At 63.2% G+C, this 110,573-nt stretch carries 115 protein-coding genes and 1 tRNA gene (2 of these 116 cut by a window edge); 59 read left to right on the forward strand and 57 right to left on the reverse strand.

Features of this window, described 5'->3' with window-relative positions:
• From EN804_RS14720 to EN804_RS14745, 6 genes are all read right to left on the reverse strand, one after another.
• On the reverse strand, window positions 1–140 hold the 5' end (the start) of the coding sequence (locus tag EN804_RS14720; protein ID WP_135919985.1) for an aminotransferase class V-fold PLP-dependent enzyme. It extends 1,066 nt beyond the left edge of the window; the window shows 140 of its 1,206 coding nt (coding positions 1–140); it begins with the start codon at window positions 138–140; the stop codon falls past the left edge of the window.
• A 25-nt stretch (window positions 141–165) separates the two neighbouring features.
• Entirely contained in the window at window positions 166–627 is a 462-nt protein-coding gene (locus EN804_RS14725) for a RidA family protein (protein WP_135919987.1), read from the reverse strand.
• A 37-nt stretch (window positions 628–664) separates the two neighbouring features.
• Entirely contained in the window at window positions 665–1,459 is a 795-nt protein-coding gene (locus tag EN804_RS14730) for an amino acid ABC transporter ATP-binding protein (protein WP_135919989.1), read from the reverse strand.
• A gap of 4 nt (window positions 1,460–1,463) precedes the next feature.
• Window positions 1,464–2,114 carry an amino acid ABC transporter permease gene (locus EN804_RS14735; RefSeq protein WP_127278465.1) on the reverse strand — a complete coding sequence of 217 codons (651 nt, stop codon included), beginning with the start codon at window positions 2,112–2,114 and terminating at the stop codon, window positions 1,464–1,466.
• A 1-nt stretch (window position 2,115) separates the two neighbouring features.
• Entirely contained in the window at window positions 2,116–2,781 is a 666-nt protein-coding gene (locus tag EN804_RS14740) for an amino acid ABC transporter permease (RefSeq protein WP_135919991.1), read from the reverse strand.
• 73 nt (window positions 2,782–2,854) lie between these two features.
• Window positions 2,855–3,685 carry a transporter substrate-binding domain-containing protein gene (locus tag EN804_RS14745; protein WP_171892286.1) on the reverse strand — a complete coding sequence of 277 codons (831 nt, stop codon included), beginning with the start codon at window positions 3,683–3,685 and terminating at the stop codon, window positions 2,855–2,857.
• A gap of 169 nt (window positions 3,686–3,854) precedes the next feature.
• Here EN804_RS14745 and EN804_RS14750 point away from each other — a divergent pair, with 169 nt between their 5' ends.
• The gene (locus EN804_RS14750; RefSeq protein WP_127278463.1) at window positions 3,855–4,643 is read left to right on the forward strand and encodes an IclR family transcriptional regulator; all 789 of its coding nucleotides are present in this window, start codon (window positions 3,855–3,857) and stop codon (window positions 4,641–4,643) included.
• 19 nt (window positions 4,644–4,662) lie between these two features.
• Here the strand turns inward: EN804_RS14750 and EN804_RS14755 are convergent, their stop codons facing one another.
• A complete protein-coding gene (locus tag EN804_RS14755; protein WP_127278462.1) occupies window positions 4,663–4,866 on the reverse strand; it encodes a YdcH family protein in 204 nt (67 codons plus the stop codon).
• Between the two features lie 238 nt (window positions 4,867–5,104).
• Between EN804_RS14755 and EN804_RS14760 the strand changes: the two genes are divergently transcribed.
• From EN804_RS14760 to EN804_RS14780, 5 genes are all read left to right on the forward strand, one after another.
• Entirely contained in the window at window positions 5,105–5,284 is a 180-nt protein-coding gene (locus EN804_RS14760; protein WP_127278461.1) for a YdcH family protein, read from the forward strand.
• Window positions 5,285–5,613: 329 nt separating this feature from the next.
• Window positions 5,614–6,867 (forward strand): flavodoxin-dependent (E)-4-hydroxy-3-methylbut-2-enyl-diphosphate synthase, encoded by a 1,254-nt coding sequence (gene ispG / locus EN804_RS14765; protein WP_127872170.1) that lies wholly within the window; start codon window positions 5,614–5,616, stop codon window positions 6,865–6,867.
• Window positions 6,868–6,872: 5 nt separating this feature from the next.
• Window positions 6,873–7,727 (forward strand): lytic transglycosylase domain-containing protein, encoded by an 855-nt coding sequence (locus tag EN804_RS14770; protein WP_127872089.1) that lies wholly within the window; start codon window positions 6,873–6,875, stop codon window positions 7,725–7,727.
• 57 nt (window positions 7,728–7,784) lie between these two features.
• On the forward strand, window positions 7,785–7,886 hold the full coding sequence (locus EN804_RS37995; RefSeq protein WP_245491608.1) for a hypothetical protein: 102 nt from the start codon (window positions 7,785–7,787) through the stop codon (window positions 7,884–7,886).
• A 37-nt stretch (window positions 7,887–7,923) separates the two neighbouring features.
• Window positions 7,924–8,688, forward strand: coding sequence for a Stf0 family sulfotransferase (locus EN804_RS14780; RefSeq protein WP_135919993.1), 765 nt, complete (start codon window positions 7,924–7,926; stop codon window positions 8,686–8,688).
• Between the two features lie 14 nt (window positions 8,689–8,702).
• On the opposite strand, the gene EN804_RS14785 is transcribed toward EN804_RS14780, so the two are convergent.
• Both EN804_RS14785 and EN804_RS14790 read right to left on the reverse strand, forming a co-directional pair.
• The gene (locus tag EN804_RS14785; protein WP_135919995.1) at window positions 8,703–11,036 is read right to left on the reverse strand and encodes a response regulator; all 2,334 of its coding nucleotides are present in this window, start codon (window positions 11,034–11,036) and stop codon (window positions 8,703–8,705) included.
• Window positions 11,037–11,208: 172 nt separating this feature from the next.
• Window positions 11,209–12,126 (reverse strand): polyprenyl synthetase family protein, encoded by a 918-nt coding sequence (locus tag EN804_RS14790; protein ID WP_135919997.1) that lies wholly within the window; start codon window positions 12,124–12,126, stop codon window positions 11,209–11,211.
• A gap of 222 nt (window positions 12,127–12,348) precedes the next feature.
• On the opposite strand from EN804_RS14790, the gene EN804_RS14795 reads away from it, so the two are divergent.
• The 3 genes from EN804_RS14795 (at window position 12,349) to EN804_RS14805 (ending at window position 14,085) form a co-directional block, all read left to right on the forward strand.
• Complete coding sequence (locus tag EN804_RS14795) at window positions 12,349–13,110, forward strand: transglycosylase domain-containing protein (RefSeq protein ID WP_135919998.1); 762 nt, start codon at window positions 12,349–12,351, stop codon at window positions 13,108–13,110.
• 141 nt (window positions 13,111–13,251) lie between these two features.
• On the forward strand, window positions 13,252–13,434 hold the full coding sequence (gene rpmF, locus EN804_RS14800) for a 50S ribosomal protein L32 (protein ID WP_008834724.1): 183 nt from the start codon (window positions 13,252–13,254) through the stop codon (window positions 13,432–13,434).
• Between the two features lie 249 nt (window positions 13,435–13,683).
• Entirely contained in the window at window positions 13,684–14,085 is a 402-nt protein-coding gene (locus EN804_RS14805; RefSeq protein ID WP_127278211.1) for a hypothetical protein, read from the forward strand.
• A gap of 9 nt (window positions 14,086–14,094) precedes the next feature.
• Here the strand turns inward: EN804_RS14805 and EN804_RS14810 are convergent, their stop codons facing one another.
• The 3 genes from EN804_RS14810 to EN804_RS14820 all read right to left on the reverse strand — a co-directional run bounded on the left by EN804_RS14810 (window position 14,095) and on the right by EN804_RS14820 (window position 15,519).
• A complete protein-coding gene (locus tag EN804_RS14810) occupies window positions 14,095–14,526 on the reverse strand; it encodes a heme-binding protein (protein ID WP_127278212.1) in 432 nt (143 codons plus the stop codon).
• A gap of 161 nt (window positions 14,527–14,687) precedes the next feature.
• Complete coding sequence (locus EN804_RS14815; RefSeq protein WP_135863133.1) at window positions 14,688–14,921, reverse strand: hypothetical protein; 234 nt, start codon at window positions 14,919–14,921, stop codon at window positions 14,688–14,690.
• Between the two features lie 76 nt (window positions 14,922–14,997).
• A complete protein-coding gene (locus tag EN804_RS14820) occupies window positions 14,998–15,519 on the reverse strand; it encodes a helix-turn-helix domain-containing protein (RefSeq protein WP_135920000.1) in 522 nt (173 codons plus the stop codon).
• 94 nt (window positions 15,520–15,613) lie between these two features.
• Here EN804_RS14820 and EN804_RS14825 point away from each other — a divergent pair, with 94 nt between their 5' ends.
• From EN804_RS14825 to EN804_RS14845, 4 genes are all read left to right on the forward strand, one after another.
• Window positions 15,614–16,450, forward strand: a complete 837-nt coding sequence (locus EN804_RS14825) for an alpha/beta hydrolase (RefSeq protein WP_135920002.1) — start codon at window positions 15,614–15,616, stop codon at window positions 16,448–16,450.
• An 89-nt stretch (window positions 16,451–16,539) separates the two neighbouring features.
• Window positions 16,540–17,196 (forward strand): glutathione S-transferase family protein, encoded by a 657-nt coding sequence (locus tag EN804_RS14830; protein ID WP_135920005.1) that lies wholly within the window; start codon window positions 16,540–16,542, stop codon window positions 17,194–17,196.
• A gap of 5 nt (window positions 17,197–17,201) precedes the next feature.
• A complete protein-coding gene (locus EN804_RS14835) occupies window positions 17,202–17,525 on the forward strand; it encodes a metalloregulator ArsR/SmtB family transcription factor (protein ID WP_135920007.1) in 324 nt (107 codons plus the stop codon).
• 215 nt (window positions 17,526–17,740) lie between these two features.
• A complete protein-coding gene (locus tag EN804_RS14845) occupies window positions 17,741–18,151 on the forward strand; it encodes an SRPBCC family protein (RefSeq protein WP_245464356.1) in 411 nt (136 codons plus the stop codon).
• Window positions 18,152–18,183: 32 nt separating this feature from the next.
• Here EN804_RS14845 and EN804_RS14850 read toward each other — a convergent pair whose 3' ends face one another.
• The 3 genes from EN804_RS14850 to EN804_RS14860 form a co-directional block, all read right to left on the reverse strand.
• Entirely contained in the window at window positions 18,184–18,447 is a 264-nt protein-coding gene (locus EN804_RS14850) for a metalloregulator ArsR/SmtB family transcription factor (RefSeq protein ID WP_019861642.1), read from the reverse strand.
• A gap of 31 nt (window positions 18,448–18,478) precedes the next feature.
• Complete coding sequence (locus EN804_RS14855) at window positions 18,479–19,726, reverse strand: MFS transporter (protein ID WP_127872081.1); 1,248 nt, start codon at window positions 19,724–19,726, stop codon at window positions 18,479–18,481.
• Window positions 19,727–19,814: 88 nt separating this feature from the next.
• Window positions 19,815–20,009 (reverse strand): DUF1192 domain-containing protein, encoded by a 195-nt coding sequence (locus tag EN804_RS14860; protein ID WP_135920009.1) that lies wholly within the window; start codon window positions 20,007–20,009, stop codon window positions 19,815–19,817.
• A gap of 120 nt (window positions 20,010–20,129) precedes the next feature.
• Between EN804_RS14860 and EN804_RS14865 the strand changes: the two genes are divergently transcribed.
• The 4 genes from EN804_RS14865 (at window position 20,130) to EN804_RS14880 (ending at window position 23,647) form a co-directional block, all read left to right on the forward strand.
• Complete coding sequence (locus tag EN804_RS14865; protein ID WP_127278220.1) at window positions 20,130–21,140, forward strand: NAD(P)H-quinone oxidoreductase; 1,011 nt, start codon at window positions 20,130–20,132, stop codon at window positions 21,138–21,140.
• 180 nt (window positions 21,141–21,320) lie between these two features.
• On the forward strand, window positions 21,321–21,461 hold the full coding sequence (locus EN804_RS14870; protein ID WP_064987068.1) for a DUF1127 domain-containing protein: 141 nt from the start codon (window positions 21,321–21,323) through the stop codon (window positions 21,459–21,461).
• 262 nt (window positions 21,462–21,723) lie between these two features.
• On the forward strand, window positions 21,724–22,806 hold the full coding sequence (locus EN804_RS14875; RefSeq protein WP_127278221.1) for a helix-turn-helix transcriptional regulator: 1,083 nt from the start codon (window positions 21,724–21,726) through the stop codon (window positions 22,804–22,806).
• A 145-nt stretch (window positions 22,807–22,951) separates the two neighbouring features.
• Window positions 22,952–23,647 (forward strand): DUF1013 domain-containing protein, encoded by a 696-nt coding sequence (locus tag EN804_RS14880; protein ID WP_127278222.1) that lies wholly within the window; start codon window positions 22,952–22,954, stop codon window positions 23,645–23,647.
• A 64-nt stretch (window positions 23,648–23,711) separates the two neighbouring features.
• On the opposite strand, the gene EN804_RS14885 is transcribed toward EN804_RS14880, so the two are convergent.
• From EN804_RS14885 to EN804_RS14900, 4 genes are all read right to left on the reverse strand, one after another.
• Complete coding sequence (locus tag EN804_RS14885; RefSeq protein ID WP_013529238.1) at window positions 23,712–24,431, reverse strand: YafY family protein; 720 nt, start codon at window positions 24,429–24,431, stop codon at window positions 23,712–23,714.
• A 72-nt stretch (window positions 24,432–24,503) separates the two neighbouring features.
• Window positions 24,504–24,911: a hypothetical protein gene (locus EN804_RS14890; RefSeq protein ID WP_135917169.1), complete on the reverse strand. Its 408-nt coding sequence runs from the start codon at window positions 24,909–24,911 to the stop codon at window positions 24,504–24,506.
• A gap of 65 nt (window positions 24,912–24,976) precedes the next feature.
• Window positions 24,977–25,567, reverse strand: a complete 591-nt coding sequence (locus tag EN804_RS14895; protein ID WP_135920012.1) for a DJ-1/PfpI family protein — start codon at window positions 25,565–25,567, stop codon at window positions 24,977–24,979.
• 81 nt (window positions 25,568–25,648) lie between these two features.
• On the reverse strand, window positions 25,649–25,816 hold the full coding sequence (locus tag EN804_RS14900) for a hypothetical protein (RefSeq protein WP_015315361.1): 168 nt from the start codon (window positions 25,814–25,816) through the stop codon (window positions 25,649–25,651).
• Window positions 25,817–26,079: 263 nt separating this feature from the next.
• On the opposite strand from EN804_RS14900, the gene EN804_RS14905 reads away from it, so the two are divergent.
• Together EN804_RS14905 and EN804_RS14910 are read left to right on the forward strand one after the other, a co-directional pair.
• Entirely contained in the window at window positions 26,080–27,033 is a 954-nt protein-coding gene (locus EN804_RS14905) for a ring-cleaving dioxygenase (RefSeq protein ID WP_135920014.1), read from the forward strand.
• A 117-nt stretch (window positions 27,034–27,150) separates the two neighbouring features.
• Window positions 27,151–27,312 carry a hypothetical protein gene (locus EN804_RS14910; protein WP_015315363.1) on the forward strand — a complete coding sequence of 54 codons (162 nt, stop codon included), beginning with the start codon at window positions 27,151–27,153 and terminating at the stop codon, window positions 27,310–27,312.
• A 27-nt stretch (window positions 27,313–27,339) separates the two neighbouring features.
• Here EN804_RS14910 and EN804_RS14915 read toward each other — a convergent pair whose 3' ends face one another.
• The 7 genes from EN804_RS14915 to tkt all read right to left on the reverse strand — a co-directional run bounded on the left by EN804_RS14915 (window position 27,340) and on the right by tkt (window position 36,912).
• Window positions 27,340–28,053 (reverse strand): SGNH/GDSL hydrolase family protein, encoded by a 714-nt coding sequence (locus tag EN804_RS14915; RefSeq protein ID WP_135920020.1) that lies wholly within the window; start codon window positions 28,051–28,053, stop codon window positions 27,340–27,342.
• A gap of 139 nt (window positions 28,054–28,192) precedes the next feature.
• Window positions 28,193–28,930, reverse strand: coding sequence for a thioredoxin family protein (locus EN804_RS14920; RefSeq protein WP_135920026.1), 738 nt, complete (start codon window positions 28,928–28,930; stop codon window positions 28,193–28,195).
• A 177-nt stretch (window positions 28,931–29,107) separates the two neighbouring features.
• A complete protein-coding gene (locus tag EN804_RS14925) occupies window positions 29,108–30,133 on the reverse strand; it encodes a class I fructose-bisphosphate aldolase (protein ID WP_135920031.1) in 1,026 nt (341 codons plus the stop codon).
• Between the two features lie 148 nt (window positions 30,134–30,281).
• Window positions 30,282–31,478: a phosphoglycerate kinase gene (locus EN804_RS14930; protein ID WP_135863125.1), complete on the reverse strand. Its 1,197-nt coding sequence runs from the start codon at window positions 31,476–31,478 to the stop codon at window positions 30,282–30,284.
• A gap of 159 nt (window positions 31,479–31,637) precedes the next feature.
• Complete coding sequence (locus tag EN804_RS14935) at window positions 31,638–33,518, reverse strand: potassium/proton antiporter (RefSeq protein ID WP_135863123.1); 1,881 nt, start codon at window positions 33,516–33,518, stop codon at window positions 31,638–31,640.
• 186 nt (window positions 33,519–33,704) lie between these two features.
• Window positions 33,705–34,715, reverse strand: coding sequence for a type I glyceraldehyde-3-phosphate dehydrogenase (gene gap / locus EN804_RS14940; RefSeq protein ID WP_135920036.1), 1,011 nt, complete (start codon window positions 34,713–34,715; stop codon window positions 33,705–33,707).
• Window positions 34,716–34,920: 205 nt separating this feature from the next.
• Entirely contained in the window at window positions 34,921–36,912 is a 1,992-nt protein-coding gene (gene tkt / locus EN804_RS14945; protein ID WP_135920042.1) for a transketolase, read from the reverse strand.
• Between the two features lie 262 nt (window positions 36,913–37,174).
• Between tkt and EN804_RS14950 the strand changes: the two genes are divergently transcribed.
• From EN804_RS14950 to EN804_RS14965, 4 genes are all read left to right on the forward strand, one after another.
• The gene (locus tag EN804_RS14950) at window positions 37,175–37,447 is read left to right on the forward strand and encodes a DUF4164 domain-containing protein (RefSeq protein ID WP_015315371.1); all 273 of its coding nucleotides are present in this window, start codon (window positions 37,175–37,177) and stop codon (window positions 37,445–37,447) included.
• Between the two features lie 11 nt (window positions 37,448–37,458).
• Complete coding sequence (locus EN804_RS14955; RefSeq protein WP_135920050.1) at window positions 37,459–37,824, forward strand: cell division protein ZapA; 366 nt, start codon at window positions 37,459–37,461, stop codon at window positions 37,822–37,824.
• Between the two features lie 214 nt (window positions 37,825–38,038).
• Window positions 38,039–38,698, forward strand: coding sequence for a peroxiredoxin (locus tag EN804_RS14960; RefSeq protein ID WP_015315373.1), 660 nt, complete (start codon window positions 38,039–38,041; stop codon window positions 38,696–38,698).
• Between the two features lie 140 nt (window positions 38,699–38,838).
• Window positions 38,839–39,711 (forward strand): MBL fold metallo-hydrolase, encoded by an 873-nt coding sequence (locus tag EN804_RS14965; protein WP_135920056.1) that lies wholly within the window; start codon window positions 38,839–38,841, stop codon window positions 39,709–39,711.
• 120 nt (window positions 39,712–39,831) lie between these two features.
• On the opposite strand, the gene rpoH is transcribed toward EN804_RS14965, so the two are convergent.
• Window positions 39,832–40,743, reverse strand: a complete 912-nt coding sequence (rpoH, locus tag EN804_RS14970; protein WP_015315375.1) for an RNA polymerase sigma factor RpoH — start codon at window positions 40,741–40,743, stop codon at window positions 39,832–39,834.
• Window positions 40,744–40,933: 190 nt separating this feature from the next.
• Window positions 40,934–41,989 (reverse strand): RluA family pseudouridine synthase, encoded by a 1,056-nt coding sequence (locus EN804_RS14975; RefSeq protein ID WP_135920061.1) that lies wholly within the window; start codon window positions 41,987–41,989, stop codon window positions 40,934–40,936.
• 26 nt (window positions 41,990–42,015) lie between these two features.
• On the opposite strand from EN804_RS14975, the gene EN804_RS14980 reads away from it, so the two are divergent.
• From EN804_RS14980 to EN804_RS14995, 4 genes are all read left to right on the forward strand, one after another.
• Window positions 42,016–42,399: a fimbrial protein gene (locus EN804_RS14980; protein ID WP_127277834.1), complete on the forward strand. Its 384-nt coding sequence runs from the start codon at window positions 42,016–42,018 to the stop codon at window positions 42,397–42,399.
• 13 nt (window positions 42,400–42,412) lie between these two features.
• Window positions 42,413–42,820, forward strand: a complete 408-nt coding sequence (locus EN804_RS14985; protein WP_135920064.1) for a VOC family protein — start codon at window positions 42,413–42,415, stop codon at window positions 42,818–42,820.
• A gap of 90 nt (window positions 42,821–42,910) precedes the next feature.
• Window positions 42,911–42,985: transfer RNA gene (locus tag EN804_RS14990), tRNA-Glu, on the forward strand.
• A gap of 767 nt (window positions 42,986–43,752) precedes the next feature.
• Complete coding sequence (locus EN804_RS14995; protein ID WP_127872169.1) at window positions 43,753–44,121, forward strand: cell envelope integrity protein TolA; 369 nt, start codon at window positions 43,753–43,755, stop codon at window positions 44,119–44,121.
• A gap of 44 nt (window positions 44,122–44,165) precedes the next feature.
• Here EN804_RS14995 and EN804_RS15000 read toward each other — a convergent pair whose 3' ends face one another.
• The 3 genes from EN804_RS15000 to EN804_RS15010 form a co-directional block, all read right to left on the reverse strand.
• Window positions 44,166–44,381: a hypothetical protein gene (locus EN804_RS15000; protein ID WP_127872069.1), complete on the reverse strand. Its 216-nt coding sequence runs from the start codon at window positions 44,379–44,381 to the stop codon at window positions 44,166–44,168.
• Between the two features lie 412 nt (window positions 44,382–44,793).
• Window positions 44,794–45,642, reverse strand: a complete 849-nt coding sequence (locus EN804_RS15005) for a DUF6065 family protein (protein ID WP_245464328.1) — start codon at window positions 45,640–45,642, stop codon at window positions 44,794–44,796.
• A 31-nt stretch (window positions 45,643–45,673) separates the two neighbouring features.
• Window positions 45,674–48,406 (reverse strand): autotransporter outer membrane beta-barrel domain-containing protein, encoded by a 2,733-nt coding sequence (locus EN804_RS15010; protein ID WP_135920066.1) that lies wholly within the window; start codon window positions 48,404–48,406, stop codon window positions 45,674–45,676.
• A 1,132-nt stretch (window positions 48,407–49,538) separates the two neighbouring features.
• Here EN804_RS15010 and EN804_RS15020 point away from each other — a divergent pair.
• The 7 genes from EN804_RS15020 to phoB all read left to right on the forward strand — a co-directional run bounded on the left by EN804_RS15020 (window position 49,539) and on the right by phoB (window position 59,822).
• Window positions 49,539–54,089, forward strand: a complete 4,551-nt coding sequence (locus EN804_RS15020; protein ID WP_135920070.1) for a PAS domain-containing protein — start codon at window positions 49,539–49,541, stop codon at window positions 54,087–54,089.
• 531 nt (window positions 54,090–54,620) lie between these two features.
• Window positions 54,621–55,676, forward strand: a complete 1,056-nt coding sequence (gene pstS, locus EN804_RS15025) for a phosphate ABC transporter substrate-binding protein PstS (protein ID WP_127277560.1) — start codon at window positions 54,621–54,623, stop codon at window positions 55,674–55,676.
• A 66-nt stretch (window positions 55,677–55,742) separates the two neighbouring features.
• Window positions 55,743–56,726: a phosphate ABC transporter permease subunit PstC gene (pstC, locus tag EN804_RS15030; protein WP_135920073.1), complete on the forward strand. Its 984-nt coding sequence runs from the start codon at window positions 55,743–55,745 to the stop codon at window positions 56,724–56,726.
• Window positions 56,727–56,729: 3 nt separating this feature from the next.
• Window positions 56,730–57,581 (forward strand): phosphate ABC transporter permease PstA, encoded by an 852-nt coding sequence (pstA, locus tag EN804_RS15035; RefSeq protein ID WP_127277556.1) that lies wholly within the window; start codon window positions 56,730–56,732, stop codon window positions 57,579–57,581.
• Entirely contained in the window at window positions 57,578–58,381 is an 804-nt protein-coding gene (gene pstB / locus EN804_RS15040) for a phosphate ABC transporter ATP-binding protein PstB (protein WP_127277554.1), read from the forward strand. The genes pstA and pstB overlap by 4 nt, the downstream gene beginning before the upstream one ends.
• A 25-nt stretch (window positions 58,382–58,406) precedes the next feature.
• Window positions 58,407–59,114 (forward strand): phosphate signaling complex protein PhoU, encoded by a 708-nt coding sequence (gene phoU / locus EN804_RS15045; protein ID WP_127277552.1) that lies wholly within the window; start codon window positions 58,407–58,409, stop codon window positions 59,112–59,114.
• 18 nt (window positions 59,115–59,132) lie between these two features.
• Window positions 59,133–59,822 (forward strand): phosphate regulon transcriptional regulator PhoB, encoded by a 690-nt coding sequence (phoB, locus tag EN804_RS15050; RefSeq protein WP_010911896.1) that lies wholly within the window; start codon window positions 59,133–59,135, stop codon window positions 59,820–59,822.
• 265 nt (window positions 59,823–60,087) lie between these two features.
• On the opposite strand, the gene EN804_RS15055 is transcribed toward phoB, so the two are convergent.
• Window positions 60,088–61,332, reverse strand: coding sequence for an ROK family protein (locus EN804_RS15055; protein ID WP_127277549.1), 1,245 nt, complete (start codon window positions 61,330–61,332; stop codon window positions 60,088–60,090).
• A gap of 264 nt (window positions 61,333–61,596) precedes the next feature.
• Between EN804_RS15055 and xylF the strand changes: the two genes are divergently transcribed.
• The 4 genes from xylF (at window position 61,597) to EN804_RS15075 (ending at window position 66,756) form a co-directional block, all read left to right on the forward strand.
• A complete protein-coding gene (gene xylF, locus EN804_RS15060) occupies window positions 61,597–62,637 on the forward strand; it encodes a D-xylose ABC transporter substrate-binding protein (protein ID WP_127277547.1) in 1,041 nt (346 codons plus the stop codon).
• Window positions 62,638–62,778: 141 nt separating this feature from the next.
• Window positions 62,779–64,131, forward strand: coding sequence for a sugar ABC transporter permease (locus EN804_RS15065; RefSeq protein ID WP_127277544.1), 1,353 nt, complete (start codon window positions 62,779–62,781; stop codon window positions 64,129–64,131).
• Window positions 64,132–64,141: 10 nt separating this feature from the next.
• Window positions 64,142–64,966, forward strand: a complete 825-nt coding sequence (locus tag EN804_RS15070; protein ID WP_127277541.1) for an ATP-binding cassette domain-containing protein — start codon at window positions 64,142–64,144, stop codon at window positions 64,964–64,966.
• Between the two features lie 149 nt (window positions 64,967–65,115).
• A complete protein-coding gene (locus tag EN804_RS15075; RefSeq protein ID WP_135920075.1) occupies window positions 65,116–66,756 on the forward strand; it encodes a CHASE domain-containing protein in 1,641 nt (546 codons plus the stop codon).
• Window positions 66,757–66,900: 144 nt separating this feature from the next.
• On the opposite strand, the gene EN804_RS15080 is transcribed toward EN804_RS15075, so the two are convergent.
• The 6 genes from EN804_RS15080 to EN804_RS15100 all read right to left on the reverse strand — a co-directional run bounded on the left by EN804_RS15080 (window position 66,901) and on the right by EN804_RS15100 (window position 70,336).
• Window positions 66,901–67,146, reverse strand: a complete 246-nt coding sequence (locus EN804_RS15080) for a YMGG-like glycine zipper-containing protein (protein ID WP_135920077.1) — start codon at window positions 67,144–67,146, stop codon at window positions 66,901–66,903.
• 83 nt (window positions 67,147–67,229) lie between these two features.
• Complete coding sequence (locus EN804_RS15085; protein WP_135863092.1) at window positions 67,230–67,556, reverse strand: hypothetical protein; 327 nt, start codon at window positions 67,554–67,556, stop codon at window positions 67,230–67,232.
• Window positions 67,557–67,661: 105 nt separating this feature from the next.
• Window positions 67,662–67,838, reverse strand: coding sequence for a hypothetical protein (locus EN804_RS37245; RefSeq protein ID WP_167531410.1), 177 nt, complete (start codon window positions 67,836–67,838; stop codon window positions 67,662–67,664).
• A gap of 132 nt (window positions 67,839–67,970) precedes the next feature.
• Entirely contained in the window at window positions 67,971–69,005 is a 1,035-nt protein-coding gene (locus EN804_RS15090) for a sensor histidine kinase (RefSeq protein ID WP_127280181.1), read from the reverse strand.
• Between the two features lie 163 nt (window positions 69,006–69,168).
• The gene (locus tag EN804_RS15095) at window positions 69,169–69,333 is read right to left on the reverse strand and encodes a DUF1328 domain-containing protein (protein ID WP_027031438.1); all 165 of its coding nucleotides are present in this window, start codon (window positions 69,331–69,333) and stop codon (window positions 69,169–69,171) included.
• Between the two features lie 208 nt (window positions 69,334–69,541).
• Window positions 69,542–70,336, reverse strand: a complete 795-nt coding sequence (locus EN804_RS15100) for a response regulator (protein ID WP_135917187.1) — start codon at window positions 70,334–70,336, stop codon at window positions 69,542–69,544.
• A 223-nt stretch (window positions 70,337–70,559) separates the two neighbouring features.
• Here EN804_RS15100 and EN804_RS15105 point away from each other — a divergent pair, with 223 nt between their 5' ends.
• Window positions 70,560–70,763 carry a NepR family anti-sigma factor gene (locus tag EN804_RS15105; RefSeq protein ID WP_127280183.1) on the forward strand — a complete coding sequence of 68 codons (204 nt, stop codon included), beginning with the start codon at window positions 70,560–70,562 and terminating at the stop codon, window positions 70,761–70,763.
• A gap of 3 nt (window positions 70,764–70,766) precedes the next feature.
• Window positions 70,767–71,318, forward strand: a complete 552-nt coding sequence (locus EN804_RS15110; RefSeq protein WP_010911883.1) for an RNA polymerase sigma factor — start codon at window positions 70,767–70,769, stop codon at window positions 71,316–71,318.
• A 44-nt stretch (window positions 71,319–71,362) separates the two neighbouring features.
• Here the strand turns inward: EN804_RS15110 and EN804_RS15115 are convergent, their stop codons facing one another.
• Window positions 71,363–71,743 (reverse strand): response regulator, encoded by a 381-nt coding sequence (locus EN804_RS15115; RefSeq protein WP_245464483.1) that lies wholly within the window; start codon window positions 71,741–71,743, stop codon window positions 71,363–71,365.
• Between the two features lie 151 nt (window positions 71,744–71,894).
• Between EN804_RS15115 and EN804_RS15120 the strand changes: the two genes are divergently transcribed.
• From EN804_RS15120 to EN804_RS15130, 3 genes are all read left to right on the forward strand, one after another.
• Window positions 71,895–72,656: a Crp/Fnr family transcriptional regulator gene (locus EN804_RS15120; RefSeq protein ID WP_135917188.1), complete on the forward strand. Its 762-nt coding sequence runs from the start codon at window positions 71,895–71,897 to the stop codon at window positions 72,654–72,656.
• Between the two features lie 126 nt (window positions 72,657–72,782).
• A complete protein-coding gene (locus EN804_RS15125) occupies window positions 72,783–73,109 on the forward strand; it encodes a DUF883 family protein (RefSeq protein ID WP_127872059.1) in 327 nt (108 codons plus the stop codon).
• Window positions 73,110–73,119: 10 nt separating this feature from the next.
• A complete protein-coding gene (locus EN804_RS15130) occupies window positions 73,120–73,581 on the forward strand; it encodes a hypothetical protein (protein ID WP_127872058.1) in 462 nt (153 codons plus the stop codon).
• A 26-nt stretch (window positions 73,582–73,607) separates the two neighbouring features.
• On the opposite strand, the gene EN804_RS15135 is transcribed toward EN804_RS15130, so the two are convergent.
• Complete coding sequence (locus EN804_RS15135) at window positions 73,608–75,140, reverse strand: HWE histidine kinase domain-containing protein (protein WP_127278579.1); 1,533 nt, start codon at window positions 75,138–75,140, stop codon at window positions 73,608–73,610.
• A gap of 155 nt (window positions 75,141–75,295) precedes the next feature.
• Here EN804_RS15135 and EN804_RS37250 point away from each other — a divergent pair, with 155 nt between their 5' ends.
• A complete protein-coding gene (locus EN804_RS37250; protein WP_189343577.1) occupies window positions 75,296–75,469 on the forward strand; it encodes a hypothetical protein in 174 nt (57 codons plus the stop codon).
• A gap of 29 nt (window positions 75,470–75,498) precedes the next feature.
• On the opposite strand, the gene EN804_RS15140 is transcribed toward EN804_RS37250, so the two are convergent.
• Window positions 75,499–76,419, reverse strand: a complete 921-nt coding sequence (locus EN804_RS15140; RefSeq protein ID WP_127278578.1) for a diacylglycerol kinase family protein — start codon at window positions 76,417–76,419, stop codon at window positions 75,499–75,501.
• Window positions 76,420–76,670: 251 nt separating this feature from the next.
• On the opposite strand from EN804_RS15140, the gene EN804_RS15145 reads away from it, so the two are divergent.
• Window positions 76,671–77,963, forward strand: a complete 1,293-nt coding sequence (locus tag EN804_RS15145; RefSeq protein WP_127278577.1) for a PRC-barrel domain-containing protein — start codon at window positions 76,671–76,673, stop codon at window positions 77,961–77,963.
• 29 nt (window positions 77,964–77,992) lie between these two features.
• On the opposite strand, the gene EN804_RS15150 is transcribed toward EN804_RS15145, so the two are convergent.
• A complete protein-coding gene (locus tag EN804_RS15150) occupies window positions 77,993–79,552 on the reverse strand; it encodes an alkaline phosphatase family protein (protein ID WP_127278576.1) in 1,560 nt (519 codons plus the stop codon).
• A 226-nt stretch (window positions 79,553–79,778) separates the two neighbouring features.
• Here EN804_RS15150 and EN804_RS15155 point away from each other — a divergent pair, with 226 nt between their 5' ends.
• The 4 genes from EN804_RS15155 to EN804_RS15170 all read left to right on the forward strand — a co-directional run bounded on the left by EN804_RS15155 (window position 79,779) and on the right by EN804_RS15170 (window position 82,792).
• A complete protein-coding gene (locus tag EN804_RS15155) occupies window positions 79,779–80,711 on the forward strand; it encodes a VOC family protein (RefSeq protein ID WP_127278575.1) in 933 nt (310 codons plus the stop codon).
• Window positions 80,712–80,714: 3 nt separating this feature from the next.
• Window positions 80,715–81,332, forward strand: a complete 618-nt coding sequence (locus tag EN804_RS15160; RefSeq protein WP_127278574.1) for an alpha/beta hydrolase — start codon at window positions 80,715–80,717, stop codon at window positions 81,330–81,332.
• 4 nt (window positions 81,333–81,336) lie between these two features.
• The gene (locus tag EN804_RS15165; protein WP_015315410.1) at window positions 81,337–81,636 is read left to right on the forward strand and encodes a GNAT family N-acetyltransferase; all 300 of its coding nucleotides are present in this window, start codon (window positions 81,337–81,339) and stop codon (window positions 81,634–81,636) included.
• Window positions 81,637–81,733: 97 nt separating this feature from the next.
• Complete coding sequence (locus EN804_RS15170) at window positions 81,734–82,792, forward strand: dipeptidase (RefSeq protein WP_127278573.1); 1,059 nt, start codon at window positions 81,734–81,736, stop codon at window positions 82,790–82,792.
• A 7-nt stretch (window positions 82,793–82,799) separates the two neighbouring features.
• Here the strand turns inward: EN804_RS15170 and EN804_RS15175 are convergent, their stop codons facing one another.
• The 4 genes from EN804_RS15175 to EN804_RS15190 are packed head-to-tail and all read right to left on the reverse strand — an operon-like array spanning window position 82,800 to window position 87,482.
• Window positions 82,800–83,045, reverse strand: a complete 246-nt coding sequence (locus EN804_RS15175) for a hypothetical protein (RefSeq protein ID WP_127872049.1) — start codon at window positions 83,043–83,045, stop codon at window positions 82,800–82,802.
• A 2-nt stretch (window positions 83,046–83,047) separates the two neighbouring features.
• Window positions 83,048–84,307 (reverse strand): aminomethyltransferase family protein, encoded by a 1,260-nt coding sequence (locus EN804_RS15180; protein ID WP_135920079.1) that lies wholly within the window; start codon window positions 84,305–84,307, stop codon window positions 83,048–83,050.
• 3 nt (window positions 84,308–84,310) lie between these two features.
• A complete protein-coding gene (locus tag EN804_RS15185) occupies window positions 84,311–85,876 on the reverse strand; it encodes an NAD(P)/FAD-dependent oxidoreductase (RefSeq protein WP_135863072.1) in 1,566 nt (521 codons plus the stop codon).
• Entirely contained in the window at window positions 85,863–87,482 is a 1,620-nt protein-coding gene (locus tag EN804_RS15190) for an NAD(P)/FAD-dependent oxidoreductase (protein WP_135863069.1), read from the reverse strand. Before EN804_RS15190 ends, EN804_RS15185 begins: the two co-directional genes overlap by 14 nt.
• 280 nt (window positions 87,483–87,762) lie before the next feature.
• On the opposite strand from EN804_RS15190, the gene EN804_RS15195 reads away from it, so the two are divergent.
• The 5 genes from EN804_RS15195 (at window position 87,763) to EN804_RS15220 (ending at window position 93,195) form a co-directional block, all read left to right on the forward strand.
• Window positions 87,763–88,563 (forward strand): methyltransferase domain-containing protein, encoded by an 801-nt coding sequence (locus tag EN804_RS15195; RefSeq protein WP_135863067.1) that lies wholly within the window; start codon window positions 87,763–87,765, stop codon window positions 88,561–88,563.
• 27 nt (window positions 88,564–88,590) lie between these two features.
• The gene (gene betI, locus EN804_RS15200) at window positions 88,591–89,301 is read left to right on the forward strand and encodes a transcriptional regulator BetI (RefSeq protein WP_245512007.1); all 711 of its coding nucleotides are present in this window, start codon (window positions 88,591–88,593) and stop codon (window positions 89,299–89,301) included.
• Between the two features lie 25 nt (window positions 89,302–89,326).
• Window positions 89,327–90,409, forward strand: a complete 1,083-nt coding sequence (locus EN804_RS15205) for an ABC transporter substrate-binding protein (protein ID WP_135863063.1) — start codon at window positions 89,327–89,329, stop codon at window positions 90,407–90,409.
• A 402-nt stretch (window positions 90,410–90,811) separates the two neighbouring features.
• Complete coding sequence (locus EN804_RS15215) at window positions 90,812–91,888, forward strand: extracellular solute-binding protein (RefSeq protein WP_135920081.1); 1,077 nt, start codon at window positions 90,812–90,814, stop codon at window positions 91,886–91,888.
• Window positions 91,885–93,195: a flavin monoamine oxidase family protein gene (locus tag EN804_RS15220; protein ID WP_135863060.1), complete on the forward strand. Its 1,311-nt coding sequence runs from the start codon at window positions 91,885–91,887 to the stop codon at window positions 93,193–93,195. Before EN804_RS15215 ends, EN804_RS15220 begins: the two co-directional genes overlap by 4 nt.
• On the opposite strand, the gene EN804_RS15225 is transcribed toward EN804_RS15220, so the two are convergent.
• Genes EN804_RS15225 through EN804_RS15235 form a run of 3 tightly spaced genes read right to left on the reverse strand, consistent with a single transcriptional unit; the run spans window position 93,159 to window position 96,020 of the window.
• Window positions 93,159–94,232 carry an ABC transporter ATP-binding protein gene (locus EN804_RS15225; RefSeq protein ID WP_127872040.1) on the reverse strand — a complete coding sequence of 358 codons (1,074 nt, stop codon included), beginning with the start codon at window positions 94,230–94,232 and terminating at the stop codon, window positions 93,159–93,161. The genes EN804_RS15220 and EN804_RS15225 overlap by 37 nt on opposite strands.
• 52 nt (window positions 94,233–94,284) lie before the next feature.
• Entirely contained in the window at window positions 94,285–95,106 is an 822-nt protein-coding gene (locus EN804_RS15230) for an ABC transporter permease (protein WP_127275751.1), read from the reverse strand.
• Window positions 95,103–96,020, reverse strand: coding sequence for an ABC transporter permease (locus EN804_RS15235; RefSeq protein ID WP_127872038.1), 918 nt, complete (start codon window positions 96,018–96,020; stop codon window positions 95,103–95,105). The genes EN804_RS15230 and EN804_RS15235 overlap by 4 nt, the downstream gene beginning before the upstream one ends.
• 269 nt (window positions 96,021–96,289) lie before the next feature.
• Between EN804_RS15235 and EN804_RS15240 the strand changes: the two genes are divergently transcribed.
• Complete coding sequence (locus EN804_RS15240) at window positions 96,290–97,708, forward strand: aminotransferase (protein ID WP_135863056.1); 1,419 nt, start codon at window positions 96,290–96,292, stop codon at window positions 97,706–97,708.
• A 144-nt stretch (window positions 97,709–97,852) separates the two neighbouring features.
• Here EN804_RS15240 and EN804_RS15245 read toward each other — a convergent pair whose 3' ends face one another.
• Window positions 97,853–98,611, reverse strand: a complete 759-nt coding sequence (locus EN804_RS15245) for an SDR family oxidoreductase (RefSeq protein WP_127872036.1) — start codon at window positions 98,609–98,611, stop codon at window positions 97,853–97,855.
• Between the two features lie 31 nt (window positions 98,612–98,642).
• A complete protein-coding gene (locus EN804_RS15250; RefSeq protein ID WP_127872035.1) occupies window positions 98,643–99,674 on the reverse strand; it encodes an aldo/keto reductase in 1,032 nt (343 codons plus the stop codon).
• Between the two features lie 115 nt (window positions 99,675–99,789).
• Between EN804_RS15250 and EN804_RS15255 the strand changes: the two genes are divergently transcribed.
• Window positions 99,790–100,407 (forward strand): TetR/AcrR family transcriptional regulator, encoded by a 618-nt coding sequence (locus EN804_RS15255; RefSeq protein WP_281040980.1) that lies wholly within the window; start codon window positions 99,790–99,792, stop codon window positions 100,405–100,407.
• Between the two features lie 44 nt (window positions 100,408–100,451).
• Here the strand turns inward: EN804_RS15255 and EN804_RS15260 are convergent, their stop codons facing one another.
• Window positions 100,452–101,654 carry an aromatic ring-hydroxylating dioxygenase subunit alpha gene (locus EN804_RS15260; RefSeq protein ID WP_135920083.1) on the reverse strand — a complete coding sequence of 401 codons (1,203 nt, stop codon included), beginning with the start codon at window positions 101,652–101,654 and terminating at the stop codon, window positions 100,452–100,454.
• 437 nt (window positions 101,655–102,091) lie between these two features.
• Between EN804_RS15260 and EN804_RS15265 the strand changes: the two genes are divergently transcribed.
• Window positions 102,092–102,499, forward strand: a complete 408-nt coding sequence (locus EN804_RS15265; protein WP_127872167.1) for a hypothetical protein — start codon at window positions 102,092–102,094, stop codon at window positions 102,497–102,499.
• A gap of 132 nt (window positions 102,500–102,631) precedes the next feature.
• Here the strand turns inward: EN804_RS15265 and EN804_RS15270 are convergent, their stop codons facing one another.
• The gene (locus tag EN804_RS15270; protein WP_167531408.1) at window positions 102,632–104,719 is read right to left on the reverse strand and encodes a PAS domain S-box protein; all 2,088 of its coding nucleotides are present in this window, start codon (window positions 104,717–104,719) and stop codon (window positions 102,632–102,634) included.
• Window positions 104,720–104,796: 77 nt separating this feature from the next.
• The gene (locus EN804_RS15275; protein WP_189522880.1) at window positions 104,797–105,570 is read right to left on the reverse strand and encodes a response regulator transcription factor; all 774 of its coding nucleotides are present in this window, start codon (window positions 105,568–105,570) and stop codon (window positions 104,797–104,799) included.
• Window positions 105,571–105,615: 45 nt separating this feature from the next.
• On the opposite strand from EN804_RS15275, the gene EN804_RS15280 reads away from it, so the two are divergent.
• Window positions 105,616–106,317 carry a response regulator transcription factor gene (locus EN804_RS15280; protein WP_127275746.1) on the forward strand — a complete coding sequence of 234 codons (702 nt, stop codon included), beginning with the start codon at window positions 105,616–105,618 and terminating at the stop codon, window positions 106,315–106,317.
• A gap of 71 nt (window positions 106,318–106,388) precedes the next feature.
• Here the strand turns inward: EN804_RS15280 and EN804_RS15285 are convergent, their stop codons facing one another.
• Both EN804_RS15285 and EN804_RS15290 read right to left on the reverse strand, forming a co-directional pair.
• Window positions 106,389–106,556, reverse strand: a complete 168-nt coding sequence (locus EN804_RS15285) for a hypothetical protein (RefSeq protein WP_127275745.1) — start codon at window positions 106,554–106,556, stop codon at window positions 106,389–106,391.
• Window positions 106,557–106,596: 40 nt separating this feature from the next.
• Entirely contained in the window at window positions 106,597–106,929 is a 333-nt protein-coding gene (locus tag EN804_RS15290) for a hypothetical protein (RefSeq protein ID WP_135920085.1), read from the reverse strand.
• 343 nt (window positions 106,930–107,272) lie between these two features.
• On the opposite strand from EN804_RS15290, the gene EN804_RS15295 reads away from it, so the two are divergent.
• A complete protein-coding gene (locus tag EN804_RS15295; protein ID WP_127275743.1) occupies window positions 107,273–107,728 on the forward strand; it encodes a L,D-transpeptidase in 456 nt (151 codons plus the stop codon).
• Window positions 107,729–107,833: 105 nt separating this feature from the next.
• Here EN804_RS15295 and EN804_RS15300 read toward each other — a convergent pair whose 3' ends face one another.
• On the reverse strand, window positions 107,834–110,573 hold the 3' portion of the coding sequence (locus tag EN804_RS15300) for an efflux RND transporter permease subunit (RefSeq protein WP_135920087.1). Its footprint extends 344 nt past the window's final position; only the last 2,740 of its 3,084 coding nucleotides appear in the window; the start codon falls outside the window, past its right edge — the gene reads right to left on this strand; the stop codon is at window positions 107,834–107,836.

A 110,573-nucleotide genomic window follows, 5' to 3' on the forward strand; every position in this document is an offset into this window, starting at 1 on the left:
TCGGCCATGGCGCTGATCGCCTCGGGAACGATGATCGAGGCGCCGAGCGCGGTCATGGTGCCGGAGACGTTGATGATCGGCCGCAAGCCCAGCCGTTCGCGGATGGTGGTGTTGGAGCCGGTGTCGGAATAGGTTTTCATGTGAGCACATCCCGTTGGTGGCAGGTCAGGCGGCGATCTCGACGACCGCTTCGATTTCGACGGTGATATTTCCAGGCAGCGAGCCGACGCCGATCGCCGAACGGGCATGGCCGCCGATTTTGTCGAAGACATCGGCGAACAGGTCCGAACAGCCATTGACCACCCGTGGGTGGTCGCTGAAGGTCGGCGTCGCGTTGACGAAGCCGAGCAGCTTGACGACGCGCACGATGCGGCCGAGATCGCCGGCTGCCGCATGCATGACGGCAAGCAGATTGAGCCCGGTCAGGCGGGCATGCTCATAAGCCTGCTCGACCGTCACATCCTCGCCGACCTTGCCGGTGCAAAGCGTGCCGTCGGCGCGCAGCGGTCCCTGGCCGGAGAGGAAGATCAATCGCCCGCTCTCGGCATGGGTGACGAAGTTGGCGATGGGCGTCGGCGGCTCGGGCAGTGTCAGGCCGAGTTCGGCGAGCCTGGTATAAGGCGTCATGGATAAGGCTCCTTGGGGCAGCTTTGGCCGCCTGATGTCAGAAATGCGAGGCCCGGAAACGCGCCAGGAAAGTGCGGAGGCGTTCGTTGGTGGTCTCCGCCGCAAGGATCTCTTTCGGCGGCCCGATGGCGCTGACGCCGCCATCGGCCATGAAGACGATGCGGCTCGACGCGTCGCGGGCAAAGGCCATTTCGTGGGTGACCATCAGCATGGTCATGCCGTCCTCGGCGAGGCTGCGCACGACGGCCAGCACCTCGCCGACCAGTTCGGGATCGAGGGCGGAGGTGATCTCGTCGAGCAGCAGGATCTTCGGCTCCATGGCCACGGCGCGGGCGATGCCGACGCGCTGCTGCTGGCCGCCGGAGAGCTCGGCCGGCAGGCTGTCGGCCTTGTGGGCAAGGCCGACCCGGCCGAGCCAATGCTCGGCGATCGAGCGTGCCTCGGCCTCGTTCTTACCCCGCACCTTGGTCAAGCCCAGCATGATGTTGCCGGCTGCCGTCAGGTGCGGGAACAGGTTGAAGCTCTGGAACACCATGCCGGTCTCGGCGCGCATGCTGGCCAAATCGCGTTCGCTGCGGCGCTGGCGCGTTCCGGCCTCGCGATAGCCGACCTCCTTGCCGTCGATGCGGATCGAGCCGCTGTCGTAGCTCTCCAGGAAGTTGACGCAGCGCAGCAGCGTGGTCTTGCCGCTGCCGGAAGGGCCGATGACGGTCACCACCTCGCCGCGCTTCACCTGAAGGCTGACGGAGCGCAACACCTCGACGGCGCCGAAGGCCTTGGAGACATCGCGTACGTCGAGCAATGCGGGATTGGCGTTCGAGGCTTCGGACATCGTGCTATTCCCGGATGAAGGAGAAACGCCGCTCCAGCCGCCGGCTGGCGAGCGAGAGCGCGTAGTTGACCGCGAAATAGATGAGCGCGCCCAGTATATAGAGCGGCATCGCCTCATAGGTGCGGCCGATGACCTGGTTGATGGCCTGCATCAAATCGGTGATGCCAAGCAGCGACACCAGCGCGCTGCCCTTGACCGCGTCGGTGACGCCATTGATCCAGGGCGGCAGGAAGCGCCTGAAGGCCTGCGGAAAGATGACGTAGGTGAGCCGTTGGCGAAAGGTCAGCCCGATCGCCATCGCGGCTTCGGACTGTCCCTTCGGGATGGAGCCGACCGCGCCCCTGAGATACTCGATGACCTGCGCCGTCTTGAACAGGGTCAGCGCCGACACCGCGGCCCAGAACGATGGCAGATGCAGCCCGATCGCCGGCAGGCCGTAATAGACGAAGAACATCAGCACCAGGATCGGAATGCCGCGAATGGTGTCCGAGAAGATGCGCACCGCCCAGCGCAGCGGCGCCGGTCCATAGACCAGGCCGACGCCCAGCAGGACGCCGGCGATAAGCGACAGCACCACGACCAGCAGCGATACCCACAAAGTCACGGCGAAGCCTTGGGCGAGGAACGGTAGCGCGTAGAGGATCTGGCCAAGCATGTCAGCGCGCCGCCCTGAACCGGCGCTCGACGAGCCGCAGCCCAAAAAGCATGATGTAGCCGGTCACCAGATACATCGCTGTGGTGACCAGGTAGACCTCGACGATGCGGAAGGTGTTGAAGTTGATCCACTGGGCGCCGAAGGTGAGTTCGGGCACCGAGATGACGGAGGCGATCGAGGTGTCCTTGAACAGCGAGATGAAGGTGTTGGACAGCGCCGGCAGCGTGATGCGTAGCATGGTCGGCAGGCGCACGTGGAGCAGCCTTTGCCAGGGCGTGAGGCCGATCGCCTTGCCGGCGTCGAGCTGGCCGCGCGGGACAGCCTCGAGGCCTGAGCGAAACACTTCGACCAGATAGGCGCCGCTATAGACCGACAGGGTCAGGACAAACGAGGTCGGTGCGCTGTAGGCCAGGTCGACCACGGTCGGCAGGCCGTAGAAGACGAGATAGACGAGCAGGATCAATGGCACGTTGCGGATGAATTCGACATAGGCGGCGATCACCGCCCGCACCGCGCGTCCTGCGGAGACGTACCAGACCGCGAGCACCAGCCCGACGACGACGCCGATGGCGATCGAGATCACTGCAAGCTCCAGGCTGAGCAGCAGGCCGCCCCACAGCTTGTCGAAATGCCGCCAGATCAGATTGAAATTGAGGGCATAGCCCATGCGTCCGCCTCGGTGTGAAGGGCGTCGAGTCGATTACGGAAGGGCTGGAATGCCGCCCTTCCGTAATCCGGGATCAGATGACCGGGAAGCCGGGATGACGCGCCGGCGGTTCCTGGCCGAAATAGTCCTTGAAGGCAGCGTCGTAGAGCGCCGATTCATGGCCGAACATGGCGATGGTGAAGGTCTGGTCGACGAAGGTCAGCCAGTCGAGATCGCCCTGCCGAAGTGCCGCGCCATAAAGCATCGAATACCAGCTCTTGCCGGCATCGAAATATTTGTCGGGATTGCGCGAGGCGAGCCAGCGCACGGTGGACAGATCGACCGCGGCGGCGTCGGCGCGTTTCGATTCCAGCGCCTGCAGCACGTTGGCCTGGGTATCGATCTGCAGCACCTGGGCCTGCGGCAAAGCGTAGTGGACCGAGCTTTCGGCGTCGACATTCTGCAGGATCGAAATGCGGGTTGCCGAACCGCCGGCGAGCAGTTTGTCGAAGGTCTTGTTCTCGGCGGTCGGCAGCGTCAGCAAGGCAACGCCTTCGACATAGTAAGGCCGGGAGAAATTGATCAGCTGCGAGCGTTGCGCCGTCATCGTCATGAACTGGATCGTGATGTCGACCTTGTTGGTGGTCACGTTGGGAATGCGCTGCGCCGGGTCCTGCATGACGAACTCGACCTTGGTCGGGTCGTCGAAAAGGCCCTTGGCGAGGATGCGGCCCATGGTGATGTCCATGCCCACCAGTTCGCCGGCATCGTTCTCGAAGTGCCAGGGCGCGTTGGTGCTGCCGGTGCCGACAATCAGCTTGCCTCTGTCGAGCACGGTGCGCAGAAGACTGTCGGATGCGGCTTGCGCGGCGGCCTTCTGGGCATCGACGGTTGCCAGCACCCCGGCGGTGGCCAGTCCCGCCATTCCCAATTTCAGAAAATCACGTCTTCCGGATGTGTCGTTCACGGCGACCTCCTTTCGTGTTGTGTTCCCCTATGCACAGGTCATACACGCGATGGCGATTATCAAAATTGTCTCTTACAAGAGACGCATGTATCCTGTACAAGACAGATACTAACACCGGGAATCGACAATGCAAGATGGCAATGCCCCAGCAATTTCGGCGGACGAGAAGACGACCGCCTCCCGCGAGAAAGGCCTCAACCGGGTCTTGGAGATCCTGGAGTTTCTTCACACCACGCAGCGGGCGATCGGCATTGGCGATCTTGCCAAAGGGGTGAACGCGCCGCGTTCGACCACCTACACGCTGGTGCGGTCGCTGGTCGATGCCGGCCTGCTGGAAATGGCCGGCGACGGCAACCGCGTCTATTTCGGCAAGAAACTCTATCTCTACGGAATGGACTATGTGCGGGGCAACGATTTGTTGCGGCGCGGGCGCCAGGAGGTCGATCATCTGTCGCGCGAGACCGGCGAGACCTCGGAACTGTGCATGCTGCAGAGCGGCCGCTACACGATCGTCCATTCCAGCCCTGGCACCAGGCCGTTCCGCATCAGCTCCGCCACAGGCCTGCAGATACCGCTGCCCTGGACTGCCTCGGGACGGCTGCTTCTTGCGGGGCTGGATAGAGCCGCGATCGAGGCCATGGTGTCCGACGACGACCTCGTGCTGCCCGATGGCCGCAAGCTGCGGCTCGACGATTTCATCGCCGACATCGCAAAGGCCGGGGTGACCGGTTACTGCGTCACTTCGGGCCTGGTCGACGCCTATACGAAATGCCTCGCCGTGCCGGTCTTTTCAGCGCCAGGCAAGGTCGAGGCGACGATGTGCCTGGTGGTTCCGATCGACACGTCGGAGGAGCGGACCGCGGATCTCATCGGCCTGCTGCGCGGCCGCGCCGCCGGGCTCTCGATCGGCGGATAGGCGGAAAAGCGTTCGCGTCTCAGGCGATGATGTCTGGAATGATCTTGTCTTCCAGCTTCATCAGCCGGTCCTTGAGGACAAGCTTCTTCTTCTTCATGCGCTGGATCTGCAGCGGGTCGCAATTCATGGCGATCATCGCGTTGATCGCGGCATCGAAATCGGCGTGTTCCTGCTTCAGCCGGGAAAATTCGAGGCGAGTATCGGCCTGTTCCTGATCGGACATTCTCTACCGTCTGCACGTCTGCGGCGCCCAAAACTGGGCCTGGTTGGGCGGGGGCGGCAATTTCTGCCACCGGCGCGCAGCCCATATCACATTTCATGTTGTCGTGGAATGCTACCACGCAGCATTCGACATCGCCGTCTGATGGTGGCACACTGTCATTGTGCCGTCACAGATACGACCTGCGGTGGACGTGCCTTGGCGGCTGCAATCGAGGAAACCATGAAAGGGAGAACCAATCATGTCTCTTGCATCCCATCTTGATGAGTTGCAGCGGAAACACGGCGACATTGAACGCGAAATCGATGACGCGATGAACCACCCGTCGGTGGACGACCTCGAAATCGTGAATCTCAAGCGACGCAAGCTGGCACTCAAGGATGCGATTGAGAAATTGAGGGCGCAACCAACCACGCATTGATCCTCACGTGATATAGCCGCTCACCACTGGCGGTTTTCCTTGCCGGCGGCGCCAGCCGCCGGTGCAGTGGTTTTAATTTCAGCGATTCCACAAGCCGAAGCTAATATTCGTCAGGGCCGTTTATGCCGGGCCGCCGTAAGGTCGTGCGCTGTTTCAGGGTCCTGGCCGGCACCAATTGCTGCCAGTGGCGACCTGTCGCCATTGACAAGCCATCTTTGCTCCTCCACCTCATGCCCGGACTTCAGCGCATCGGACCCGGCTTGTGCGTCCAAGCGGACGCACGGGCTTCAGAGAGACGCATGGCGCTCCAGAGACAAAAGGCTGCCGGCATGACCGGGTATTTTTCCTTTCCCTTCCCCCGCCGCACCTCGGTCGGCGTCGATGTCGGCGGCGTGGTCGTCGGCGGCGGCGCGCCCGTGGTCGTGCAATCGATGACCAATACCGATACCGCCGATGTCGATCAGACGGTCGCGCAAGTCGCGGCGCTGCACCGCGCCGGCTCCGAGATCGTGCGCATCACCGTTGACCGCGACGAGAGTGCCGCCGCCGTGCCGCGCATCCACGAGCGACTGTTGCGGCTCGGCATCAACGTGCCGCTGGTCGGCGATTTCCACTATATCGGCCACAAGCTGCTGGCCGATCACCCGGACTGCGCCGAGGCGCTTGCCAAGTACCGCATCAATCCCGGCAATGTCGGCTTCAAGGACAAGAAGGACCGGCAGTTCACCGATATCGTCGAGATGGCGATCAAGCACGACAAGCCGGTGCGCATCGGCGTCAACTGGGGCTCGCTCGACCAGGAGCTGTTGACGCGGCTGATGGACGACAACCAGGACAAGGGTTTTCCCCTGACCGCGCAGGAAGTCACGCGCGAGGCGATCGTGCAGTCGGCGATCCTGTCGGCCGAGATGGCCGAAGAGATCGGTCTTGGCCGCGAAAAAATCATCCTGTCGGCCAAGGTCAGCGGCGTGCAGGATCTGATCGCCGTCTACACCGAACTCGCCACCCGTTCCAACCACGCGCTGCATCTCGGCCTCACTGAAGCCGGCATGGGGTCGAAAGGCATCGTTGCTTCTTCCGCCGCCATGGGCATCCTCTTGCAGCAAGGCATCGGCGACACCATCCGAATCTCGCTGACGCCGGAGCCGAATGGCGACCGCACCCGCGAGGTGCAGGTGTCGCAGGAACTGCTGCAGACCATGGGTTTCCGGCAGTTCGTGCCGATCGTCGCGGCCTGCCCCGGCTGCGGCCGCACCACCTCCACCGTGTTTCAGGAACTGGCGCAGAACATCCAGGCGGACCTGCGCAAGAACATGCCGGTGTGGCGTGAGAAGTACCCAGGCGTCGAGAACCTCAAGGTCGCGGTGATGGGCTGCATCGTCAACGGTCCGGGTGAGTCCAAGCACGCCGATATCGGCATTTCGCTGCCCGGCACTGGCGAGACGCCGACAGCGCCCGTCTTCGTCGACGGCAAGAAAGCAGCGACCCTGCGCGGGCCGTCGATCGCGGCGGATTTCGAGAAGATGGTCGCCGACTATATCGAACAGAGGTTCGGTCAGGGCGGCAAGGCCGCGGCAGAGTAGGTGAAATGCGGCGTTTCCTGTGGGCGACGCTGATTTTCCTGTGCGGCATGGCCTGGTCGACGCTTGCCCAGGCCGATCCGCCGCAATCGGCCAAGCAGCGGCTGATCGACAAGGTCTGCAACCTGATCCAGGCGCATGCCGACCAGAACGCTCTGCCCCGGGACTTCTTCGCCCGCCTTATCTGGAAGGAAAGCCGTTTCGATCCCAATGCCGTGAGCCCCGTCGGCGCCGAGGGCATTGCCCAGTTCATGCCGGGCACCGCCAAGATGCGGGGGCTTGCCGATTCCTTCGACATCAACCAGGCGATCCCGGCGTCGGCTAGATATCTCGCCGAAATGAAGACCAGTTATGGCAATCTTGGCCTAGCGGCGGCCGCCTACAATGCCGGCGAGAGCCGGGTGTCGCGCTGGCTGAATTCCGGCGGCTTCCTGCCGATGGAGACGGAAAGCTATGTGTTCGACGTCATGGGCGAGCCGGTCGACAAGTTCACGGACCCGGCCTATGCCGGCAAAGTCGAGCCGCTCGATGCCAAGCTGGATTTCGCCGTCGCCTGCCGCAAGCTGCCGGTGATCATGTCGCGGACGGTCGCAATGGCCTCGATCAACATCAAGCCATGGGGCATCCAGGTGGCGGGCAATTTTCGCCGCAGCGCGGCGATCGGCCAGTGGCTCAGGGTGCGGGGCCGCTTTCCGGCCCTGCTTGCCGGGCATGATCCTGTGGTGAGCCGGGTGCGCACGCCGATCGGCCGGCGCGGCATCTACGCCGTCAGGATCGGGATCGACGACCGCGCCGCCGCGAATGTCATCTGCCAGAAGCTGCAAAGCGTCGGCGGCGCCTGCGTGGTGGTGCGCAACCGGTAAGGGCCGAGGGCGCGAAGCGCTGCGCCGACAGGTTGGCGGGGCTGGCGCGCTGGCAATATGAGCGTCCACAACCGGATACGCTACGATCTCGAAGTCGAGACGAACGCCCAAACGCCGCTGCAATGTGCCCGTCGCATCGAGCAACGGTTTCAGCTATAGCGGCGGCCACCACCTCTCCTTGGGCAGCAGCCCTGTCATGCGAGCGCCCATGTTCGACGGATACATCATCTGCGGCACGCCCAGAACCGGCAGCACCTTGCTGTGCAAGCTGTTGGCGGCCACCGGAACGACCGGTGATCCCCACTCATTCTACCGGCGGCAGGATGTGTCGGAGTGGGCGCAGGATTGGGGATTGCCCGATCGCGACACGATGGGCGAGCGTGAATTCCAGCTTGCCTATCTCAATGCGGCGATCGGTGCCGGCAAGGGCGATACTGAAATTTTCGGCTTGCGCCTGATGCGGGAGAACCTGGATGAGCTGTCGGCGATCCTCGATCAGGTCTATCCCGGGCTTGCGTCAGACACAGCGCGTTTCGAACGAGCCTTTGGCCGAGTCCTCTACATACACCTGTCGCGCGAAAACAAACTCGCGCAGGCCGTCTCCCTGGTCAAAGCCCGGCAAACCGGTCTTTGGCATATCGCCCCCGACGGAACCGAAATCGAAAGGGTGGGACCTGCCAGGGAACCTCACTATGATTTCAAGCGCATCAAGGGCGAGGTCGAAGAACTGGAAGCCTATGATACGGCCTGGAACATCTGGTTCGCACAACAGGGCATAGCACCATTGCGGATCGGCTATGAGCACCTTGCCGCCGAGCCGGCCGTGGCATTGCTGCGCATCTGCGAAGCCCTGGGCGTCCCGGCGCCGGATGCCGGGCATGTCAGGCCCGGCGTCGCGAATCTCGCCGACGAGACAAGCCTGGACTGGATGCGCCGGTTTCATCTGGACGCGGCCGTCTGAGGCGTTGGTGGTGGTCAGGCGGTCTTGGCCACCACCGTCTCGCTGAGCCAGGTGCCGATCTTGGCGCCGAGGCGATCGGGCGAAACGGGCTTGGGCAGATAGTCGTCCATGCCGGCCTCGATGCACTTGTCGCGGTCGCCCTTCAGCGCATGCGCGGTGACGCCGATGATCGGGATGTGGCCGCCCGACGCCGCTTCGATCGCCCGGATGGCGCGTGTTGCCTCGTAGCCGTTCATTTCCGGCATCGAGACGTCCATCAGAACCAGCCTCGGATGCAGCGACCGGTACATCTCGACCGCGGTGCGGCCATTGCCGGCGATGCGGTAGCTCAGGCCGAGTCCATTGAGGATCTGGCCGAACACCATCTGGTTCACGTCATTGTCCTCGGCGATGAGGATGTCGATCGGGCTGTTCGGCGCGGCATTTGATTCCGGCACTGTCGCGACCGGTACCGCGGGGCCACGGATAACCGTGAAGGCCGGAGGTGCCTGCATCGGTTGGACAGGTTCGCGAATGAACTGCGCCTTGCCGACCTGCGAGCGCGCCTTCTGGATGACCGAGATGACGGTGCCGAGCAGGACCGCCGACCGCGCCGGCTTGGTCAGGTGCGCCGATATGCCGAAGTCGATGATCATCTTGCCGAAATCGACCTGGTCGACGGAGGTCAGGATCACGACCGGGATGGCGGACAGCCGGCTGTCGGCGGCGATGGCCCGGGCGACATCGGCGCCGTTCATGCCGGGCATCTGATAGTCGAGGATGATGCAGTCGACGCTGGCACCGAGTTGGCAGGCGCGATCGAGGAAGGCGAGGCCTATTGCGCCGCTTTCGGCGGCGGCGCAGTCGAAGCTCCAGCTTCTGAGCTGTTCGAGCAGGATCTCGCGGTTGACCGGATTGTCGTCGATGACCAGCACGCGCGCGCCGGTGACGTCCACCGGGACGACAGCGTCGCGCGCCTCGGCACGGTGGACCGGCAGCGGCACGGCGAACCAGAAGACGGAACCGCGGCCGATCTCGCTCTCGACGCCGATCTTGCCGGCCATCAGGTCGACGAGACGGGCGGCGATGGCAAGCCCGAGGCCGGTGCCTTCATGACGGCGGGTCGAAGACCCGTCGACCTGGGCGAACTTCTCGAACACGTTTTGCAATTTCTCGGCCGGGATGCCGATGCCGGTGTCCTCGACGCGCAGCTTCAGCTGGACGACGTCGTTGATGGTTTCGCCGCCGACATCGATCAGCACATGGCCCTTCTCGGTGAATTTCACCGCATTGCCGACCAGGTTGGTGACGATCTGCCGAAAGCGACCGGCGTCGCCGACGACATAGGCCGGCAGCCGAGGATCGACACGCACGATGAGTTCCAGGTTCTTCTCGGCAACGCGTGCCGAGACCAGTGTCGCCACATCCTCCACCGCTTCCGAGAGGCGGAAGGGGGCAGGATCGAGCGTCAGCTGCCCGGCATTGATCTTCGAGAAATCGAGGATGTCGTTGATGATGGTGAGAAGCGCGTTGCCCGATTTGACGATGACGTCGGTGAAGGTCTTCTGACGCGGGTTCAGTTCGGTCTTGGCCAGCAATTCGGCCATGCCGAGCACGCCGTTCATCGGGGTGCGGATCTCGTGGCTCATATTGGCGAGGAATTCCGACTTAGCACGGTCGGCCGCCTCGGCCTTGAACAAGGATTCGGCCGACTGGGCAAAGGCGCGGCGGATCGCCTGTTCCATCGGCCGGAAGATCCAGAAGGCAACGATGGCGAGCACGGCAAACAACAGGCCGCTCGCCCACAAAAGCAGCCGGTCGCCGGAGGCGTCCGCCAGATGGCGTTCGTCGTCCATCGCGGTGCGGACACGCACCAGCATGGGCTGAACGAACAGGTCGTTCTGGTTGCGGATTTCGCGAGAACTCCATTCATCGGTCTTTTGCGCCACCGACATCAGGTTGAAGTTGCGAACCATGTCACGCGGCGACCAGAACAGATCGCCATTGACGGAAGCGGCCGCCAGCTCGTTGACGGTCTTGACCGACAGGCGCGGGCGGATCGCGGCGAGCTGGGCGCTCAGCGTCTCGATCTCGCCGGTCAGGCGCTCGGAATGGTCGCGCGCCGAAGCCGTCAGCGCATCGCGCGTCTCGATCCGCCAGGCGGAACTGGTTGTCTCGGCGAAGCTGGTGGCGTTGCGCAGGTCGCGGGTGAAAACGACGAGATTGCTGCTCAGCGCATCGATTTCATGGCGCAAGGAATTGACGCGATTGAGCGCAACCATGATGGCGGCCGAAGCCAGCGCGAAAACCAACAGTCCCGAAAGATAACGTATCCGGACGGACCGGATGAAGGAAGAATATTCCGGCATGCGCAACCCCAACACATACGCATTATTTTAATGGTCGGGATTACGCTTCATTTACATTAAGATTTCGTTGGCGCACCGCAGGTCAATGCATGCGCTGCGGGGACGCGGCTGATCGGATCGATGCGGTGACGCCGAGCCGTCGACGATGCGCAACCCGATATGGGGCCTGCCGTCAGCTGTTGCGGGTTGCCACGAAAGTCGCGGCGGCCTTGAGCAGGGCCGCCTTTTCGCCATAGGGTTCGAGCAACGCGTGCGCCTGGCCGACGAGACCGTCGAGCTGCTTGCGAGCCCAATCCGCGCCGTGCAAGGCCACCAGCGTACCCTTGCCCGCGGCGGCATCCTTGCCGGTCGCCTTGCCCATCTGCCTGGCGTCGGCCGTCAAATCCAGCAGGTCGTCGGCGAGCTGGAAGGCAAGGCCGATCGCCGAACCGAACTCGGCCAGCCTTTCCATGTCATCCGATCGTGCACCGGCCAGGGTCGCACCCGCCTCGCAGGCGAAACGGATCAGCGCACCGGTCTTCATCGCCTGCAACCGGATGATGCCGGCCTCGTCCGGTCGCACCTGCTCGGCATCGAGATCGAGCTTCTGGCCGCCGACCATCCCGCCGGCCCCGGCGGCGCGGGCGAGCGCCACCACAAGGGCTGCGCGCCGCTCGGCCGGCAGCGCGGTCGCCTCGCCGGCGAGGATGTCGAAGGCGAGCGTCAGCAGTGCGTCGCCGGCAAGTATCGCGGTGGCCTCGTCGAAGGCCTTGTGCACGGTCGGCTGGCCGCGGCGCAGGTCGTCGTCGTCCATCGCCGGCAAGTCATCATGGATCAGCGAATAGCAATGCACGCATTCAAGTGCGGCCGCGACGCGCAGCGCCGCTTCGCCATCGGCGGAAAACAAGGCAGCACTTTCCATGACCAGGAAGGGGCGCAGGCGTTTGCCGCCGTTCAGCACGCCATGGCGCATCGCCGCCATCAGGCGATCGGGCCTCGCGATCTCGCCCGAAAGCGGGCGGTCGTCGAGCAACCGACGCAGCATCACCTCGACGGCGGCCGCGCGTCTGATGAGCGCCATTTCGAACGCCATTTCGTCGTCATTCGTCATGGCCGGGACCGGTAGCCGACACTCAGACGTTGCGCAAGAAGGCAAGCGCCATTATGCCGGAGCGGTAAGAGCCCGTTTGGAAACTCACCTCCTGCGGTCATCTGAAGGCATTTTCCGCGCTTCCGGTGCTCACGTACTCGAATGTACGCTCCGCTCCGGTGCTCGAAAACACCGTCTTATGACCCTCGGGAGCGCGTTTCGAGACGAGCTTCGTGGCACGGGTTGGGCGGCTTGGCGGAACCGATCGTCGATCATGAGACCGAAAAGCTGGACATGGCGACGAGATCGCGAGGCGTGAACCGCCGCAATCTCAGGCGCTGGGTCCGGCGCGGCATCGTCGTGGCCGCGGTGCTGGCGCTTGTCCCGGTGGTGCTGACCTTTCTCTACCTGCCGTCCTTCGTGCATCCGGTGTCGACACTGATGCTGAAGGACCTGGCGACCTTCTCCGGCTACGACCGGCGCTGGGTGTCCATCGATGACGTGGCGCCCGTGCTCGCCCATTCGGTCATCATGTCGGAAGATGGGCAGTTCTGTTTCCACCGCGGCGTCGATCTCGGCGAGCTCAGGGGCGTCGTCGACGATGCGCTGGCCGGCGAGGCGACGCGCGGCGCATCGACCATCACCATGCAGACGGTGAAGAACCTCTTCCTCTGGTCGCGGCCGCTGGGCTCGGTGCGCAAGGTCGTCGAGCTGCCGCTGGCCGTCTATTTCGACGCGGTGATGTCGAAACGGCGCATCATGGAAATCTATCTCAACATTGCCGAATGGGGGCCGGGCATCTATGGCATCGAGGCGGCGGCGCAGCACCATTTCGGCATTCCGGCAAAACAATTGTCCAGACGGCAGGCGGCCCTTCTCGCCGTCACGCTGCCCAATCCGATCGCCCGCAATCCCGCAAAACCCGGGCCGGGCCTCAGGCGGCTGGCCAACCTGATCGAGCGGCGCGCCGGCCGCTCGGGCGCCTATGTCGCCTGCCTGGACTAGCCGGCATAAAAAAGATTCACCGCAGCGCTGGCCAAAACGGTGTCAGGCGTGTATAGGCACCCGACTTTCTCAGATTTAGGCCCCGACATGGCCCTTTCACGAGGGCGGGCGGGGCTTTTGACCATGTAGTGGAGCATATCCATGGCCGTTCCGAAACGCAAAACCTCTCCGTCCAAGCGCGGCATGCGCCGCTCGGCCGACGCCCTCAAGGCCCCGACCTATGTCGAGGACAAGAATTCCGGCGAAATGCGCCGCCCGCACCACATCGACCTGAAGACCGGCATGTATCGCGGTCGCCAGGTGCTGACTCCCAAGGAAAGCTGAGCCCAGCTTTTCCCTGGGTTTGAGTAACAAAGGACCGGCCTCTGGCCGGTCTTTTTGCGTTTGGGACGCCGTGCGCGCCGGCTATTTCAAGCGCTGAGCTTCCCTGTCTCGTTTTCCATGTTGGCCGGGCAATCGGCTGACATGGTTGTTGCATCCGGTCTTCGACCGTGTTTGCGGCCGCGCACGAAAAATCTTGACGCCGTGCCTGTGGAGCATTCTACAGAAGGTGCCCCCATATGGAGACGCCAGATGTTCGGTGCCGTCCCGCTTTTGATCGTGCCTTTCGTGCTCTACAATCTCGGCCTGCTCGGAATATTCGGCGGCGGCGACGATCCGTGGGCGAGTGAGATCTTCTCGTTCCGCATGATGTCGGGCGGGGTGTTCTCGATGACGCTCGGCGACCTGATTGTGCTGATCGGGCTGATCTTCCTGTTCCTCGAAATGGTGAAGTCGGCGCGCACGACCACGGCCTCGATCATGGACCATCTTCTGTCGATGCTGGTCTTCGTCGCTTTCCTGGTCGAGTTCCTGCTGGTGAAGGGTGCCGCGCACTCCATCTTCTTCACGCTGATGATCATCGCGCTGTTCGACGTGCTGGCCGGGTTCGCGGTGTCGATGCGGTCGGCCAGCCGCGACATCAATTTGAATTAGACTGAAGCTTCAGCCTGGATCGGCGGTGAAGCCGGCGGCTTCGATGCCGGCAATCGCGGCTGCCTCGTCATTGTCGGATGTATCGCCCGAAATACCGACGGCGCCGATGATGCTCCCTGCCTTGTCGCGGATCAGCACGCCGCCGGCGACCGGCAGCACGCGTCCTCCCGACACGTCGGAAATGCCGGCAACCAGATGCGGACGTTCCTTGGCGAAGGCCTCGACCTTGCGTGAGCCCATGCCGATGGCCAGCGCGCCATAGGCCTTGCCGGCCGACATTTGCGGGCGCAGGAACGAAGCGCCGTCCTGGCGCTGGAAGGCGACGAGATGCCCGCCGGCGTCGAGCACCGAGACGCCGAGCGGCTTGAGCTTGAGATCGGTGCCCCTGGCGAAGGCGGCATCGATGATCTCGACGGCTTTTTCGAGCGGCAGCGCGGTCATGGCAATCTCCTGTTGAACAGCCCGATCATCGGCGGTCAGCCGGGCGAGGCAATCCCGGTTTCGGTTGAAATTGCTTCCTGTGAAGCAGCGGGATGAAGGCGCCTGACCGGTGGCGTCACCACAGCTCGATTCAGGGCGAGGAATTGGCGGAGGGGGAGACGTTACTTTTTCTTGGCGCGGGCCGGCTTCTTGGCAGGTGCGGCAGGCGTGTTGGCCAGATCTTCGGCTTCCTTGGCGAGCCGCAGCGCCCGCAGCTTGTCGGTCTTGGCCTTGCGGGCATCGCTCTCGGCGACATACTCGGCCATGGCTTTCTGCCGGACCGTCGCCGCCTCTTCCTGCTTCTTGAAGCGCAGATCGGCACGCGCGCGGGCAGTGTCCCTAGAGTTCTCAACCAAGAGTCTATCCAATCCCATCACGTGTGATTTTCGTCCCTTGTAGCAGAGCCGGCCTTTCAACGGGGAAAATAGTTGGTCAGCCGGCTGGGCTGGCGTTGAGGGCCTTTTCGGCAACCACCGCTTCATAGGCGGCCCGCAGCGTTGCACGGACAGAGGGGCCGGGCGCTGTATCGAGGGGGGTGCCGAGATGCTCATGGCGCAACTCGGCCATGAATTTCTCCCACATTGGCGGCCCACCCCTTTCTAGGAGTTCGGCGCGGATCGAAAGCTCCTCGCTGGTCGGCAGCCAGACGCGGCCCCAGGCGCCGAGATGGGCCAAGATGGGCACCAGTGTGATGGCCATCTCGGTCAGGCTGTAGATCGCCTTCTGCTTGTGACTGGGGTCGTCCGCCTTGGTCAGCATGCCGAGTTCCATCAGCCGCTTCAGCCGGTCGGCGAGGATGTTGGAAGCAATGCCTTCCATCGACCCGTTGAGCAACTCACGAAAATGCCGCCTGCCGCCAAAAATCATGTCGCGCAGGATGATCAGGCTCCAGCGGTCGCCGAACACCTCGAGCGAGAGGTTGATCGGGCAGCCTGACCGGCGATCGAGGGTCATTCGATGTTCTCCGCGCAAAACCAGTTGCATTATCGTATCGGTTTTATTATCGTGCAACCGATTGCAAAATGCAAGCAGATGAGGAGGCCAGCAAATGACAACCAAGGACCGTCCCGAGATCATATCCGAAACCTTTGGCGATCCGGCGGACCCCGCGCTGCTGTTGATCATGGGCGCTATGGCCTCAATGCTTTGGTGGGCCGAGGCGTTTTGCCGGAAACTCGCGGATGCCGGCCTCTACGTGATCCGCTACGACAATCGCGACACCGGCCGGTCGACCAAATACCCGGTGGGACAGCCGCCCTACACTTTCGACGACATGGCCGACGACGCGATTGCCGTTCTCGACAGCCGCGGCATCGGCAAGGCGCATGTCGCGGGAATGTCGATGGGCGGCAGGATTGCCCAGTTCGTGGCGCTCAGGCACCCCTTGCGCGTCGCTTCGCTGACCGTGATCAGCAGTTCGCCCGTGGGGACCGACACTTCGCATCTGCCGAAAACGACCGACGCCTATCTGGAGCATTCGGCCGATGGAGCCAAAGTCGACTGGACGGATCGCCGCCAGGTCATCGACTTCATGGTCAGGGATGCGCGGGCGATCGCCAGCACCGCCCATCCGTTCGACGAGGCGGGGATGAGAGCGTTCATCGAACGGGATTACAGCAGGTCCGGCGGCTTCCTGAGCGCCACCAATCATTTCATGCTCAAGGGCGGTAACCAGTGGAAGGGCCGCCTGCCCGAAATAGCGGCGCCGCTTCTGGTCATCCACGGCACGTCGGATCCGATCTTTCCGGTCGAGCATGGCGAGGCCCTGGCCCAAGCTGTTGCCGGCGCGAAACTGCTTCGCATCGAAGGCGGCGGTCACGAACTGCATCCGGATGACTGGCCTGACATAGAGGCCGCCATCGTCGCGCACGTCCGATCCAGCTGAGACTTCGCGGGTGGGCCTTGACGAGCGAGGCTCACCGCAATAGTTAAGCAAATGCTTCAGTGTTGCCACAGAAACAGACGAGCACAAGAATGTCCCTGACGCTGCATTTCCATCCGCTGGCCTCCTTCTGCTGGAAGCCGCTGATCGCGCTTTACGAGAACGCCACGCCTTTTGCGCCGGTCATTGTCGATCTCGGCGACGAGCAATCACGCGCGGCCTTCCTGAAGATTTCGCCGACCGGCAAGATGCCGGCGCTGCGCGACGACGCGCGTGACCGCACTGTGCTGGAATCGACCATTGTCGTGGAATATCTGGCCGCGCACTATCCGGGACCGGTCGAACTCGTTCCCGCCGACATCGACCTGGCGCTGGCGGTCCGTCAGGCCGACCGCTTCTATGATTTCTATGTGCAGGAGCCGATGCAGAAGATCGTCGGCGACAGGTTGCGGCCGCTCGACAAGACCGATCCATTCGGTGTCGAACAGGCGCGCGGCCAGTTGCGCAATTCCTATGCCATCATCGAACAGGAAATGCAGTCCAGGGAATGGGCTGTAGGCGATACCTTCACCATGGCCGATTGCGCGGCGTCTCCGGCGCTCTTCTACGCCAACAAGGTCGAGCCGTTCGGCGACAAATATCCCGCCGTGAAGCGCTATCACGACCGCTTGCTGCAACGCGCCGCCTTCATCAGGGTGATCGAGGAGGCGCAGCCCTACTTCAAGTTCTTCCCCTACAACAACGGCTGATCGCGATGCTGCACGATCCCGCCCAACTCGACCTGATGTTCCAGGCGCTCGCCGATCCGGCGCGGCGGCAGATGGTCGACCGGCTGTCACGCGGCCCCGCCTCGGTGAGCCAGCTGGCCGAGCCGTTGGCGATGTCGCTGTCGGCGGTCGTCCAGCACCTCAATCTGCTGGAAGCGAGCGGCCTCGTGCGCACGCAGAAGGTCGGGCGGGTGCGTACCTGCCAGATCGATCCAAAGGCGTTGCGAGCGGCCGAGCACTGGATCAATGAGCGGCGCCTCTCGTGGGAGCGCCGGCTGGATCGGCTCGGCGATTTCCTGGCCGAAAGCTAGAGAGGAAAATGTCATGTCGAGAACCAAATCCGAACTGGTGCGCGGCTATTTCGTCGCCTTTCAGGCCGGAGACCGCGCCGTGATGGGTTCAAGCATGCTCCCGAAGACCGGCCTCCGGTTTTCGGGGTCACGTTCCGGGCAAATCCACCGAGGAAGGTTTCATGACTGAGCGATCCGTTGTCCATTCCACCTTTGTCGTCGAGCGGAGCTATCCGGTGGCACCGGCGAAAGTCTTCTCCGCATTCAGCAGCCCGGATGCCAAGCGGCGCTGGTTCGTCGATCCCCATGACCCGGTGCCCACCCGGCACGAAATGGACTTCCGCGTCGGCGGCAAGGAGGTCAATGCCGGCTGCCCGAACGACGGGCAAATGCATTTCTTCAACGCGGTCTATCAGGACATCGTGCCGGACGAGCGCATCGTTTACAGCTATGAGCTGCTGTTCGGCGAAACCCGCGTTTCGGTGTCGCTGGCGACGATCGAATTTGTGGCGGAAAGCGGCGGCACGCGGCTTGTGATGACGGAGCAGGGCGCCTTCTTCGACGGCCACGACACCTCAGCCACGCGCGAGCATGGAACGGGCGAACTGCTCGACGCGCTCGGCGCCTTCGTGAGTTCGCAATCCTGACCGGGTTGCTCAAGTGCCGGAGGCAGAAACGATCAGGCTTCCCAGAATTGATCGAGCCAGATGTTGAGTCTCAGGAAGCCGGCATTGCTCACCGTATAGACACGCCGCGTGCCTTCAGCCTTGGCGTTGACCAGCCCGGCGTCGAGCAACACTTTCAGATGCTGTGATACGGCCGGGCGGGAGACTGGCAGTCCGGACGCCAATTCGTTGACGGTCTTCGGACCGCGTCGAAGTTCTTCCAGAAGATGGCGCCGATTGGGGTCGGCGATCGCCATGAAGGCGTCGGAAAACATCATGCCTCATTTGTGAGGCAAAGTTTTTCAAATCTCAACTGTTTGCTTCTGCTTTTCTTCTCGGATCGAGCCGCAATGCTTCGGGGGTCACCGAACGGTCGGCCGGCTGCGTCTTGAAGGCGTCGCGATCCTCGATCGGCACCGGAGCGCGGCGGCTGATGCGCAGCAGCGTGTAACCCGCCAGGGACAGATGCGCCAATGCGGTCGCCAGGAACAGGCCCTCCGGGCGCATCCAGCCCATCAGGGCGGCGGCCAGCAACGGCCCGATCATGGTGCCGAAGCCGTAAAGCAGCAGCAGGCCACCCGATACCTTGACGAAATCCTCGGAGCGGGCGTGGTCGTTGGCATGCGCCACGGCAATCGAATAGAGCGTGTAGGCGAAAGCGCCGTAGGCGGCGGTGAAGACGAGGACGAAGACTGCTGAGCGCGGCTCGAACAGGAAGATGAGAAGCGCAAACAGCGCCGCGCCGAAGGCAGCACCGGCCAGCACGAAACGGCGGTCGGTCTTGTCGGAGAGACGCCCGGCCGGAAGCTGCATGGCGGCACCGGCGACGACCACCAGGCTCATCATCAAGGCGATCTCGGCGGTGGAGATGCCGATGCGGGCACCGTAGACCGCGCCGAGCGTGCCCCAGGCGCCGTTGGCGATGCCGATCAAGAGGCAGGCGATCGCCGACACCGGCGAGTTGGCGTAGAGCCCCTTGACGTCGAGCTTGACGTCCTGCAGCGGCTTCGGGAGGGAAGCGCTCGAAACCGCTGTCGGCAGAAGCGACAAGCAGAACAGGATGCCGGTGATCATGAACAGCGACGCCGATTTCACGTCGCCGCCGGCGACGATCATCTGTCCGCCCATGATCGAGGCATAGGTGACCATCATATAGAGGCCGAAGACGGTGCCACGGTTCTCGTTGGTGGCCTTCTCGTTCAGCCAGCTCTCGATGACCATGAAGGCGCCGGCCATGGTGAAACCGGTGAAGGCACGCAGCAGGATCCAGACATATTCGTCGATGACCAGGCCCGTCAGCAGCGCCACGATGGCGCCGGACGCGGCAAAGGCGCCGAAGGCGCGCACATGCCCGGCACGGCGCACGATGCGCGGCGCAAAGAAACAGCCGGTGACGAAGCCGCCGGCCCAGGCCGTGCCCATCAGGCCGAGCGAAGCGGTCGAGAACCCTTCCAACTGGCCGCGCAGGGGCAACAGCAGCCCGTGCAGTCCCGATGCCGCCAGAAGGAAGGCGGTGCCGCGAAGCAGGGAAAGGATCGGTCTGTAGGCTGCGAGCATTTTTTGATCCGGCTGAGGGCTGGGAGGGGCGCAGGTTTGAAGACAGTCGCATTCGGGCTTTTCGGCGGCGGACGGCTACCTCAGCGAATTATCCGCGGCGGAACAGCGCCTCGGCCGCCGACTTGGTGTTGTCCTTGGTCTTGAGTTCGGTCTCAAGCCGAGCGATCTCGTCGCGCAGGATGCCGATGCGCTCGGACAGTTCACCGACTGAAAGCAGCGACAGGTCTTGCCCGATTTCGTGCGGGCGTGCCTTCTTCTTGGGTTCGTCGTCGAAGATCGCCATCGTCGCTCCTCCTACGCCAGACCAGATTGGCCATTTGCCTGATTTGGCAATCAGCATACATAGGGCAGGGGCATCGATGCAAACAGCCGGTAAAAGCCGGCGAGGAAGACGGGAAACTTCATGGCGAGCGGACAGAAAATTCCGGCACGGATGACGGCGATCGCGATTTCGGAGCCGGGCGGTCCCCGGGTGCTGAAGCCGGAAACGCGCGACGTGCCGCTGCCCGGCCCCGGAGAAATCCTGATCAAGGTCCATGCCGCAGGCGTCAACCGGCCCGACGTCCAGCAACGCAAGGGTGCCTATCCGCCACCCCCCGGCGCATCGGACCTGCCCGGCCTCGAAGCATCGGGTGAGGTGGCGGCCCTTGGCGACGAGATATCGCGCTGGCGCATCGGCGACCGGGTCTGCGCACTCACGCCCGGCGGCGCCTACGCCGAATATGTAAGGGTTCACGCAGGCAGCGTTTTGCCGCTGCCGGCGGGCTTCACCCATACCGAAGCGGCGGCGGTGCCGGAGAACTACTTCACCGTCTGGCACAATGTCTTCGAGCGCGGCGGACTGAAGAAGGGTGAGACGCTGCTCGTCCATGGCGGCTCGTCCGGCATCGGCACCACGGCGATCCAACTCGCCTCGGCCTTCGGCGCCTATGTCATCACCACCGCTGGATCGAAGGAGAAATGCGACGCGTGCCTGAAGATTGGCGCCGACCGCGCGATCAATTACCGCGAGCAGGATTTCGTCGCCGCGGTCAAGGAGGCGACCGAAGGCCGGGGCGCCAACGTCATCCTCGACATGGTCGGCGGCGACTATGTCCAGCGCAACTACGAGGCCGCCGCGATCGAGGGCCGCATCGTGCAGATCGCCGTCCAGGCAGGTGCTGTGGCGAGCGCCGACTTTTCCAAGATCATGGTCAAGCGGCTGACCCATACGGGTTCGACGCTGAGGCCCCGCACCGTGGAATTCAAGGCGGCGATCGCGGCCGCGCTGGAGGCGCAGGTGTGGCCGCTGCTCGGCACGCGCAAGGTGGCGCCGGTCATGGACATGATCTACCCGCTCACCGATGCCTGGCGCGCGCATGAGCGGATGGAGGAAGGGGATCATATCGGCAAGATCGTGCTCGACGTAGGCTAGGCCCGTATCCCCTAAATCTCGACACCGTCCCCGGGCGCCCGCCTTGCCTGCAACATGAACAGAATCTTAATGGTGCAATGCAGCATTTGCATCATTGCTATGCAAAATCAGCCGTTCAAGTCCTCATCGATGATCACTATTTGAGCATCATCGAAACGAACCCAATTCAGGAGGACTACCATGAACCCGATCCGCGCTTTCCGTAACTGGCGCATGTACAACGAGACCGTTCGCGAATTGAACCGCCTCAACGCACGTCAGCTCAGCGACCTCGGCATCAACCGCGCCGACATCGAAAGGATCGCCCGTCAGGCGATCTGATTGCAAGCGCGACCTCGCCGGAAGGCAGGGTCGCAATGTAGAGCCGACGCAGACGCCTTGTTCGTCGCCGGTTCCGAACCCGCTGGACCCTGTCCGGCGGGTTTTGTCTTTTGGGGTGCCAGTCGGCGTGAGCCGCCGTCACCCGTGTCAAGCACCAGGCGGCTTGACCTCTGTTTTCAGCATGGCATCTTGACGGATGGGGACCGGTTGCCGCGTGAGCGCGTGGCTGGCAGGGCAGGCATCGACGAAGGCTTCCACGCCCATGTTGGATGATCTTACCGACAAGATCTACGAGGCTGCTTTCGTTCCGGACCTGTGGCCGGAGGTGCTGGATGGCATAAATAGAGCCTCCGCCTCAGTGGGCGGCGCCGTGTTCCTGTTTGCCGATGAGCAGCCGGTGCGCGGAAGGACGGTGCCGCTGCTGCAGGACTTGCTGAATGAATTCCTCCTGGGCGATACGCTGCAGTTCTCCACGGCGGTCTCGCGCATGTGCGCGGTGCAGCCGGCCAGTTTCGTCGATGTCGAGAGTTTCCTGACAGCCGAGGAAATCGAGAACGATCCCATCCGGGTCCGCCTGCGCGCGCTTGGGATTGGCGCGCATACCTGCACCGCCATCCCGATGCCGAGCGGCGAACTGGCCATCTTCGTCTTCCAGCGAAGGCTTGGCGAGGGCCGCTACGACGCCGGCAGCTTCGACATTCTCGACGGTTTGCGGCCGGCCATGGCGCGCGCCAGCTTGATCGCCGCGCGGCTTGGCCTGGAGCGGGCCAAGGGAACCGTTGCCGCCATGACGGCCATGGGGCTGCCGGCGGCCATCCTCTCATCGAGGGGGCATGTGCTCGCCGCCAATCTGCTGTTCGAGAGCATGGGCTCGATCTTCCTGCCGGTCGCCTTTGGCGGCATGGCAATCGTCGATGCGGATGCCAATCGCCTGTTTCAGCAGGCCGTCGTCGCCGCACGCGGGGCCGCCGAACCCTCGGTCCGGTCCATCCCGGTTTCGGCCGCCGCCGACAGGTCGCCACTGATCCTTCATGTCCTGCCGCTGCGCCGTTCCGCCCACGAGATATTCTCGGGCGCCGACATCCTGGTCGCGGCGACGGCGGTGAACGCCAGTTCCATGGTGCCATCGCCAACGCTGCTTGCCGGACTGTTCGACCTGACGCCAGCCGAGGCGCGCCTGGCCTCGGCACTTTCGCAAGGGCGAACACTGGCGGAGGCGGCGGCAAGTGCCAACATCACCGTGAAGACCGGGCGAACCTACCTCGAACGGATATTCGCCAAGACAGGAACACGCCAACAGAGCCAGCTTGTCGCTCTGCTCAAGGGCACGGAGCCGTTCCGGTAACCGCCGGTTCGCGGTTTTCTGCGGGCTTTTCCAAAAACATTGCGAAGCGGGCAGGGAACGGCTATACAGGCCCCGAATTTCCCATTTTGGTGGCTCTAAACCACCGCCCGCGCGGGAACGCGGGCGAACGAGAAGGATTTTTGCGATGGCCAATACGCTGCTGATGCCCAAGGCGACCGCCGTCTGGCTGGTCGACAACACCGCGCTTTCCTTCGAGCAGATCGCGCAGTTCTGCGGGCTGCATCCGCTCGAGGTCAAGGCGATCGCCGACGGCGAATCGGCGCAAGGCATCAAGGGCATGGATCCGATCATGACCGGCCAGCTGACCCGCGACGAGATCGCGCGCGCCGAGAAGGACCCGAACCAGCGCCTGAAACTTTCCGACCCCAAGGTGCGGGTGCCGGAATCCAAGCGCAAGGGTCCGCGCTACACGCCGCTGTCGAAGCGCCAGGATCGGCCGAACGCCATTCTGTGGCTGGTGCGCAACCATCCCGAACTCAAGGACGCGCAGATTTCGCGCCTTGTCGGCACCACCAAGTCGACGATCGAGCAGATCCGCGAACGCAAGCACTGGAACTCGGCCAATCTGCAGCCAATGGACCCGGTGACGCTGGGTCTCGCCTCGCAGATCGACCTCGACATGGAGGTCAACCGCGCCTCGCGTGGCCGCGAACAGGCGCAGCCGGTCGGCGACACGCTGTTGCCGGCGGCATTGACCGAGCGGCTGGTGCCGGCGCCGGAGAAGCCGAAGGACGAGGACGCGGAGCTCGACGCCAACGCCGTCTTCGCCAAGCTGTCAGCGCTGAAGTCGAAGGACACCGATAAGGACGACGAGGAATAGGCTTTTCGCCAATTCGACAAAAAAGCCCGCTTCGAGCGGGCTTTTTTGTGCGGTCGGGCAAATCTCAGCTTCGCGCCGCGCGGTCGGGCGCCATGCCATAGTCCTCGCTGCGCTCCACCGCCCGGTAGAAATCGGCGAGCTGCTTGCCGCGTTCCGGCTTGAAGATGCGGCCGGCGATGACCACCGAGGCGATGCGGTCGATGCGGAAAGCGCGAAAATCATCACGCATCTCGCACCAGGCGACCAGCGTCCAAACCTTGCCCCAGAACCATAGGCCGAGCGGCCTGATATCGCGCGCGGTACCGCGACCGGCTTCGTCCGAGTAGTCGATGGTCAGCACCTGGCGTTTTTCGACCGCGCGCTCGATCAGGTCGATCGCCTCGCGGGCGGCGTCGCTGACCACCCACATCGGCGTGTGGATCTCGGTGCGGGCGATGCGATCCTTTTCGGCATCGGGCAGTACGGCACCGATCTTGACCAGCGCCTCGTCGGCGGCGCGCGCCATGGCAGCGCCGCCAAAGGCGCGCACCATGCGGGCGCCGGCAACCAGCGCCACGATCTCGTCACGCGTGAACATCAGCGGCGGAAGGTCGAAACCCTCCCTCATCATGTAGCCAACGCCAGCCTCGCCGTCGATCGGCACCCCGGTCGACTGCAGGTCGGCTATGTCGCGATAGATGGTTCGCTCGGAAACCTCGAGCCATGTGCCGAGCTTCTGGGCGGTGACCAGGCGGCCACCACGCAGATGCTGCACGATCTGAAAGAGCCTGTCGGCGCGGCGCATCGTTTGCTTCCCCAGTGTCTTTCCCATGCATGCCGTGGCTCCCGGACCGGATCCACTTCCACGTGACATGCATTACGGTTTCAGCCCTTCGCGCTTACGCTGCGCGGCAACGAATTCCGCGCCGAAGGACAGTTTCCTCGTTGTCGGCGTCTTCGCATCAAGCACGCGCCAGAAGGGAGCGACGTCGCTGAGCGTCATGCCGCGCTCGAGATCCTCCTTGGCCGCCTCGGCGACCGTGCGCAGATGATAGCCTATGGTGACCGGGCATGTCACTTCGGCGCCGTGCTCGATGGCGAGCGCGGTGCGCAACGCGCGAACGTCCATCTCGACACCTTCAGCAATCGAGCGGATGAAATCATCGACCTGGCGCGCGGTTGGCACCAGCATGGGCTGCCCCTCGACGACGTCTCCCATCGTGCGCGGCGTTGGTTTCACGCCGTTGATGCCAGGCGTGTTCAGCCTGTCGTTCCAGCTTTTCATCGATCGTCCTCTCGGCCGGCCATGAGCATCAGTCACCATCGCACGCGCCTCCTGACAGCATACTGTCAGGAGGCTTCAGCATACTCTTTGGCGAACAGCGTCCGCATCTGCGCAAGATCGCTGCCTTTTTCGGGATAGAGCGTTTGTAGAAAGGCAAGGGCGAAGGTGCCGGGCGCAGAGCCCGGCGCGGAAACGATCCTGCCGTCGGCCACGGCATGCGGCACGTCCTGATAATTGCCATCACCGGCATAGCCGGCTTCGTGGCGGTTGATCCAGTCTCGGCCATTGCTGGTATGCCTGGCCTTCTCGAACATGCCGGCTCGGGCCAGCGCCAGCGTCCCGGCACAAATGCCGCCAACGACACCGCCGCGCGCCGCGACGGCCGTCAGCAGTTCGGAAGCATCCGGCGGCGCCTTGCCCGCCCACTGGTCGGAACCGATGACGGCCACGGCATCGAGATCGATATTGTCATCGGCGTCCGCCGAACGGCCCGGTGTCAGGCGAAAACCGCTGATTCCGGTCACCGGCTTGCCTCCCGGCGTTAGCGACACGGCGCGAGCGCCGAACCACTCGACCGCCGAGGCCGCCAGCAACCCATATTCCCAGTCGGCAAAGCCCTCGATGAAAAGGAAGCCGATTATCTTGTTCTCGGGCATGAGCTCGCTCCATCCCTCGCGCCGGACCTGATATCTGGGTGCTGACGTGTCAGCCTCCAACCGCTGGCTTGAAAATTCTGCTCAATTGCCGTGATGGCGACGCTCGGCATACATGTCGGGCCAGCCGATATCCTTGCGAATGTCGGCGGGCAGCGCGTTCATGAACCGCTGCGTGCGGATCTCGTTGCGCATCGTGCGGATCTTGCCGACATAGTGCTGCATGCCACGCAGAATGGTAAAACCGTTCATGACCAATCTCCTCTCTCTAACTGGAGGCAGTATCGCATACCCCTCCTGACAACAGTCTGTCAGGAGGATGGCAGGTCGTATCGCGACAGTTCCGTTCTCGTCATGGCAGGTCCTGCCGGTGCGGGTCGTTCACCAAGATCAGCCAATCTGGCCGTATTGTTCATCGCCTGGCGACAAACTGTCGGGACAGGCGGCCTTAAGCGGGGTGACCGGAGTTCTGATATGAAAGGAGAAAATTCTTCCCCAAAAACAGGGAGACGACCATGAGCATGCAACTGACAGGAATTCACCATCTGACCGCCATCACCGCCAATGCGCCCGGCAATCTGCACTTTTACACAAAGGTGCTGGGCCTGCGGCTCGTCAAGAAAACGGTGAACCAGGACGATACCTCGGCTTACCATCTCTTTTATGCCGACGGCGAGGCAACACCGGGTACGGACCTGACCTTCTTCGACTGGCCGGTCGGCCGCGAACGGCGTGGCACGCACAGCATCGCGCGGACCAGCCTCAGGGTCGGCAGCCAGGAGAGCCTTGCCTGGTGGAAGCAGCACCTTGCCAGCGAAGGTATCGTGACAGGAGAGATTGTCGATATCGGTGGCTACAAGTCGCTGGATTTCGAAGACCCCGAAGGCCAGCGCCTGCGGCTCGTCAGCGATGACGGAAAGGGCGGCAGCCATCCCTGGGCGCAAAGCACGGTGCCGGCCGGACATCAGATCCGCGGGCTCGGGCCAATCGTCATCAGTGTTCCCGATATCACCAACACCGAGGCGGTGCTGACCAGGGTGATGAACATGCGCAAGGTACGCGACTATGCCTCGCCGGACGGCGAGGGCCAGGTCCACGTCTTCGAAATGGGCGCGGGCGGGCCGGCGGCGGAGCTTCATGTCGCGGTGCAGCCCGGGCTGGCGCCCGCAAGGCAAGGCGCCGGTGCGGTTCACCACGTCGCCTTCAGGGCGCCCGACCAGGAGACGCTCCATCAATGGACGGCGCGTCTTGCCGAATTCCGTCTGCCGTCGAGCGGCGAGGTCGAGCGTTACTACTTCCGCTCGCTCTATTTCCGTGAGCCGAACGGCATCCTGTTCGAGATCGCCACCGACGGGCCGGGGTTCACCGCCGACGAGCCGCTGGAAACGCTCGGCGAAAGCCTTGCCCTGCCGCCGTTCCTGGAGGCAAAACGCGCTTCGATCGAGGCTGGCCTCAAGCCGCTGAAGTAGATCGTTGCGCGGTTAGGTGCGGGCGCCGCGTTCCGGTTCTGGATCGCGGCGTCTTTCTTTCCCGGAGACCGAGCGAAACCGCTTTGACAGGTGACGGCGTTGCTGGTCAAAGGCGGCATGACGAAACTCCTCGCCCTTGTCATCGTCGGGTTCATGGTGATCCAGCTCATCAAGCCGCTCGGTTGGCCCGGGCTCAGGCGACGCGGCGATTTCTGGAAATTGGCGCTTCTTGCCATGGCGGCGATTTCGCTGGCGGCCGTGCTCGGGCATTTGACCTAAGCTGTCGCGCCGCCTGGCCATAGATATTCAGTCGCCAAGCACAGGGTCGACGAGATGTTCCGCCCAGGCCCGGTAGCCGGCCTCCGAGGCATGGAACCCGTCGGAGGCAAAACCGGCTTCAGGGTTGGTGATCGGCAGGCGCGGCGCTGGCACCGCGCCGCGTTCCAGGCAGAGGCGTTCGCCCATCCGGTTCATCGCGGTGGCGCGGACCTCGAGGATCTTGCCGAGCATCGACGGCATGGCCGGCGCGCGCGTGAACTCCAGCACCGGCGACCAGACCACGCGAGCCTCCGGCCATTTGGCGCGCAGCGCGTAGAGCAGGCCGCCGAACTCCTTCTTGAAGCGCGGCACGGAATGAAAATTCTTGGTGTCGTTGGTGCCGATGGCGAGCACGATATGCGTCCACGGATCGGCCGACAGGTTGGGCAGGACATGGTCGCGGATCTGGCCAGATGTCGCCGAATTGAAGCCGGCGGCACGCCAGCGCACAGCGCTGCCCGTGCGCTGCGCAATCAGCACGGCGAGCTGCGCGGCAAGGCCGTTTTCGGAATTGCCGATGCCGACCGACGCGGCGGAGGAATCGCCCAGGACCAGCAGCGAGATCACCGGGGCCTGGCCCGAGATCTCGTGCATGACCGGGCCTTGCGCCGGCAGCATGCGCGAGGTGCGGCGGCGCACGCCCAGCCCCTGCCAGATATAGACGGGGTAGGCGAGCCAGGTGAGGATGGTCGGGAAACGCATGGCAATACCGTGAAATGACGAGGCAGCCTTAGCGCATGTTTTGGTCGGCGTGAACGGATCGCTGCCTCGTCGGCCCATGTCCTTTTGCTTTGGCGCAATTCCGGACGGGAAACCGTTTCACGCTTTTTCTGAAATTGCCCTAGGGGCAAGCGTCGTCCTGCAGCGACCTGTTTCCATAGTCGTCGTGCAACCGCACCCAGTCCATCGAAGTGCCATAGGGGCCGGTCTCGCCGCGGCCTTTCGGCGCCATGTCGAGATATTGATAGGCGCCGATGAACTGCTCGCTGCCACGGGCGCGCGACATGAAGGTCAGGAAGATGTCACCGGCTTCCTCCCTGTAGAAGACAGTGGTGCCAGGCAGGTCCTTCGACGTCGATACCGGTGTCTCGAAGTTATAGACGGCTTCGCCGGAGGCGATCTGCCTGTCGGTGAAGGAGACCTGCATGTCGAAGTTGAAATCCGAGGCATAGGAGGACACCCAGTCGAATTTCCATCCCATGCGCTGCTTGTAAGGCAGCAGCTCGGCGAGCGGCGCGCGCGCGATCACGACAAGCGACACGTCATGATGCCTGAGGTGCTGGTTGGCGCCGTCGATGTGATCGGCGACGAAGGCACAGCTCTCGCAGTGATGCGTCGAGCCCGGCGCGAACACGAAGTGGTAGACGATCAGCTGGCTGCGGCCGGCGAAGAGATCGGCCAGTTTCTTTGGTCCGTGTTCCGTCTCGAAGACATAATCCTTCCGCACCTTCAGCCAGGGTAGCTGCCGCCGCTCGGCCGCAACGCGTTCGCGTAACCGCGTCAGTTCCTTCTCGCGGTTTAGATGTGCCTTGTGGGCCTCGAACCAGTCTTCACGCGAAACGACCTTGTTGCGATGCATGAACTTCTCCCTGTCTGCACCCCAAGGACGTACGGGATGGGCGCGAGCCGACATCGCCGCTGCCAGGAATGCCCAGAGGAAATAAGAATGCGAATGCCTCGCCCCAAGGCCGGCGCGCCAAAACAAAAACCCGGGCACGTCGGCCCGGGTTTGAAGGGAAGGGATAGCAGGGGGTCTTCAGGCAGCCTGTTCCAGGCTCGCCTTCCATTTACCGAGTGCGGCCAGATGGTTCATGTGGGCGCGGTGGGTGAAGGCGGCCTGACCGGCGGCGATGTTGGACGCCTTGCCGCTCCAGGCCTTCTGCGGCGCCGCCTGCAGCGCGCGGCCGTAGGAGAAGGTCAGCTTCCACGGGTGCGGGCCGATGGCGTTGATGGCGTTGAGGTTGGCGGTCGCCTCCTCGTCCTCCTGGCCGCCGGAGAGGAAGGCTATGCCCGGTACCGCCGCCGGCACCGTCTCGCGGAACAGCTTTATGGTCTTTTCGGCGACTTGCTCGGGACTGTCCACGGTGCCCGACTTCTTGCCCGACAGGACCATGTTCGGCTTCAGGATCGTGCCTTCAAGCACGACGCGGGCCGCGTAGAGCCCGTCGTAGAGCCGTGTCAGCGTCGCCTTGGAAACCTCGTAGCAAGTGCCGATGTCGTGGGCGCCGTCCATCAGCACTTCAGGCTCGACGATCGGCACGATGCCGGCTTCCTGGCAAAGGGCGGCATAGCGGGCGAGCGCATGGGTGTTCGCGCCGATCGAGGTGGCCGAGGGGACGCCCCTGGCGGTGTCGATGTCGATCACCGCGCGCCATTTGGCGAAGCGGGCGCCGAGCTTGTAATAGTCGGCAAGCCGTTCGCGCAGGCCGTCGAGGCCTTCGGTGACGGTGTCGCCGGGAAAGCCGGCCAGCGGCTTGGCGCCAGCATCCACCTTGATGCCGGGAATGGCGCCTGATGCCTTGATGATGTCGACCAGAGGCGTGCCGTCGGCGGCCTTCTGGCGGATGGTCTCGTCATAGAGGATGACGCCGGAAATGTACTTGGTCATCGCGTCCCTGGAGCGGAACATCATCTCGCGGTAGTCGCGGCGGCTGTCGGCGGTCGATTCGACGCCGATGACGTCGAAGCGCTTCTTGATGGTGCCGGAGCTTTCATCGGCGGCCAAGAGGCCCTTGCCGTTGGCCACGATCGCGGCGGCAATGTCTTCGAGACGTTCGCTCATCATGCTTCTCCTGAACCGGTTGATCTGCGCCTAGCAGAACACTACCGCCAAAGGAATGACGCCGGAAAGCTCGAATCGATTGAAAGTCGCCGGCGCCGCCGCCGGCTCCCTTCGAGTTGATCGAATTGCCGGGGAGCGGCCGAACGCTTCAGCGCTTCAGCACGTCGACGCCGGGCAACGGCTTGCCTTCCATCCACTCCAGGAAGGCGCCGCCGGCGGTCGAGACATAGGTGAAGTCGTCGGCGACACCGGCATGGTTGAGCGCCGCCACCGTATCGCCGCCGCCGGCGACCGAGACCAGCTTGCCGGCCTTTGTGCGCGCGGCCGCATGTTTGGCCGCCGCCACCGTGGCGTGATCGAACGGCTCGATCTCGAAGGCGCCGAGCGGACCGTTCCAGACCAGCGTCGCCGCGCGGTCGATCCATTCGCCGATCGTCGTCACGGTCTTGGCGCCGACATCGAGGATCATGCCGTCGGCCGGCACGTCGGAGATGGCGACGGTCTCGCAGGCGGCGCCCGCCTTGAACTGCTTGGCGACGACGCCGTCGACCGGCAGGATGATGGCGCAGCCGGCTTCGGCGGCCTCGATCATGATCTGCTTGGCGGTCGGGGCCAGGTCATGCTCGCAAAGCGACTTGCCGACATCGGTGCCGCGCGCGGCGAGGAAGGTGTTGGCCATGCCGCCACCGATAACCAGCGCGTCGACTTTCTTCACCAGGTTCATTAACAGGTCGATCTTGGTCGAGACCTTGGCGCCACCGACGATGGCGACGACCGGACGCACCGGATTGCCCAGGCCCTTCTCCAGCGCCTCGAGTTCGGCCTGCATGGTGCGGCCGGCAAAGGATGGCAGCAGGCGCGCCAGCCCTTCCGTCGAGGCGTGCGCCCGGTGGGCCGCCGAAAAGGCGTCGTTGACGAAGATGTCGCCATTGGCGGCGAGCTGTTCGGCAAAGGCGGGATCGTTCTTCTCCTCGGCCTTGTAGAAGCGGGTGTTTTCGAGCAGCAGCACGTCGCCCTTGTCCATGGCGGCGACAGCGCTGCCCGCCGTGTCGCCGACGCAATCGGAGGCGAAGCCGACGGGGCGGCCGAGCACCTGCGCGGTGGCCCTGGCGATCGGCTCCAGCGAGAATTCGGCCGAGGGGCCATCCTTGGGCCGGCCGAAATGGGCGAGCAGGATGACCTTGGCACCCTTGCCGGACAATTCGGCGATGGTCGGCGCGATGCGCTCGATGCGGGTGGCGTCGGTGACCTTGCCGTCGGCGACGGGAACGTTGAGGTCGACGCGCACCAGCACGCGCTTGCCGCTTATGTTGCCGATGTCGTCCAGTGTCTTGAAGGCAGCCATGCCGGTCCCTTTCGTCTGAAAATCGCCGGGACCATACCCCGCATCGGCGGCGATGCAAGGCTTAGGCCGAGGTCGGATGCGAAATTTTGAGACCGGCGCGGACATAGTCCGTGAATACCACTCCGGCGTATGTGGGGGCGGTGCAAACGGTGGCCCGAGTCAGCGTTCGACCGATGCCTTCTCGACCGGCGGCTCAGGGGTGTCATCCGCTTGTGCCGCCACCTGCGCCTCGGCCGGCTTGCGCCAGTTGCGGATAAAGGCGCTCAGACGGTCGCCCATCTCGCCGGCGCTGAGGAAGACCGGCACGCGCGCAACCGGCGCGGTCGGCTCGAAGGAGAGGCCCAGACCCGTGATCCTGCCCTTGTCGTCGACATCCCTGACGATCAGTTCGATCGGGCCGAGCAGCACGCGGTCGGCATATTCGGCATGGCCGCCGAGCCGCGCTGTGACCAGCGCGCCGACGGTCTGTTTCTGCTCGGCCTCGGTGAGACCGGGCGCATAGGCGGCTTCCAGTTCGGCTGCGGAACGCGCCGGATCGACGGCGAAGGCACCGAAGAAATCGGCATCCTCCGGGTCGACCACGGCGCGGCTGGCAAACAGCTTGTCGAGCAGGCGCGGATAGCGGTCGGGCACGAAGATGTAGACCTGATCGCCGGCGGCGAGCCGGCCCATGTCCTGGAAACGCATCGAACGGCCGTCACGCAGCACCAGCGAGGGCCGCGCCCAGCGCGGGATGCGCTCGCCGCGCGCCACCGGACTGCCCGGCGCCACACGATAGGCAAGGAGTTCGTGATGCGCGGAGCCGGGCAGTTCCAGTTCGACCTTGTCCAGCGGTCCGAGCCGCGCCGGCACGATCAGACCGAGGCGACGCGCCAGCGGGCCGACCGTCCAGCCCTGGATGACCAGCGACACCAGAACGATGATGAAGGCGGCGTTGAAGATGGTGCGGCCGTTCTCCAGCCCGCCGAGCAGCGGTGTGATGGCGAGCAGGATCGAGACGGCGCCGCGCAGGCCGACCCAGGAGACGAAGGCGACTTCGGGACGCGGCAGGCGGAATGGGATCAGGCAGAGCCACACGGCGACAGGTCTGGCAATGAACATCAGGAACAGGCCAAGCGCTATCGCAGGCACCATGATCGCCGGAAATTGCGAGGGCGTGGCGAACAGGCCGAGGATGAGGAACATGATGATCTGCGCCAGCCACGACATGCCGTCCTGGAAGCGCTTCAGGATGGTGACGGCGCGGATGTCGGAATTGCCTGCGATGAGCCCGGCGATATAGACCGCCAGGAAGCCCGAGCCGCCAATCGCGCCGGCGGCCGCGAAGACCATCAGCGACAGGGTCAGCACGAAGATCGGCAGCAGGCCATGGTCGAGGTTGAGCCGATCGACCAGGCGTACGATGGCGAGGCCGCCAAGCACGCCGACGATGGCGCCGAGGCCCATGTTGACGAGGAAGCCGAGGATCAGGTTGGTGACCAGGACATTGGCTTCGGGATTGGCGTGGGCGGCGATGATCTCGACCAGCGTGATGGTCAGGAAGATGGCGATCGGATCGTTGGTGCCCGATTCCACCTCGAGCGTGGAGCGCACGCGCTCGCGCAGATTGATCTCGCCGGCGCGCAGCAGGAAGAACACCGCCGCCGCGTCGGTCGAGGCGACGGCGGCACCGAGCAGGAAGGATTCCAGCCAGCTGAGATCGAGCAGATAGTAGGCGGCGGCGCCGAACAGGCCGGTGGTGAGAAGCACGCCGAAGGTCGCCAGCGACAGGGCCGGTCCTGCCGCCTGCCGCAAGGCGTTGAGCGGCGTGCCGAAACCGGAATCGAACAGAATGACGGCGAGCGCCAGTGAGCCGGCAAAATAGGCGATACGTGCGTTGTCGAACTGGATGCCGAGGCCATCGGTTCCGGTGGCGAGCCCGATGCACAGAAACAGGAGCAGGAGGGGGGCGCCGAAGCGGAAGGCGATCAGGCTCGAAAACGCGGCGGCGACAACAAGCGCCGTGCCGACCAGCGTAACGAGATAGATCGCATGCTCCATCCGTGATTTGCCCCTCGAATTCCTCTGCCTGCTGGCTTTACGGGAGAGTGGGGCGAAGGCGTGACCAGTGCAAGGCGGGAGGGTGGTTTTTTGCCCCGCGCCGCCGATTTTCGCGTTGCTGCTCCGGCAAACGAAAACGCCCGGACGAAGCCGGGCGTTTCGAGTGTCGGGAAGACAGATCCTCGATCAGGCGATAGTCTTGCCGAAAGCCACGGCGGTGTCGCTCATGCGGTTGGAGAAGCCCCATTCATTGTCGTACCACGACAGCACCGAAACGAAGTTGCCGTCCATCACCTTGGTCTGGTCGAGCGCCATGATCGAGGAGCGCGGATCGTGGTTGAAGTCGATCGACACGTTCGGGTGATGGGTGACGCCGAGAATGCCCTTCAGCTTGCCGTTGGAGGCGGCGATGACCGCTTCGTTGATTTCCTGCACCGTGGTCGCGCGCTTGGCGATGAACTTGAAGTCGACGACCGACACATTCGGCGTCGGCACGCGGATCGAGATACCGTCGAGCTTGCCCTTGAGGTCTGGCAGGACGAGGCCGATGGCCTTGGCGGCACCGGTCGAGGTCGGGATCTGCGACAGGGCGGCGGCGCGGGCGCGGTAGAGATCCTTGTGCATGGTGTCCAGCGTCGGCTGGTCGCCTGTGTAGGAATGGATCGTCGTCATCATGCCCTTTTCGATGCCGACCGTCTCGTGCAGGACGGCCGCAAGCGGCGCCAGGCAGTTGGTGGTGCAGGACGCGTTCGAGATGACGATGTGGTCCTTGGTCAGCTTGTCGTGGTTGATGCCGTAGACGACGGTGAGGTCGGCGCCGTCGGCGGGAGCCGAGACCAGCACGCGCTTGGCGCCGGCGGTCAGGTGCGCGGCGGCCTTGTCGCGGGCGGTGAAGATGCCGGTGCATTCGAGCGCGATGTCGACGCCGAGTTCCTTCCACGGCAACCGTGTCGGGTCCTTGATCGCCGTGACCTTGAACTTCTCCTTGCCGACGGTGATCTGGTCGCCGTCGACCGACACTTCATGGGGGAAGCGGCCGTGCACGCTGTCAAAGCGCAACAGGTGGGCATTGGTCTCGACCGGGCCGAGATCATTGACGGCGACGACCTCGATGTCCTTGCGGCCGGACTCATGGATGGCGCGCAGGATGTTGCGGCCGATGCGGCCAAATCCGTTGATGGCAACTCTGACGGTCATTGTTCTCTCCCTGGGAGCTGGAAGGCGATTGGTCCGCAGCTTCATAGCGGCGGACGGGCGAAGAATCCAGCCGCAGCGGGCCAGATTTAAATCGATTAGGTTAGGCCAGTTCGGCGAAACCGCTTTTCACGCGATCTCGCCGGATTTTGTTTGGTGCATGTCGTTCCCAACGCCGCGATGCAATTTTGGGCGACCTGCCCGGGCCTCACTTGCCGTGAAGGCGGGCTTCAGCGGCCTTGGCAGCCGCATCGGCGGTGATGCCGAAATGCGGATAGAGCTGCTCGATGGTGCCGGAGGCGCCGAAGCCGGTCATGCCGATGAAGATGCCATCGGAGCCGATGAGATGGTCCCAGCCCTGGCGGATGCCGGCCTCGATCGCCATCTTGATCGGCGCGTCGCCAATGGTCTTCTTGCGATAGGCGTCGCTCTGCTTGTCGAACAGTTCGAAGCAGGGCACCGAGACGACACGGGTCGGGTGGCCATGCTTTTCCAGAAGGTCGCGGGCGCCGAGCGCGATCTCAACCTCGGAGCCGGAGGCGAAGATCGTCACCGCGGCTTCACCGCTGGCGGCGGCCAGTTCATAGGCGCCCTGGCTGCTCAGGTTCTTTTCGGTGAACTCGGTGCGGACGGTGGGCAGGTTCTGCCGGGTCAGCGCCAGCGTCGACGGCGTCTTTTCGGATTCGAGCGCGATCTGCCAGCATTCGGCGGTTTCCACGGCGTCGGCCGGACGGAACACATTGTGGTTCGGGATGGCGCGCAGGGCCGCCAGGTGCTCGACCGGCTGGTGGGTCGGGCCGTCTTCGCCCAGACCAATGGAATCATGGGTCATGACGAAGATCGAGCGAATGCCCATAAGCGAGGCAAGCCGCATCGAGGGGCGGGCATAGTCGGAGAAGCACATGAAGGTGCCGCCATAGGCGATGAGACCGCCATGCAGCGTCAAGCCGTTGATCGCGGCAGCCATGCCATGCTCGCGGATGCCGTAGTGGACATAGCGCTGGCCGTAGTCGTCCGGCGTGATGTTCTTGGTCTGGCTGGTCTTGGTGTTGTTGGAGCCGGTCAGATCCGCCGAGCCGCCGATGGTCTCCGGCACCGCGCCATTGATCACTTCGAGCGCCATTTCCGACGATTTGCGGGTGGCGACCTTCGGCTTGTCGGCCGAGAGCTTCTTCTTGTAGTCGGCGATGACGGCGTCGAAATTGCCCGGCAGCTTGCCGGCGAGGCGGCGCTCGAATTCGGCCTTCAGCTTCGGATCGGCCTTGGCCAGGCGGCCTTCCCAGTCGGTGCGCGGCTTGGCGCCGGCCTTGCCGGCGGTGCGCCAGGCGTCGAGGATGTCAGCCGGAATCTCGAAGGGCGGCGAGTCCCAGTTGAAGAACTTGCGCGCGCCCGCGATCTCGTCGGCGCCGAGCGGTGAACCGTGCGCCTTGTTGGTGCCGGCCTTGGTCGGGGCGCCGAAGCCGATGGTCGTCTTGCAGGCGATCATCGTCGGCTTGTCGGAATGGCGGGCAGCTTCGATGGCATAGGCGATCGCTTCCGGATCGGTGCCGTCGATATGGCTGGCGTTCCAGCCGGAGGCCTGGAAGCGGGCGACCTGGTCGGTGTTGTCGGCGAGCGATACCGGGCCATCGATCGAGATGTTGTTGTTGTCCCAGAAGACGATCAGCTTGTTGAGCTTGAGGTGACCGGCAAGCGCGATGGCTTCCTGGGACACACCTTCCATCAGGCAGCCGTCGCCGGCCAGCACATAGGTGTAGTGGTCGACGAGGTCATTGCCGAAGGCGGCGTTCATGATGCGCTCGCCGAGCGCGAAGCCGACCGAATTGGCGAGGCCCTGGCCGAGCGGGCCGGTCGTGGTCTCGATGCCGGTGGCATGGCCGTATTCGGGATGGCCCGCCGTTTTCGAACCCAACTGGCGGAAGTGCTTGATCTGGTCGATGGTCATGTCTTCGTAGCCTGTCAGATGCAGCAACGAGTAGAGCAGCATCGAGCCATGGCCGGCCGACAGGATGAAGCGGTCACGGTCGGGCCAGTGCGGGGCCTTGGGGTCGTATTTCAGGAAGCGGGTGAACAGCACCGTGGCGATGTCGGCGCAACCCATGGGCAGGCCGGGATGGCCGGAATTCGCCTTCTCGACGGCGTCCATGGAGAGAAAACGGATCGCATTGGCCATCCGGTCATGTTGTTCACGCGACGTCATGGTTCCTCCGAGGTGGGGGTTTGAGGGCTTGGGAGAGCCCTTGAAATGGGTGCGCGACACATAGCAGGCGCGGGCTTTTAGTCAACAAATCGGGTGCAGATTTGCCGGTCTTGTGATGCCGTCGGCGGGCCTACATTAGCGTTAGCGGGGGACAGTCGCGAGAGCTTTGTTGACGTTGCCTTCACCCGGTGCCTAATGTTTCTGACATAACGCGTTCTGAACGCGAACGATTCGGTGATGGGCAGGGCACAGGACGAAGGCCATGACCGGGGAAACCACGCTCAAGGAAGTAATCGCCAGGCTGAGCAAGGCCATCGAGGGGCTGGAAAATGCCGTCGCGGCCAAGCTCGAGCATGAACGAGACTATTCGGAAGCCGAGGCCGAAGTGCAGCGGATGAATGCCGATCGCTCCCGGCTGGCGCAGGAGCTCGACAATTCCGAAGCGCGCGCCGAACGGCTGGAAGACGCCAACAAGGAAGTCTCGCGACGGCTGGTGACCGCGATGGAAACCATCCGCGCCGTGTTGGACAGATAGGAGCTGGCCCGATGGCACAGGTCACGGTTTCAATCGACGGCAAGCAGTACCGCATGGCCTGCGACGAGGGCCAGGAAGAGCATCTGATCGATCTCGCCGAACGCTTCGACCGCTATGTCTCGCATCTGAAGGATTCCTTTGGCGAGATCGGCGACCAGCGGCTGACCGTCATGGCCGGCATCATGGTGATGGACGAGCTTTCCGAACTGCAGAAGCGCGTCAAGGGCATGGAAAGCGAAGTGCTGACCTTGCGCAAGACGCGCGACGAGGCGCTGACCAAGGCCGACAAGAGTGACAGCGTGCTGACCGGCGCGCTTGGCGCCCTGGCGCAGCGGATGGAAGATCTGGCGACGTCGCTGGCGATCACCAAGGCCTGAGGCGCGCCTCGCCGATCCCTGGCGTTTGTCTCATGCCCGATGTCGCGCCTTATTTTTCGCGCCCGATCCGCGGACACGGAAAAATTTTTGCCCGCCGGCTGAATAGCCGTCATCTCCAGCGTTTAATCAGTCACGCTGCGGTGCTACGATCGGGTGCCGGCACCGGCCGGCGAAAAGAATACCGGCTACATTTCACAAGGGGTAGGGATAGGTCATGAGTCTTCGTATCAACGACATTGCGCCGGACTTCACCGCAGAAACCACGCAGGGAGCCATCAAATTCCATGACTGGATCGGCGACGGCTGGGCGATCCTGTTCAGCCATCCGAAGAATTTCACGCCGGTCTGCACGACCGAGCTTGGTACGATGGCGGGTCTCGAGGGCGAGTTCAAGAAGCGCAACGTCAAGATCATCGGCATTTCGGTCGACCCGGTCGAAAGCCACGGCAAATGGCAGGACGACATCAAGACGGCCACCGGCCATTCGGTGCATTATCCGCTGATCGGCGACAAGGACCTCAAGGTCGCCAAGCTCTATGACATGCTGCCAGGCGGCGCCGGCGAGACCTCGGAAGGCCGCACGCCCGCCGACAACGCCACCGTGCGCTCGGTCTACGTCATTGGACCGGACAAGAAGATCAAGCTGGTGCTGACCTATCCGATGACGACAGGGCGCAACTTCGACGAGATCCTGCGCGCGGTCGATTCCATGCAGCTCACCGCCAAGCACCAGGTGGCGACACCGGCGAACTGGAAGCAGGGCGAGGACGTCATCATCACCGCCGCCGTTTCCAACGAGGATGCGATCAAGCGCTTCGGCGCCTACGAGACCATCCTGCCTTATCTCAGGAAGACCAAACAGCCTTCCGCCTGAAGCCAACGCGTCGCAACCGTTTTTGGTTTTTCCGCTTCTGCAAGCCAAGTCATGCTTGACTGGCCCGCGGGAGCGGACAACCATGCCGGGTTCCGGTGGAGAAAATCGTTCCTGCCGGCCGTGGGGTGAGGGAGCCGGACGTGGATGTAGCTTTGGCCAGGCCTTTGGTCAGCGGCTTCTATGACAAGCCGACCGGGGCCATTCAGTATGTCGTCACGGACCCGGCGACGAAGCGATGTGCCATCATCGATCCGATCCTGGATTTCGACGAGAGATCCGGCGCAACCGGTACGAGGAGCGCGGATGCCCTGCTCGGTTTCGTCGGGGAGAACGGGCTGGAGCTCGAATGGATCCTCGACACCCACCCGCACGCCGACCATATCTCGGCGGCGCATTACCTCAAACAGAAGACCGGAGCGCCGATGGCGATCGGCGACAGGATCGTCGACGTCCAGGCCCTGTGGAAGGTCATCTACAACTGGCCCGCTTTTCGCGCCGACGGCACGCAGTGGGACAGGTTGTTCGCCGAGGGCGAGACGTTCCGGATCGGAACCCTTCCGGTCAAGGTGCTGTTCTCGCCAGGACATACGCTGGCGTCGATCACCTATGTAGTGGGGGATGCGGCCTTCGTGCATGACACGATGTTCATGCCCGACAGCGGCACGGCGAGGGCGGATTTCCCCGGCGGCAGCGCCGCACGGCTCTGGCGCTCGATCCAGGACATCCTGGCGTTGCCCGACGAGACGCGTGTCTTCGTCGGCCATGACTATCAGCCCGGTGGCCGCGAGCCCTTGTGGGAAAGCACCGTGGCGATACAGAAATCCACCAACACCCATCTTGTCGCCGCGCGCACCGAGGCCGAGTTCGTGGCGCTACGCGAGGCGCGCGACCGCACATTGCCGATGCCGCGGCTGATCCTGCATGCGCTGCAGGTCAACATGAATGGCGGCCGGCTGCCGGAACCGGAAGCCAATGGCCGGCGGTACCTCAAATTTCCACTGGACGGGTTGTGAGGGTCGGTCCCTTCTCCCCGTAGAGTGACGGGGAGAAAGGGCTGTGTCGTCGGCTTCGCCAAACAAAAAAGCGGCGCCAGTTTCCTGACGCCGCCTTGATATTCCTGGCTGATCCCGGCTTTAAGCCGCCGGCTGGGCCTCGATGGTACGCAGCGCCTGCATCTGGCGCTTGGCGGCGGCCTTGACGGCATCCTGCACCTTCTCGAAGGCGCGCACCTCGATCTGGCGAACACGCTCGCGGCTGATATCGAACTCGGCCGACAGTTCTTCCAGGGTGAGCGGCTCCTCGGCGAGGCGACGGGCCTCGAAGATGCGCCGCTCGCGATCGTTGAGCACGGCCAGAGCGCCCGACAGCATGCCGCGCCGGTTTTCCAGCTCGTCCTGCTCGATCAGCATCTCTTCCTGGCTTTCGTGGTCGTCGACCAGCCAGTCCTGCCATTCGCCGGACTCGCCTTCCGTCGCCCGGATCGGCGCGTTGAGGGACGCGTCGCCGGACAGGCGGCGGTTCATCGACACCACTTCGGCCTCGGAAACGTTCAGCCGCGTGGCGATCTCGGCGATCTGGTCGGGCTTCAAGTCGCCGTCGTCCAGCGCCTGGATCTTGCCCTTCACCTTGCGGAGATTGAAGAACAGACGCTTCTGGTTGGCAGTCGTGCCCATCTTGACGAGGCTCCACGAGCGCAGGATGTACTCCTGGATCGAGGCCTTGATCCACCACATGGCGTAGGTGGCGAGACGGAAACCACGCTCGGGTTCGAATTTCTTGACGGCCTGCATCAGGCCGACATTGCCTTCCGAGATCACCTCGCCGATCGGCAGACCGTAGCCGCGATAGCCCATGGCGATCTTGGCGACGAGCCGCAAATGGCTGGTGACGAGCTTGTGCGCGGCCGTGGTGTCTTCATGCTCGGCGTAACGCTTCGCGAGCATGTACTCTTCCTGCGGCTGCAGCATGGGAAAGCGGCGGATTTCTTCCAGATAGCGGCTGAGGCCGCCTTCGCCGGAAACGATACTGGGTAATGACTGGGCCATGATAGCGCCCCCTCTCTATTGGAGTGATGCCCCCGAAACACGGCGGGCATGTGACGCGAGCACCAAAAGGCTCGCCCGCGACATCAGAACTTATACAGGAACAAAACCAGAAAAGACAGGCATTTGTTCAACACGAAACAGTGTGTCACGTTGAAGTGAACAATGCCACTCAGGTTTTTTGATGGCAGGTTCAGAGTTTGCGAAAGCTGCCGACGAGTTCCTCCATGTCCCCCGGTATCGGCGCCTCGAACCTCATCGTTAGATGGGTAGTGGGATGCCGAAATGCAAGGAGCCAGGCATGCAAAGCTTGCCGGGAAAATGCCTTGACCTGACTTTTCAGGGGCTCCGGCAGTCGGTTGGCCTTGGTACGGAACGCCAGGCCGTAATCGGGGTCGCCGATAACGGGGTGGCCGATATGGGCCATGTGAACGCGGATCTGGTGGGTGCGGCCGGTTTCCAACCGACATTCGACGAGGCTTGCGGTGGCGAATTCCCGCTGGTCCTCGCCGAAACGCTCCTGCACGGCAAAGCGGGTGACGGCGTGGCGCGCGTCGTCGCGGCCCTCCGGCACGACAGCGCGGCGCACCCGGTCGGCGGCGCGGCCAAGCGGCGCGTCGATCGTTCCAGTCGGCCTCTGCGGTATGCCCCAGACCAGCGCAAGGTAGGCTCGTTCGAGGTCGCCCGTCAGGCCGTGGTCGGCGAAGGCCTCCGACAGCGCCTTGTGGGCGCGGTCGGTCTTGGCGACCACCATGACGCCGCTTGTCTCCTTGTCGAGGCGATGGACGATGCCCGGCCGGCGTACCCCGCCGATGCCAGACAGGCTGTCGCCGCAATGGTGGATCAGCGCATTGACCAGCGTGCCGCTCCAGTTACCGGCGCCGGGGTGCACGACCAGCCCCGCAGGCTTGTTGATGACGATCAACTCGTCGTCTTCGTAGAGCACGTCGAGTGCGATGTTCTCGCCCTGTGGCTGCGCCGGCTCCGGTTCCGGCATGGCCACCGACACATTTTCGCCGGCGCTCATCTTGCGCTTGGTTTCGTCGACCGGCTTGCCGTCGATGACGACGGCGCCTTGCCTGATCAGCATCTGCACGCGACTGCGTGACATGTCCGGGCCGAGGGCCGCCGCCAGCCACTGGTCCAGGCGTTGGCCGGCCGCATCCGCGCCGGCGACCAGCAAGGTGGGCGCAGCCCCCATCAACAGGTCCTCTATCAATTCGGGGGCCTCTTCGCTATGAGCGCTCATCGAAAAACCATTCTGGAATATTTGCCATGGCCCGGCCCGATGCCGATGAAGAACAGGAAAAGCCGCTTGACCCCGAGGTCGACAAGCTGCGCGGCAAGCTCATCCGCTTCATGGCCATCAATCTCGGCCTGCTCTTTCTGGCTCTTATGGTGGTGATCGCGGCGATTGTCTACAAATCACGCAAGGCGCCGCCGGCCAACCCGGCGCTGTCCGGCGACGTCCAGACGCCGGCGGGCGAGCCGGCCAGCGCCGATATCGTCCTGCCGGTGGGCGCCAAGGTGGTCAGTCAGTCGCTGTCGGGCGATCGTCTTTCGATCGATGCAGAACTCGCGGACGGGAGCCGTGCGATCTTCGTCTATGATATAGCAGAGCGCCGCCTGATCGGCCGTTTTGCAATCCGCAACAAATAGGCAGGCAAAGACGGTGGCCGGATACTCCGAACATCGCCGTGTCGCGACCGTGGCGCTGGTTGTCGCAGACTATGACGAAGCGATCGCCTGGTATGTCGGCCGGCTGGGCTTTCTGCTGGTCGAGGACGTCGATCTCGGCGGCGGCAAACGCTGGGTGATCGTCGCGCCGGCAAACGGGCAGGGCGCCAGGCTGCTGCTTGCCGAGGCATCCGACGAGGCGCAGAGGAAAAGCATCGGCAACCAGACCGGCGGCCGGGTTTTTCTCTTCCTCGAAACCGTCGATTTTGCCGGCGATCATGCCGCGATGTTGGAGAAGGGCATCGAATTCCGCGAAGCGCCCCGTTTTGAGCCCTATGGAACGGTGGCGGTTTTCGCCGATCTCCACGGCAATCTGTGGGATCTGATCCAGCCGAAACGCTAGCTTGCGGGCTGTTTTTCGTCCGCTGCCGCAAAGCCGCCGAACCCCAGTTGCTTTTTGCCAGCCGCCAGCCTATATCGCCCCTTCTTGAGCGCGCCCATCGTCTAGCGGTCAGGACACCGCCCTCTCACGGCGGGAACAGGGGTTCGATTCCCCTTGGGCGTACCAAGCAACGGCGCTGTCGTTGGTCTCCAGACAATCCAACAACACCGGCCAGTACCGGCATGGGCTCTGCATGCCTCGAAAGAGCGCGCAAATGCCGCGAGAGCCGGGGACGTCGTGTGCCCGGATCCACCCAATTTAAGTCAGGCCGCGGCGCTTGAAAGCGCTGCGATCTCTGATACTTGCGGGGCGGGGTAGCTTTCGCGGCAACGCGGATTTCGGGTCGGGTAGAGTTTGGAATGACTTCCGTGACGATGATATGCACGCACTGCCATGGCGGCGGCAAGGTTTTCGATTGCTCCAGATGGCGTGCGTCAAAAGGGCATTGCTGCCCGCAAGGGACGCATCAAAGTGGTTGTCCCGGAAAGACCATGGTGTGCGCGCAGTGCGCGGGTCTCGGGACGGTGCCAGAAGCCGAATTCAGGGCGGTCGCATAGGCCGTCCTGCCGCAAGAGGATGGCTTCGCGGCTCAGCGATTCCCGACTGGGCGCGTGGGACGACAGGCGCGTTAAGGTTTGGTTTACCAATAGCCTGTCTATTGGAGTCAATTCGCTTTCGGCCCGCGACCACGGATGTACTGGCGCGACTGCCGAGGTGAAAAGGAAAGGTCGGCTCAGTGCCGGCCTTTTTGTTTTCGGCTATTGGCTCACATTGGCCATGCTCTGTCCGAACAACTTTTTGGCAAGGGATATTGCCATTGCCGGTGTTGGCTCTACCATCGATCCCGGCGGTCCCGTGCGGATTGCCGGCTGGTCGTGACGATGAGGCTTGCGATGAAGGGTGTTGCCGAACTGGTCATTGCGGGTGTGATGTCGGCAGGGATCGTCTGTCCGTCGAATGCCGCAACACTCAACAACATGGACGATGTCGGAGCCGCGATCCAGTCATGCTGGACGCCGCCCGCCGATGCCGGGAATTCGACTGTAACCCTGAGCTTCAGTTTCAAGCGCGACGGCACTCTGATCGGTCCGCCGCGGCCAACCGCGGCCAAGGTGGCCGGGGACGAGAAGGCGCGCAAGTCGTTCATTGATGCGGCCGTCGCCGCGGTCAAGAATTGCACGCCGCTGAATTTTTCACCTGATCTGGCGCAAGGCATTGGCGGCAACGTCTTCACGTTGCAATTCGTTTCACCCAAGAAATAGCTCTCAAGACAATTGCTGCCGAGCCTTTTTCCCCAGCCGGCAGATCAATGGCTCAGGCGCCGCAGTTCGGCATGCCGTGCCAGGTCCGGTGTCTCGAAGACATAGTCGCTCCAGGCCGATTCCGGAATCTGCCCTGCGAGATAGCACTCCAGCAACAGGTTTTGCTCGGCATTAAGCGGCCGTGGGGCACGCTCGTGATCCAGCCCGAGAGAGTGAAAAAGGTTTCTTGTCAGTTCCGATACCGTGAAGTGGATCGACATCTGCGTTCTCCTTCGCCCTTCAACGCAGCAGCACGGGCAAAGGTTTCAAGGCCAGCCACCGGTAACGCCTGATTGATCGCATCGGCTAGAGGGATCGCTCAATGCCCCCGGTTGGAGGCCGAGAAGTCCAGCTTGCTGGTCTTGATGTTGCTGGGGATCACTTCCCCGGCGTCCTGATCCGTGAGTGTGCGGGCCGTCAGCCCGACGACGCGGTCAGCCTTTAGGCGGATATCGATCCGGACGACAGGTCCGATTTCAAATCACCGGTTACCGCAACGTGCTTTCATTCCAGATGACATGCCCGTCGTCGTCCCAAAGCTGGTGGGCGCGCGGGAACAGGGTTCGATTTACTTTGGGTGGACCAACTGCTCGGTCGTTGCTCCGCAAATCATCGAACCGTCGACGCACGCGATCATTTCGTTGCGAATGGTCGCAAGCGCAGTCTGCTTTGGTGCCCCTCCGGACAGGGGGCCCCCGATGGGTATACACCGCGGAAATATGATTTCTGCCATTTGTCCTGGGCAGGTCTTGATGCCGGATCGGCCAGCGCGGCGTTGAAGTTGTCCCGGCTTTCCGACCAATGCTTGAACTCGCCTTGGAGCTCCGGATTTTCAGCAAGGTTGCGTAGCTCCGGCGTCACGCTGTCGAGACCGCCACGCGCGAGCGGGAACAAATGGCAAAAAGGTTCGCCGGTTTCAAAATGTACCCTCTGGTTCGGGCGCGTGAACTTCCAGTTCATGGTGAAAGTGTAGGGTGACCAATCAGTCTCGATGATCCCCGACAGTGCCGCGATGCCGTCTTTCGGACGATTGAGGGGGCCGGTCACGAACAGATTGGTTCCAGGGTCCGTCCGGAAAAGACAAGGGACGTGGAATGTGAGCGTTCCGTTGCCAAAATGGGTGACCGCTGGTGGAACAGTTCCAGGTTTTGGCTTTATTCGGATAGCGTCGACGCTGCCGCGGCCGTCCCAGATGGCCGAAAAGGCAGTCGCGCACAAAATTTCCCAGCCATGAGCATTGGCTATGTTCAGCGGCAGGCATCGGTAGGCAAACCGCTCGTCGGTATTGTCCATCCAGTCCCGTTCGGGCGGTGCAGGCCGGATGCGCAACTCATGTCCCTCGGCGACGTAGGCGATAAGCTGATTCATGAGATGGAGGCTCTGTTGTTGCCTGAACGAGTTTCGCTCTTGACCGCCCTCGATGGCAACAGGATTCGCCATCGCCTGGGACGCACCAGCCTGGTGCAAGGTCGCGCTCGCCACGAGGCGCGGCCCAGGTACTCACATCGGCACGTTACCATCTCACCTTCAGTCCGATCTGGCCGCCGAACGTCTGCTGATGGGTGCTGTCGATATCGAACGAATAGCTGACGTCGCCGAATGCTGAAACGTTATTACTGACGTCGAAGGCCGCGCCGCCATTCAGCTCGAGCCAGGTTCCGCTGGTGTCAAGCACAAGCGGGGTGGTGTTGAAGGTAACGACCGACTCCGCCGAAAAGCCGTGCCAAAGGTTGATGCCGGCATGTGCCAGCACCTTTCCCATGCTGTGTTCCAAGCGTGCCCCGATTCGCCCGGTCATTGCGTCGAACGGGTCGTGGCCGATGGCGGAGAATGGATCCCGGCTGTCATCGAAGTGGATGCGCTGCCATATCAGCTGCGCTTGCGGCTCAATCGCCCAGTCTTGGGCAAACATGTAGGGCAGGCCCGTCTCGGCCGAGGCGGCGAAGCTGTTGCCCTGAACATCGCTGCCGATTCCGCGATTCGATTCGGAGGTGCCGTCAAGCCAGGCGTACTTGGCCACGACATCGACATACCAGCCGCTAGGTGCTGTGTGGGTCCAGTAACCGGCGATGCTGTTTTCGGTCAGATCGAGACTTCCGGCGGGCAACTCCAGGCCGCCCAGCACGTTGCCGCTGATGTCGCCGGACGCTTCGGCATGCGTGTAGAACAACCCGAAACGGTCGACATGGCCGTTGTCGTGTTCGACGCCTGCGATATCGCTACCAATCTGCAGGCCCCAATAATTGCCGTTGAATTCCGGTCCAATTTTGAAGTCGGCGACGCTGAGCGTTGCGTCGGCGCCAAGATCGCTTTGAGCACCGAACACGCGGCCCCAAACGGCGGGCGGCGGGCTGCCATCCGCCGGCATGTCCGAGCCCTGCGAGTCGGGGGCTGAATATATCAAGGCGCCATCACCGATCAGAAGCGACTGGTCGCCGCGTCTTTGATGGAAAGTGCCGAGCGTCATCAGCCCCATTCGCTGTGCAACGAGCGGCGCGATCACATGCCCCGGAACCTCCGGACGAACGTTCGGGATCGGTGGCGGCGGCGGCGGCGGTGGCGGTGGCGGCGGCGGCGGCGGCGGTGGCGGCGGCGGCGGCGGCGGCGGTGGCGGCGGCGGTGGTGGCGGCGGCGGTGGTGGTGGCGGTGGCGGTGGCGGCGGCGGTGGTGGCGGCGGCGGTGGTGGTGGCGGCGGTGGCGACACTGTGTTGCGCAGGAACCAGTCGTTATCCGTGGCCGCTGATGGCGTCACGCCGCCGCGAAACAGATTGTATTCGAATACACCGGCGGCGACGGGGCCGCCGAGCGCAAACGCGCCGGCAGTGGTGGTGGCGCCGTTGGTCGCATCGACCACCTGGATGCCGTTGCCGGTCGTCAGGGCGCCAGGCCCGTCAACATTCGTCACAAGAATGCTGGTCGAGCCACTCCCCGCGCCATTCTCGATAACAAGCCGATCGGAGGGAGAATTGTCGGTGCCAAGGAAGGTGTTGAGCAAAAGACGACCATCCTGGCCGACGTAGTTGCCGTGGATCGTGAACGTGTCATGCAGGAAGGTTCCGGTGCCGGGCGCCGGCGAATCATTCGTTAGGTCGATGGCCCCGGCATTGTTCACCGTGACCAGCTGCGACGAATCGAACGGCACGACCCCATAACCGAACGAATTGCCCGCCAGGACCGAACTGGTGGAATCGATAGAGAGCGTCCCAGTTCCTGTTTGCGTGTCGCCGAGCGTCAGAACGCCCGTCGTAAAGATGAACCTCAGCTGCGACCGGTTGGTGAGCCTGAAGTCTTCCCAGTTGACAATATTCGTGGGTTGGTCGCCCTGCTGAGCACCCTGGTCGTTGGTGGTATGGTCCCAGGTAAGCGTGTCGGTCCCCAAGCCGCCGTCGATGATCTTGCCGGCGGTCAGGTTGTTTTGCGTGAGACGGACAAAAAGGGCAGTGTCATCGCCATCGCCCATCTGCACGGTCGCTGCGACATTGCCGACGATCCACCTGAAGTTGTCGTTACCCGAGCCCATGTCGACGGAAGTCTGAACATCTCCCGCGGCCAGATCCAGTACATCATCTCCGGCGCCGAGGCTGATCGAGCCGGCGAAGAACCCGAGGTTGATCACGGCATCGTTGGAATTGCCCGTGCTGGTGACGCCGTTCTGAACCTGACCGTCGGCAAAGTTGATGATGTTGTTGACACCCGACCCCGCAAGAAAGACGCCCCCGTCGATCAGGCCATGGTTGTTTAGCTGGAAGGTGCCGTTGTCGGTCGCGCGAACGGCATTGTCCAGCACGCCTGCGTTGTTCAAGGTGAAACTGGTGTTGCCTATAGCGATCACATCGGCGTTGGCCGTGCCTAGATTGTTGAACGTGCTTGTGCCCGGTCCCTCAATCGTGACGGGAGCGTTGAAAACCGCCGTGGAATCGGCATTGACCGTGACCGACAACCCCGCGGACGTGAAGCCGCTATTGATTTGCCCCCTGCATTCAATAATCAGGGTACCGGGAGGCGCTTCCACGCAGGCGGCAAAAGCCCGCAGATCGCTCAGGCAAAGAAGCGAGGCGGACGCAACAGACTGAAGAAGCATGTTGCGAACCGTCAGAGGGTTTCGGCAACCTCGCTTGGCTGCGCGCTGATCGGGAAATCGGGCCGAGGTCCTCTCGGATCCGTTGGCCGCGTTCATGCGCTCGGCGGGATGAGTTCGAACGGCTTTCAAATAGGCAATTCTGGACGTGCGAAACCGCCCAGCCATAGGTCAATCCATAACAGCCGCGCACCCCGGTACAGACGTTGGTTTGCATCGTCAGGATTGTCAATCTCATGAAATTGTCGAGAATGATTACTGGAATTGACGTGTCATATGTGCAACATTGGCCTCTGGTCGTATATGATCTCAGATCAAGCAAAGATTACGACGAAGCACTGCCGCCCGAGAGACCACGTTAATCTTCCTCGCATTGTATCGCGCCGGAACTGCCTGGTGGCCAGACATCAAGCTTTGCCGACGGGGTTCGCAATGCTCCTGAGTCCATGATTTAGCTCAGGCCGCGAGACTTAAAGCGCAACAATCGCTGTTAGTTGCGGTGCGGGGTGGCTCTCCGGCGACGCGGATTTTGGTCGGGCAGAATTGGGATGGCCTCAAGCGGGACGCGATGTGGCCGCTTTCGCGTTGCGATCGCGCCCGCCATCATTTGAAAGGATCCTACAAATCCAGAAGCCGTGGGCGGTTCCCCTGATTGACCGGGTGCACCGCTTCCGGCGTGGCGTGGCCTATTGGCAGGACGATTTGCGCCAGATCTTGTTTTTATGCATGTCGTCTTCCCAAACGAGGTCACTTTTGGGCGACATGCACTAGTCGCAGACCATGCGAACCCTTTGGCCGGGTGCGCTCACGTTCCTGCATGCCAATTGTTTTTCGGAGTCCGATGACTGCGGAGGCGGCGGTGATACCTTGGTCTGATACCGCCTGTGCACGGCAGGCTTGACTCTGCGGTCGGAAACCCGCCCGGGTTGCTGGGGCGGTCCCGGAAAGGCGCCAGTGCCGACCTGAGGCTGGTAGTCGATATTGGGCGGCGGCCGGTCCCAGATCCGCCTGGCGTCGAGCGGTCGTGGGATAATGACCGTGCCGTCATAGCTGCGCGAGCAGCCGCCACCGAAAAGCAGCGCCACGCCCAGCAAGAAAGGCCCTATCCGTCCATACATTAGCAACACCCCTGCGCATGCTTATAGCGCGGCCTTGCTCCGCGCCACAACCGGACGGAATAGCGCAGCAGGAACAGGCCGGTTGCGCCGTTAAGGTTAGCGGATCGTTAATGCTTCTGCGGCACATTCCGCCGACGAACCGCGGAGGGAGGGTTCGGCCTTGATTTTCGGGTGGGGACAGCATGGCGGAAATGGACGAAGCAATCGGCGCGCGCGGCAAGGGCGAGCCCCGCAAGGCCGCCGCGCATGGCGGCGACGGATCGTCCGGCGTCGACATGGATGGCGCCGACGCGCTGCGCCAACTCGTAGAAGCGGGCTCGGACTGGATTTGGGAAACCGATGCGGAACTGCGCTTTTGCTGGCTTTCACAAGGCTACCAGGCGGCGACGGGTATCGATCCGGCTGACGTGCTTGGCCGGTTCCGCTTCGATTTTCTCAATCAGGTCCTGAAGGGCAACCGCAGCGCGGCAGGCCATCTGGAGGATTTGCAGGCGCACCGGCCGTTCCGCGACTTCGTCTACGAACTGAAGGGCGGCCGCCCCGACTGCCGCTGGGTGCTGACTTCAGGCTTCCCGCGTTTCGACGGCGACGGAAAGTTTGCCGGCTATCGCGGCATGGGCCGCAACGTCACCGCGCTGGCCAGCGCCTTCGAGGGCATGGAACCGCCGGTTGGCAGCGAGCCAGTCCGGCATCTTGCCGATCTCGAGCGGACGATGGACGCCATGCATATGGGCGTCGTGCTTCTGGACGCCAGGCTCGACACACTGATCGTCAACAAAGCCTATCGCGATCTCTCCAGGATTCCGGATGGGGCCGTGACCGTCGGCGCGCCGTTCAGCCTGTTGATGGAACTCAACCGCCGCAACGGCATCTATGGCGACATCGACGAGAAGCAATGGCAGCGCTACCTCGCCACCCGCGTCGAGGAGATCAGGGCCGGTACCGTCGCGCCTCGGGAGTTTGCCCACGCCGACGGGCGGACCATGATGTTCTCCGTCACGGCTCTGTCGGGAGGCAAACGCCTGTTGACCTACTATGAGGTCACCGAGGTCAAGCGGCGTGACGCCGAGATCGAGAATGCCAACGCCAAGATCGCCGAGACTTTCGCCAATCTGCGCACCATGGTCGATCAGATGCCGATCGGTGTTCTCGTCCTCGACGCCGACATGCGTGCCGAGGTCATCAACCGCGCCTTTTACGATTTCTGGCAGATCGACGCCCGGCGCGCCGAGACCGGCTGCAGCTTCCGCGAGCTGATGGACGCGAGCCGCGACATCGACCCGTATGGTTCGGACGACGCGACATGGCAGCGGCATGTGGCCGAGCGCGAGGCTGAAATCAGGGCCGGCATAGCCGGATCGCGGCAGTTCCCGCGCAATGACGGCCGGACGCTGATCTCGTCGATGGCGCCGCTGGCCGGCGGCAAGCGGTTCATTTCCTATGTCGATGTCACCGACATGAAGGATCGCGAGGCCGAACTCGCCGAAGCGCTGGAAAAGGCGCGGCTGGCGGAAGCGGTGATCAACGGCGTCAAGGATCCGATCTTCGTCAAGGACGACAATCTGCGCTTCGTCTTCGTCAACGAGGCCTTCGCGGCGCTGTTCAAGCAGGCGCCGCAAGCCATGCTTGGCAGGCCGGGAAGCGATTTCCTCGGGCCGGACCAGGTCGCGCTGTTCGAAAGCAGCGAACGCGAGGTGCTGGCCAGCGGACAGCAATACGAAGTGGAAGAAAGCTTCGAGGCCGGCGGCGCCAGCCGTTCGCGCATCGTCAGGAAGAATCGCGTCCGCGTGGCCAGCGGCCGCGACTATGTCGCCGGCTTTCTCTTCGACATCTCCGACATGAAGCGGCGCGAGACCGAAGCCGAAGATGCGCGCAAGCATCTCGCCAACGTGCTGGAATCGCTGCCGGCCGGCGTTATCATCTACGACCGGGACGACAAGTTCGTCTTCGCCAACCGCAGGCTGCAGGATACGCTGCCGGCGCTGAAACCCTTCTGGCAGCCCGGCTGCACCTTCCGCGAAGCGCTGGAGTTCGGCCATTCGGTCGGCTATTTCCGTTCGAGCGGCGATCTCGGGATCGACAGCCTGTACGAAGTCGATTCCGAACGCTGGCTCGACGGCATCCTGGCGCGGTACCGTCTGCCCAATTCCTCCTATGAGCGCCTCAATGCGGATGGGCGCTGGTACCAGGTCTATGACATGCGCACCGGCGACGGCACGTTCATCGGCGTGCGCGTCGACATCACCGACCTGAAGAGCCGCGAGGCCGCGCTTCGTGACTCGATGCGCCAGATCGATCTCTTCCGCCACGTCATGGACGAGTTGCCGGTGGCCGCCTTCATCAAGGCGCAGGACCTTAGCATCGAATTCGTCAACAAGGCCTGGTGTGCGCTCACCGGTTTCACCAAGGACGATGTCATCGGCCGGACCGATCGCCAGCTGTTCCGCGGCGAGGAAGCAGAGGGCTTCAGCCAGGACGACACCGATGTCGTGACGAACGGCAATGTGCGCGAGGTCGAGGAGCCCGTTACCCATCGTGACGGTACGGTGCGACAGTTGATGACGCGCAAGAGCCGCCTGGTGGCCACCGACGGATCGGTGCATCTGGTGGGCTCCAGCACCGATATCACCGACGTCAAGGCACGCGAGCAAGCCCTGGAAGAGAGCATGCGCGAGAACGAGGTGTTCCGCAGCCTGATCGACAATGTACCGGTGTCGATCTACGCCAAGCGCTCCGATCTCAGGCAATTCTATGTCAACAAGGGCTGGTGCGACCTCACCGGCTTCAGCAAGCAGGAGGCGATCGGCAAGACCGACGTCGAGATCTTCGGGCCGGATGGCGAGGCCTTCGTGGCCAGCGATCTCGCCGTGCTGCGTACCGGAGAGACCCAGGAGATCGAGGAGACGGTGCGCCTTCCCGACGGCAGCGTCAGGCATCAGTTCGCCCGCAAGGGCGCAATGATCGCCTCCGACGGTTCGCTCTACCTGATCGGGTCCACCACCGACATTACGGAACTCAAGCAACGCGAGGCGGAGCTCAGCGAGGCACGCCAGCGCGCCGTGCTCGCCGACCGCGCCAAGTCGGAATTCCTCGCCAATATGAGCCACGAAATCCGCACGCCGATGAATGGCGTGCTGGGCATGGCTGAACTCCTGGCCAAATCCAATCTCGATCCGAAGCAGAAGACCTTCACCGACATCATCGTCAAATCGGGCAACGCGCTCCTGACCATCATCAACGACATCCTTGATTTCTCCAAGATCGATGCCGGTCAGCTGGTGCTCGATCCGGCGCCCTTCAATCTCGCCGAGGCGATCGAGGACGTGGCGACGCTGGTGTCGACGCGGGCCAAGGAAAAGGACCTCGAGCTCATCGTGCGTGTCGAGCCGCGGCTCGAAAGCCTGTTCATCGGCGATGTCGGCCGCATCCGGCAAATCGTCACCAACCTGCTCGGCAACGCGGTGAAGTTCACCGATGAAGGCCACGTGCTGGTCGACGTGACCGGCGAACGGGTTCCGACCGGAACCAGGCTGACGATCTCGGTCACCGACACCGGCATCGGCATCCCCGAGGAAAAACTGAAACTGGTGTTCGAGAAATTCAGCCAGGTCGACACGTCGTCGACGAGGCGTCACGAAGGCACCGGCCTTGGCCTTGCCATCACCTCGCGGCTGGTCGACCTGATGGGCGGCGATATCGGGGTCGAGAGCGCCGAAGGCAAGGGATCGACCTTCTGGTTCACGGTGACGCTGCCCGGGGCCGGGCAGCAGAACCGGCAGCGCATCACGCCGGTGGACGTGACGGGCGCACGCGTGCTGATCGTCGACGACAATGCCGTCAACCGCGCCATCCTGACCGAGCAGATGACCTCCTGGACGTTCGATTCCTGCGCTGCCGAAAGCGGCGCCGAAGGCCTCAAGGTGCTGATCGCCGCGGCAGCTTATGGCGTGGCGGTCGACTGCGTGGTGCTCGACTACCAGATGCCCGAGATGACCGGCGCCGAAATGGCGCGCATCGTGCGCAATACCGAGGGCCTCGCGGACACGCCGATCATCATGCTGACCTCGGTCGACCAGTCGCTTGCCAACACCAGCTACCGCGATCTTGGCATCGACGCGCAATTGATCAAGCCGGCACGCTCCTCGGCGCTCCTGGAGACGCTGGTCGCGACCATCCAGCGCCATCGCCACACCACCAGCGGCCACGCCGTTCAGCCGCCAGCGGGCGAGGTGCTCGAGGTTGCCCTGCGGTCGTCTCTGGCGGTAGCCGAGCAGCGCGCGCAGCTGCAGCCGCCACCGGTTCGTCCCAGGCCGCCTGCCACGGTCGGCGGGCACAGGCTGGATATCCTCGTGGCCGAGGACAATGAGGTGAACCAGATGGTCTTCACCCAGATCCTCGGCGAGACCGGATATGGTTTCGAGATCGTCGGCAATGGCCGCAAGGCGCTCGACGCTTTCGGCACGCTCAACCCGTGCATGATCCTGATGGATGTCTCGATGCCGGAGATGAGCGGTCTCGAAGCGACGGCCGCGATCCGCCTGCTGGAGCAGGAAACCGGCACGCATGTGCCGATCGTCGGCGTCACCGCGCATGCGCTCAAGGGCGACCGCGAACGCTGCCTGGAGGCGGGCATGGACGACTATCTGCCCAAGCCGATCAGCCCCAGGGCCCTGCTCGAGAAGGTCGAGCGCTGGGTTGGCGCCGGCCGTCAGGTCCACCGCAACGCGGGATAGCACCCCCGTCGCCCGGATTTCAGGATCCGGCGAGGCAAATCAAGGGAATCAGCAGGGGATTTGCCGCTACCCCTGCGTGCAGTGACTATGGTGCGATCGCGCCATATCAAAGGCTGCCTCCAGCCGGAACAATAGCAAAATCGAATTCCGCTCTTCTCGGTTACGGGCGGGAGCAGCGACCGCCTGCAAGAAACAGCGTCACCTACCCCAACGGACCTGTTTTTGGCGATGGCCCGGCCATGACACGCTCTGGCTGCGAGCAACGCGCTCCCGTCCGGATTTTATTCACGTGGGAAAGCTCGGTCGAATCCTGGGTGATTCCAGCCGCCGGACGGCTCAAGCCCCTGATTCCGGCGGTAAACCTGGACCGGGCCGCGAGCGCCGGGCATCAGCGCCTTTCCCGGTGCGGGCGACGCGTTACCGGGCTGACACGAAACTGTCATGCGACTGTTATAATCGAAGGCTATTGGCCTCAGCGGGCGCCGGAGGAAATGGCGCCGAGAGACCATCTTCCGAACAGGAGCAGGCCACATGAGACATTTCATCCGCTCGGCGGCCGTTGCGATTGCAATGGCTGCGGCGTCCACCCTCACCCTTTCCGCAGCAATGGCAGCTGACCTTTCCGGCGCCGGCTCGACCTTCATCTATCCGGTGTTCGCCAAATGGGCCGACACCTACAAGAAGGACACCGGCATCGGCCTCAACTATCAGTCGATCGGCTCGGGCGGCGGCATCAAGCAGGTCATCGCCAAGACCGTGACCTTCGGCGCCACCGACAAGCCGATGTCCGACGCCGATCTGGAAAAGAACGGCCTCGTACAGTTCCCGATGGTGATGGGCGGGATCGTGCCGATCGTCAACCTCACGGGCATCAAGCCGGGCGAACTCGTCCTCGACGGCAAGACGCTGGCCCAGATCTATCTCGGCGCCATCACCACTTGGGATGACGCCGCGATCAAGGCGCTGAACCCCTCGCTCACCCTGCCGTCGACCGCGATCGCCGTCGTGCATCGTTCGGACGGCTCGGGCACCACCTTCAACTTCACCGACTACCTCGTGAAGCTCTCGCCCGACTGGAAGGACAAGGTTGGTTCGGACACGGCCGTCGAATGGCCGACCGGCGTCGGCGCCAAGGGCAGCGAAGGCGTTGCCAACACCGTCAAGCAGACCGACGGCGGCATCGGCTACGTCGAATATGCCTATGCCAAGCAGAACAAGCTGTCCTACTCCAAGATGCTGAATGCAGCCGGCAAGGTCGTCGAGCCGTCGCTCGAATCCTTCGGCGCCGCCGCTTCGAATGCCGACTTCAAGACTGCCAAGAACTTCAACGTCATCATCACCAACGAGCCCGGCGACGCCACCTGGCCGATCGCCGCCTCGACCTGGGTGCTGATCCACAAGGCTCCGGACGATGCCGCCGCCACCGGCGAAGCGCTGAAGTTCTTTGCCTGGGCCTACAAGGACGGCAAGGAAACCGCCAAGGCGCTCGACTACGTGTCGATCCCCGACAGCGTCGTCGACCTGATCAAGGCTTCGTGGAAGGCCGACATCCAGGCCGGCGGCAAGCCGGTCTACGCTGGCGAGTAACATCACCCGAAGGAGCGCCGCTTTACGCGGCGCTCCTTTTTCTCAACACAAAGAGCCGAGCTTGACATGAGTGCTGTCCAGGAAGCCTTGCCAGCCATCAAGGGCTCGCGCGATGCCATCGTCAGACGTTTCGCGCTGACGGACACGATCTTTCATGCGGCGACCCGTGCCGCCGCGATCCTGGTTCTGGTCCTGCTTGGCGGCTTCGCCATCTCGTTGTTTGCCGGTTCCTGGCAAGCGCTCTCGACCTTCGGCTTCTCCTTTCTGACCACGGAAAGCTGGAACCCGGTGACCGAGAAATTCGGTGCGCTGGCGCCCATCTACGGCACCATCATCACATCCGCCATCGCCATCCTGATTGCCGTGCCGCTCGGCATCGGCATCGCGATCTTTCTCACCGAACTTTGCCCGCGCGCATTGCGGCGCCCGATTGGCATGGCGGTCGAACTGCTCGCCGGCATCCCCTCGATCATCTACGGCATCTGGGGCCTATTCGTGCTGGCACCGTTCCTGCAGACGACGGTGCAACCCTTTATCATCTGGCTGTTCCATGGTGTTCCCGGGCTCAACAACCTGTTTGCCGGCCCGCCCTATGGTATCGGCCTGCTCACCTCGGCGATGATCCTCGCCATCATGATCCTGCCTTTCATCACCTCGATCACCAAGGACGTGTTCGACACGGTGCCGTCGGTGCTGAAAGAGTCGGCCTACGGCATCGGTTGCACGACCTGGGAAGTGACGCGGCGCGTGGTCATTCCCTATACCCGGATCGGTATCATGGGCGGCGTCATGCTCGCCCTTGGCCGTGCGCTCGGCGAAACGATGGCCGTCACTTTCGTCATCGGCAACGCGCACCGCATCTCGACTTCGCTGTTCGCGCCCGCCACGACGATCTCGGCGACCATCGCCAACGAATTCACCGAAGCCGTTGGCGATCTCTACACCTCCTCGCTGGTGGCGCTCGGCCTGATCCTGTTCGTCATCACCTTCCTCATCCTTGCCATCGCACGCTACATGCTGATGCGCATCGACGCCCGTACGGGAGCCTGACCAATGTCGACAGCCGCATCGCTTCACCAAAGCCGCAAGCGCAGGAATGGCGTGATGATGACGCTGTGCGTCGTCGCCGCCGGCATTGGCCTCGCCTGGCTGGCACTTATCCTCGGCGCGCTGCTCTACAAGGGCCTGTCCGGCGTCTCGCTGGCCGTTTTCACCGAAATGACGCCTCCGCCCGGCGACGCCGGGGGCCTGCTCAATGCCATCTACGGCAGCGTGGTGATGACGATCATCGCCGTGATCGTCGGCACGCCGATCGGCGTGCTCGCCGGTACCTACATGGCCGAATACGGCCGCTTCTCCAAGCTCACCACCATCGTGCGCTTCATCAACGATATCCTGTTGTCGGCGCCATCGATCATCATCGGCCTGTTCGTCTACGAGTTGATGGTGCGGCCGATGGGACATTTCTCCGCCATTGCCGGCGCCGTTGCGCTGGCCATCCTGGTCATTCCGGTCGTGGTGCGCACCACCGAGGACATGCTCAACCTGGTGCCGAACGCGCTGCGTGAAGCCGGCACCGCGATCGGCGCGCCGCGCTGGGTGGTCATCAAATCTGTCGCTTACCGCGCCGCGCTCTCCGGCATCGTCACCGGCATATTGCTCGCCATCGCCCGCATCTCCGGCGAGACGGCGCCGTTGCTCTTCACCGCGCTCAACAACCAGTTCTGGTCGAGCAATCTCAACGCGCCGATGGCCAGCCTGCCTGTCACCATCTTCCAGTTCGCTCTCAGCCCCTATGAGGAATGGCAGCAACTGGCATGGACTGGCGCACTCATAATCACCCTGACGGTTCTCGGCCTGAGCATTTTCGCCCGCAGCCTTACCGGACGCAGAGAGGACAGATGAAACCGATGTTGTCCACCGAGTTGAACACGCCCGAAGTGGCCGTGGATAAGGCCAAGATCGAGGTCAAGAACCTCAACTTCTACTACGGCCAGTCGAAGGCGTTGAAGGATATCAGCCTGTCGCTGCCCGAGCGCAGCGTCACCGCCTTCATCGGCCCGTCGGGCTGCGGGAAGTCGACGCTGCTGCGCGTCTTCAACCGCATCTACGAGCTCTACCCGAAGCAGAGCGCCGACGGCCAGGTGCTGCTCGACGGCCAGAACATCCTCGACCGCTCGCAGGATCTCAATCTCCTGCGCACCAAGATCGGCATGGTGTTCCAGAAGCCGACGCCGTTCCCGATGTCGATCTACGAGAACATCGCTTTCGGCGTCCGTCTCTACGAGAAGATCAGCAAGTCCGAGATGGACGGCCGTGTCGAACAGGCGCTGAAGCGCGCGGCATTGTGGACCGAGGTCAAGGACAAGCTCAACGCTAGCGGCCTCAGCCTGTCGGGCGGCCAGCAGCAGCGTCTTTGCATCGCCCGCACCGTGGCGGTGAAGCCGGAAGTCATCCTGCTCGACGAACCAGCCTCGGCGCTCGATCCGCTGTCGACCGCCAAGATCGAGGAACTGATCGACGAGCTGCAGGCCGACTATACGATCGTCATCGTCACCCACAACATGCAGCAGGCGGCGCGCGTGTCGCGCCAGACGGCGTTCATGTATCTGGGCGAACTGGTCGAATTCGACAAGACCGAGAAGATCTTCACGTCGCCTCGCGAGAAGCGCACGCAGGACTACATCACCGGCCGCTTCGGCTGATATCACGCATACGAGGACCAGGATCATGGCCGAACACACAGTCGCAGCCTTCGATGAGGATCTCGGACAGATCAGCAGGCTGATCAGCGACATGGGCGATCTCGCCGGCACGATGGTCGGCGGCGCCACCAAGGCTCTGCTGAATTCCGACAACGCGCTGGCACAGCGCGTCGTCTCCGACGACGCCATCATGGATGCGCGCCAGCGCGAACTCGACGACCGCGCCATCACCCTGATCGCCAAGCGCCAGCCGATGGCCGACGATCTGCGTCATGTCGTCGGCTCGATCCGCATGGCGGGCGACCTCGAGCGCATCGGCGACCTTGCCAAGAACATCGCCAAGCGTGTCGGTTCCGTCGGCCTCACCGCGACGCCGCGCGACCTGTCGCACTCGATCGATTCCATGGCGCAGCTGGTGCTGATCCAGGTGCAGGGCGTGGTCGAGGAATATGCGGCCGGCGATGCCGCCGCCCTCGCCAAGCTCAGGAATGACGACGAACGCATCGACGTCAAATACACCTCGGTGTTCCGCGAACTGCTGACCTACATGATGGAGGATCCGCGCAACATCACGGCTTGCACGCATCTCTTGTTCTGCGCCAAGAATCTCGAGCGCATCGGCGACCATGTGACCAACATCGCCGAGAATGCGTATTATGTGCTGACCGGAACGCAACTGCCCGCCAATCGTCCGAAGCAGGACGAGACGGCGATGTCGGCGCCGGCGGCTTGACGATAGGATGATCTGCCAATGATCGCGCCACGCATCATGGTGGTGGAGGACGAGGAGCCGCTCGGCGTGCTCCTCCGCTACAATCTGGAATCGGAAGGCTACCAGGTCGAGGTGGTGACGCGCGGCGACGAAGCCGAGATCCGCCTCCAGGAGAATGTGCCCGACCTCCTGGTGCTCGACTGGATGGTGCCGGCTGTTTCCGGCATCGAACTCTGTCGGCGCCTGCGAATGCGGCCCGAGACCGAGAGGTTGCCGATCATCATGCTCACGGCGCGCGGTGAGGAGAGCGACCGCGTGCGTGGCCTTTCGACCGGCGCCGACGACTATCTGGTCAAGCCGTTCTCGACGCCGGAATTCATGGCCCGGGTCAAGGCGCTGCTGCGTCGCGCCAAGCCGGAAGTGCTGTCCAGCGTGCTCAAGGTCGGCGACATCGTGCTCGACCGTGAATCGCACCGGGTCTATCGCAAGAAGAGCGAAATCCGGCTCGGACCGACCGAGTTCCGGCTGCTCGAATTCATGATGCGCCATCCCGGCCGGGTGTTCTCGCGCAGCCAGTTGCTCGACAATGTCTGGGGCGAGACGATCTATATCGACGAGCGCACGGTGGACGTGCATGTCGGTCGCCTGCGCAAGGCGGTCAACAATGGCCGCATGCCCGACGTCATCCGCACCATCCGCGGCGCGGGCTACGCGATCAGGGAAGACTAGGTCCAGGGCGGCTACGCCCCTGACTTCGTCATCCACGAGCGGAGCAAGGAGCGAAGCGACGCGGCGCAGACCCGAGGATCCATGCCGGGACCTCGACGCGTCGCCGCAGTGCAGAATTCTGCGCCGTTGCACTCTACGATCGAGGTCACGGCATGGATCCCAGGGTCTCCGCGACGCCGCTTCGCGGCTGCTCCGCCCAGGGATGACGACCTTGAGGGCGCTCGGCCAACCTCCAGCATTGGTGGTGATTCACCGGAGCGTTCGCTCAGGCCACGCTCTTCCCAGCACTGCCTCTCGCCTGCACGCCCGGCGCGAAAATCTCCTGGTCGACGAAGGTCAAGGCGCGCATGGCGCAGCCTTCGCGAATGAGCGGCAGTTCGTTCGGCTCGGTGTCGAAGGAAATCGATTCCGAATGCTGGCCGCCGGCGGTCTGGGCGATGGCCTCGCGCAAGGCCGGCTCGATCAGATCGAAGGCGGCGGCACTGACACCGACCATGGCGACCGGCGCCGGGTCGATCAGCGCGAACAGGCTGCCCAGCCCATAGCCCAGCGCCTCGCCCGCCTTGCGATAGGCTTCGCGCTCCGGTCCGTCTTTCTCCCTTGCCGTCGCGGCGAGTGTCCGCATCTGCGCGTCGCTGACATCGGCGACCGGTTCGGCGTCCTCGCCAAGCTGCCTGGCATTACGCCAGATGGCATAGTTGCCGGCATAGGCCTCGACGCAGCCGCGCCGCCCGCAACGGCAGAGCGCGCCGCCCGGGCGATGGATCATGTGGCCGAATTCGCCGCCCGATGAATGGGTGCCGGTGAACAGTTCGCCCTTGAGCACCAGGCCCATGCCGATGCCGTGCGAGAGCAGGATGGCGATGAAGTCGTCGCGGTAGCGTTGAGGGTCGCGCCAGCGCAACGCCACCGCCATCATGTTGCAGTCGTTCTCCATGGTGGCGGGGATGCCGAATTCGGCTTCGAGTATGTCGGCGAAGGCAATGTCCGTCTGCGGCGTGATCGGCGACCACAGCATGGCACGCGCCTTGGTGTCGGTGATGCCCTGGATCGCCAGCGCGATGCGGGCAACACTGCGGATATCGAGATCGGGGTCCTCGATGCGGCGGCGCACTATTGCCGTGCATTCGCCGATCAGCGCCTCGCGCGACATGGTCAGCGTGTCCAGCCGGCGCTGCTCCTCGGCGACCACCTGGCCGGCATAATCGATGACGGCGACGGATAGGAAATTCAGCGACAGCACCACGGTCATCACAGCCGCGGCCTCGGGGTTGAGGCCGAGGCCAACCTGCGGCCGGCCGCGTTTGAGTGAGCCGGCCTCGTTCGGCTTGCCTTCGGTCAGGATACCTTCGCCGATCAGGTCGGCGGATATCGCCGATATGGTCGAGTGGCTGAGGCCAGTGGTGGCGGCGATCTCGGTGCGCGAGGGCTGACCATCCCGGCGCACGGCTGCAATCACCATTGCGCGGTTGCGCCGGCGCAGATCGTCGTGGCGGATTCCCACCGACATGCTTTCCCTCCCGGTTGCCGCGGTTCTTGATCCCCCTCGAATACCTCCGGCAACAGGGTCAAACACTGGCAGAAGCGGCCGGTGCTGTCATTTATTTATTGCGAGGCTCGAAAAAAAATTTCTGGCACCTCAAAATCCATCAGAATCGATGTTGACAGTGTTCTGGCGATGGACCAGTGTTTTTTCGAGGCTCGAAAAAATAGAGCCTTTGTGCCGGCCTTCGGGCCAGTTTGGTCGCGCCATACGCGGCGCAGGGAGGATATCATGAAGAGATTCACAGCCGCCATCCTGGCGGGTGTCGCCATGTCGCTGACACTGGTGTCGGTCGCGCAGGCGAAGGACAAGGTCATCGGCGTTTCCTGGTCCAACTTCCAGGAAGAGCGCTGGAAGACCGACGAGGCCGCCATGAAGAAGGCGATCGAGGCCGCGGGCGACAAGTACATTTCCGCCGATGCGCAGTCCAATCCCGGCAAGCAGCTGACCGATGTCGAGAGCCTGATTTCGCAGGGCGCCAATTCGCTGATCATCCTGGCGCAGGATGCCTCGGCCATCGGTCCGGCGGTGCAGAAAGCGCTCGACGAGGGCATTCCGGTCGTCGGCTATGACCGCCTGATCGAAAACAAGGACGTCTTCTACCTGACCTTCGACAACAAGGAAGTCGGCCGCATGCAGGCCCGTGAAGTGTTCAAGGTGAAGCCTGAAGGCAACTACGTCTTCATCAAGGGCTCGGGTGCCGACCCGAATGCCGACTTCCTGTTCTCGGGCTCGATGGAAGTGCTGAAGGAAGCCATCGACTCGGGCAAGATCAAGAATGTCGGCGAGGCCTATACGGACGGCTGGCTGCCCGCCAACGCCCAGAAGAACATGGAGCAATTCCTCACCGCCAATGACAACAAGGTCGACGCGGTGGTCGCGGCCAATGACGGCACCGCCGGCGGCGTCGTCGCGGCGCTGACGGCGCAGGGGCTCGCCGGCACCGTGCCGGTCTCTGGCCAGGACGGCGACCACGCCGCGCTCAACCGCATCGCGCTCGGCACCCAGACCGTGTCGGTGTGGAAGGACGCGCGTGAACTCGGCAAGAACGCCGCCGAGATCGCCTCGCAGCTCGCCGACGGCAAGAAGATGACCGACATCGCCGGCGTGAAGGACTTCACAACGCCTGGCGGCAACACCGTCAAGTCGCTGTTCCTGACCCCGGTCGCCATCACCAAGGATAATCTCAACCTCGTCATCGACGCCGGCTGGATCAAGAAGGACGAAGTCTGCGCGGGCGTCGCCGCCGGCAGCGTTGCGGCCTGCAACTGAGTTTGACCGCTTGAAGAAATGAAGGCGCCGCGGCCCAAAGCCGCGGCGTTTTCTCAAAAAGATTTGTGTTTCCGCATCACGCGGATAGCTTCTAGGCTGGCTTCGGCATCCGCGTAGACGGCCAGCCGGTTGGAGGAAATCATGACCGATACGACGTCCAACCCGCAGGCCGATACCGCGCGCGCCTCGGAACTCGGCGCGGTCGCCCGGTTCCTGAAGGCGACCGAGATCGACACCCGCATGCTCGGCATGATCGGCGCCCTGCTGCTGATCTGGGTCGCGCTGCATGTGATTTCGAGCCTGCGTCTCGGCGTCAATCCGCTCGATTTCGACAGCCGCACGTTTCTCACGCCGCGCAATCTGTGGAACCTGTCGGTGCAGACGTCCGCGGTCGCCATCATGGCTTGTGGCATGGTGCTGGTCATCGTCATGCGCAACATCGACCTGTCCGTCGGTTCCGCCGAGGGCCTGATCGGCATGGTCATGGGTTTTGCGCAGGTGCATTTCCTGGTTCGGTTCGTGGGGCTTGAACTCGGCAACCCATGGATCTGGGTCCTGGCTCTGGTCATCGGCCTGGCGCTCGGCCTTTTGATCGGCGCCTTCCAGGGCTTCGTCATTGCCTATCTCGAAGTGCCGGCCTTCATCGTCACGCTGGGCGGCCTGCTGGTCTGGCGCGGCGCCGCCTGGTGGGTCACGTCAGGCCAGACGGTGGCACCGCTCGACGCCACCTTCCAGCTGATGGGTGGCGGCCCGGCCGGATCGATCGGCGCCACCTGGAGCTGGGTCGTGGGCATCGTCGCCTGCCTGGCCGTCGTGTTCGCGCTGTTCAACGGGCGCGTGCAGCGCAAGCGCTTCCGCTTCCCGCTGCGGCCGGTCTGGGCCGAGACGCTGCTCGGCGCCGTCACCTGCGCCGTCATCATGGGCGCGGTCTGGCTGGCCAACTCCTATCCATGGCCGATCGGCATCGTGAACCGCTACGCGGCCGCCAACAACATCACCGTACCCGAGGGCGGCCTGTTCATCGCCCACGGCATCGCGATACCGGTGCTGATGGCGGTCGCCGTCGGCCTGGTCATGACCTTCATCACCAACCGCACCCGTTTCGGCCGTTATGTCTTTGCCATCGGCGGCAATCCGGAAGCGGCCAATCTCGCCGGCATCAACACGCGCTGGATCACCATGAAGGTGTTCATGATCATGGGCGTGCTGGCCACGATCGCGGCCGCCATTTCGTCGGCCCGGCAGAACTCCTCCACCAATGTGCTTGGCACATTGGACGAGCTGCTCGTCATTGCCGCGGCCGTCATCGGCGGCACGTCGCTTGCCGGCGGCTCGGGAACGATCATCGGCGCCATGCTCGGCGCATTGCTGATGCAGTCGCTGCAGTCGGGCATGGTGCTGCTCGGCGTCGACTCGCCGCTGCAGAGCATCGTCGTCGGCGCCGTGCTGGTCATCGCGGTGTGGCTCGATACCGTCTATCGCAAGCGGGTTTAGGGATACGATCATGGCTGACAAAACCGCTCCCGCAACTGCCCCCGCAACCGCCCCCATGGGCACGCCGCTGGTCGACATGCGCAACATCTCGATCGCCTTCGGCGGCATCCGTGCCGTCGACGACGCGTCGATCGACCTTTTCCCGGGCGAGGTCGTAGCGCTGCTCGGCCACAACGGCGCCGGCAAGTCGACGCTGATCAAGATCCTGTCCGGTGCCTACAAGCGCGATGCCGGCCAGATCTTCGTCAATGGCGAGGAGGCAGCGATCTCCAACCCGCGCGACGCCAAGAAATACGGCATCGAGACGATCTACCAGACGCTGGCCCTGGCCGACAATGTCGATGCCGCCGCCAATCTGTTCCTCGGCCGCGAGCTGATGACCGCCTGGGGCACGCTCGACGACGTCGCCATGGAGGCCGAGGCGCGCAAGGTGATGGGGCGGCTCAATCCCCGCTTCCAGCGCTTCAAGGAGCCGGTGATCAAACTGTCAGGCGGACAGCGGCAGTCGGTGGCGATCGCACGCGCCATCCTGTTCAACGCCCGCATCCTGATCATGGACGAGCCGACGGCGGCACTCGGCCCCCAGGAAACGGCACAGGTCGGCGAACTGGTCAGGCAGCTCAAGTCCGACGGCATCGGCATTTTCCTGATCAGCCACGACATCCACGACGTGTTCGAGCTCGCCGACCGGGTTTGCGTGATGAAGAACGGCCAGGTGGTCGGCACGGCACGCACCACGGACGTCACCCAGGACGAAGTGCTGGGCATGATCATCCTGGGCAAATGTCCTCCAGGTGCCATACCGGGGCCGGGGGCGCTGAGGATCGCCGCCTGAGGCCGGCCGCAGGCCGGCCGGGCCGCTCGGGCACGCCCCGTTGCCGTTCACGTGATATGCCAGTGATCACGATGGCTTGGCCTGACCATTGTGTTGGCCCGGCGACTTGCCCATAAAGGTCCTGTTTTGCTCATGGACCGCATCATCCGTTGAAGAAGCTTTTTCCAATCGTCGCGTTCATAGCCGTTGCATTGATCAGCATGACCATGGCGGGGTTCGCTTATTTCGCGACGCAGGAGGCCGCCCGCATTAAGTTCGAAGGGGCGGCCGATGACGCCCTCAACCGGATCGAGAGCCGCATCGACCTGCATCTGTCGCTGTTGCGCTCGACACAGGCCCTGTTCGATGCGCGCAACGGCGATATTTCCCAGAGCGAGTTCAAGGCCTTCTTCAAGGCGCTGGATATCGACAGCAATTTTGCCGGCCTGCGCGGCATCGGCTTCCTGCGGCTGGTCAAGACGGGCGACGAAGCCGCAGTGGAGCGCGACATCCTCCGCGATTTCGGCGCCAGCCATCCGGTCTATCCGGATACGACGCAGCCCTGGCGCACGCCGATAGCCCTTTTCGAGCCGCTGGATCCGTCCAACCAGGCCAGCATCGGCTATGACATGTTCAGCGAGCCGGTGCGGCGCGTGGCGATCGAAAAGGCGATGGCCGACGACCAGCAGCATGCAAGCGGGCTGGTGCAGCTCGGCCAGGGCACGGGCGTCGCGCAGACCTTCACCGGGTTCCTGGCCTTCGTGCGGCTCAATGTAGAAACGGCGCCGGAGGTCATCAACGCATCGCGATCCTCGACCGCCGGCTTTCTCTATGCCGCCTTCCGGGCCCGGGACCTGTTCCAGATCGCGCTGAGCCGTGCGCCGCTGCTGCCGGTCAACACAGAGATTTACGACGGAGCGGTGAACGGCGACAATCTGTTGTTCCGCTCGGAGACGCCACCGGTTTCATCCCTGGGAGACCGGCTGCTGGTCACCCGCAAGATGACCGTGGCGGGGCGCCCTTGGACCGTTTTGTTCAGGCCGACCAGCGCCTTCTCGCAACCCTCGTCGCGCGCCATCCCCGTCATGCTGGGAATGTTCGGCCTGCTCCTGGCCGGTGCCATCGCTCTGGTGGCGCGCTACCAGGAGCGGGCCTATGACGCGGTATCGGCCTTGCATGAGACAATGGAAAAGAGCCTGCTCGAAAAGGACCTGATGCTGCAGGAGATGAAGCATCGCATCAAGAACTCGATCACCAGGGTGCTGGCGATCGCGCGGCAGACGGCGTCGCGGGCCACCGACGTCAATGAGTTCTCCGCTTCCTTCTCGGCCAGGCTGCAGGCGATGGCCGCCTCGCAGGATATGCTGACGCGCTCGCGCTGGCAGAAAGCCGACCTTGCCGATCTGCTGCGAATCGAGCTCGGCCAGGTGTTCGGCAAGGAACTGCCGGAGGGGCTCCTGTCAGGCCCGGAGGTGCTGCTCGACGAAACCACGACGCAGGCGCTTGGCCTGACCTTTCATGAACTCGCCACCAATGCGCTGAAATATGGTGAAGCCGGCAATTCCGCCAATTCCTCCAAGGGAGATTGGGCGCTGAAGGTGGACTGGTCGCTGGAAGGGCGTGGGCGCGAGCGGATGCTGGCGCTGAACTGGCGGGAAGTCGGGAAAAACAGGATCGAGGCGCCGGCCGTGACCGGATTCGGCACCAAACTGATCGACCTCAACGTCACGCGCGAATTGCGCGGCACGATCAAGCGCGATTTCCAGGCTGACGGCCTGAAGGTGGAAATCAGAATTCCGTTGGTCGGCTGAAATCCTGCCGGTCGCCAGAGCGGCGGATCGACACCCCAAGAAAATCCGGAGGCCCGACATGGCCCCCGGATATGTATTCCATTAGAGCGGTTCAGCGTTTCATGGAATCGCCGAACAGCTCCTGGAAATGCTCCGATCGCTGAATTAGTTGCAGCGGGCCTGATAGGTCGTGCCGTTATGACGGCGATACACGCAATAGCCGTTGCGCAGGTTGCGAACCAGCAGGCCGGTCCCGGCACCGACCGCCGCGCCGATCAGCGCGCCCTTGCCGCCGCCGACCAACCCGCCTACGCCCGCGCCGATCAGGCCGCCGCCCACGACGTCCTGTTCGGTCGTGGTGCAGCCGCTGACGGCAACCACCGCAACCATGGCAATAAGTATTTTCCGCATAGAGTCACTCCTCACTTGTGTCCACACTTTAGTAAGCTCCAACCGCCATTTAGCACGAAACGATGGCCTTTGCTGCTGCAAATTTATTGTTGGCTAAGGTGGTCTTTTTCTGGGCGGATCGTGTTCGATGCCATGACGAGGTTGGAAATCACCAACGAAGCGTCAAGGCTACCGTCTGGCCGCACCTTCCAGGCAATTTGATCGTAGTCGTCCTCCAGCGCGGGGTCGACCGCGAGGCATTTGGCGACGATATGCTGCGCCTGTCCCTGTACGTCGCCCATCGCGAATGGGCGCTCAGCGGTGCATTCGTCGGCTGTTGCAAAAACACTGACTGGGACCTGCAATTCCCGACATTCGGCCATCGAGTTCGAGCAACCGATCACCAGTAACAACGCGGCTATGTGTTCCATGACAGATGTTCCTCTGGCCGCAATAACGGCCAACATCGTCAAAAAGTTCCTGTCCTTCCAAGGGAGTTACGCGAATACTTGGATGACAACAGGGCAGGACCTAAGTCAGGTCGACTGCCAGACAACGGCCAGCAACATTGTCACGGTCAAGGCAAGAAGGAGCCCCTTCGCCAAACCCTTATCTGCTCGAGGGGGTGTTTCTACGGAGGATTCGGCTTCCAGAAATTCGCCCATCGAAATACGTGCGGCTTGTTCCAGTCTGTTCATGTCGGCGACTGTCAAGACATCCTCCGGTATCGCGCTGCAAGCCTGCAAACAATGTCCGACGGCGGGGCAGGTTCCGGCGGTATCCGGGAAAACAGCATCCGCCCTTATGGTGAATAGCCGGTTAAGAATCGCTGCTTGCCGAGGCTCTCACTGCGTCTCGAAATTGCTGTGCGGAACGACAAGGCGATATTCGAGGTGGCCGCCGCCGATATTGAGGTCCGCGGTTCCGTTCAGGGATGCTGGCACCACCCGCTCCAAGGCGACGCTGCCGAATCGCTTTTGACCGCCGCGATCGTTGTCGGTCCCTATCGTTTCGGCCCATGTCAAAGACAGGGCTAACTCCCCCGTGGCGGCGGCGTCGAGGTTGGCGGTGACCTCGACGAAACCGTCAGGCCGGGACAGGGCGCCATAGCTGACGGAGTTGACGGCGAGTTCGTGCATCGCCAGGCCGATATGCAGCGCGGCGTTGGGATTGAGGTAGGGATTGGCGCCACGGAAGCGCAGGCTGTGCGATGGGTTCGCTCCGTAGCGGCCGACCTGGCTCGCCACCAGCTCATGAAGGGCTGCCCCTCGCCAGTTGGAGGATGTCACCAGATCCTGGGAGGACGCCAGCGACTGCAGCCGGCCGCGGAAGCGCGTCAGGAAGTCGCCGACGCCGTCGGAATAACGACCGGTCTGGGTCGCGATGCTCTGGATGATCGCCAGCAGGTTTTTCGAGCGGTGGCTGACTTCACGCAGCAGCGTCGTCAATGTCTGTTCGCGCCGCTTCTGCTCGGTCGTCTCGACCATGGTGGTGACGACGCCTTGTACATCGCCATCGTCGCCTCGGTCGGCATCGACCCAAATCTGAAACCAGCGGACGCCATTCTCGACCGGAACACTGATTTCAAGGCGCTGAGGATCGCCGGTCGCGACCACATCGTGCTTGGCGGCGCCGATGCGATCGGCCTGCGCCGTCTGCAGGATGCCGTTCCCATCGGCATCGTCGGAAGCCCAGGGCGCGCGCATGTTGCGGGCCCATACGGTCTTCATCTCGCGATCCTGGTAAAGGACGGAAATGCCGGCATTGTGCAGCGCGTGGAGAAGAGCCCGACCAAGCTGCATGCCACTTTCGGCCGGATGCATGGCGATGACTTCATCGCTCCGTGCGCCTTCCGTTCTATCTGAAGTCCTGGAGCGCATTGATCAAATCTGTCCACCCAACTCAGGCTGAACGGCTCACTGTCGAATGGGTTCCCCTAAAAGCGGTCCGCCGGACGGTGTCCATTGAAGGACCCCGCCCGGCGGTGGCTGGAAACCGTTTGAGGGGTGCGGCTTCCAGTGTTCACCTGATGAGCCGTCAGGCTCATGCCCTCTTGAACAGGCCGGCCAGAAGCGAAATGACCAGGAAAGCGAGGAAGATAAAGAACAATATCTGCGCGATTCCGGCGGATGTGCCGGCGATGCCGCCGAAACCAAGCGCGCCGGCAATAATCGCCACGACGAGAAATACGAGCGCCCAGTACAGCATGGTTCATCTCCTTCGAATGATGCGATAAAAACGTGGGTGGATGCGGTTTGTTCCACCATTCGCCGAAAAAGACCGGGCTTGCAAATCGTTCCGGGCAGCGCCGGCTGGAAATTCCCCGGTAGCCGATCCGGCTTGTCAAAAAAGGCCGCCGGATGGGTCGCATCCGGCGGCCTTTTTTTGATCTTGTCCGGCTTCCGGAGGCCGCGATCTATGCGGCAGCCTTGGCCTGCCGATCGAAGAACAGCGCCTGGCTGATCAGCGCCTTCACCATGTCGGGATTGAACGGCTTGGTCACGAGGAAGGCGGGTTCGGGGCGCTCTCCGGTCAGGAGACGCTCGGGAAAGGCGGTGATGAATATCACCGGCACCGATGTCGAGGAGAGGATTTCGTTCACGGCCTCGATGCCTGAGCTGCCGTCGGCGAGCTGAATATCGGCCAGCACCATCTTCGGTCGGGTCTTGCCGAACATCGTCACCGCTTCGGCATGGGTACGCGCCGTTCCTACCACCCGATGACCGAGGCTCTCGACCATCTCCTCTATGTCCATGGCAATCAGCGGTTCATCCTCGATGATCAGCACGTCGGTCGCCACCTGGCGTGAAATCTCGTTGCTTGCCTGGGCAAGCAACTCGGAGAATTGCTGTTCGCCGACATCGAGGATTTCGGCCGCCTCGTCCTCGCTGAAACCTTCGACGGCAACCAGCAGGAAGGCTTGGCGCGGAAGGGGCGCGATGGCATTGAGATTGGCGGCCGCGCGCTGTTCCCACGCCGATTGTGCCTGCTCCTGCGGGACACGGATGGCAACCGATGTGAAGAGCTTGGCGAAAACCTTGTACAAGGCGATCCGGTCACTCGATGCCTCGGGGAAGATCTCGATGTCGGCGATGATGGCTTCGAGCATCGCGGCGACCAGCGCGTCGCCGCTCTCTTGCGATCCCGAGACGGCACGCGAAAAGCGGCGCAGGAACGGCAGGTGCGGTGCGATGGTGGCGGATAAACTCATGGTAAGACGTCTCCCTCAGATGACGCGAGTGAACGGATTGCAGGTCAAGCTTGTTGCAAGTCCCGCTAATACAACGCGGGTTTTCCGAAAAAGTTCCGGCCTATATGGAACGAATAGACGGGAACGGCGTTTGATGTCGGGATGGGCAACCCAGACGAGGGGTGCCGCTTGCCTTGTGTTGTGTTGTTATGGGCGGCTTGGGCGCTGGGACTATAAGGGCGAAATGAAGGATATGACCAAAGATATTTTGGCTGGCGCCGCGGGCAGGCGCCGGAACGGTGCCGGCGACCCGCTGGGGCCGAACTCCGAAATCGGACGCAAACTCAAACAATATTACGACGAGCTGGTCTCCGACAATGTGCCGGATCGCTTCGCCCAGTTGCTCAGCCAACTGGAACAAGCCGAACCCGCACAGAAGAAGGACTAGATCATGGCCGCGGTCTCCCAAGGCTTCAAGACCGATCTGCTTGGGGCAATCCCGAGCTTGCGGGCCTTTGCCGTGTCGCTGACGCAGAATGCCGACAAGGCCGATGACCTCGTTCAGGAAACGCTGGTCAAGGCCTGGGACAAGCATGAGAGCTTCCAGCCTGGCACCAATCTCAAGGCATGGCTTTTCACGATCCTGCGCAACGAATTCTATTCGCAGATGCGCAAGCGCGGCCGCGAGGTGCAGGACAGCGACGGCATCATGACGGCCCGGCTTGCGGTGCATCCGGCACAGCACGGCCAGCTCGACCTCAAGGATTTTCGCGGCGCCCTCGAGCAATTGCCGGAGGACCAGCGCGAAGCCATCATCCTGATCGGCGCATCGGGATTCTCCTACGAGGAGGCCGCCGAAATCTGCGGTTGCGCGGTTGGAACGATCAAGAGCCGCGTCAGCAGGGCTCGTACACGCCTTCAGGAAATCCTGAAAATCTCCGGCGAGGACGAGTATGGTCCCGATGCGATCTCCGCCCAGGTCACGGGCACGGCGGCACATTGAAATACGGGCTGCATCACGGCAATTCGAGTGCCGTCGCGTCAGTCTTAGCCGGGGGAGCCGCGACCGTAGGCTAGCGCCACCGCTTCAACGAGGTCTTCGCCTGAATAGGGCTTGGTGACCAGCCTCACCCCGGGAAAGGATGCCTTGATCTCGTCCGCATCGGAGTAGCCGGACGCAAACACGAACGGGACGCCGGTCTCCCGCAAGCCCGCGGCGAATTCGAGCGTCGAAGCGCCGCCCAGCATCAGATCGACAATGGCCGCGTCGAAATGCGTCGCGACCTTACGGCCGTCGATCTCGGCCAGGTCGCGGGCAACCACCACCTCGCCCGCACCGTGGTCACGGCAGAGTTGCTCGACATCCATGGCTATGAGGAATTCATCCTCCAAGACAAGAATGCGCAATCCGTCAAGTAATTGGGGCACAGGCAATCGCTCCTTGAAACGCCGGGATTCATGATCGCAATTTGGGGTCTTGTCATTTAAAAAAGACATGCGCCGGCGACGAAACAGCGATCTCGGGCAAGCGCGTGAAACTGGCCTGCCGACCGGCAGACTTTCGCAACGGGGGGTCGAAATGCCAAGCCAGATCGGGCGCTCTTCTTCAAGCCGGCAATATCCTTGCGAGCAGTGCCCATTACGGCCCTTGCCGGTGTTCCGGGAGTTCGAGAAACCGGAGCTGGCCTTCATCAGTAAATTCAAGAAAGGCGAGCTCGCGGTCGACAAGGGTGCCACTGTCCTCGTGGAAGGAAGCCACAGCGCCCATCTCTACACCGTGCTGTCCGGCTGGGCGTTCCGCTACAAGCTGTTGCAGGACGGCCGCCGACAGATCCTCAATTACCTCATGCCTGGCGATCTCATCGGCCTGCAAGGCAGCGTCATGGGGGAGATGCAGCATTCCGTCGAGGCCCTGTCGCCGATGCTGCTTTGCGTGTTCGAACGCGATAACCTGCATGAACTCTACCGCAACCATCCCGGTCTCGCCTACGACATCACCTGGATCGCGTCGCGCGAAGAGCGCATGCTGGACGAGAACCTGCTCAGTCTCGGCCGCCGCAGCGCGATCGAGCGTGCCGCCTATCTTATCGCCTTCATCGCCAGCCGCGCCAAGGTCGTCGGACTGAACGGCAAGCAAACCATCCAGATTCCGATCACGCAGCAGCACATCGCCGATACGCTTGGCCTGTCGCTGGTTCACACCAACAAGACGATCCGCAAGCTGATGGATCGCCAGCTGATCGTCTGGCGCGACGGCGGGTGCGGGGTCGTCGACAATGAAGGGCTGAAGCAGCTCGCCGGCTGGGAGGGGCTGGGCGAGGGCCGCCGGCCATTGATCTGACACCGCACTTCTTGCCAGGGCGGCGGATCGGGTGCGCATGACCGGGTTTTCGGCTAGTTTGTCCGGGCATCGGAACTTTGGGACGCACGGCGCGTTTGAAATCGAGCAATCACAAGGAGTTAAGCAATGGCAACCGCCGCAAGCAAGACCGCCAACGAAGCGCGGACGAATCCGGATCTCGAAGCCGACATCAGGCAGTTGAAAGCCGATATCGACAAGCTCACCAAACAGCTGGCCAAGACCGGCGAACACGGCTACGGCACGGCGCGCCGGGCGGCGGCCGAAGGCGTCGAACAGCTGCGCGCCCAAGGTGAGGCCGCCTTCGACAGCCTGCGCGGCAACGCCAGGGATCTTGAGGCGCAGATGGTGGCAAGCGTACGCGAAAAGCCGGTGACGTCTCTTGCAATCGCCGCTGGCGTCGGCTTCCTGTTCGCACTGCTGGCGCGTCGCTAGTTCCGCCGAGATGGGACTGCTGGCTTCCCTGCTGTCGGCTTTCGCCTCGGGTGAAACAATGGCCGCCGTGCGGCGCGCGCGCACGGCGGCCGTCGTCTACGCGTTTGCAGCGTTGGCGGCATTCTGCGGCCTCGGCTTCCTGGTCGGGGCAGCTTATATCTGGACGTCGGTGCGGTATGGATCGCTAGCTGCCGCGATTGGTTTCGGTGTCGGCTTCCTGGTAATCGCGGGCCTTGTTCTTCTGATCCACCGGCTGATGGCGGGCGCCCGGGTCCGCCGCGAGGCAAGGCGGCGCAAGGCCGACATGAAGGCGATCGGCATTACGGCCGCGCTCGCCGTGCTGCCGACATTGCTGAAGGGAAAAGGCGGACTAGGGGTTATTCTTGGTCCGGCCGTGGCACTGGCGGCTTATGCCATCTACCGCGAGAACGTGAAGCCGGACACCGATCATCCGGATGCCGGCGAGGAGTAGTATGTCGGCACCTGCACTGCCTCGTCTCACTCCGACAGATCTTCCAGCGGCATCGATATTTCGGCGAAGACGCCGTCCGGCCGGAATTCATGGGTCACTTCGCTCGAAATGACCTTGGCCAGACTGCGCCGGATGAGGATCGAGCCAAAGCCGTGCCGGTCGGGTGGGGCAACTTCAGGACCGCCGCTTTCGCGCCAGGTGAAAACGAGGCGCCGGTCGCCTTTCCTGCCTTGCGCCTTCCAGCCGAGATCAACCTTGCCCGATGCAACAGACAGCGATCCATATTGCAGCGCGTTGCTGGCCAGTTCGTGCAGGATCAGCCCGAGCCCGACGGCCTGATCAGGCGACAGCAACAGATCGGCGCCGGAGATCGTCAAGCGTGGCTGGTCGGCGGTGTCGAAGGGCTTGATCTCGATCTGGACGAGTTCACGGATGCCGATGCCGCGCCATTCGCGGTCGGACAGCAGACCATGGGCAATACCCAGGGCCTGAAGCCGCGCGCGGAAGGCCTCGAGGAATTCGCTCGGCTGGCGGGCATGGCGCACGGTCTGCGTCGCCAGCGCCTGGACCGTTGCCAGCGTGTTCTTGACACGGTGGTTGAGTTCTCTGAGCAGCAGCCGTTGCCGTTCGTCGCCAAGCTTGCGTTCCGAGATGTCGTAGTTGACGCCGAAAATCAGCGTCGGCTTGCCGTCGCCATCGCGCTCGATGACACTGCCGCGCGTGGCCACCCATCGCGGTGGATGAAAGCCTTTCACCCGGTATTCGCCGAAATAGTCGTCGCTGCCGGTCAAGGCGTCGCGAAAGCGGGTTTCGGTTTGATAGACGTCGCGCGGGTCGATGGCGGTCAGGATGTCGCGCGCCCGCAAACGCGTCGAGCGCGGCAGGTTGAACAGTTCGGACAGCCTGACGTCGCACTCGATCATGTCCGTGCGGATGTCCCATGCCCAGCTGGCGAGCGACGCCGCGTCGAGGGCGATGGCGCGCCGCTTTTCCTCGCGCGCGAGTGCGGCCTCGGCGATCGCGCCGCTGCGGGTTGCATCCTTCAGGGTGAACAGGCTGCCGGCGAGACCGGCGAGCATCGTCAACTGGTCCAGTGTGGCGGTGGATGGAAAGACATGGGGTTTGCGATCCATCACGCACAGCGTGCCGATCCTGGCGCCGGCCACGAGCATCGGCGCGCCTGCGTAGAAGCGCACATGATGCTCGCCTGTGACCAGCGGGTTGTTCTTGAAGCGGGGATCCGCCGTCGCATCGGACACCACCATGGGGCCGTCACCGGCGGCGATGGCGTGGGCGCAGAAGGAAATTCTGGTCGCCGTTTCCGTTTCGTCGAGGCCAAAGCATGACTTGAACCATTGCCGCTCGAGATCGACAAGCGTGACCAGCGCTATCGGTGCCTGCATTACGGCCGCGGCGAGGTTGCTGATGCGGTTGAAATCCACGTCGATCGTCGAATCGATCACCTCCAGCCCACGCAGCACGGCGAGCCGGTCTTCGTCCTTCACCGCGCGCGCGACCTCGGCTGGCAGACCCAGCGCTGCTTCCGCCTTGCTGCTCACCCAAGTCCCCAATGCCCAGTCCCGACTTCCGCCGTCCTGTTGGTCTCTTCGCCGGCACTGGTCCGGCTTGCTTGGAACCATCCTAGCGAGGAACCGTTACCCGACCATGTTTTGCCGGCCGCGTCAGCCGGCGCAAATCGAGACAAGGGCCGATCATGACCAAGATCATTCCCGAAAACAAAGCGCGTCAGGGACGGTGGGGCTGGCATGTCTTGTATATCCTGATCGCCGCGCTGCTCCTGAGCTTCGCGGCCTGGGGTGCCGCTGAAATCTATGGCCGGGCGGCCAAGACACCGGCGACCGAGCAAGGAAGCGCGCCGGGCGGCTAGTTTTTTGGCTTTCGTCGTTCGAGACCGCATCAGGCAGCCTTTGCCTCGGCGATGCTGGACGGCACCAGGACGTTGAGCGCTCCGGGATGGATTTCGATCGTCGTCTCACGATCGAGCCTGACCAGTTCGCCATCCATCACGGCCCGGAACTTTCTGCCGCCGGAATGGATTTTCAGCACCGTACGGTCGGCTTGGTGAATTTCGACATGCTCGTTGTCGCGCCACTTGCCGCGCGCAATGTCGAACAAGAACTTGAGCAGTTCGGCGCGTTGCTGCGCCACCGTCACATAGATGCCGAGCACGCCGCCGGCAGGGTTGTCGGCATAAGGCAGATGGCCTTCGCCGAACAGATTGTTGGTGACGCCGATGCCTGATATGCGCGCCGTCACCTCGGCGTCGCCGATGCCGAGCGTGACGTTCATCGCCGGCGGGTTCTTGATCGTTGCCCAGGCCGCCTTGGCCGAAGCCCTGATCTTGCCCAGGCGCGAACCGAATTCCATCCCCTGGCGCAACTGCACCATCTTGGCGTGCATGCCGATCGAAAACTGGTGGACGAAGGGCTGGCCATTGGCCGTGGCCATGTCGACCGCGATGATTTCGCCGTCGGCGAAGGATTTTAGCGCGGCATCGAGCGACTGCGGAATGCCGAGGCCGCGCGCAAAAAGGTTCATCGTGCCGGCCGGCAGTATGGCGAGCGCCTTTTTCTTGCCCATCAGCCTCGCAGCCGCGGCCGAGATGGTGCCGTCACCGCCGCCGGCGAGCACGACATCGACGGCGCGGCGCGACACGGCGTTGTCGAGGGTTTCCACGACATCCTTGCCGGCAACGATATCGATGCTGAGAGAGTGGCCCGCCGATTCCAGCGTCTGACGCATCCGGTCGGAGAAAGCCGAGATATCGGTGGTGCGCAAGGTGCCGCCGTCTCGGTTCAGCACCGCTGCAAATTTCATGCCCCGCTCCGCCGATCAATCACAACCTAACCAGGACGCGCCCAGCCGGAGGCTGAAACGCGGCGGGCTTGGAAAGGTTCCGGCTGCGCCGCAATCCAGGCCGGATTCGAAGCTGGGTAGCGCGCATTCGCTTCGTGGGAACAACAGCATGGTCACGACGTTGTGAACCTGTAGAGATGCCGCGTCCGATCTCCCCAGCGACGGTTCAACCGGGCGCGGCGTGCACGAAATCAGCACGAGGAGAGACTATCATGATCCGCACCCTTTTAGCCACGACCGCCCTTGCGACAATGGTCGCGACCGGTGCCTTCGCCCAAAGCACTGCAACCCCGGCCCCCGCGAAGCAGCCTGCGGCGCAGGAGCCGGCCGCGCCGGTGGTGCACGCTGAGGGCAGCATCGTCACCAATATCATCGGCGAAACCGTCTACAACGGCACTGGCGACAATGCCGAGAATATCGGCAAGGTCACTGATGTCGTCTTCGACAAGGACGGCATGGTGAAATCCGTCGTCATCGGTGTCGGCGGCTTCCTTGGCGTCGGAACCAAGAACGTCGCCTTTGACTATGACAAGCTGCAATGGGCCGAGAAGAACGGTGACCGCTGGCTGGTCGCGCAGACGACCAAGGACGAGCTGACGGCGCATCCGGAATTCGACAGCAAGGCTTATGCGCTGGCCCCGGCCGCATCGACGACTGCCCAGGCGCCGGCCACGTCGACAGACACCGCACAGAAGCCCGCGGAGGCGAATGCGGAACCGGTGAAACAGGCTGATGGCAATCTGGCCACAAACATCATCGGCGAAAATGTCTACAACGGCACAGGCGACGACGCCCAGAAGATCGGCGACGTGAACGACATCGTGCTGACCAAGGAAGGCAAGGCAAAGTCGCTGATTATTGGCGTGGGCGGCTTCCTCGGCATGGGGGAAAAGAACGTCGCCTATGATTTCGCCAAGGCGCAGTGGGCACAGAAGAATGGCGACCGCTGGCTGGTTGCGCAGACCACCAAGGAAGAACTGCAGGCGCAGCCGGACTTCAACCGCAAGGCCTATGATCCGGCACCGGCTACGACGGCATCGAACGAGCCGGCGGCAACCGCGCCAGCCACCGCGACAGCTCCTGCTGCCGCTCCGGCGGACAAGACGGCGGCGGCGCCGGCTGACGCCACCGCTCCCGACCAGACAAAGACCGCGGCCATCGACAAGTCGAAGCTGACGGAGATGCCGATTGGCGAGATCAGGGCTGACGATCTGAAGGGCACGACAGTCTATGGCGCCAACGACGCCAAGGTCGGCGAGATCGGCGATGTCGTGCTGGCGCCCGACAAGAAAACCGATGCTGTGATCGTCGACGTCGGCGGCTTCCTCGGCATCGGTTCGAAGGAGGTCGCGGTTGGCATGGATAATTTGAAGTTCATGACCGACAAGGACGGCAAGAAGTACCTCTATACGACCTTCACCAAGGAGCAGCTCGAGAAGCAAGCGGCTTACGACAAGGGCTCCTACGCGCAGAAGCGCGACGAGCAGCGTCTGATCGTTCGATAGGCAAGGAAACGGGCGGTAGGGGAGATCCCTTACCGCCCTGCCTGCGACCTTGCGTATCCAGCCACCCCGTTTTCCGTCAGTTCCGAGAGTGCAAGCGACTGGTCGAGATGTTCGGCCCGCCAGGCAAGCAGCCTTTCGGCGAATTCCAGGCGGGTGGAGCGATGTGCCGGACTGCTGGCGAGGTTCTTCAATTCGCCAGGGTCGTTCTCCATGTCGAAGAGCAAAGGCGGCAAGCCCCCGCCAAAATGCACGTATTTGAATTTCTGCGTGCGGATGACAGCGAGGTTGCACTGGCGCGAGGTAAGGCCGAAGTGCCGTTCGGCTTCACCGTCCGCGACCGAGCGAAAGTCGAACTCCCAGTGCGCCGCGTCGCGCCAAACGGCGGGCGTTCCACCGCTCAGGAAGGGTTTCAGCGAGCACCCGTCAAGATGCGGTTCGGGAGCCACGCCGAGCAGGTCGATGAGCGTAGGCAAAATGTCCACAGCTTCGGTGAAGCGATCGACAGTGCTGCCAGCGGCCTTGCGATGGCGGGGATCGCGGATGATCAGCGGGATGTGATAGCTGCCGTCGAAATAACCGCCTTTGCCCAGCATGAAATGGTCGCCCATCATTTCGGCGTGGTCGGAGGTGAGCACGATGATGGTGTTGTCCCAGGCGCCTTCGGTCTTCAGCGCTTGCCAGAGGCGGCCGAGCTGTGCGTCGACTTCGGAGATCATGCCGTAATAGATGGCTCGGATGCGGCGGAAATCATCCTCGCTCCAGTCGTGTACCTTGCCCGTGGCACCGGGGCGGAACCTTGCGCGGTTTTGCCGGCCAAGATCATAGGCGATGTAGGGGTGGCCCTGAGATTCGGCTCGCCAACTTTCCGCACGGTGAAAAGCCGGGCCGTCCGCCGGATCGTATCGGGTGTTGTACGGTTCCGGCACAATGAAGGGCGGATGCGGGCTGATAAAGGAAAGATGGGCAAACCATGGCGCGGCCTCCTCTTGCTCGCCCAGCCAGCGCATGAATTCGCCGGCAAGGAAAGCCGTTGGCGTCTGGTCCTTGGAGTAGACGGGTGGCGCTTCAGTCACCGCACCATCCGCCTCGCCCACGGGACGATGGATGTCGGGACTTCCAGCGCTGGCATCGATGCCCTGCTGCTTCAGCCATGACAGCCACTGTTTCTGATGTTCGGGGAGCAATTGGCGCACCGTGAAGCCGGGCAGCACGCCTTCATAGCTGTGCAATCGTGGATCACCCGGTGCCAGCTGGCGCGGGTCGAGCGACACGTCGGTATAGCCGAACAAGGTCGGATCGTAACCGACGCTGCGCGCGGCAAGCGCGATGTTGCCGTGGCGGGCATCGAGCGGCGTGCCGTTGCGGCAGACACGGTTGTTCATCTGATAGAGGCCTGTGTAGAGGCAGGCGCGCGCGGGCGAGCACGGAGCCGCGCCGCCGTAGTGGCGCTTGAACAGCACACCTTCGGCGGCCAGCGCATCGGCATTCGGCGTCTTCACCTGGAGATGGCCGGCAGTCGACAGGCAGTCACCGCGCCACTGGTCGCAGGTAATGAGGAGGACATTTGGCCGCCTGCCTTTTCCAGTCACTTGCGCTACCCCTTCCCAGCACGTTCGAATGCGCACATGGAACCGATTCCATCAGCCGCGCAAGGCCAGGGCCGTTGGCAGAATGGTGAACGAGTTTCTTGTCACTGTTCACTTTTACAGCACAGTCCATTTTGTGTTTGCGGCCTTTGCCCCAACAGATCGTGTCCTCATATTGGCGTGGACAGCGGCGAGGGCCGCACACACACCAAGGGAAGGAGCAGAGACCATGCTCGACCAGATCAAGGGCCTGCATCACGTCACCTCGATGGCCAGGGATGCACGGCAGAACAATGATTTCTTCACCCACAAGCTCGGCTTGCGCCGGGTCAAGAAGACGGTCAATTTCGACGCGCCTGATGTCTACCATCTCTACTATGCCGACGAGGTCGGAACGCCGGGTTCGGTGATGACCTATTTTCCGTTTCCCAACATCGGCAAAGGCCGCCATGGCGTCGGCGAAGTCGGCACGACGGTCTACTCCGTGCCGGACGGCACGCTCGCCTATTGGGAAAAACGCTTCACCGACGAAGGCGTAACCAATGTCGCCCGTGAGGAAAGTTTTGGCCAGAAGCGGCTCAGATTTGACGGTCCGGACAGCGACGGCTTTGCCCTCGTCGAGGACAAGGCCGACACCAGGGCGCCCTGGGTGAAGGGCGGTGTTGCCGCTGACGAGGCGATCCGCGGCTTTCATTCGGTTTCGCTGAGGCTGAAGGATGGAGGCGCCACCGAGGAGCTTTTGAAGTTCATGGGCTACGAGGAAGTCGACAAGTCAGGCAATGTCAGGCGGCTCGCCGTCAAGAACGGCAACGGCGCCGATGTCGTCGACATCGAATCGCTGCCGACGGCCCCCTTCGCCGATCTCGGCGCCGGCTCCGTCCATCATGTCGCCTTCGCCGTAGAGAACCGCGCCAAGCAGCTTGAAGTGCGCAAAGCGCTGATGGATACAGGCTATGGCGTGACGCCGGTGATCGACCGCGACTATTTCTGGGCGATCTATTTCCGCACGCCCGGTGGCGTGCTGTTCGAAGTCGCCACCAACGAGCCGGGCTTCGACCGTGATGAGGACACCGCCCATCTCGGCGAGGCGCTGAAGCTGCCCACCCAGCATCAGCACCTGCGGCCCTATCTCGAACAGCATCTGCAGAAGCTGGAGGGCTGAGCGATGAGCAAGGACGCTTTCATCCACAAGATGCTGCCCGGTTCGCCGGGTGGTCCGCTGCTCTTCGTCTTCCATGGCACGGGCGGCGACGAGAGCCAGCTTGTCTCGCTGGGGCGCGATCTCGCGCCCCAGGCCACCATCATCTCGCCGCGCGGCGATGTTTCAGAACAAGGTGCCGCGCGTTTCTTCCGCCGCACCGGCGAAGGCGTCTACGACATGGACGACCTTGCGCGGGCGACGGGCAAGATGGTGGGCTTCGTCAAGGCCCATGTCGAGGCGACGACGCCATCGGCCGTGCTCGGCCTCGGCTATTCCAACGGCGCCAACATCCTGGCCTCGCTGGTGTTCGAAGCCCCTGATCTTTTCGACGCCGCGGTGCTGATGCATCCGCTGATCCCGTTCGAGCCGGAGGTGAAAGGCAGCCTTGCCGGCCGTCAGATCCTGGTGACCGCCGGCAGGCGCGATCCGATCTGCCCGCCGAACCTGACGGCGCGGCTCGAAGCCTATTTGCGTGCCGATGGCGCCGATGTCACAGTGGAGTGGCACGAAGGCGGGCACGAGGTGCGGCCAAACGAAATCGAGGCGGCGCGGCGGCTTTTTGCCGGTGCCCAAGGAGTGTAAAGAGATGCCCGATCAGCTGCCAGAGATCGAACTTGAAGATCGCGGTTCCAAGGGTCGCTACGTCCTGCGCGGCGCCGGCGGCGCCGAAGCCGAAATGACCTTCACCAAGATCGGCGAGCACCAGCTCATCATCGATCACACCGAAGTGCCGGACGCCTTTCGCGGCCAGGGCGCCGGGCTTCGGCTCGTCACCCGCGCCGTCGAGGATGCGCGGGCGGCGGGCAAGAAGATCATCCCGCTCTGCCCGTTCGCCAACGCCCAGTTCCGCCGCCATCCGGAATGGGCCGACGTGCTGAAGCAATAGGTCGGACAGGCTTTGTCATTTGCGCGGGTAGCACATCTTGCCTAAGTGGGTATGATATATCGCTCCCGCGCCGATGAACGAACCGAATGACCCCCCTATGACCGAATCCGACCTCGTCCCCGTCTTCGACGGCCATAACGACACGCTGCTGAGGCTCTATCAGTCCAAGGACAGGGACGTCGAAAAGCTGTTCGTCGAAGGGAAATCGGGCGGCCATATCGACCTGCCGCGCGCCAAGGCCGGCGGATTCGCCGGTGGCATGTTCGCCATCTTCCCGCCGCCGGTCGAGAAAGCGCGGCGCAGCGCCGTGCCTTCGGCGCCGAGCGACAGCGAGCCGTTGCCGCCCGAGGTTCCGCGCGCCGATGCGCTCAACTCGACGATCGCGATGGCGTCCATCCTGTTCCGGCTGGAACGCGCCGGCGCATTGGCGATCTGCCGCAGTGCCGGCGATGTGCGCAATGCCATGGCGCAAGGCACGATTGCCGCGGTGTTCCACATCGAGGGCGTCGAGGCGATCGATCCCGAACTCTCCATGCTCGACGTTCTGCATGCCGCGGGCCTGCGTTCGCTCGGCATCGTCTGGAGCCGGCCGAACGCGTTCGGCCACGGAGTGCCGTTCCGCTTTCCGTCCTCGCCCGACACCGGACCCGGCCTGACCGATGCCGGCAAGGCGCTGGTCAAGGCCTGCAACGAACTGAAGATCATGATCGACCTCTCGCATCTCAACGAGAAGGGCTTTCGCGATGTCGCTGAAATCAGCAATGCGCCGCTGGTCGCCACCCATTCCAACGTGCACGCGATCTGCGGCCATTCGCGCAATCTGACCGACTGGCAGCTCGGCGCGATCCGCGAATCCGGTGGCATGGTCGGCCTCAACTTCGCCACCGGCTTCCTGCGCGAGGACGGCCGCATGAATGCCGACACCAGCCTCGACATCATGGTGCGCCATATCGATTCCCTGCTGCAGGCTCTGGGCGAGGACGGCGTCGGTCTCGGCTCGGATTTCGACGGCGCCATGATCCCGGCCGTCATCGGCGACGTCGCCGGTCTGCCTAAACTCGTCGATGCGCTGGCGGCGCGCGGTTTCGGCCGCGCGCTGATCGAAAAGATCGCCTACCGCAACTGGCTAAGCATGCTCGAGCGCACGATCGGCTGAGCCGGCGCTACTTGTCGTAGCCCATGCGCTTCAGCCAATCCTTGCCGACGCCACGGTCGCGAATGATCGGCAACGGGTTTTCCGAATCGAGCCTGGCGCAGATGCGGTAGACCTCCAGGGTCTCCGCACTCATCTCGTCGCGCTTGTAGAAGAACATGGCGGCGGCGTAGCGCGTTCGGCCCGACCATTTCTCACCGAGCGGCGTGTTGACCAGTTCCCACTGTTCGGCGGCTTCGCCTTCTTCCTCGGCCATGCTCAGAAATCCGCCGGCGGGTTGGCGGTGCGGCGGTCGAGCTTGATGAAGGGGCGCGCCACCACCTTGGCCCGTTTCATCAGCTTCTGGTACTGCAGCTCGCGCATGGCGTAGATCTCGACCCAGAGGTCTTCCACGACAGTATCACCATAGGGCCGCGCCAGCGAGGCGATGGCGATGTTGCGCTTCGCCGTCGGCGACCACATGGCGGCGCTGACCAAGCCGACTTCCTGGCTCTTCTTGTAGTAGACGATGGCGTGTTCGGCCGGGATGTTGCCCTCGATCTCCAGCCCGACCAGGACATGGCGCAGTCTGCGTCTTGTCCTCGCTTCGAGGATGGCGCGGCGGCCGTTGAAATGGGCCTTTTCCAGATCGATCATGAAGCCGAGCCCGATCTCGTCGGGCATGCGCAGGCGGTCGGCGCGGATGGCGTGTTCGGCGGTGGTGAAATCGGCATTGGCGACAATCAGCCCTGCTTCGAGCCGCGCGCGGTTGAGCGCGGTATAGCCGATGGCCCTGATGCCGCGCAGTTCGCCTGCCGTCATCAGCCGGTCCCAGAGACTCAGCGCCTTGTCGGCCGGCACGAACAATTCGTAGCCGAGATCGCCGGTGAAGCCGGTGCGTGAAATGATGACCGTGCCACCGTCATGCGGGAACTCGGCGAGGTCGAATATTTTCAGCTTCTCGACACCGGTGAAGCCCGCATCGCGCAACACGGCGAAAGATGTGGGGCCTTGCAAGGCGAGCCCGGCGACGGCCTCGGTTTCTTCCTCGACGGTGACGTCGAAACCAAGGGCGCTGTCCAGCAGCCAGGGCAGATGCCGCTCCTGCGAACACAGCCGGAAGCGGGTTGGCGAAAGTCGGAACAGCGTGCCGTCATCGAGGACAAAGCCTTCGTCGTCACACCATGCGGTGTAATGAACGCGGCCGGGCCTGAGCTTGGTGACATCGCGCAGGGTGACGCGGTCGAGGAAGGCTTCGGCATCCGGGCCTTCGATGCGGTATTTGGTCATTGGCGAGATGTCGAAGAGCGCCGCCTGGCTGCGGATGGCGAAATATTCGAGCTCCTCGTCCCAGAGCGAATGCGGCGCGCGGTAACCGGCCCAATTGTACCAGTCCTGGGTCTTGGCCAGCGCATCGAGGCGCGGCTGGAACGGCGTGCCGAGACGCAGCGTGCGGAAGTGGGTTTGCGCGAGGGTGCGGGCAGAAACAGCCGCATTGGCTGTCGTTGCAACGGGCTTCTTCCTGGTTGCCTGAGCCATAACCTACCCTTTCATCGCGATGATGCGCCGCGCGGCATTCAACCCGGGCGCACCGGAAACACCACCACCGGGATGCGAACCAGCACCGGCCAGGAACAGCTCGTCGAGCGGCGTGTCATAGCCCGACCAGCCGGAGACAGGACGCGAGATCAGCATCTGATCTGCCTGCAGTTCACCATGATGCCAGTGACCACCGGGCATACGGTAGCGCTTCTCGATGTCGGCAGGCGTCAGAAGCTCGGCATGGCGCACCGTCTTGCCGATGCCAGGCGCGTAGGCTTCCAACCGAGCCAGGATTGCCTCGAGGAATTTCGGCTTGCCGGCGTTCCAACCCTCTTTCAACTGATAGGGCGCGTATTGCACCACGGCTGACAGCACGCAGGCGCCGTCTGGCGCCAGCGACGGGTCCGCAAGGCTGGGCAAGGTTATCTCCATCGCCGGCTCGGGCGAGAACTCGCCGTACTTCGACGGATTGAAGGCACGCTCGACATGGTCGGGGGAGGGGGCGATGACCAGCCGCCCCTTGTGGTCGGCGGCATCGGCGCCAGTGAATTGGGGTGGCCGGTCGAGCGCCAGATGGAGCTTGGCGGCATCACCCTTCATGCGGATATTTTTCACCTTGCGCATGAAGCCGGTATCGATCCCGCGTGGTCCGACAAGATCGAGGAAGGTGGTCGCCGGGTTGATGGCGGAGACGATCGTCCTGGCGCGAAGCTCCTCGCCATTGTCGAGGACGACGCCGACGGCGCGGTCTTTCTCGACAATGATCCTTGCGACGGGCACCGATGTGCGGATCGTGACGCCGGCCTTTTCGGCGGCAGTGCGGATGGCCACGACCACCGCGCCCATGCCACCCCGTGGCAGCAGTTGCGCTCCGGCCGCACCGCCGATCTCTCCGGCCAGACGATAATAGAGCCCGAGCAGCGAGGTCGGCGAGCGCGGGCCAAGATGACTGCCGAGGGTGGCATCGAAGGCGAGCAGCCCCTTCAGCCTGTCGTCGGCGAGCTGCTCGTCAAGCAGGTCGGCAACGTTCATCAGAAGCACGCGCAGGAAGTCGCGCATATCTTCCTTGCCGAGTTTCTTCAACGCTAGCGCGGTCTGGCCGAGCGAAGCTGTCTCCAGCAGCGACATGCCACCGAGATCAGGCGGCCGGCGCGACAGGAACGGCTTCAATATGCCGGCATAGCGCAACAGCTGCGCGCGCAAATCCTTCCAGGCGGACTGTTCCGACGAACTGGCGCCGGTCAGCACCTCGCCATAGGCGCCATGCAGGACAAGTGGCGGTGCATCTTTCGACAATGCGACTGACGGGATGAAGTCGGCGCGGGCGATTTGCAGCCCGTGCTTTTCCAGCTCCAGCGTCTTCATCACATCGGGGTGCAGCCGGTTCAGCACATGCGCGATCGACGAGACGCGAAAACCGGGCGCAAATTCCTCGGTGCGCGCCGCGCCGCCGGGTTCGGCTGCGGCTTCCAGCACCAGCACCTTGCGGCCGGCCTTCGCCAGCGTGGCGGCAGCGACAAGCCCGTTATGGCCGCCGCCGATAACGATGCCATCAAATAACGTCATGGGCCGGGCTCATATGCGAGGTGGATTTTGCGAGATCGCGCAGGATTTCGGCCGCAGCATTGCGGCCGGGCGCGCCCATGACGCCGCCACCGGGATGGGTCGAGGAGCCGCACATATAGAGCCCACCGAGCGGCGACCGATACTGCGCATAGCCCGGCACCGGGCGGTTGAACAGAAGCTGGTCGAAGGTGAGTTCGCCCTGAAAAATGTTGCCTTCGGTGAGACCGACCTCGGCCTCGATTTCGCGCGGCGTGCGCACTTCCATGTGGACGATGCGGTCGCGAAACCCCGGCGAGTATTCAGCGATCTGCGCGATCACGCTTTCAGCAAAACCGTCGCGGTCGGCATCGGTCCACTCGCGGCCGTTCACCTTGGGCGGCGCGTACTGCACGAAGCAGCTCATGAAGTGTTTTCCCGGCGGGGCCATGGTCGGGTCGAGCGTCGTCGGGATCACCATGTCGAGGAAGGGATCGGCGGACCAACGGCCGGCCTTCCAGTCGTCATAGGCGCGCTCCATGCGCTCAATCGAATCGGTGAAATGCATGTCGCCGCGATAGACTGGCGAGTCCTTCGGCAGCGCCGGGAATTCCGGCAGCGAATCGAGCGCGATGTTGACCTTGCCTGAGGAGCCGCGGATCTTGAAGTTCTTGACCCGGCGCAGGAAGATGTCGGGCAGTTCCTTCTCCTCGACCAGCTTCAGGAAGGTGCGCTTCACGTCGGCATTGGAGACGACCAGCTTGCCGTAAATCTCCTCGCCGCCGGCAAGAACGACGCCTTTGGCCTTACCTCTGTTCACCAGCACATGGTCGACCTCGGCGCTGGTGCGGATCGTGCCGCCGGAGGCCTTGAAGGAGGCTGCCAGCGCCTTGGTGACTGCGCCCATGCCGCCGCGCGCATAGCCCCAGGCGCCGACCGATCCGTCGACCTCGCCCATATAGTGGTGCAGCAGCACGTAAGCGGTGCCGGGCGACATCGGTCCGAGTGCCGTGCCGATGATGCCGGATAGCGCGAAGTTCGCCTTGATGACGTCGGTCTCGAAATATTCGTCGAGGAATTCCGAGATAGACATCGTCCAGAAGCGCAGCGTCAGCGCCATTTCCTCGGCGGAGAGACCGGCGAATTTCTTGCCGAGATAAAGCAGTTCGCCGAGGTCGCGCGGCCGCAAACTGGTCGGGTCCGGCGCGGTGCGCATCAGCAACGGCTGGATGAAGCGGCACTGGCGCGTCACGTCGCGAGAGTAGCGGTCATAGGCCTCGGCATCCCTTTTGGAGAAGCGGGCGAATTCGCGCCGGTGCGCGTCGTGGTCGCGGTAATTGGCGAGGTAGTCGCCGTCGCGCCTGAACACCGCACCGCCCTCATAGGAAATGACCTGCAGGCCAAAGCGCGGCAGGTCGAGGTCGCGCATGATTTCGGGGCGGAACAGCGAACAGACATAGGAGCAGTTGGAGTAGAGGAAGCCCGGCGTCAGCTCCCGGCTGGTGGCAGCACCGCCTACCCAGTCGTTCTTCTCGACCACAAGCACGTCGAGGCCGGCGCGCTGGAGGTAGCAGGCGTTGACCAGACCGTTATGTCCGCCGCCGATGATGATCGCATCCCAAGCTTTCATTGTGGCCCAGTCCTCCCTGTTTTGCGTCATTCCCAAGGGGAAGCGCTATGCGCTTCTCCCGGGGAAAACCGCTCACACTTTTCCTCGAATTAATTAGGCGACCCGCTCTTCATTTTTGCGTGATCTGTTCCCGAATGCGCGGAATTTGGCATGACATCAGCCATTCTGTCCAGTCATTCTGAATGAATGTTCAACAAATGATATTGCGTTTTCCCGCATCTGCGCTACGCTTCGCCGGCGTTCGAACCGAGCATTCCGTCGATTGGGGGACCGAGGGCTGATGATCGAAACGGCAGACGCCGAACCGGAATATGACGACACCGCCATCCGCTTCCTCGAGGCGCTGTGGGGGGATGGCTACCTGTCGCCAGGCGGGCCGGACGAGGTCGACCGGGTGGTCGAGGGGCTTTCGCTCAAGGGCAGGACGATCCTCGATATCGGCTGTGGCTGCGGTGGCATCACGTTGCATCTGGTCGAGAGTCACGGCGCGGCGCACGCCACCGGCTTCGATGTCGAACGGCCCGTGATCGCGGCGGCCAGGCAGCGCGCCGCCGCGCGCGGCCTTGGTGAGCGCGCCAGCTTCGTTCAGGCGCCTCCGGGATTGCTGCCTTTCGCCGACAGATACTTCGATGTCGTCTTTTCCAAGGATGCGCTGTTGCATGTGCCCGACAAGGACGGGCTCTTCGCCGAGATTTTCCGCGTGCTCAAGCCGGGCGGGGTCTTTGCCGCCTCCAACTGGATGATGTCGCATGACGGCGAACCATCACCCGACATGAAGGCGTATGTCGCGGCCGAGGGGCTGTCCTTCGCCATGGCCTCGCCGGCGCGCTATGCCAAGGCGATGCGTGGCGCCGGTTTTGCCGATGTCACCGTCAGGGACTGCAATCCCTGGTACCGCGAGGTGGCGCGAGGGGAGCTCGAAAGGCTGAAGGGACCACTCTATCCGGCCGTTGCCGCAGTGGTGGGCGCGGCCTATGTCGACAAGAACATACGAACCTGGGAAGCCATGCAGAAGGTGCTTGACAGTGGAGAGCACCGTCCCACTCATCTTCGCGGGTCGAAGCCGGATGCAAAGCGATAGCCGGCGATGCTGGAGACCATCACACGCATGAAAACGGCAGACGCCAGGGACGCGCTCCTTGAACCGGCGCGGAAAGCCGAATCCGAGAAGCGCGGGCGCAAGGCCTCGAAGGAGGTCAGGCAGCTTCAGCTCATCGAGGCGACGATCGATTCGCTGGCCAAGCGCGGCTATTCGGAGACGACAATGGCCGATGTCGCCGATGGCGCCGGCCTGTCGCGAGGCATCGTCAATTTCCATTTCGAGAGCAAGGAAAAGCTGCTCGTCGCGACGCTGCAGCATATGTATGACGAGTATTCGGCGCATTGGCGCAATGCGCTGCAGAAGGCAGGCGACGATCCTGCCGACCAACTTCAGGCCCTGGTCGCTGCCGACTTCGACCGCTCGATCTGCAACAAGCGCAAGCTCGCCGCATGGTGCGCCTTTTGGGGCGAGGCCAAGTCACGGCCGACCTACCAGGCGCTGAGCAGCGCCCGCGACGTCGTCTATCAGGACATCTTCATCGAGCTCTGTGCGACGCTCAAGCAGAGCGGCGGCTACGCCTATGAGCCGCAGGTCATGGCATTGGCGCTTAGCGCCATGCTGGAAGGGCTTTGGCTGCGGCTGATGATGGGGACCGAGAACACGACCCGCGAGACCTCCTTGCAGGCGGCGAACGAATTCCTGTCGGCGGCTTTCCCGAAACACTACCCGCGGAACGCCGCCGCCCCGACCAAATCATCAGAAAAGACGAAATCATAAGAAAACCACAGAGGATGGAACAGCAATGAAGACACTGACAAGACGCCTGACACTGACGCTCGCACTGGCCGGAACCCTGGCGGCCTCCGCCGCCGCCTTGGCGATCGCCGCCGACAAGGATCTGATCGTGTTCGACTGGTCCGGCTACGAGGATCCGGGCTTCCACCCGAAATATGTCGAGAAGAACGGCGATTCGCCGACCTTCGCCTTCTTCGGCGATGAGGACGAGGCGTTCGAGAAGGTGCGCTCCGGCTTCAAGGCCGACCTTGGCCATCCCTGCTCGCAGAGCGTGGTGAAATGGCGCGAGGCTGGCCTGCTGCAGCCGCTCGACACGTCGAAGATCACAGGCTGGAAGGACCTCAATCCCGGCATCATGGCGATGAAAAACCTTGCCACCACCGATGACGGAAAAGCCTGGTTCATGCCCTGGGACTGGGGCAACACGCAGCTCACCTACAATTCCTCCAAGATCGACGACAAAGACGTGCAGTCGCTGAAGGCGTTCGCCGATCCGAAGTTCAAGGGCCGGGTGTCGATCGGCGACAATGTCGACGACGCCTATGCGCTGGCGAGCCTCGCCATCGGCCTGAAGGACTGGACCAAGATGACGGACGACCAGTTCAAGCAGGCATCCGATTTCCTGCGCCAGGTGCACAAGAATGTCCGCTCTTACTGGACCGACACCACCGACATCGTGCAGTTGTTGAGCGGGGGCGAGGTCGACCTCGCCTGGGCCTGGAACGATGCGACCGTGCAGTCGGTCGCAGCCGGCATGCCGATCAAGTCGAAGAAGGACACGGCGGAGGGCATCTCGACCTGGGTCTGCGGCTATGTGTTGTTCAAGGATGCGCCCGGCAACATCGACAAGGCCTACGATTATCTCAACGCAGTCAACGATCCGGAGATCGCCAAGGTGCTGGTCAAGGACTGGGGCTACGGCCAGGCCAACGCCAAGGGCATGGCTGGTGTCGACCAGGCCGTCCTGAAGGAAAAAGGCTATGACGACGTGCAGAAATTCGTCGACAAGACGCTGTTCCAGCAGCCGCTGCCGTCCGATCTCAAGCTCAAGATGATCGCCGAGTTCGAGAAGATCAAAGCGGGCTATTGAGGCCTGCTTTCGAGTGGCCGTTCCTACCCGCTCGGATATGGAACTAGGGTGATCGCTCGGGTTGCCATCATCCATTCGAGCGCTGGCGCCGCCCCTCACCTGCCTGCCGGCATCCTCTCCCCGTATAGTGACGGGGAGAGGGGCGCTGTCGTCGCCGGTTTCGCCAATCGCCGACGTTGCAGGAAGAGTGCCGGCACTGCGGGCAGCCTTCTTCTCCCCGTCGCCATACGGGGAGAAGTGCCCGGCAGGGCGATGAGGGGCAGCGCTGACTTCAATGATTGCCGGTCCCGGCCGCAAGTTGGTCCGAAGTGGTTGCTCCATCGAATTCGCGGCCTCGCCAAAGCTTGGGAATTCTCCTAACCTCGCTCTCGGCATCTTTCGCGATGGGGGAGTTTTCGCACCATGAATTCCGCGCTTCGCCGTCTTGTTGTCGCCGCCGCCTGCATGGTTGGCGCCGGCGCGGTTTACGCGCTCGCCGAAGGCGGCGGTAACCTCGTCGTATTCGACTGGTCGGGCTATGAGGATCCGCTGCTGCATCCGGCGTACACGACCAAATACGGCGCCGAGCCGACCTTTGCTTTCTTCGGCGACGAGGACGAGGCCTTCGAGAAGATGCGGGCAGGCTTCAAGGCCGATGTCGCGCATCCCTGCTCGCAAAGCGTGGTGAAGTGGCGCGAGGCCGGCCTGCTGCAGCCGCTCGACACGTCCCGGATCGCTGGCTGGAAGGATCTCAATCCAGGTATCATGGCGATGAAGGATCTCGCCGTCACCGCCGACGGCAAGGCTTGGTTCATGCCATTCGACTGGGGCAACACCTCGCTGCTCTACCGCACCGACAAGGTGACGGCCCAACAGGCACAGTCGCTCAAGATTTTCGCCGATCCGCGGTTCAAGGGCCGCGTCACCATCGGCGACAATGTCGATGACGCCTATGCGCTGGCGAGCCTAGTCATCGGTCTCAAGGACTGGACCAAGATGACCGACGACCAGTTCAAGCAGGCGTCCGCTTTCCTGCGTGACGTGCACAAGAACATCCGTTTCTACTGGACCGACGACACCGACCTCAACCAGGCCTTTATCGGCAACGAGGTCGACCTCGTCTGGGGCTGGAACGAGACCTTCGTGACGCTGAAGGGACAGGGGCTGCCGATCGCCATGAACCGCGAGACCAACGAAGGGATTTCGACCTGGGTGTGCGGCTACGTGCTGGTGAAGGATGCGCCAGGCAAGCTCGACGAGGCCTATGATTTCCTCAGCGCCGTCAATGCGCCCGGCGTGTCGGACTATATGGTCAAGACCTTCGGCTACGGCCACGGCAATGGCGCCGGGATGGCTGCGATCGACCACAAGGTGCTGGCCGACCGCGGCTTCGACAATCTCGACAAGTTCCTCGACAAGACCTTGTTCCAGCAACCCGTCGCGCCGGAACTGAAGCAGCGCATGGTCGCCGAGTTCGAGAAGATCAAGGCCGGCTATTGAGCGACAAGACCGAAAGGACCGGCGTCGTCATCGTGGGGGCCGGCTTCACCGGTCTCTCGGCCGCGATCGAATTGAAGCGCGCCGGCGTCGATTTCGTGCTGGTGGAAGCCCGCGATCGTGTCGGCGGCCGCGTCGAGGCGGTGCGAAACGGACTTGGCGAGCGCATCGACAGCGGCGGCCAGTTCCTGTGCGAGGACATGCCTCAGCTGATGGAACTGGCCCGGGCTCAGGACAAGACCTTCGTCGAGACCTACGTCGAGGGCGATTTCATCACCCATCCGGCGATGTCGGCCCCGAGAGCCGAGCGCACCTATCATGCCTCGATGGCGATCCGCGAACGCATGAACAGGATCGAGCCCAACGATCCCGCGATCGAGGGCCTGACCGTTGCCGACTGGCTCGAAGGCCAGAACGACACGGCTGACGCCAAGGCGGCCTTCCGGTCGATGATCGAAGGCCTGTGGTGCCTGGCCCTGGAGAAGGTGCCGCTCTGGTACCTGATCGACAATGACCGGCGCATCACCAATGAGGTGCCGGAGCTGCAATATTCCCTGCGCGAGACCATGCAGTCGGTGGCCGACGATCTGGCTAGGGATTTCGACGGCCGGGTGAGGCTCGGTGAACCGGTCACCCGCATCGAATATGGTCCGCCAGGGGTTCGTGTTGTCTCGAGCAATGGCGTGATCGAAGCGCGCGCCGTTCTGGTGGCCGTGCCGCCGGCGACAGCCGCGAAGCTCGATTTCACGCCCGTCCTGCCAGCAGCCTTGGACAGGGCGCTCGGCGCCTGGGAAAGCGGCGCCGTGATCAAGATCCTGGTGCGCTATCCCAGGCCATTCTGGCGCGAGCGGGATTTGAGCGGGATGGTGATGTGGCGGGATCTGCCGGGGCTGTTTGCCTGCGACGCCAGCAAGGATCCCGATCATGCGGCGCTTGTCGTCTTCGCCGGCGGGCCTCTGGCGCTGCGCTGGCACGAACTCGGCGAGGCGGACCTGCGGGCGCAGGTGACGATGAGGCTTGTGGAGGCGCTCGGTCCGGAGGCTGCGGATAGTCTCGATTTCAGCCGCCGCGACTGGACGCACGATGGCTGGAGCGGCGGTGCCTATAGCGACCTGATCATCGACGTGACGGCGAGGGATGCCGAACGCACCATTCTTGCCGGTGCGCCGCCGCTGCATTTCGCTTCGTCGGAATTGTCGCCGTCATTCCCGGGCTATGTCGAAGGCGCGATCGTGGCCGGGCGCATTGCGGCGCGCAGGATCATCGCCGATGTTCAGTCGGCCATCGCGACCAGAGCTTCGGGATCATAGGCGAGGCGGATCGGGGTGCCGACCGGGATATCGTCGGCGCCGAAATCGTTGGTCTCGGTCACCGACAACGGCTTTTCCAGGCCCGGGATTTCGACGATCAGATGGGTGATCTCGCCGAAATAGTGGCGCTCGACCACCTTGCCGGCGACCTCGAATTTGGCTGTCGCGTTGTCCCATAGCACGCGCAGGCGTTCCGGTCGGATGCCGAGCGTCGCGGCGCCGCCATTGCGAACGAAGGCTTTGGGCTTGTCGGTCTTGATGCGGCCGAAGCCGAGCGTGTCGACGATCAGCGATGCGCCGTTCTCCTCGACGATCTCGGCCTTGACGAAATTCATGCCGCCCAGGAAGTCGGCGACCTGGCGGTTGACCGGACGCTGGTAGATTTCCTTTGGCGAGGCGACCTGCGCGATCTTGCCGCCGAACATCACGGCGATGCGGTCGGACATGGCGAGCGCCTCGTACTGGTCGTGGGTGACCAGTACGAAAGTGATGCCGACCGCCTGCTGCAGCCGGCGCAACTCGACTTGCATCTGCTCGCGTAGCTTCTTGTCAAGCGCCGACAGCGGCTCGTCGAGCAGCAGAACTTTTGGCCGCATTACCAGGGCGCGGGCAAGCGCGACGCGCTGGCGCTGGCCGCCGGAAAGCTCGGTGGCAAGCCGCTTGCCGAGGCCGGTGAGCGAGACCTGCCCCAGTGCTTCCTCAACTCGGCGCTTCTCTTCGCCGCCCTGCAGCTTCAACCGCTTCAGCCCGTAGGCGACGTTCTGCTCGACATTGAGGTGCGGGAAGATCGCGTAGCTCTGGAACACCATGTTGGTCGGCCGGCGGTTGGCCGGGATGCCTTCCATCGACTGGCCACCGACCGCGATCGAACCGCTGGTCGGATTGTCGAAGCCGGCGATCATGCGCAAAAGCGTGGTCTTGCCGCAACCGGAGGGTCCGAGCAGCGAGAAGAACTCGCCTTCCCTGATGGTAAGGGAGGCGTCGTCCAGCGCCTTGAACGCTCCGTAGCTGCGAGTGACGTTGCGGATCTCGATCATCGGTCTTTCGGATTGGATCCTGTCCGCGTGAGGGCGCTCGATCCGCGGCTGCTCAGGCATAGAGGCCTCCCTCGTTCTGGGTACGTCTGGCCGCGCGGCGACGCAGGATTTCGGCGATCGTCATCAGCAGGAAGGAGGCGACCAAAAGCAGCGTGCCCAGCGCCAGCACGCCGGGCAGTTTCGACGCGAAACGCAACTGGCCCCAGATGTAGATCGGCAGTGTCGCCTCGGTGCCTGTCAGGAAGAAGGCGATGATGAACTCGTCCAGCGAGATGGTGAAGCAGACCAGCAGGCTGGAAATGATCGCCGGCGCCACCATGGGCAACGTCACGCGCCGGAAGGTGCCGAAGGCGCTTTCGCCGAGATCGGCGGAGGCTTCCTCGAGGCTGCGGTCGAAACCTTCGAAGCCGGAGGTCAGCACCGTCATCGAATAGGGAATGCAGACCAGGACGTGGCCAAGCACGACGGTGAACAGTGACAAGCTCAAACCAAGCTGCAGCATCACCAGCAGCATGGAGATGGCAACGATGACTTCCGGCAGCACAAGCGGCGCCATGATCAGCCCGTTGATGGCGCGGCGGCCGGGATAGCGGTAGCGGGTGATCGATCGGGCGGCGAGGATGCCGAGTACGGTGGAGAGGATGGCCGCCGAGACGCCGACGATCAGGCTGTTCCAGGCGGCGTCGAGCAGCGCCGGCGTGCGCGGCAGGTCTTCGTACCATTGCAGGGTGAAGCCGGTCAGCGGGAATTTCGGCGTCGCCGCCGTGTTGATCGAGAAGATCGGCAGGAAGATGACGGGCAGATAGAGGAAGACGATGTAGAGGAACGCATAGGCCGACAGCCAGCCGCCCGGCAGGAAGCGCCGCGCTCTCATCGCGCCATCCTCTGCAAGGTGCGGATGATCAGCACCGTGGCGCCCGCCATCAGGGAGACGATCAGCATGGTGGTGACGGAAAGTGCGGCGCCGAGCGGCCAGTTGGCGGCCTTGCCGAACTGCGCCTGGATAGCGTTGGCGATCATGACGCCGTCCTTGCCGCCGACGAGCTTTGGCGTGACATAGTCGCCGACCGTCGGGATCATGACGATCAGCGCCGCGGAAATGATGCCTGGCGCCGACAGCGGCAAGGTCACGCGCAGGAACGAGCGCAAGGGACCATCGCCAAGATCGGTAGCCGCCTCGACCAGCGTGCGGTCGACCTTCTCCAGCGAAACGAAGATCGGCAGAATGGCGAAGGCCGCCCAGGCATGGGTGAGGGTGATGATGACGGCGCTCGAATTGTAGAGCAGGGCTGTCGACGGTTCGTCGATGATGCCGAGGCCCATCAGGCCGGAATTCAACACGCCGTTATAGCCCAGGATGACCTTCCACGACATCACGCGCAAGAGATAGCTGGTCCAGAACGGTATGGTGATGAGGAACAGCCAGAGGCTCTTGTGACGGCCGCCATGGAAGGAAATGAAGTAGGCGATCGGGTAGGCGAGGACGACGGTGAACAGGCTGACCGTCAGCGAGATGTAGAGCGAGCGCCACAACAGATCGCGGTAGATCGGCTCGGTCAGCGCGACGCGGTAGTTCTCCAGCGTGAAGGTGCGGTCGATGGTCAGGTAGTGCTGCGTCCAGAAGGAATGGGCGATGACCACCATGATCGGCAGGACCAACAGGATCAGCGCGTAGAGGAAGGTCGGGCTGATCAGGGCAAAGCCCTGTACGGGCTCGGATCGCAGAAGGGCATTTCGTCTGGCCCGCGTCATGCGCAACGGGGGCGACCCTTCCGCAGCCACAGTCATTGCAGGGCACCGGGGGGCAGGGCTCCGGGTGCGATCTCGGTTGCTGGCCTGGACTGTCCCGCCATACGGCATCCCATTGGGCTGGCGCCGGCTATTGTTCCCCTTGCCGGCTTTCTTTCATCATGCGCGCATCCGCGGATTGAAATCAAGCGCTAATTCTGCAATGTTGATTGAACGGACATTCAAAATCGGGTGAGCAGGGCGACGATCTCGGCCATGGCGGACCGGATTGATGCCCGGGAAATTCGAGGGATGATGTGGAGGCGATGATGGCGGCTCTGAGAGATCTGAAGGCACGCGAAACGGCTGGCCCTGGCAACGACGATGCGGCCGAACTGGCCAGGCGTCATCTCATCCAGCCCTGGCCTTATGCCGGTTCCGTCGGTTCGGAGGCGCGCGCGCTGATCGGTGAGGGCGATGGCATCTACATCACCGACAGCACCGGCAAGCGGCTGATCGATGGGCCTGCCGGCATGTGGTGCGTCAATGTCGGCCATCGTCGAGAGGAACTCGCCAGGGTGATGTACGATCAGGCGATGGCGCTGTCCTACAACACGCCTTGGTACACGATGAACGCGCCATCGGCGGAGCTTGCCAAACGCATCGCCGGCCATGCCCCAGGCGAACTCAGCCATGTCTTCTACACCACGGGCGGTTCCTCGGCCGTCGAGACGGCGCTGCGCTTCATGCAGTTCTACAACAATGTGCGTGGCCGGCCGGAAAAGAAGCTCATCCTGAGCCGAGGCGGCGCCTATCATGGCTCGACCTATCTGTCGGCCTCGCTCAATGGCCGTCCGCGCGATCGCGACTGGATGGACGGCGCCGACGAATTGGTGGTCAAGCTGTCCTCGCCCGATCCGTTCAGGCGCCCGCAAGGGATGAGCCTTGCCGCCTTCACCGATTTCCTCGTCGACCAGTTCCGCGACACGGTGGCGCGCGTCGGCGCCGACAGAATAGGCGCCTTCGTCGGCGAACCGGTGCAGGCTTCCGGCGGCGTCGTCGTGCCGCCCGACGGCTATCTCAAGCGTATCCGCGAGATCTGCCGTGGCAACGACATCCTCTACGTCTCCGACGAGGTGGTGACGGGCTTCGGCCGACTTGGCCATGTCTTTGCCTCGGGCGATGTGTTCGGCATCGATCCGGACATGACCACCTTCGCCAAGGGCGTCACCTCAGGCTATTTCCCGCTCGGCGGCGTCATCATCTCGGAGCGGCTGCTGGAAAACCTGCGCCGGTCCAACCATCCCGATGCGCTGTTCGGCCATGGCCTGACCTACACCAGCCATCCCGTCGGCTGCGCGGTGGCCTTGAAGAATCTCGACCTGCTGGAGGAAAGCGTGCTTGCCCACACGCAGGCGGTCGCGCCCTATTTCCAGGCGCGGTTGAAGACGTTGGAAGAGCTGCCGCTGGTCGGCGAGGTGCGCGGCGTGGGGCTGATGGGCTGCGTGGAATGCGTCGCTGACCGCGAAAGCAAGGATCCACTGCAACTCGACAAGGATGTCGGCAAGCGCATCGACGCCCACTGCCACGAACTTGGCCTGCTGGTGCGGCCACTGATCAACATGTGCGTGATGTCGCCGCCGCTGATCATCACGCGCGAGCAGATCGACGACATGGTGGCGATCCTGCGCGAAGGCATTTCACGCACGATGGATGATCTCAGGAAAGAGGGCGTGTGGCGGGGATGACAGCCGATCCCCCTCGCGGGGGATGCCGCCGGTACGTCTTGGCGATCAGTTCGAAATTATAGCAATTTTCCGCAAGCCATGGACGCCGCAACGCGGCAGATTGTCCCGGCAACGGCGGACAAGCCCTGAAGAGCGGTATCCGGATCACCAGGGAATCGTTCCGAGTTCTGCGTGCGTGAACGTCCCTGTCGGGCCGTCCGGGCCAAGCATCGCGACACGCACCGCCTCGCGGGCGCCCTGCTCGACGGTCTCGGTGCCGGCATAGCCGTTGAGGTTGGTTTTGGTGAAGCCCGGAGAGACGGCGTTGACCTTGATTCCGGTCGGCTCCAGCTCGATCGCCATGGCCAACGTCATGGCGTTGAGCGCCGTCTTGGACGCGGGGTAGACCGGGCCGAAGATCGAGCGGTAGGGGAAGGCCGGGTCCGCATTGCGTGTCAGCGAACCGACGCCGCTCGACACGTTGACAATGCGGGCTGCCCGCGCTTCGCGCAGCAGCGGCAGCATGGCCTGGGTGACGGCAAGCACGCCGAACACATTGGTCTCCCAGACCGCGCGCACTTCGTCGAGGGACACGTTGCTCGGGCGGGTCAGCTTGGCATAGTCCTCGATGGATTGGCCGGGCCGCTTGCTGGTGTTCGAGATGGCGGCGTTGTTGACGAGCACGTCGAGGCGGCCAAGCTCATTGCGGATACGCTCCGCCGCGGCGGCGATCGAAGCCTGATCCGTCACGTCGAGTTGGAATGCGCGCGCGTCCTGCCCGATATCACGGGCCGCCGCCTCGCCGCGCTCGAAATTGCGCGATCCGACCAGCACGGTGAAGCCGTGCGCCACGAGATCCCTGGCGATCTGAAGGCCTATTCCTTGATTGGCCCCGGTGACCAAGGCGACGGGTCTATCCAGCATGATGATCTCTCCTTCGACGGTTGTTCAGGATTTATGCAGCGGCGCGTTCGGCGGTCGGCCGGCGGCGCAGATCGGCTTGCAGGATCGCCGGCGGGTTGTAGTTGGCCTCGTTCAAGCCGACGTCAGTCCCGGGCGGGACGATCCGGTCGATCCGGTCCAGAACCTCGTCGCCGAGGTGAACCTCGGCGCCGACGAGCAGGTCGTCGAGATGCTGCATCGTACGTGGCCCGAGAATGGCCGACGTCACGGCCGGATGAGCCATGACGAAAGCCATCGCCATGTGGGTGAGCGACAGCCCCGCCTCTTCAGCCAGCGGGATGAGTTGCTCGACCGCATCCAGACTGCGCTCATCGGACATCTGCGTCGGCATGTATTTCACCCGCAGGCTGTCGGGCAGCGGTTGCCCCTTACGGTAGCGCCCGGTGAGCAGGCCTTTCGACAATGGGCTCCAGACCATCGCTCCCATTGCGTAGCGCTCGCAGACGGCGAGTACTTCGCGCTCGATGCCGCGATCGAGGATCGAGTAAGGCGGCTGCTCCACGCGGAAACGGGCGAGCCCGCGCCGCTCGGCGACCCACTGGGCCTCGACGATCTCGGAGGGCGGGAAAGTCGAGGATCCGATCGCGCGCACCTTGCCGGCGCGCATCAGATCGGTGAGTGCCGAGAGCGTTTCCTCGATGTCGGTGTCCGGTGCCGGGCGATGTATAAGGTAGAGATCGATGTGGTCGGTCTGCAGACGGCGCAACGACGCTTCCACCGCCTGAATAATCCAGCGGCGCGAATTGCCCTGGCTGTTCGCATCCTTGCCCATCTGCCCGTTCACTTTGGTGGACAGCACGACCTTGTCGCGCCGACCTTTCAGCGCCTTGCCGACGATCTCCTCCGACTCGCCGTTGCTGTACCTGTCGGCGGTGTCGACGAAGTTGATGCCAAAATCCAAAGCCTTGTGAATGATACGGATGCATTCGTCGTGATCGGGGTTTGCGATGCTGCCGAACATCATCGCGCCCAGGCAGTAAGGGCTGACCTTGATGCCGGTCCGTCCGAGCGGGCGATACTGCATGTTTCTCTCCTCGTGCTTGGCTGTGGCTAAAACCGCCTTGCTGTGCTATTCAGCCTAAACGGATCCATGTTCCACATTATACGGAACATTGTTCCGTTTGGCAAGCAGGTGCATTTTGGACGACAGAACGGACGATTCAGACGCTGGCGTGGGGCTGCGAGGCGGCGCGGATCGACGCGTGCGCGCCGACGCGCAACGCAATCTCGACACGCTGCTCCAGGCCGCCATGGCGGTGTTCGCGACCTCGGGCGTCGACGCCCCGGTGCGCGAAATCGCGGAAAAGGCGGGCGTCGGCATCGGTACTCTCTATCGGCACTTTCCGCAGCGCTCCGACCTGATCGCCGCCGTCTTTCGCCGGGAGATCGATGGCTGCGCGGACGCAGCATCCGTCCTGTCGGCCGGGCATGAGCCCTTCGACGCGCTGGCGGCCTGGATGCAGCGATACGCGGCCTTCATTGCCGCCAAGCGTGGCCTGGCCAAGGCCCTGCACTCAGGAGATCCGGCGTTCGACAGCCTGCCGGGCTACTTCGACCAGCGGCTGCGGCCTGCCTTGCGCACGCTTCTCGACGCGGCGATCGCCGCCAGCGAAATCCGTGGCGATGTCGATGCCGACGAGCTACTGGGCGCGGTGGCGAGCCTGTGTATGTCGGCCCACAATGCCGGGAGCGGCCGCGCGGAGCGCATGGTGGCTCTCCTCGTCGACGGGCTGCGCTACGGCGCGAAGTCGTCGTAGGAGTGATGTAGGAATCGTCCGGCCTATAGTGCGGTCGCGCGCACCTACGACCGCGACCGCAGCGCGTCGTTCAGATTCCACATGTCCTTTTCCTCCGGCGCGGTATCCAGGCCGAGCACCGGAATCTGCTTGCGCAGGTGGTCGTGGTGCGTGCGTACGCCATATTCGAGGTCGGAGAGGTAAAACCCCTCGAAGGCCTCGGACAGCATGGATTCGTTCGACCAGACAGAGAGCTGCACATCTTCCGACATGGTGTCACGATCGATACGGAAGGAGAGGTAGCGGGCAGCGGCCTGCTCGCGACTTTCATCGCGGTAGCGATAGATGGCGCCACGCAGCAGGGTCTCACCCGTCGACAGCGGGAACTCCTGGTAGAACTGCACCGATTCCGGCATCACCGACAGAACGGCGTTGGGGAAGATGCCGTAATAGACCCAGGCCTTCCTGAGATGGTCCGGCAGATGCGTCGGCTCCGGCGCGATCTTGACGTAGTTCCTGACGCTCCAGCGGCGGCCGGCATGCGGGTTGTAGGTGGCGAAGGAGCGCGAGACGCCGTTGATGAAGGGCTCGTCGAAATAGGTGGCGCCATAGAGATCCTGCAGGGCCGGATGCGCCATGGCGACGTGATAGCCTTCATTGTCGACGTCGCGCACCGACTTCCAGTTGACCGGTGTCTTCTGGGTCCAGATGCCCCAGGAGGGCACCATGTCGGCGGCCTTGTAGTGTGCGAATTCGGGTTCGATCGGCTTCAACAGCTCGGCGACCGAGGGCTGTGGCCCGCCATTGCGGAAGCGGATGAAGATGAAGCCCATCCAGACTTCGAGATCGAGCGGCATCAGGCCGAACTCGGTCTTGTCGAGATCGGGGAAGGAGCGCGGCCGGGCGGCGCCGCGCAACGTACCGTCGAGGTTGTAGACCCAGCCATGGAACGGGCAGACCAGCGCGTTCCTGCAATTGCCCTGGCTGTCGGCCACGACGCGGCTGCCGCGGTGGCGGCACATGTTGTTGAAGCCGCGCACGACGCCGTCCTTGCCGCGTACGATCAGAGCACGCTCGCCAATGACATCCATGGTGAGATAATCGCCGGCATTCGGTATATCGCAGACATGTCCGGCGATCTGCCAATGATTGCGGAAAACAAGCTCCTTCTCCAGTTCTAGAAGGGCGGCGGAATGGTAACTCCAACCCGGTAATCCCCGCCGGTCCCAATCGTTCGGGATAGCCACGTCACGGAGGTGCGGGTTCATGAACCGTCTCTTCTTTTTATTGAATATGCATTCAATATAATCATATTTTGCATTGAAATGCAATGGCTTGTGGAAATACGCAGATTCCGTATCGGAAATGTAAGCCCAGGTTCCAACGGCATCCGGCTCCGCCGCGGGCCCCGAAAACCCCGGAAAATCCGGGTGTTAGCCGGACTTCCACAACCTCCGCCCTGTCGCCGGTTCACGCTGCAAATCGCGCCCCTCGACAAGGTATTGCGCTGGCAAGAAAGCCCCGGCGGCGCACGGAGGGCAACCCGCCACTCAGGTCAAAATAGCCAATGACCGATTTTGACCGTTTCTGCCCGCATGGATGTTTCAATCCGGTTACATTGCCGCGCTCTCGTCACCTTTGCGCCGTTACAGAGCGCGATTAAATTCGTTTTATCGCAAAAAGAAAATCAACGAAGGGGAAGATGATGCATGCGAAAGTCCAGATCACCAGCGGCAACCGCTTTCAGGCTCCAGAGCGCGCTGACCGCCGCCCGAAGCTGGCCCTTCGCCAGCGTGCCAGCGACCACCCGATGGCAATGTTCATGGCGCTGGCTGCTTGCGCCTTCGCCGGCATGGCGTTCACGCCGACGGTCGGTCCGGCCTTCGCTTCGTTGAATCCGCCTGCCAACGTCATCGAAGGTGCGCCGACCACAACCACGACCGCCCGCCTGCCGATGCCAGCGATCGATTTCGCCTGCAAGGGGCAAGCCTGGGGCGCCGAGAGCGTGGATTGCCTGCGCGCCATCGCCCAGCAGTCCGGAACGCACAAGGTCCGCGCGATCCGCATGATCGCCAACGCCGTGCCGGTGACCAGCACGCCGAACATCTTCTGATTTTTGTCTCCGGGTTTCTGCCTGGGCATGATTCCGAAAACAGGTTCCCGTTTGGGATCATACCCTGACCTCCCCGAGCGCACCTCCAGCGCTCTCCTCGGCTCCCGCCGCACGTCGGCCGGGGGCCTCTTTTTATGCTTTCAACGCGGCCTGCTCGGCAATGGTCGAAAGCACGCTGCGTACATCCAGCGTGCTGAACGGTTTTTCGAGGATCTGGGGCCGCTGCTGCGCCGGCAACGCCTCGATTTCCGCCTTCGCGCCGATGAGGTCGCCGGTGACCAGCACGAAGCGCCGCGCCAGGTCGGGGCGCTCGGCGAGCAGTTCGCGGTAGATCGAAATGCCTGATGTGCCGGGCATGCGCAGATCCGAAAAGACGATGTCAGGCGGCATGTGGCCGCTCAAGGTGGCGGCGCTCGATTCCCAGACCGGCGCGATCCGCGACTTGATGCCCATCAATTCGAGAATGTCGGACAAGGACCCGGCGACGTCAGGCTCGTCATCGATGATCAGGGCATGGCGCAGGCCGCTCGATCGCGGCTGGCTTTCGCCAGCTGCGATCATGCCTGCCGAGATAGCGGGCAACTGGACGACGAAACGCGCGCCTCTCGGCTGCACTTCCTCGAACCAGACATTGCCATTGTGCCGCTCGATGATGGATTTCGAAATCGACAGGCCGATGCCGGTGCCGACACCGACCGGCTTGGTGGTGAAATAGGATTCGAAGATGCGGGAGCGGATGGCTTCGGGAATGCCGGGGCCGTTGTCCTCGACCGAGAAGCCGGGATTGCCCCGGTCGCCACGGAAGCTCCGCACCTTGATCAGCCGATCGCCGGCGACGCCAGCCAGGGCGTGCTGGCTGTTGATGAGGAAATTGGCCGCCACCTGCGTCACGTGGTCGGCGTCGGCCATGGCCAGCAAGGGACCCGGTGCGAAATCGGTATCGATGATGATGCCGCTCGAGCGCGCGCCATAGGCGGTCACTTCGAGAGCGGCGCGGATCACCTGGTTGAGATCGGTCTCGGCCTGCGCCGCCGGATGGAGGCGGACCATCGACAGGAAGCTCTTGACGATGCGCCCGCAGCGCTCGGCGGCGGCGCGCACTTTTTCGGCGCGCACCTTGGTCTGCGGATCGCTTGCGAATTCATGCAGCAGCGTCGATTGCGCGACCACCACGGCCAGCGGGTTGTTGAGTTCGTGTGAGACGCCCGCGAGCAGCGAGCCCATCGCCGCCATCTTCTCGTTCTGGTGCAGCTTCTCGCGCTGCCGGTTGATCTCCTCCTCGGCGCGCAGCCTCTCGCGCAGGTCGCGGATGGAGCCGAAGATCAGCCGGCGGTCGGCGACCCGCATCTCGGTCGCCGTCAGCTCGATCGGAAAGACCTCGCCGGCGGCATTCTGCGTCACCGTCTCGAGCCGCTGGCCGACCATGGGCGCGCCGCGGCCGGACATGTAGTCGGCGCCCGAGGAATAGCCCTTGCGGTAATATTCCGGAACGACGGTATCGAGCAGGTCCTTGCCGAGGATTTCGCTGCGCTGGAAGCCGAACATCTTTTCCGCGGCCGGATTGAATTCGATGATCGATCCGGCCTCGTCGATGACGATGATGGCGTCGAGCGAGGCCTGCAGCATGGTGCGGCGGATCACCTCGCTGGCATGGGCGTCGGAAGGGGAGTGTTCGATGGCGTCGCCGATGGCGAGCGCGATGATGTGCAGCGTCGCCTCTTCCTCATCGGTCCATTCACGCTCCTCGACGCAATCATTGACCGCGAGCGTGCCCCAGAGATGGCCGTGCGCGAAGACCGACACCGACAGGAACGACTTGATGTTCTGCTTTTCGAAATCGGCCCTCAGGAACCCCGAGAGATCACGCGTATGCCCGGCGAATATCTTGCCTTGCCGCTCATCCTCGGCCAGCCGCTCCAGCAGCGGATCCGAATTGACGATCGACTGCATGATGACGGTCGGTGAGGCCAGTTCGCCGCCAAAATCGGGGTCGATCCAATAGGCGGCGACCGACTGAGCGAAACCCTGGCCGGGCAGTTCGCGCAAGCGGAACAGGATGCCGCGCTGGCATTCCATGGCGTGGCACAGCGTTTCCAATACGCCGTCCATTTCGCGCTGCCAGTCGCCTGCCTCGCGCAGCCGGCGCACGACACGCACGGCCGCCATCGCCGCGCCTTGCCTGAAACCCTGCATATCCGTGCTTGCCGTGTCGCCCGTCATTGTCAGCCGCTATTCCAGAGTCACGCCATCGATCGGCTGGCAACGGCCGTGGAGCGGAACCCCCGTGGGTCTGGCGCTCAGTTGCCGTCGCCGGTCGGCAGCGAGAAGATATAGCCTTCGCCGCGTACCGTGCGCAGGAATTTCGGATTGGCCGGGTCCGTCTCGATCTTCTTGCGCAGACGCATGATGCGGATGTCGACGGCGCGCGATGATTCCGGATCCTCGGTGAAGCCGATCGCCTCGGAGATCGCAGCCCGGGTCAAGAGCCGGTTGGCGCGGGTCAGGAAAACCTCCAGCACGTCGAATTCGCTCTTGGCCATGTCGATCACAGTGCCGTTGGCGCCGGTGACCAGCCTGCCGTCGAGATCGGCCTGGAAGGGGCCGAAGGCGACGGAGCGGCGGTCGGTCCTGGCTTTCCTGTCCTGCGGCTCTATCGGCTGCGGGACACGGCGCAGCACGCTGCGCACCCTGGCCAGCACCTCGCGCAGTTCATACGGCTTGACGATATAGTCGTCGGCGCCGAGTTCCAGCCCGACGATGCGGTCGAGCGCGGTGCCGGCGGCGGTCGCATAGATGATGCCGATCGGCATTTTCGAGCGCAGCCAGCGGCCGAGCGACAGGCCATCCTCGCCAGGCATGGCGATGTCGAGGATGGCCAGATGGAAGGGCTGCGTCTCGATCAGGCTGCGCGCGGCGGCCGCGGTTTCCGCGGTCGCCACATCATAGCCCGCGGCGCCGAGATATTCGGCGACCGCGTCCCTCAGGTCGGGCTCGTCCTCGACGATGACAATTCTTGCCCGCACGATGCTCTCGCTCCCACTTTCAGTGGAAAGTAGATTGGGTATAAACATGATGTCCAGCACTCATATCCGGTTGCCAGGGAACGGTTGGAAAACATGGCCGCACGAGCCGTCATCGCGCTTGTTTCCGTCGCCGAGGTCGTGGCGACCGAGCTTGCCGACCATCTTGAGCGGCGCGGCCATGACGTGCGTCAGGCGCGGCAGCCCTGGGAGGCGGAATCGCTGCTGGAGGGCAGAGGCATCGATGTCGTCGTCGTCGGGGATAGCCTCAGCCAGGCGGAAGGGCGGGATCTGCTCAGGCGTTATGGCGGCCAAGGCGGGGGCGGCGAACATGGACCGGATTTCATCCTGATATGCCGGCCGGCCGATCTCCTCGACAAGGTGCTCGCGCTGGAGCTCGGTGCCGCCGACGTCGTCGAAAGTCCGCTCAATGTCAGGGAACTCGCCGCGCGTGTCGGCGGCCTGCTTTCGCGGCGTGGCAGGGGCACCCAGGAACTGATCGTGCTGGAGAACGCGACCGTCGATCTGAGATCGGCGATCGTCATGCATCGCTCCGGTACGCAGGAGCAGCTCTCGCCCGGCCAGGTGGCGCTGCTCAGGCTGTTCCTGGCGAGCCCGCGCAAGGTGCTGACGCGTGACGACATTATCGCGGCGGCGCCGGCCGAGAATGCCGACGCCTTCGATCGCTCGATCGACTCGCGCATCGTGCGGCTGCGCCGCAAGCTCGATACCGAGACCATCACCACCATACGCGGCGCCGGCTACAGGTTCGATCCGCCGCGGCAGTTCGCCGACTGACGGCTGCCTTTTCCCGCTTGTTCCCCGGATCAGCATCGGCCCTTCCATTTCCGCGCCGATGCGCGCGAGGTTCAGCGCACCACCAGCAATGACGGACCCGAGGCCATGTCGCCGCCGGCGACGAACTCGCTTGCGTGAGCGCGTTCCTTGAGGAGCACGCTGGCGAGTGCGGCAAAGCCGAGCAGACCCTGCGCATAGAGCAGCGCGGAAAGCACGGAAGCTGCGAATTTCGTTTTCATCGTCGGAATTCCCCAAAAAATGCCGGTGTCGCGGGTCGCTTCAGGAAACTCCCGAAGTGCCCGCGCCGCCCACGGAGCCCCCCGTCGCGGCGCGGGCCTTCGGTCCTCTCGGCAGCAAGTTGCCGGAGGGGCCGCGCAAAACCAGCAGCCGAAGGCCAACCCGCCAGAGGGCCTTCAACCGGGCGATGCGCAGGCTGGAAACAATCCAGACCGGGGCGCAAAACAGAGCGACGTGCAGGGTCGAAATCTCGCTCGAACTCATCGCTGCCAGCTTCGCCGCCGGGCGGCGGGCAATGCTGCCGACGCCGCCGATGGCCGCCGCCGCGATGCTGATCCTGAAGAGCCAGGACCGCGTGTTCGTTTTCGTTCCCATGGTCGTTGCCGTCTGCTTTCGTTGGGTCAACTTTTGCCTCCCGTCCGTATCCGGATCATGCCGCCAAAAGCCGCGCTTTGTTGCAGTTTGGTTTCGAAATTCGCCTCCATCCTTTCATATAGCGGCAAGTCGAACTTTCGTTTCGGTATGAATACCTATGTACGTCATCCCTGACCACGTGTTTCGGATGGGATAGTTGCCGACGATACCGATTGCTCTGTTAACCAGGGGAAACAAATTCGAAACACAAACGCGTATTTCGCGAAATATCACCGAAACATGCGGGAGGGATAAGCCACCCATCGAATTGGAGCCGGCCTGATCGGCAGAGAGAGGGGACGTCATGCACACCGCCATTTCCGCAAAGCTCATCAACATCACCGCCGCCGCGTTCATGGGCAGCGTGCTTCTGTTCGGCGCAAACGCCGCCCATGCCGCCAACACCGTCGTGGCACGCGTTTCGCTGTCGCAGCAGGTCATGGAAGTCTCGGTCGACGGCCGGCCGACCTTCGCCTGGAAGGTTTCCACCGGCGACAGGGCGCATGTGACGCCGACCGGCTCGTTCAAGCCGACGCGCATGCACGAGATGTGGTATTCGAAAAAGTACGACAACGCGCCGATGCCGCATTCGGTCTTTTTCAGCGGTGGCTACGCGGTTCATGCCACCTATGCCATCAAGCGCCTCGGCCAGCCGGCCTCGCATGGCTGCGTGCGGCTGCATCCGGACAATGCCGCCGATTTCTACCAGCTTGTCGAGACCTTCGGGCCGGCCAACACCAGCATCGTCATCGTCAAGTAGCAGGCAGGTTGCCGCGCTCGGCCATATGCCGGAGCTGCTGGAGCGACCGCCAAAAAAAGAGGCCGGAAAAATTCCGGCCTCTTTTTGTTTCTTGCGTCCTGTGCGTCAGCTCGGCAGCGCCGGCATCAGCTTCGGATCCGGCTTTTCCGCCAGATGCGGCAGGTCCTTGCTGGCGATGAAGGTGTAGAACATGGGCACGACGAACAGCGTGAACATGGTGCCGACCAGGATGCCGGTGAAGATGACGAGGCCCATCGAATAGCGGGCCGCGGCACCGGCACCGCTGGAAACGATCAGCGGCACCACGCCCAGCGCCATCGCGGCCGTCGTCATGAGGATCGGCCGCAGGCGCACCTTGGCCGAGGCGATGATGGCGTCACGCCGCCGCATGCCATGCAGTTCTCGCTGCTGGTTGGCGAATTCGACCAGCAGAATGCCGTGCTTGGTGATCAGGCCGATCAGCGTGATCAGTCCGACCTGGGTGTAGATGTTGAGCGTGCCGAGGCCCAAATTGAGCGGCACGATCGCGCCGAAGATCGACAATGGCACCGCCATCATGATGATCAGCGGATCGCGGAAGCTTTCAAACTGCGCCGCCAGCACCAGATAGATGACAATGACGGCCGCGCCGAAAGCGATCAGGATCGTGTTGCCCTGTTCCTTCTCCTGCCGGGACTGGCCGGAATAGTCGATGAAGAAGGTGTCGGGCAGGCTCTCCTTCGCAATGTCCTCGAGGACTTTCAAACCGTCGCCGGTGGTGACACCGGGCAGCGGCAGCGCCGAGATCGTCGACGAATTCAACTGGTTGAACTGCTCGATGGCCGCCGGCGAGGCATTGTTCGAAATCGTGACCACGGCCGACAGCGGCACCATCTCGCCCGTCACGCTGCGTACGAAGTATTGGCCGAGCTTTTCGGGATTGTCGCGGAATTCCTGCGGCACCTGCGGAATGATGTCGTAGCTGTTGGAGTCGCGGTCGAACTGCGCCACTTCAGCGCCGCCGACCAGCAGCGTCAGCGTGCGGCCGATATCGGCGATCGGCAGGTTGAGGGCGGCGGCGCGGTCGCGGTCGATGGTCACCGTCACCTGCGGCGCATCATAGGCCATCGAATTCTGGACGACGATGAAGCGGCCCGAGGCCTGCGCCTTGTTCTTGATCTTCTCGGCTTCCTCGAACACCTGAGCGGAATCGCCGGTCGAGCGCACCACCATGGAGATCGGCAAGCCGCCGCCGGAGCCTGGTAGCGTCGGCGGCGCGAAGACAAAGGCCTGGACACCCGCCACCTTGGCGATACGAGCCGTAATGTCGGCCTGCAGTTCCTTCGAATTGCGCTTCCGCTCCGCCCAATCCTTGAAGGCAAAACCGACGAAGGCGCTGTTGGTCGTGCCGCCGAACGCGACGGCGGAGAACTGCGCCCGTGTTTCGGGGATATCCTTCACCAGGCCCAGGATCTGGTTGACGTAGGTCTCGGTGTAATCGGAGGTCGCATAGCGCGGCCCCGTCACCAGCGAGAGCAGGAAGCCCTGATCTTCTTCCGGCGCCAGTTCCGTCGAGGTCTTGGTGAACATGAAGCCGGTCACGCCGACAAGCGCCAGCACAATGAGCAGCGTCAGCGGGCGATAGTTCAAAGACCCCGTGACGGCGCGCTCATAGACGTGCTCGACACGCGAGAAGGTGCCGTCGACGATGCGCTGGAAGCGGCCGGCATTGCCGGGCTTCAGGAGGCGCGCCGACATCATCGGCGTAATGGTGATGGCAATGACGCCAGACAGCACCACGGATCCGGCAAGCGTCACCGCGAATTCGCGGAACAGGGCGCCGGTCAGGCCGCCGGTGAAGGCCAGCGGCGCGAACACGGCGGCCAGCGTCATGGTCATGGCGACGATGGCCGACGCGATCTCGCGCATGCCGCTGAAGGCCGCTTGCATGGGCGGCATGTGGTCTTCTTCCATGTGGCGGTGGATGTTTTCCACCACCACGATGGCGTCGTCGACGACAAGGCCGATCGCCAGCACCATGGCCAGCAGCGACAGAAGATTGATCGAATAGCCCACCGCGAACAAAAGGAAGCAGACGCCGATCAGCGACAGCGGGATGGTGATGATCGGCATCATCACCGAGCGGAACGAACCGAGGAACAGCAGGATGACGATGACGACGATGGCAACCGCCTCGCCGATGGTCTTGAACACCTCGTCGATCGAGGCGCTGATCTGACCGGTCGCGTCGTAGACGACCTCGATCGTCATGCCTTTGGGCAGCGTCTCCTGAATCTGCGGGACGAGCTTGGTGAGCGCGGCCGCGGTGGTCAGCGGATTGGCCGCCGGGGTTGGGAAGATGGCGAGGAAGGTGCCGGGCTTGCCGTTGAAGGAGACCCTTGTGTCGGTGTTGGCGGCGGCGAGTTCGACGCGAGCCACATCGCGCAGGCGCACTACGTTGCCGTCGGTCGAACGTAGCGGTAGAGCCGCGAACGCCTCGGGCGTCTGCAGCGTCGAGCGCACCGTGATAGAAGAGACGACATATTCGTTCTGGGTGTTGCCGGGCGCCGACAGGAAGTTGGAGTTGTTGATCGCCGTCAGCACCTCGGCAGCCGTCACGCCGCGGGCGGCGAGCCTGACCGGGTCGATCCAGACGCGCATCGAGTATTCCTGGGCGCCGAAGATCTGCACGTCGGCGACGCCTTCGACCGTCGACATGCGGGGCCTGATGACGCGCTCGATATACTCGGTCAGCTGCTCCTTGGTCATGTTCGGATTCTGCATCGAGATGTACATCATCGCGAACTGCTGACCCGTACCCTTGACGATGACCGGGTCCTTGGAGGCGTCCGGCAAGGTGCCGCGC

Source organism: Mesorhizobium sp. M8A.F.Ca.ET.161.01.1.1 (assembly GCF_004792105.1).
Lineage (GTDB): Bacteria > Pseudomonadota > Alphaproteobacteria > Rhizobiales > Rhizobiaceae > Mesorhizobium.

Coding starts and splice junctions, on each gene's coding strand:
- EN804_RS15275 (WP_189522880.1), bottom strand. CDS start 105,570: ATGTTTATACCCAATCTACTTTCCACTGAAAGTGGGAGCGAGAGCATC.
- pstS (WP_127277560.1), top strand. CDS start 54,621: ATGAGACATTTCATCCGCTCGGCGGCCGTTGCGATTGCAATGGCTGCG.
- EN804_RS14935 (WP_135863123.1), bottom strand. CDS start 33,518: ATGGAGCATGCGATCTATCTCGTTACGCTGGTCGGCACGGCGCTTGTT.
- EN804_RS14750 (WP_127278463.1), top strand. CDS start 3,855: ATGCAAGATGGCAATGCCCCAGCAATTTCGGCGGACGAGAAGACGACC.
- EN804_RS15100 (WP_135917187.1), bottom strand. CDS start 70,336: ATGAGTTTATCCGCCACCATCGCACCGCACCTGCCGTTCCTGCGCCGC.
- EN804_RS15120 (WP_135917188.1), top strand. CDS start 71,895: ATGCCAAGCCAGATCGGGCGCTCTTCTTCAAGCCGGCAATATCCTTGC.
- EN804_RS14740 (WP_135919991.1), bottom strand. CDS start 2,781: ATGGGCTATGCCCTCAATTTCAATCTGATCTGGCGGCATTTCGACAAG.
- EN804_RS14920 (WP_135920026.1), bottom strand. CDS start 28,930: ATGCATCGCAACAAGGTCGTTTCGCGTGAAGACTGGTTCGAGGCCCAC.
- EN804_RS14855 (WP_127872081.1), bottom strand. CDS start 19,726: ATGCTCGCAGCCTACAGACCGATCCTTTCCCTGCTTCGCGGCACCGCC.
- EN804_RS15020 (WP_135920070.1), top strand. CDS start 49,539: ATGGCGGAAATGGACGAAGCAATCGGCGCGCGCGGCAAGGGCGAGCCC.
- EN804_RS14830 (WP_135920005.1), top strand. CDS start 16,540: ATGTCCCTGACGCTGCATTTCCATCCGCTGGCCTCCTTCTGCTGGAAG.
- EN804_RS14755 (WP_127278462.1), bottom strand. CDS start 4,866: ATGTCCGATCAGGAACAGGCCGATACTCGCCTCGAATTTTCCCGGCTG.
- EN804_RS15190 (WP_135863069.1), bottom strand. CDS start 87,482: ATGAAAGCTTGGGATGCGATCATCATCGGCGGCGGACATAACGGTCTG.
- EN804_RS15140 (WP_127278578.1), bottom strand. CDS start 76,419: ATGAAATTTGCAGCGGTGCTGAACCGAGACGGCGGCACCTTGCGCACC.
- EN804_RS14780 (WP_135919993.1), top strand. CDS start 7,924: ATGCGAGCGCCCATGTTCGACGGATACATCATCTGCGGCACGCCCAGA.
- EN804_RS15235 (WP_127872038.1), bottom strand. CDS start 96,020: ATGACTGTGGCTGCGGAAGGGTCGCCCCCGTTGCGCATGACGCGGGCC.
- EN804_RS14790 (WP_135919997.1), bottom strand. CDS start 12,126: ATGACGAATGACGACGAAATGGCGTTCGAAATGGCGCTCATCAGACGC.
- EN804_RS15070 (WP_127277541.1), top strand. CDS start 64,142: ATGGCTGACAAAACCGCTCCCGCAACTGCCCCCGCAACCGCCCCCATG.
- EN804_RS14995 (WP_127872169.1), top strand. CDS start 43,753: ATGAAGGGTGTTGCCGAACTGGTCATTGCGGGTGTGATGTCGGCAGGG.
- EN804_RS15285 (WP_127275745.1), bottom strand. CDS start 106,556: ATGAAAACGAAATTCGCAGCTTCCGTGCTTTCCGCGCTGCTCTATGCG.
- EN804_RS14980 (WP_127277834.1), top strand. CDS start 42,016: ATGGCCCGGCCCGATGCCGATGAAGAACAGGAAAAGCCGCTTGACCCC.
- EN804_RS15215 (WP_135920081.1), top strand. CDS start 90,812: ATGAATTCCGCGCTTCGCCGTCTTGTTGTCGCCGCCGCCTGCATGGTT.
- EN804_RS14930 (WP_135863125.1), bottom strand. CDS start 31,478: ATGGCTGCCTTCAAGACACTGGACGACATCGGCAACATAAGCGGCAAG.
- pstC (WP_135920073.1), top strand. CDS start 55,743: ATGAGTGCTGTCCAGGAAGCCTTGCCAGCCATCAAGGGCTCGCGCGAT.
- EN804_RS14955 (WP_135920050.1), top strand. CDS start 37,459: ATGGCACAGGTCACGGTTTCAATCGACGGCAAGCAGTACCGCATGGCC.
- EN804_RS14735 (WP_127278465.1), bottom strand. CDS start 2,114: ATGCTTGGCCAGATCCTCTACGCGCTACCGTTCCTCGCCCAAGGCTTC.
- EN804_RS15065 (WP_127277544.1), top strand. CDS start 62,779: ATGACCGATACGACGTCCAACCCGCAGGCCGATACCGCGCGCGCCTCG.
- EN804_RS14785 (WP_135919995.1), bottom strand. CDS start 11,036: ATGCCGGAATATTCTTCCTTCATCCGGTCCGTCCGGATACGTTATCTT.
- EN804_RS15085 (WP_135863092.1), bottom strand. CDS start 67,556: ATGGAACACATAGCCGCGTTGTTACTGGTGATCGGTTGCTCGAACTCG.
- EN804_RS37995 (WP_245491608.1), top strand. CDS start 7,785: ATGAGCGTCCACAACCGGATACGCTACGATCTCGAAGTCGAGACGAAC.
- EN804_RS14895 (WP_135920012.1), bottom strand. CDS start 25,567: ATGCCCGAGAACAAGATAATCGGCTTCCTTTTCATCGAGGGCTTTGCC.
- EN804_RS14730 (WP_135919989.1), bottom strand. CDS start 1,459: ATGTCCGAAGCCTCGAACGCCAATCCCGCATTGCTCGACGTACGCGAT.
- xylF (WP_127277547.1), top strand. CDS start 61,597: ATGAAGAGATTCACAGCCGCCATCCTGGCGGGTGTCGCCATGTCGCTG.
- EN804_RS15270 (WP_167531408.1), bottom strand. CDS start 104,719: ATGACGGGCGACACGGCAAGCACGGATATGCAGGGTTTCAGGCAAGGC.
- EN804_RS14770 (WP_127872089.1), top strand. CDS start 6,873: ATGCGGCGTTTCCTGTGGGCGACGCTGATTTTCCTGTGCGGCATGGCC.
- gap (WP_135920036.1), bottom strand. CDS start 34,715: ATGACCGTCAGAGTTGCCATCAACGGATTTGGCCGCATCGGCCGCAAC.
- EN804_RS15195 (WP_135863067.1), top strand. CDS start 87,763: ATGATCGAAACGGCAGACGCCGAACCGGAATATGACGACACCGCCATC.
- rpoH (WP_015315375.1), bottom strand. CDS start 40,743: ATGGCCCAGTCATTACCCAGTATCGTTTCCGGCGAAGGCGGCCTCAGC.
- EN804_RS15155 (WP_127278575.1), top strand. CDS start 79,779: ATGCTCGACCAGATCAAGGGCCTGCATCACGTCACCTCGATGGCCAGG.
- EN804_RS14885 (WP_013529238.1), bottom strand. CDS start 24,431: ATGCGCCGCGCCGACAGGCTCTTTCAGATCGTGCAGCATCTGCGTGGT.
- EN804_RS14950 (WP_015315371.1), top strand. CDS start 37,175: ATGACCGGGGAAACCACGCTCAAGGAAGTAATCGCCAGGCTGAGCAAG.
- EN804_RS15090 (WP_127280181.1), bottom strand. CDS start 69,005: ATGCGCTCCAGGACTTCAGATAGAACGGAAGGCGCACGGAGCGATGAA.
- EN804_RS15055 (WP_127277549.1), bottom strand. CDS start 61,332: ATGTCGGTGGGAATCCGCCACGACGATCTGCGCCGGCGCAACCGCGCA.
- EN804_RS14745 (WP_171892286.1), bottom strand. CDS start 3,685: ATGGCGGGACTGGCCACCGCCGGGGTGCTGGCAACCGTCGATGCCCAG.
- EN804_RS14850 (WP_019861642.1), bottom strand. CDS start 18,447: ATGATGTTTTCCGACGCCTTCATGGCGATCGCCGACCCCAATCGGCGC.
- EN804_RS14910 (WP_015315363.1), top strand. CDS start 27,151: ATGACGAAACTCCTCGCCCTTGTCATCGTCGGGTTCATGGTGATCCAG.
- EN804_RS15240 (WP_135863056.1), top strand. CDS start 96,290: ATGGCGGCTCTGAGAGATCTGAAGGCACGCGAAACGGCTGGCCCTGGC.
- EN804_RS15260 (WP_135920083.1), bottom strand. CDS start 101,654: ATGAACCCGCACCTCCGTGACGTGGCTATCCCGAACGATTGGGACCGG.
- pstB (WP_127277554.1), top strand. CDS start 57,578: ATGAAACCGATGTTGTCCACCGAGTTGAACACGCCCGAAGTGGCCGTG.
- EN804_RS14860 (WP_135920009.1), bottom strand. CDS start 20,009: ATGGCGATCTTCGACGACGAACCCAAGAAGAAGGCACGCCCGCACGAA.
- EN804_RS37250 (WP_189343577.1), top strand. CDS start 75,296: ATGACCAAGATCATTCCCGAAAACAAAGCGCGTCAGGGACGGTGGGGC.
- EN804_RS14820 (WP_135920000.1), bottom strand. CDS start 15,519: ATGACCCTCGATCGCCGGTCAGGCTGCCCGATCAACCTCTCGCTCGAG.
- rpmF (WP_008834724.1), top strand. CDS start 13,252: ATGGCCGTTCCGAAACGCAAAACCTCTCCGTCCAAGCGCGGCATGCGC.
- EN804_RS14805 (WP_127278211.1), top strand. CDS start 13,684: ATGTTCGGTGCCGTCCCGCTTTTGATCGTGCCTTTCGTGCTCTACAAT.
- EN804_RS15205 (WP_135863063.1), top strand. CDS start 89,327: ATGAAGACACTGACAAGACGCCTGACACTGACGCTCGCACTGGCCGGA.
- EN804_RS15105 (WP_127280183.1), top strand. CDS start 70,560: ATGAAGGATATGACCAAAGATATTTTGGCTGGCGCCGCGGGCAGGCGC.
- EN804_RS14915 (WP_135920020.1), bottom strand. CDS start 28,053: ATGCGTTTCCCGACCATCCTCACCTGGCTCGCCTACCCCGTCTATATC.
- EN804_RS15145 (WP_127278577.1), top strand. CDS start 76,671: ATGATCCGCACCCTTTTAGCCACGACCGCCCTTGCGACAATGGTCGCG.
- EN804_RS14835 (WP_135920007.1), top strand. CDS start 17,202: ATGCTGCACGATCCCGCCCAACTCGACCTGATGTTCCAGGCGCTCGCC.
- EN804_RS14825 (WP_135920002.1), top strand. CDS start 15,614: ATGACAACCAAGGACCGTCCCGAGATCATATCCGAAACCTTTGGCGAT.
- EN804_RS15160 (WP_127278574.1), top strand. CDS start 80,715: ATGAGCAAGGACGCTTTCATCCACAAGATGCTGCCCGGTTCGCCGGGT.
- EN804_RS15225 (WP_127872040.1), bottom strand. CDS start 94,232: ATGATCGAGATCCGCAACGTCACTCGCAGCTACGGAGCGTTCAAGGCG.
- EN804_RS15175 (WP_127872049.1), bottom strand. CDS start 83,045: ATGGCCGAGGAAGAAGGCGAAGCCGCCGAACAGTGGGAACTGGTCAAC.
- phoU (WP_127277552.1), top strand. CDS start 58,407: ATGGCCGAACACACAGTCGCAGCCTTCGATGAGGATCTCGGACAGATC.
- EN804_RS14725 (WP_135919987.1), bottom strand. CDS start 627: ATGACGCCTTATACCAGGCTCGCCGAACTCGGCCTGACACTGCCCGAG.
- phoB (WP_010911896.1), top strand. CDS start 59,133: ATGATCGCGCCACGCATCATGGTGGTGGAGGACGAGGAGCCGCTCGGC.
- pstA (WP_127277556.1), top strand. CDS start 56,730: ATGTCGACAGCCGCATCGCTTCACCAAAGCCGCAAGCGCAGGAATGGC.
- EN804_RS15230 (WP_127275751.1), bottom strand. CDS start 95,106: ATGAGAGCGCGGCGCTTCCTGCCGGGCGGCTGGCTGTCGGCCTATGCG.
- EN804_RS14905 (WP_135920014.1), top strand. CDS start 26,080: ATGAGCATGCAACTGACAGGAATTCACCATCTGACCGCCATCACCGCC.
- EN804_RS14810 (WP_127278212.1), bottom strand. CDS start 14,526: ATGACCGCGCTGCCGCTCGAAAAAGCCGTCGAGATCATCGATGCCGCC.
- ispG (WP_127872170.1), top strand. CDS start 5,614: ATGACCGGGTATTTTTCCTTTCCCTTCCCCCGCCGCACCTCGGTCGGC.
- EN804_RS14880 (WP_127278222.1), top strand. CDS start 22,952: ATGGCCAATACGCTGCTGATGCCCAAGGCGACCGCCGTCTGGCTGGTC.
- betI (WP_245512007.1), top strand. CDS start 88,591: ATGAAAACGGCAGACGCCAGGGACGCGCTCCTTGAACCGGCGCGGAAA.
- EN804_RS15180 (WP_135920079.1), bottom strand. CDS start 84,307: ATGGCTCAGGCAACCAGGAAGAAGCCCGTTGCAACGACAGCCAATGCG.
- EN804_RS14960 (WP_015315373.1), top strand. CDS start 38,039: ATGAGTCTTCGTATCAACGACATTGCGCCGGACTTCACCGCAGAAACC.
- EN804_RS15280 (WP_127275746.1), top strand. CDS start 105,616: ATGGCCGCACGAGCCGTCATCGCGCTTGTTTCCGTCGCCGAGGTCGTG.
- EN804_RS15250 (WP_127872035.1), bottom strand. CDS start 99,674: ATGCAGTATCGCCCGCTCGGACGGACCGGCATCAAGGTCAGCCCTTAC.
- tkt (WP_135920042.1), bottom strand. CDS start 36,912: ATGACGTCGCGTGAACAACATGACCGGATGGCCAATGCGATCCGTTTT.
- EN804_RS14975 (WP_135920061.1), bottom strand. CDS start 41,989: ATGAGCGCTCATAGCGAAGAGGCCCCCGAATTGATAGAGGACCTGTTG.
- EN804_RS15170 (WP_127278573.1), top strand. CDS start 81,734: ATGACCGAATCCGACCTCGTCCCCGTCTTCGACGGCCATAACGACACG.
- EN804_RS15000 (WP_127872069.1), bottom strand. CDS start 44,381: ATGTCGATCCACTTCACGGTATCGGAACTGACAAGAAACCTTTTTCAC.
- EN804_RS15095 (WP_027031438.1), bottom strand. CDS start 69,333: ATGCTGTACTGGGCGCTCGTATTTCTCGTCGTGGCGATTATTGCCGGC.
- EN804_RS15125 (WP_127872059.1), top strand. CDS start 72,783: ATGGCAACCGCCGCAAGCAAGACCGCCAACGAAGCGCGGACGAATCCG.
- EN804_RS15010 (WP_135920066.1), bottom strand. CDS start 48,406: ATGGCTGGGCGGTTTCGCACGTCCAGAATTGCCTATTTGAAAGCCGTT.
- EN804_RS14760 (WP_127278461.1), top strand. CDS start 5,105: ATGTCTCTTGCATCCCATCTTGATGAGTTGCAGCGGAAACACGGCGAC.
- EN804_RS15295 (WP_127275743.1), top strand. CDS start 107,273: ATGCACACCGCCATTTCCGCAAAGCTCATCAACATCACCGCCGCCGCG.
- EN804_RS15165 (WP_015315410.1), top strand. CDS start 81,337: ATGCCCGATCAGCTGCCAGAGATCGAACTTGAAGATCGCGGTTCCAAG.
- EN804_RS15265 (WP_127872167.1), top strand. CDS start 102,092: ATGCATGCGAAAGTCCAGATCACCAGCGGCAACCGCTTTCAGGCTCCA.
- EN804_RS14925 (WP_135920031.1), bottom strand. CDS start 30,133: ATGAGCGAACGTCTCGAAGACATTGCCGCCGCGATCGTGGCCAACGGC.
- EN804_RS14890 (WP_135917169.1), bottom strand. CDS start 24,911: ATGAAAAGCTGGAACGACAGGCTGAACACGCCTGGCATCAACGGCGTG.
- EN804_RS15110 (WP_010911883.1), top strand. CDS start 70,767: ATGGCCGCGGTCTCCCAAGGCTTCAAGACCGATCTGCTTGGGGCAATC.
- EN804_RS14900 (WP_015315361.1), bottom strand. CDS start 25,816: ATGAACGGTTTTACCATTCTGCGTGGCATGCAGCACTATGTCGGCAAG.
- EN804_RS14875 (WP_127278221.1), top strand. CDS start 21,724: ATGTTGGATGATCTTACCGACAAGATCTACGAGGCTGCTTTCGTTCCG.
- EN804_RS15080 (WP_135920077.1), bottom strand. CDS start 67,146: ATGCGGAAAATACTTATTGCCATGGTTGCGGTGGTTGCCGTCAGCGGC.
- EN804_RS15185 (WP_135863072.1), bottom strand. CDS start 85,876: ATGACGTTATTTGATGGCATCGTTATCGGCGGCGGCCATAACGGGCTT.
- EN804_RS15245 (WP_127872036.1), bottom strand. CDS start 98,611: ATGCTGGATAGACCCGTCGCCTTGGTCACCGGGGCCAATCAAGGAATA.
- EN804_RS15130 (WP_127872058.1), top strand. CDS start 73,120: ATGGGACTGCTGGCTTCCCTGCTGTCGGCTTTCGCCTCGGGTGAAACA.
- EN804_RS15290 (WP_135920085.1), bottom strand. CDS start 106,929: ATGGGAACGAAAACGAACACGCGGTCCTGGCTCTTCAGGATCAGCATC.
- EN804_RS14865 (WP_127278220.1), top strand. CDS start 20,130: ATGGCGAGCGGACAGAAAATTCCGGCACGGATGACGGCGATCGCGATT.
- EN804_RS14870 (WP_064987068.1), top strand. CDS start 21,321: ATGAACCCGATCCGCGCTTTCCGTAACTGGCGCATGTACAACGAGACC.